General features: G+C 64.0%; 100 protein-coding genes, 1 tRNA gene, 2 pseudogenes and 1 riboswitch (1 of these 104 running past the window's edge). Of the genes and pseudogenes, 54 read left to right on the forward strand and 49 right to left on the reverse strand.

Features of this window, described 5'->3' with window-relative positions; translation table 11 throughout:
• On the reverse strand, positions 1 to 899 hold an 899-nt coding region (locus AWB80_RS16935; protein WP_143328063.1), incomplete at its 3' end, for an AMP-binding protein.
• 329 nt (positions 900 to 1228) lie between these two features.
• Between AWB80_RS16935 and AWB80_RS16940 the strand changes: the two genes are divergently transcribed.
• The 9 genes from AWB80_RS16940 to AWB80_RS16980 all read left to right on the forward strand — a co-directional run bounded on the left by AWB80_RS16940 (position 1229) and on the right by AWB80_RS16980 (position 8741).
• Positions 1229 to 2137: a DMT family transporter gene (locus AWB80_RS16940; protein WP_061175834.1), complete on the forward strand. Its 909-nt coding sequence runs from the start codon at positions 1229 to 1231 to the stop codon at positions 2135 to 2137.
• A 190-nt stretch (positions 2138 to 2327) separates the two neighbouring features.
• Positions 2328 to 2918: a TIGR00645 family protein gene (locus AWB80_RS16945; protein ID WP_061175835.1), complete on the forward strand. Its 591-nt coding sequence runs from the start codon at positions 2328 to 2330 to the stop codon at positions 2916 to 2918.
• 49 nt (positions 2919 to 2967) lie between these two features.
• On the forward strand, positions 2968 to 4491 hold the full coding sequence (locus tag AWB80_RS16950; RefSeq protein WP_061175836.1) for a fumarate hydratase: 1524 nt from the start codon (positions 2968 to 2970) through the stop codon (positions 4489 to 4491).
• A gap of 201 nt (positions 4492 to 4692) precedes the next feature.
• Positions 4693 to 5169 (forward strand): bacterioferritin, encoded by a 477-nt coding sequence (bfr, locus tag AWB80_RS16955; RefSeq protein WP_061175837.1) that lies wholly within the window; start codon positions 4693 to 4695, stop codon positions 5167 to 5169.
• Positions 5170 to 5173: 4 nt separating this feature from the next.
• Entirely contained in the window at positions 5174 to 6055 is an 882-nt protein-coding gene (gene murI / locus AWB80_RS16960; RefSeq protein ID WP_061175838.1) for a glutamate racemase, read from the forward strand.
• Between the two features lie 175 nt (positions 6056 to 6230).
• Positions 6231 to 6467: a (2Fe-2S)-binding protein gene (locus AWB80_RS16965; RefSeq protein ID WP_061175839.1), complete on the forward strand. Its 237-nt coding sequence runs from the start codon at positions 6231 to 6233 to the stop codon at positions 6465 to 6467.
• Between the two features lie 327 nt (positions 6468 to 6794).
• On the forward strand, positions 6795 to 7523 hold the full coding sequence (locus AWB80_RS16970) for an energy transducer TonB (RefSeq protein ID WP_061175840.1): 729 nt from the start codon (positions 6795 to 6797) through the stop codon (positions 7521 to 7523).
• 32 nt (positions 7524 to 7555) lie between these two features.
• Entirely contained in the window at positions 7556 to 8302 is a 747-nt protein-coding gene (locus tag AWB80_RS16975; protein WP_061175841.1) for a MotA/TolQ/ExbB proton channel family protein, read from the forward strand.
• A gap of 16 nt (positions 8303 to 8318) precedes the next feature.
• Entirely contained in the window at positions 8319 to 8741 is a 423-nt protein-coding gene (locus tag AWB80_RS16980) for an ExbD/TolR family protein (RefSeq protein ID WP_061175842.1), read from the forward strand.
• 348 nt (positions 8742 to 9089) lie between these two features.
• Here the strand turns inward: AWB80_RS16980 and AWB80_RS16985 are convergent, their stop codons facing one another.
• Positions 9090 to 10052: a LysR family transcriptional regulator gene (locus tag AWB80_RS16985; protein ID WP_061175843.1), complete on the reverse strand. Its 963-nt coding sequence runs from the start codon at positions 10050 to 10052 to the stop codon at positions 9090 to 9092.
• Positions 10053 to 10219: 167 nt separating this feature from the next.
• Between AWB80_RS16985 and AWB80_RS16990 the strand changes: the two genes are divergently transcribed.
• The 4 genes from AWB80_RS16990 to hemP all read left to right on the forward strand — a co-directional run bounded on the left by AWB80_RS16990 (position 10220) and on the right by hemP (position 12547).
• Positions 10220 to 11092, forward strand: a complete 873-nt coding sequence (locus AWB80_RS16990; protein WP_061175844.1) for a pirin family protein — start codon at positions 10220 to 10222, stop codon at positions 11090 to 11092.
• A gap of 132 nt (positions 11093 to 11224) precedes the next feature.
• Complete coding sequence (locus AWB80_RS16995; RefSeq protein WP_061175845.1) at positions 11225 to 11623, forward strand: OsmC family protein; 399 nt, start codon at positions 11225 to 11227, stop codon at positions 11621 to 11623.
• Positions 11624 to 11662: 39 nt separating this feature from the next.
• Positions 11663 to 12151, forward strand: a complete 489-nt coding sequence (locus AWB80_RS17000; RefSeq protein WP_061175846.1) for an SRPBCC family protein — start codon at positions 11663 to 11665, stop codon at positions 12149 to 12151.
• A 147-nt stretch (positions 12152 to 12298) separates the two neighbouring features.
• Positions 12299 to 12547 (forward strand): hemin uptake protein HemP, encoded by a 249-nt coding sequence (hemP, locus tag AWB80_RS17005; RefSeq protein ID WP_061175847.1) that lies wholly within the window; start codon positions 12299 to 12301, stop codon positions 12545 to 12547.
• Positions 12548 to 12816: 269 nt separating this feature from the next.
• On the opposite strand, the gene AWB80_RS17010 is transcribed toward hemP, so the two are convergent.
• The 6 genes from AWB80_RS17010 to uvrB form a co-directional block, all read right to left on the reverse strand.
• Positions 12817 to 13230, reverse strand: a complete 414-nt coding sequence (locus AWB80_RS17010) for a GlcG/HbpS family heme-binding protein (RefSeq protein ID WP_061175848.1) — start codon at positions 13228 to 13230, stop codon at positions 12817 to 12819.
• Positions 13231 to 13268: 38 nt separating this feature from the next.
• Entirely contained in the window at positions 13269 to 14672 is a 1404-nt protein-coding gene (locus AWB80_RS17015; protein ID WP_208635659.1) for a 4Fe-4S binding protein, read from the reverse strand.
• Positions 14669 to 15520: an FTR1 family iron permease gene (locus AWB80_RS17020; RefSeq protein WP_061175850.1), complete on the reverse strand. Its 852-nt coding sequence runs from the start codon at positions 15518 to 15520 to the stop codon at positions 14669 to 14671. Before AWB80_RS17020 ends, AWB80_RS17015 begins: the two co-directional genes overlap by 4 nt.
• A 68-nt stretch (positions 15521 to 15588) precedes the next feature.
• A complete protein-coding gene (locus tag AWB80_RS17025; protein ID WP_061175851.1) occupies positions 15589 to 15921 on the reverse strand; it encodes a cupredoxin domain-containing protein in 333 nt (110 codons plus the stop codon).
• A gap of 55 nt (positions 15922 to 15976) precedes the next feature.
• The gene (locus AWB80_RS17030; RefSeq protein ID WP_061176029.1) at positions 15977 to 16522 is read right to left on the reverse strand and encodes an iron transporter; all 546 of its coding nucleotides are present in this window, start codon (positions 16520 to 16522) and stop codon (positions 15977 to 15979) included.
• 370 nt (positions 16523 to 16892) lie between these two features.
• On the reverse strand, positions 16893 to 18989 hold the full coding sequence (gene uvrB, locus AWB80_RS17035) for an excinuclease ABC subunit UvrB (protein ID WP_061175852.1): 2097 nt from the start codon (positions 18987 to 18989) through the stop codon (positions 16893 to 16895).
• A gap of 275 nt (positions 18990 to 19264) precedes the next feature.
• Between uvrB and AWB80_RS17040 the strand changes: the two genes are divergently transcribed.
• The gene (locus AWB80_RS17040) at positions 19265 to 20464 is read left to right on the forward strand and encodes an amino acid aminotransferase (protein WP_061175853.1); all 1200 of its coding nucleotides are present in this window, start codon (positions 19265 to 19267) and stop codon (positions 20462 to 20464) included.
• Between the two features lie 106 nt (positions 20465 to 20570).
• Here the strand turns inward: AWB80_RS17040 and AWB80_RS17045 are convergent, their stop codons facing one another.
• Positions 20571 to 20789, reverse strand: coding sequence for a hypothetical protein (locus AWB80_RS17045; RefSeq protein ID WP_061175854.1), 219 nt, complete (start codon positions 20787 to 20789; stop codon positions 20571 to 20573).
• Between the two features lie 225 nt (positions 20790 to 21014).
• Here AWB80_RS17045 and AWB80_RS17050 point away from each other — a divergent pair, with 225 nt between their 5' ends.
• Positions 21015 to 21551, forward strand: coding sequence for a hypothetical protein (locus AWB80_RS17050; protein WP_087131362.1), 537 nt, complete (start codon positions 21015 to 21017; stop codon positions 21549 to 21551).
• 72 nt (positions 21552 to 21623) lie between these two features.
• Here AWB80_RS17050 and AWB80_RS17055 read toward each other — a convergent pair whose 3' ends face one another.
• Positions 21624 to 23036 carry a LutB/LldF family L-lactate oxidation iron-sulfur protein gene (locus AWB80_RS17055; RefSeq protein WP_061175855.1) on the reverse strand — a complete coding sequence of 471 codons (1413 nt, stop codon included), beginning with the start codon at positions 23034 to 23036 and terminating at the stop codon, positions 21624 to 21626.
• A 25-nt stretch (positions 23037 to 23061) separates the two neighbouring features.
• A complete protein-coding gene (locus AWB80_RS17060) occupies positions 23062 to 23796 on the reverse strand; it encodes a (Fe-S)-binding protein (RefSeq protein ID WP_061175856.1) in 735 nt (244 codons plus the stop codon).
• Between the two features lie 189 nt (positions 23797 to 23985).
• On the opposite strand from AWB80_RS17060, the gene AWB80_RS17065 reads away from it, so the two are divergent.
• The gene (locus tag AWB80_RS17065) at positions 23986 to 24801 is read left to right on the forward strand and encodes an IclR family transcriptional regulator (protein WP_061175857.1); all 816 of its coding nucleotides are present in this window, start codon (positions 23986 to 23988) and stop codon (positions 24799 to 24801) included.
• A 76-nt stretch (positions 24802 to 24877) separates the two neighbouring features.
• On the opposite strand, the gene pbpG is transcribed toward AWB80_RS17065, so the two are convergent.
• The gene (pbpG, locus tag AWB80_RS17070) at positions 24878 to 26065 is read right to left on the reverse strand and encodes a D-alanyl-D-alanine endopeptidase (RefSeq protein ID WP_061175858.1); all 1188 of its coding nucleotides are present in this window, start codon (positions 26063 to 26065) and stop codon (positions 24878 to 24880) included.
• Between pbpG and AWB80_RS44405 the strand changes: the two genes are divergently transcribed.
• On the forward strand, positions 25998 to 26303 hold the full coding sequence (locus AWB80_RS44405; protein WP_167390462.1) for a hypothetical protein: 306 nt from the start codon (positions 25998 to 26000) through the stop codon (positions 26301 to 26303). The two genes, pbpG and AWB80_RS44405, sit on opposite strands and share 68 nt — an antisense overlap.
• A gap of 536 nt (positions 26304 to 26839) precedes the next feature.
• Entirely contained in the window at positions 26840 to 27415 is a 576-nt protein-coding gene (locus tag AWB80_RS17075) for a phasin family protein (protein ID WP_061175859.1), read from the forward strand.
• Between the two features lie 158 nt (positions 27416 to 27573).
• On the opposite strand, the gene lpdA is transcribed toward AWB80_RS17075, so the two are convergent.
• The 4 genes and pseudogenes from lpdA to aceE all read right to left on the reverse strand — a co-directional run bounded on the left by lpdA (position 27574) and on the right by aceE (position 34123).
• Complete coding sequence (lpdA, locus tag AWB80_RS17080) at positions 27574 to 29322, reverse strand: dihydrolipoyl dehydrogenase (RefSeq protein ID WP_061176030.1); 1749 nt, start codon at positions 29320 to 29322, stop codon at positions 27574 to 27576.
• Between the two features lie 102 nt (positions 29323 to 29424).
• Positions 29425 to 29637: pseudogene (locus tag AWB80_RS45430) on the reverse strand (biotin/lipoyl-containing protein); the annotation flags it as partial.
• 75 nt (positions 29638 to 29712) lie between these two features.
• A complete protein-coding gene (gene aceF / locus AWB80_RS17085; RefSeq protein WP_061175860.1) occupies positions 29713 to 31350 on the reverse strand; it encodes a dihydrolipoyllysine-residue acetyltransferase in 1638 nt (545 codons plus the stop codon).
• 79 nt (positions 31351 to 31429) lie between these two features.
• Complete coding sequence (gene aceE / locus AWB80_RS17090) at positions 31430 to 34123, reverse strand: pyruvate dehydrogenase (acetyl-transferring), homodimeric type (protein ID WP_061175861.1); 2694 nt, start codon at positions 34121 to 34123, stop codon at positions 31430 to 31432.
• A gap of 281 nt (positions 34124 to 34404) precedes the next feature.
• Between aceE and fixL the strand changes: the two genes are divergently transcribed.
• The 6 genes from fixL (at position 34405) to AWB80_RS17120 (ending at position 43455) form a co-directional block, all read left to right on the forward strand.
• Positions 34405 to 36939, forward strand: a complete 2535-nt coding sequence (gene fixL / locus AWB80_RS17095; RefSeq protein WP_061175862.1) for an oxygen sensor histidine kinase FixL — start codon at positions 34405 to 34407, stop codon at positions 36937 to 36939.
• Complete coding sequence (gene fixJ, locus AWB80_RS17100) at positions 36936 to 37571, forward strand: oxygen response regulator transcription factor FixJ (RefSeq protein ID WP_014190971.1); 636 nt, start codon at positions 36936 to 36938, stop codon at positions 37569 to 37571. Before fixL ends, fixJ begins: the two co-directional genes overlap by 4 nt.
• Before the next feature lie 215 nt (positions 37572 to 37786).
• The gene (locus AWB80_RS17105; RefSeq protein ID WP_244206551.1) at positions 37787 to 39187 is read left to right on the forward strand and encodes a DUF3300 domain-containing protein; all 1401 of its coding nucleotides are present in this window, start codon (positions 37787 to 37789) and stop codon (positions 39185 to 39187) included.
• A 59-nt stretch (positions 39188 to 39246) separates the two neighbouring features.
• On the forward strand, positions 39247 to 40149 hold the full coding sequence (locus AWB80_RS17110) for a DUF2950 domain-containing protein (protein ID WP_244206553.1): 903 nt from the start codon (positions 39247 to 39249) through the stop codon (positions 40147 to 40149).
• A 198-nt stretch (positions 40150 to 40347) separates the two neighbouring features.
• On the forward strand, positions 40348 to 41202 hold the full coding sequence (gene folD, locus AWB80_RS17115; RefSeq protein WP_061175864.1) for a bifunctional methylenetetrahydrofolate dehydrogenase/methenyltetrahydrofolate cyclohydrolase FolD: 855 nt from the start codon (positions 40348 to 40350) through the stop codon (positions 41200 to 41202).
• A gap of 141 nt (positions 41203 to 41343) precedes the next feature.
• Positions 41344 to 43455 carry a M3 family metallopeptidase gene (locus AWB80_RS17120; protein ID WP_061175865.1) on the forward strand — a complete coding sequence of 704 codons (2112 nt, stop codon included), beginning with the start codon at positions 41344 to 41346 and terminating at the stop codon, positions 43453 to 43455.
• A 44-nt stretch (positions 43456 to 43499) separates the two neighbouring features.
• Here the strand turns inward: AWB80_RS17120 and AWB80_RS17125 are convergent, their stop codons facing one another.
• Positions 43500 to 44777: an amidohydrolase family protein gene (locus AWB80_RS17125; RefSeq protein ID WP_061175866.1), complete on the reverse strand. Its 1278-nt coding sequence runs from the start codon at positions 44775 to 44777 to the stop codon at positions 43500 to 43502.
• Between the two features lie 80 nt (positions 44778 to 44857).
• Positions 44858 to 45343, reverse strand: coding sequence for a carbon-nitrogen hydrolase family protein (locus AWB80_RS17130; protein WP_061175867.1), 486 nt, complete (start codon positions 45341 to 45343; stop codon positions 44858 to 44860).
• A 108-nt stretch (positions 45344 to 45451) separates the two neighbouring features.
• Between AWB80_RS17130 and AWB80_RS17135 the strand changes: the two genes are divergently transcribed.
• On the forward strand, positions 45452 to 46351 hold the full coding sequence (locus tag AWB80_RS17135; protein ID WP_061175868.1) for a LysR family transcriptional regulator: 900 nt from the start codon (positions 45452 to 45454) through the stop codon (positions 46349 to 46351).
• On the opposite strand, the gene AWB80_RS17140 is transcribed toward AWB80_RS17135, so the two are convergent.
• Positions 46335 to 46919 carry a GNAT family N-acetyltransferase gene (locus tag AWB80_RS17140; RefSeq protein WP_061175869.1) on the reverse strand — a complete coding sequence of 195 codons (585 nt, stop codon included), beginning with the start codon at positions 46917 to 46919 and terminating at the stop codon, positions 46335 to 46337. The genes AWB80_RS17135 and AWB80_RS17140 overlap by 17 nt on opposite strands.
• Before the next feature lie 178 nt (positions 46920 to 47097).
• Between AWB80_RS17140 and xth the strand changes: the two genes are divergently transcribed.
• Positions 47098 to 47880 (forward strand): exodeoxyribonuclease III, encoded by a 783-nt coding sequence (gene xth / locus AWB80_RS17145; RefSeq protein WP_061175870.1) that lies wholly within the window; start codon positions 47098 to 47100, stop codon positions 47878 to 47880.
• Positions 47881 to 47898: 18 nt separating this feature from the next.
• On the opposite strand, the gene ntrC is transcribed toward xth, so the two are convergent.
• From ntrC to glnA, 3 genes are all read right to left on the reverse strand, one after another.
• On the reverse strand, positions 47899 to 49377 hold the full coding sequence (gene ntrC, locus AWB80_RS17150) for a nitrogen regulation protein NR(I) (protein WP_061175871.1): 1479 nt from the start codon (positions 49375 to 49377) through the stop codon (positions 47899 to 47901).
• A 109-nt stretch (positions 49378 to 49486) separates the two neighbouring features.
• Complete coding sequence (gene glnL / locus AWB80_RS17155; RefSeq protein WP_061175872.1) at positions 49487 to 50629, reverse strand: nitrogen regulation protein NR(II); 1143 nt, start codon at positions 50627 to 50629, stop codon at positions 49487 to 49489.
• A 163-nt stretch (positions 50630 to 50792) separates the two neighbouring features.
• Positions 50793 to 52208, reverse strand: a complete 1416-nt coding sequence (gene glnA, locus AWB80_RS17160; RefSeq protein WP_044041256.1) for a type I glutamate--ammonia ligase — start codon at positions 52206 to 52208, stop codon at positions 50793 to 50795.
• Between the two features lie 358 nt (positions 52209 to 52566).
• On the opposite strand from glnA, the gene AWB80_RS17165 reads away from it, so the two are divergent.
• The 3 genes from AWB80_RS17165 to AWB80_RS17175 all read left to right on the forward strand — a co-directional run bounded on the left by AWB80_RS17165 (position 52567) and on the right by AWB80_RS17175 (position 53771).
• Entirely contained in the window at positions 52567 to 53031 is a 465-nt protein-coding gene (locus AWB80_RS17165) for a rhodanese-like domain-containing protein (protein ID WP_061175873.1), read from the forward strand.
• A gap of 72 nt (positions 53032 to 53103) precedes the next feature.
• Complete coding sequence (locus AWB80_RS17170; protein WP_061176032.1) at positions 53104 to 53358, forward strand: FitA-like ribbon-helix-helix domain-containing protein; 255 nt, start codon at positions 53104 to 53106, stop codon at positions 53356 to 53358.
• Positions 53355 to 53771, forward strand: a complete 417-nt coding sequence (locus AWB80_RS17175) for a type II toxin-antitoxin system VapC family toxin (RefSeq protein ID WP_061175874.1) — start codon at positions 53355 to 53357, stop codon at positions 53769 to 53771. The genes AWB80_RS17170 and AWB80_RS17175 overlap by 4 nt, the downstream gene beginning before the upstream one ends.
• On the opposite strand, the gene AWB80_RS17180 is transcribed toward AWB80_RS17175, so the two are convergent.
• From AWB80_RS17180 to hrpA, 6 genes are all read right to left on the reverse strand, one after another.
• Entirely contained in the window at positions 53755 to 54453 is a 699-nt protein-coding gene (locus AWB80_RS17180) for a copper homeostasis protein CutC (RefSeq protein ID WP_061175875.1), read from the reverse strand. The genes AWB80_RS17175 and AWB80_RS17180 overlap by 17 nt on opposite strands.
• Entirely contained in the window at positions 54450 to 55268 is an 819-nt protein-coding gene (locus AWB80_RS17185; RefSeq protein ID WP_061175876.1) for a competence/damage-inducible protein A, read from the reverse strand. Before AWB80_RS17185 ends, AWB80_RS17180 begins: the two co-directional genes overlap by 4 nt.
• Positions 55269 to 55284: 16 nt before the next feature.
• A complete protein-coding gene (locus AWB80_RS17190; RefSeq protein WP_061175877.1) occupies positions 55285 to 56136 on the reverse strand; it encodes an EI24 domain-containing protein in 852 nt (283 codons plus the stop codon).
• A 78-nt stretch (positions 56137 to 56214) separates the two neighbouring features.
• Positions 56215 to 57234, reverse strand: coding sequence for a sterol desaturase family protein (locus AWB80_RS17195; protein WP_061175878.1), 1020 nt, complete (start codon positions 57232 to 57234; stop codon positions 56215 to 56217).
• Positions 57235 to 57324: 90 nt separating this feature from the next.
• Positions 57325 to 58338: a YVTN family beta-propeller repeat protein gene (locus AWB80_RS17200; protein ID WP_061175879.1), complete on the reverse strand. Its 1014-nt coding sequence runs from the start codon at positions 58336 to 58338 to the stop codon at positions 57325 to 57327.
• A gap of 127 nt (positions 58339 to 58465) precedes the next feature.
• Positions 58466 to 62860: an ATP-dependent RNA helicase HrpA gene (gene hrpA / locus AWB80_RS17205; protein WP_244206555.1), complete on the reverse strand. Its 4395-nt coding sequence runs from the start codon at positions 62858 to 62860 to the stop codon at positions 58466 to 58468.
• Positions 62861 to 62882: 22 nt separating this feature from the next.
• On the opposite strand from hrpA, the gene argA reads away from it, so the two are divergent.
• The 3 genes from argA (at position 62883) to proP (ending at position 66723) form a co-directional block, all read left to right on the forward strand.
• The gene (gene argA, locus AWB80_RS17210; RefSeq protein ID WP_061175880.1) at positions 62883 to 64265 is read left to right on the forward strand and encodes an amino-acid N-acetyltransferase; all 1383 of its coding nucleotides are present in this window, start codon (positions 62883 to 62885) and stop codon (positions 64263 to 64265) included.
• A gap of 59 nt (positions 64266 to 64324) precedes the next feature.
• Complete coding sequence (locus tag AWB80_RS17215) at positions 64325 to 64597, forward strand: oxidative damage protection protein (RefSeq protein WP_061134749.1); 273 nt, start codon at positions 64325 to 64327, stop codon at positions 64595 to 64597.
• 650 nt (positions 64598 to 65247) lie between these two features.
• Positions 65248 to 66723, forward strand: coding sequence for a glycine betaine/L-proline transporter ProP (gene proP / locus AWB80_RS17220; RefSeq protein ID WP_061175881.1), 1476 nt, complete (start codon positions 65248 to 65250; stop codon positions 66721 to 66723).
• Between the two features lie 52 nt (positions 66724 to 66775).
• On the opposite strand, the gene AWB80_RS17225 is transcribed toward proP, so the two are convergent.
• Complete coding sequence (locus AWB80_RS17225; RefSeq protein ID WP_061176034.1) at positions 66776 to 67228, reverse strand: metallophosphoesterase family protein; 453 nt, start codon at positions 67226 to 67228, stop codon at positions 66776 to 66778.
• A 135-nt stretch (positions 67229 to 67363) separates the two neighbouring features.
• Here AWB80_RS17225 and AWB80_RS17230 point away from each other — a divergent pair.
• A tRNA-Leu gene (locus AWB80_RS17230) sits at positions 67364 to 67448 on the forward strand.
• Between the two features lie 147 nt (positions 67449 to 67595).
• Here AWB80_RS17230 and AWB80_RS44015 read toward each other — a convergent pair.
• Positions 67596 to 67826, reverse strand: a pseudogene (locus AWB80_RS44015) (DUF7940 domain-containing protein); the annotation flags it as partial.
• 259 nt (positions 67827 to 68085) lie between these two features.
• Between AWB80_RS44015 and AWB80_RS17235 the strand changes: the two are divergent.
• Positions 68086 to 69225 carry an acyltransferase family protein gene (locus AWB80_RS17235; protein ID WP_087131365.1) on the forward strand — a complete coding sequence of 380 codons (1140 nt, stop codon included), beginning with the start codon at positions 68086 to 68088 and terminating at the stop codon, positions 69223 to 69225.
• Between the two features lie 245 nt (positions 69226 to 69470).
• Here AWB80_RS17235 and AWB80_RS17240 read toward each other — a convergent pair whose 3' ends face one another.
• From AWB80_RS17240 to AWB80_RS17255, 4 genes are all read right to left on the reverse strand, one after another.
• A complete protein-coding gene (locus AWB80_RS17240) occupies positions 69471 to 70325 on the reverse strand; it encodes a hypothetical protein (protein ID WP_143328064.1) in 855 nt (284 codons plus the stop codon).
• A 667-nt stretch (positions 70326 to 70992) separates the two neighbouring features.
• Positions 70993 to 71496: a hypothetical protein gene (locus AWB80_RS17245; RefSeq protein WP_143328065.1), complete on the reverse strand. Its 504-nt coding sequence runs from the start codon at positions 71494 to 71496 to the stop codon at positions 70993 to 70995.
• Between the two features lie 74 nt (positions 71497 to 71570).
• Positions 71571 to 71783 (reverse strand): hypothetical protein, encoded by a 213-nt coding sequence (locus AWB80_RS17250; protein WP_061175885.1) that lies wholly within the window; start codon positions 71781 to 71783, stop codon positions 71571 to 71573.
• Between the two features lie 108 nt (positions 71784 to 71891).
• Positions 71892 to 72176, reverse strand: coding sequence for a hypothetical protein (locus AWB80_RS17255; RefSeq protein ID WP_061176035.1), 285 nt, complete (start codon positions 72174 to 72176; stop codon positions 71892 to 71894).
• 201 nt (positions 72177 to 72377) lie between these two features.
• Between AWB80_RS17255 and AWB80_RS17260 the strand changes: the two genes are divergently transcribed.
• The 3 genes from AWB80_RS17260 to AWB80_RS17270 are packed head-to-tail and all read left to right on the forward strand — an operon-like array spanning position 72378 to position 74824.
• The gene (locus AWB80_RS17260; RefSeq protein WP_061176036.1) at positions 72378 to 72734 is read left to right on the forward strand and encodes a hypothetical protein; all 357 of its coding nucleotides are present in this window, start codon (positions 72378 to 72380) and stop codon (positions 72732 to 72734) included.
• A 37-nt stretch (positions 72735 to 72771) separates the two neighbouring features.
• Entirely contained in the window at positions 72772 to 73572 is an 801-nt protein-coding gene (locus AWB80_RS17265) for a phosphodiesterase (protein WP_061175886.1), read from the forward strand.
• 37 nt (positions 73573 to 73609) lie between these two features.
• Entirely contained in the window at positions 73610 to 74824 is a 1215-nt protein-coding gene (locus tag AWB80_RS17270) for an MFS transporter (RefSeq protein ID WP_061175887.1), read from the forward strand.
• Here the strand turns inward: AWB80_RS17270 and AWB80_RS17275 are convergent.
• From AWB80_RS17275 to AWB80_RS17295, 5 genes are all read right to left on the reverse strand, one after another.
• Entirely contained in the window at positions 74803 to 75243 is a 441-nt protein-coding gene (locus tag AWB80_RS17275) for a response regulator (RefSeq protein ID WP_061175888.1), read from the reverse strand. The two genes, AWB80_RS17270 and AWB80_RS17275, sit on opposite strands and share 22 nt — an antisense overlap.
• Positions 75244 to 75270: 27 nt before the next feature.
• On the reverse strand, positions 75271 to 75903 hold the full coding sequence (locus AWB80_RS17280; protein ID WP_061175889.1) for a response regulator: 633 nt from the start codon (positions 75901 to 75903) through the stop codon (positions 75271 to 75273).
• Between the two features lie 97 nt (positions 75904 to 76000).
• On the reverse strand, positions 76001 to 76576 hold the full coding sequence (locus AWB80_RS17285; protein ID WP_061175890.1) for a ferritin-like domain-containing protein: 576 nt from the start codon (positions 76574 to 76576) through the stop codon (positions 76001 to 76003).
• A gap of 184 nt (positions 76577 to 76760) precedes the next feature.
• Positions 76761 to 76922 (reverse strand): DUF1328 domain-containing protein, encoded by a 162-nt coding sequence (locus AWB80_RS17290; protein WP_075643714.1) that lies wholly within the window; start codon positions 76920 to 76922, stop codon positions 76761 to 76763.
• A gap of 10 nt (positions 76923 to 76932) precedes the next feature.
• Positions 76933 to 77109 (reverse strand): DUF1328 domain-containing protein, encoded by a 177-nt coding sequence (locus tag AWB80_RS17295; RefSeq protein ID WP_087131367.1) that lies wholly within the window; start codon positions 77107 to 77109, stop codon positions 76933 to 76935.
• A 128-nt stretch (positions 77110 to 77237) separates the two neighbouring features.
• Between AWB80_RS17295 and AWB80_RS17300 the strand changes: the two genes are divergently transcribed.
• Positions 77238 to 78749 (forward strand): sensor histidine kinase, encoded by a 1512-nt coding sequence (locus tag AWB80_RS17300; RefSeq protein WP_061175891.1) that lies wholly within the window; start codon positions 77238 to 77240, stop codon positions 78747 to 78749.
• Positions 78750 to 78935: 186 nt separating this feature from the next.
• Positions 78936 to 79070 carry an entericidin A/B family lipoprotein gene (locus AWB80_RS17305; protein ID WP_016344885.1) on the forward strand — a complete coding sequence of 45 codons (135 nt, stop codon included), beginning with the start codon at positions 78936 to 78938 and terminating at the stop codon, positions 79068 to 79070.
• A 163-nt stretch (positions 79071 to 79233) separates the two neighbouring features.
• On the opposite strand, the gene AWB80_RS17310 is transcribed toward AWB80_RS17305, so the two are convergent.
• Both AWB80_RS17310 and AWB80_RS17315 read right to left on the reverse strand, forming a co-directional pair.
• Positions 79234 to 80016, reverse strand: a complete 783-nt coding sequence (locus AWB80_RS17310; RefSeq protein ID WP_061175892.1) for a DUF4397 domain-containing protein — start codon at positions 80014 to 80016, stop codon at positions 79234 to 79236.
• Positions 80017 to 80356: 340 nt separating this feature from the next.
• The gene (locus AWB80_RS17315; protein ID WP_061175893.1) at positions 80357 to 81298 is read right to left on the reverse strand and encodes an EamA family transporter; all 942 of its coding nucleotides are present in this window, start codon (positions 81296 to 81298) and stop codon (positions 80357 to 80359) included.
• A 217-nt stretch (positions 81299 to 81515) separates the two neighbouring features.
• A riboswitch (TPP riboswitch) is annotated at positions 81516 to 81658 on the forward strand.
• 141 nt (positions 81659 to 81799) lie between these two features.
• Here AWB80_RS17315 and thiC point away from each other — a divergent pair.
• From thiC to AWB80_RS17345, 7 genes are all read left to right on the forward strand, one after another.
• Positions 81800 to 83731, forward strand: coding sequence for a phosphomethylpyrimidine synthase ThiC (thiC, locus tag AWB80_RS17320; protein ID WP_061175894.1), 1932 nt, complete (start codon positions 81800 to 81802; stop codon positions 83729 to 83731).
• Positions 83732 to 83971: 240 nt separating this feature from the next.
• Positions 83972 to 84151, forward strand: a complete 180-nt coding sequence (locus AWB80_RS17325) for a glycine zipper 2TM domain-containing protein (RefSeq protein ID WP_425266866.1) — start codon at positions 83972 to 83974, stop codon at positions 84149 to 84151.
• Positions 84152 to 84361: 210 nt separating this feature from the next.
• Positions 84362 to 84877, forward strand: a complete 516-nt coding sequence (locus AWB80_RS17330; protein WP_061175896.1) for a hypothetical protein — start codon at positions 84362 to 84364, stop codon at positions 84875 to 84877.
• Between the two features lie 279 nt (positions 84878 to 85156).
• Positions 85157 to 85285, forward strand: coding sequence for a hypothetical protein (locus AWB80_RS45330; RefSeq protein WP_279628660.1), 129 nt, complete (start codon positions 85157 to 85159; stop codon positions 85283 to 85285).
• A gap of 256 nt (positions 85286 to 85541) precedes the next feature.
• On the forward strand, positions 85542 to 87143 hold the full coding sequence (locus tag AWB80_RS17335) for an L-lactate permease (protein ID WP_061175897.1): 1602 nt from the start codon (positions 85542 to 85544) through the stop codon (positions 87141 to 87143).
• 109 nt (positions 87144 to 87252) lie between these two features.
• Positions 87253 to 88185 carry a DMT family transporter gene (locus AWB80_RS17340; protein ID WP_061175898.1) on the forward strand — a complete coding sequence of 311 codons (933 nt, stop codon included), beginning with the start codon at positions 87253 to 87255 and terminating at the stop codon, positions 88183 to 88185.
• Positions 88186 to 88229: 44 nt separating this feature from the next.
• Entirely contained in the window at positions 88230 to 88757 is a 528-nt protein-coding gene (locus AWB80_RS17345; protein WP_061175899.1) for a hypothetical protein, read from the forward strand.
• Position 88758: 1 nt separating this feature from the next.
• Here AWB80_RS17345 and arfB read toward each other — a convergent pair whose 3' ends face one another.
• The 4 genes from arfB to recC are packed head-to-tail and all read right to left on the reverse strand — an operon-like array spanning position 88759 to position 98300.
• Complete coding sequence (arfB, locus tag AWB80_RS17350; protein ID WP_061175900.1) at positions 88759 to 89172, reverse strand: alternative ribosome rescue aminoacyl-tRNA hydrolase ArfB; 414 nt, start codon at positions 89170 to 89172, stop codon at positions 88759 to 88761.
• Between the two features lie 22 nt (positions 89173 to 89194).
• Positions 89195 to 91222 (reverse strand): AAA family ATPase, encoded by a 2028-nt coding sequence (locus tag AWB80_RS17355; RefSeq protein WP_061175901.1) that lies wholly within the window; start codon positions 91220 to 91222, stop codon positions 89195 to 89197.
• Positions 91219 to 94899 carry an exodeoxyribonuclease V subunit beta gene (recB, locus tag AWB80_RS17360; protein WP_061175902.1) on the reverse strand — a complete coding sequence of 1227 codons (3681 nt, stop codon included), beginning with the start codon at positions 94897 to 94899 and terminating at the stop codon, positions 91219 to 91221. Before recB ends, AWB80_RS17355 begins: the two co-directional genes overlap by 4 nt.
• Entirely contained in the window at positions 94896 to 98300 is a 3405-nt protein-coding gene (recC, locus tag AWB80_RS17365; protein WP_061175903.1) for an exodeoxyribonuclease V subunit gamma, read from the reverse strand. Before recC ends, recB begins: the two co-directional genes overlap by 4 nt.
• 182 nt (positions 98301 to 98482) lie before the next feature.
• Here recC and AWB80_RS17370 point away from each other — a divergent pair, with 182 nt between their 5' ends.
• Positions 98483 to 101035, forward strand: a complete 2553-nt coding sequence (locus AWB80_RS17370; protein WP_061175904.1) for an FUSC family protein — start codon at positions 98483 to 98485, stop codon at positions 101033 to 101035.
• Positions 101036 to 101042: 7 nt separating this feature from the next.
• On the opposite strand, the gene AWB80_RS17375 is transcribed toward AWB80_RS17370, so the two are convergent.
• Together AWB80_RS17375 and AWB80_RS17380 are read right to left on the reverse strand one after the other, a co-directional pair.
• Entirely contained in the window at positions 101043 to 101264 is a 222-nt protein-coding gene (locus AWB80_RS17375; protein WP_061175905.1) for a hypothetical protein, read from the reverse strand.
• Positions 101265 to 101581: 317 nt separating this feature from the next.
• Complete coding sequence (locus tag AWB80_RS17380; protein WP_087131368.1) at positions 101582 to 102055, reverse strand: Lrp/AsnC family transcriptional regulator; 474 nt, start codon at positions 102053 to 102055, stop codon at positions 101582 to 101584.
• Between the two features lie 127 nt (positions 102056 to 102182).
• On the opposite strand from AWB80_RS17380, the gene AWB80_RS17385 reads away from it, so the two are divergent.
• A complete protein-coding gene (locus AWB80_RS17385) occupies positions 102183 to 102782 on the forward strand; it encodes a cysteine dioxygenase family protein (protein ID WP_061175907.1) in 600 nt (199 codons plus the stop codon).
• A 7-nt stretch (positions 102783 to 102789) separates the two neighbouring features.
• Here AWB80_RS17385 and AWB80_RS17390 read toward each other — a convergent pair whose 3' ends face one another.
• Both AWB80_RS17390 and AWB80_RS17395 read right to left on the reverse strand, forming a co-directional pair.
• Complete coding sequence (locus AWB80_RS17390; RefSeq protein WP_061175908.1) at positions 102790 to 105423, reverse strand: mechanosensitive ion channel family protein; 2634 nt, start codon at positions 105421 to 105423, stop codon at positions 102790 to 102792.
• A 121-nt stretch (positions 105424 to 105544) separates the two neighbouring features.
• Positions 105545 to 106018, reverse strand: a complete 474-nt coding sequence (locus AWB80_RS17395) for a BCAL1086 family glycoprotein (RefSeq protein ID WP_061175909.1) — start codon at positions 106016 to 106018, stop codon at positions 105545 to 105547.
• Positions 106019 to 106267: 249 nt separating this feature from the next.
• Between AWB80_RS17395 and AWB80_RS17400 the strand changes: the two genes are divergently transcribed.
• The 6 genes from AWB80_RS17400 to AWB80_RS17420 form a co-directional block, all read left to right on the forward strand.
• A complete protein-coding gene (locus AWB80_RS17400; RefSeq protein WP_143328066.1) occupies positions 106268 to 106636 on the forward strand; it encodes a hypothetical protein in 369 nt (122 codons plus the stop codon).
• 511 nt (positions 106637 to 107147) lie between these two features.
• The gene (locus tag AWB80_RS17405) at positions 107148 to 107981 is read left to right on the forward strand and encodes an IclR family transcriptional regulator (protein ID WP_061175911.1); all 834 of its coding nucleotides are present in this window, start codon (positions 107148 to 107150) and stop codon (positions 107979 to 107981) included.
• Positions 107982 to 108136: 155 nt separating this feature from the next.
• Positions 108137 to 108289, forward strand: coding sequence for a hypothetical protein (locus AWB80_RS44020; RefSeq protein WP_160147453.1), 153 nt, complete (start codon positions 108137 to 108139; stop codon positions 108287 to 108289).
• Between the two features lie 20 nt (positions 108290 to 108309).
• Entirely contained in the window at positions 108310 to 109683 is a 1374-nt protein-coding gene (locus AWB80_RS17410; RefSeq protein ID WP_061175912.1) for an MdtA/MuxA family multidrug efflux RND transporter periplasmic adaptor subunit, read from the forward strand.
• Between the two features lie 27 nt (positions 109684 to 109710).
• A complete protein-coding gene (locus AWB80_RS17415) occupies positions 109711 to 112833 on the forward strand; it encodes an MdtB/MuxB family multidrug efflux RND transporter permease subunit (protein ID WP_061175913.1) in 3123 nt (1040 codons plus the stop codon).
• A 3-nt stretch (positions 112834 to 112836) separates the two neighbouring features.
• Positions 112837 to 115343: the 5' portion of an efflux RND transporter permease subunit gene (locus AWB80_RS17420; protein WP_061175914.1), read on the forward strand. It continues 814 nt past the right edge of the window; the window shows 2507 of its 3321 coding nt (coding positions 1–2507); the start codon lies at positions 112837 to 112839; its stop codon lies off the right edge, out of view.

Below are 115343 nucleotides of genomic sequence, written 5' to 3' on the forward strand. Positions count from 1 at the left end.
TCGAAGGTCCACTTCATCGTCTGCGCGCCCCACAGCAACACGCCCGCCGTGCTGTGCTGCACGCCCTTCGGCTTGCCTGTCGAGCCCGACGTGTAGAGGATGAAAAGCGGATGCTCCGCGCCGACCCACTCCGGCTCGCACTGCGTCGATTCGTTCTCGACGATCTCGTGCAGCCACGCGTCGCGCCCTTCCGTCCACGCGACCTTGCCGCCCGTGCGCTGATAAACGATGACGTCCTTCACCTTCTCGCAGCCGCCCGCGGCGAGTGCTTCGTCGGCGATGCTTTTGAGCGGCAGCGCTTTGCCGCCGCGCATCTGTTCGTCGGCGGTGATGAGCGCGACCGCGCCGACATCGACGAGACGTTCATTGAGCGACTTCGACGAGAAACCGCCGAACACGACCGAATGCGTTGCGCCGATGCGCACGCACGCCTGCATCGCGACGACGCCTTCGACCGACATCGGCAGATAGATCACGACGCGGTCGCCCTTTTTCACGCCGCGCTTCCTGAGCGCGTTGGCGAGGCGGCTGACGCGATCGAGCAGATCCTGATAGGTGACGTTGGTGACGGTGCCGTCGTCGGCTTCGAAGATGATCGCGTTGTCGTTGCCGCGGCCCGCTTCGACATGACGGTCGAGACAGTTGTACGACGCGTTCAGCTCGCCGTCCTCGAACCACGTGTAGAACGGCGCCTTCGATTCATCCAGCACCTTGGTGAACGGCTTGTGCCAGGCAAGCGCCTCGCGCGCGAGGCGGGCCCAGAAGCCTTCGTAATCACGCTCTGCTTCCGCTACAAGCGCCTTGTAGGCGTCCATGCCGGAGATTGCCGCACCCGAGCTCGCCTTGGCGGACGGCGGGAACACACGTTTTTCATGAAGAACCGATTCGATCGCAGACATCGACAACCCCTTTGATGGTGTTTCCAAATCCGGCGGCGCGCGCGTCGCTGAATGGGCCGCGCGCGCCGCATGTTGTGAGGTTCGAGAGCTGAAAACGCGTGGCGTTCCCGCTCCGAGCCTTGTCTCCGTTGTCGCGACCGGAAGCCGGTCGCATGCAAGGTTGCGCGCCTGAGCAGCGCTCCAGCCCTTGCTTCCATTTCAAGATAAGCCGCCCAACTTACCCGCTACTTACGTGAAGCGCCCGACAGGCACGGGGTATACACGGAGTCCGCGCGGCTTCTACAATGCGTCCCCACAATCGTAACTGAACTAACAGCGCGGTATCCAGTTTGAATCGCTACGCTCTCTTACTCATCGGCGCGATGCTGCTCGTCGGAAGCAACGTCGGCATCGGCAAGTCGATCGTCGCCTTCGTTCCCGTTCCGCTCTTCGCTCTGTTGCGCTTCGTGATCGCGCTCGCGGTGCTCTGGCCGCTCTTGCGCTGGTCGAAGATGAAGCGCGTCGCGCGCGGCGAATGGGTCAATCTTTTCCTGCAGGCGTTCTTCGGCACGTTCGGCTTCACCTTGCTGATGCTCGGCGGCGTCGCGCGCACGAGCGCGGTCGCGGCCGGCGTCATCACGAGCACGATTCCGGCCGTGGTCGCGCTCTTCGCGTGGCTCTTTCTTAAAGAGAAGCCGGGCGGACGCGCGTTCGCGTCGATCGCACTGGCGATCGCGGGCGTGCTCGTCATCAACGTCGCTCAGGCCGGCGATACGGGCGCGAGCTCGTTCGGCGGCAATCTGATGGTGCTCGGCGCGGTGTGCTGCGAATCGCTCTACGTGATCCTGTCGCGCCGACTCACGCAGACGCTGCCCGCCATCGACATCTGCGCGTACACCCACGCGATCGGCCTTCTGCTGATGCTGCCCGTCGTGGGGTCGGACGCGGCCTCGCTCGCGCGCTTCGAATGGACGAGCGTCGGCTGGGATACGTGGGCGCTCGTCCTGTGGTACGGCCTCTCGGCCAGCATCTTCTCGTTCTGGCTGTGGATGAAAGGCATCCGCCACGTCGACGGCAGTGTCGCGGGCGTGTTCTGCGCCGTCCTGCCGATCGCGGCGGCGCTCTACGGCATCGCGTTCCTCGACGAGCGGCCGACGCTCGCGCATGGCGTCGCGCTCGCGTGCGTGGTGACGGGCATCGCGATCGCGAGTTTCGGCGCGCGCCCCGCTGGCCGCGTATCGCGCGAAACGGGCGTTTAGCGACCGCTCGCCGATTCCATCGGCGCATTCCGAAAGCTTTCGGCAGGCCCGCTCGGTGACGCGCTACAATAGCGGGCTTCCTGACACCGCGAACGCGCCCGAGCGCATTCGCCGGCGCATCGCACGTTTTGGTTCGTCATATTCGCCCGTCATCATTCAAGTTCGATCCCCATCGACTCTATAGCCGCCCATGTCCGCTCCCAAGCATTCACCCGCCTCGCCCTCGCAGCCCGGCTCGATGAAAGTGCTGCCTAAAGTCATCTTCATGAGCCGCTGGCTGCAGGTACCGCTCTATCTGGGCCTGATCGTCGCGCAAGGCGTCTACGTCGTACTGTTCCTGAAGGAAGTGTGGCACCTCGTCACGCACGCGATGACGCTCGACGAAACCAACATCATGCTCGTCGTGCTCGGCCTGATTGACGTGGTGATGATTTCGAACCTGCTCATCATGGTGATCGTCGGCGGGTATGAGACCTTCGTGTCGCGGCTGGGCGTGGAAGGCCACCCCGACGAACCCGAGTGGCTCGATCACGTCAACGCGGGTGTGCTGAAGGTGAAGCTGTCGATGGCGCTCATCAGCATCTCGTCGATCCATCTGCTGAAAACCTTCATCAACCCGGACCAGCATACGTTCCATACGGTGCTGTGGCAGGTGATCATCCACGTCGCCTTCCTCGTGTCCGCGCTGATCATGGCGTGGGTCGACCGGCTGACCACGCATACGCATCCGAAGCACTTTCACGACGAATCCTTTTCGCCGCCCCGAAACGCAATCGAGTGAAGCGTCGTCCAGAACGCCAGCACATAATTTCGTCCCCAGAGCTGAAGCCATGACCGTCATCAAGCAGGAAGACCTGATTCAGAGCATCGCTGATTCGCTGCAATACATCAGCTACTACCATCCGCTCGACTACATCCAGGCGCTCGGCCGCGCCTACGAGCTGGAAGAGAGTCCCGCCGCGAAAGACGCGATCGCGCAGATTCTGACCAACAGCCGCATGTGCGCCGAAGGCAAGCGACCGATCTGCCAGGACACGGGCATCGTCACGGTGTTCGTGAAGGTCGGCATGGATGTGCGGTGGGACGGCGCGACGATGAGCGTCACCGACATGATCAACGAAGGCGTGCGCCGCGGTTATCTGAACCCGGACAACGTGCTGCGCGCGTCGATCGTGAGCCCGCCCGAAGGCGGCCGCAAGAACACGAAGGACAACACGCCGGCCGTGATCCACTACGAGATCGTGCCCGGCGACAAGGTCGATGTTCAGGTCGCGGCCAAGGGCGGCGGCTCGGAAAACAAGTCGAAGTTCGCGATGCTGAACCCGTCGGATTCCATCGTCGACTGGGTGCTCAAGACCGTGCCGACGATGGGCGCCGGCTGGTGCCCGCCCGGCATGCTCGGCATCGGCATCGGCGGCACCGCGGAAAAAGCGATGGTCATGGCGAAGGAATCGCTGATGGACCCGATCGACATTCAGGACATCATCGCGCGCGGACCGCAGGACTGGATCGAGGAGCTGCGTGTCGAACTGCATGAGAAGGTGAACGCGCTCGGCATCGGCGCGCAGGGTCTCGGCGGCCTCGCCACCGTGCTCGACGTGAAGATCATGGCCGCGCCGACGCATGCGGCGAGCAAGCCGGTCGCGATCATCCCGAACTGCGCGGCCACGCGCCACGCGCATTTCACGCTCGATGGCTCGGGCGTCGCGAAGCTGGAAGCGCCCTCGCTCGAAGACTGGCCGAAGGTCAACTGGGAGCCGAACACGGAGACGAGCCAGCGCGTCGACCTGAACACACTGACGCCGGAGCAGGTCGCCGCGTGGAAGCCGGGCCAGACGCTGCTGCTGTCGGGCAAGATGCTGACGGGCCGCGACGCCGCGCACAAGCGCATCGCCGACATGCTCGCGAAGGGTGAAAAGCTGCCGGTCGATTTCACGAACCGCGTGATCTATTACGTCGGCCCGGTCGATCCGGTGCGCGACGAAGCCGTCGGCCCGGCAGGCCCGACCACGGCCACGCGTATGGACAAGTTCACCGAGATGATGCTCGCGCAAACCGGACTCATCTCGATGATCGGCAAGGCCGAGCGCGGCCCGGTCGCCATCGAGGCGATCAAAAATCACAAGGCCGCGTATCTGATGGCGGTCGGCGGCGCGGCGTATCTCGTGTCGAAGGCGATCCGCGAAGCGAAGGTGCTCGCGTTCGAAGATCTCGGCATGGAAGCGATCTACGAGTTCGACGTGCAGGACATGCCGGTGACCGTCGCGGTCGATTCGAGCGGCACGTCGGTCCACAAGACGGGGCCTGCTGAATGGCAGGCGAAAATCGGAAAGATCCCGGTCGCCACGGCTTGAACCGGAATTAAAGACGGTTTATACCGTTAGGGCGCGCAGAGCCGGGCAGAACGCCCGGCTCTTTTCTTTGCAGCGTCTCTAGCTGATAAAGATTTTCATTCTCAGTTTCGTCTGAAACAAAAAATATTCTCTCAACCTTGGCATTGTCACGCTCAAGGTTTATCTTTGCTCAATGCCCCACGTTACAAAAAAGGAACAATCATGCAAGGCGACGCAAAAGTCATCGAATATCTGAACTCTCAGCTGAAAAACGAGCTGACGGCGATCAATCAATACTTCCTGCACGCCCGGATGTATCAGCACTGGGGCCTCGAGAAGCTCAACAAGCATGAGTACGACGAATCGATCGGGGAGATGAAGCACGCCGACTGGCTTATCCAGCGCGTCTTCATGCTCGACGGTCTGCCGAATCTGCAGGACCTGCACAAGCTGCTGATCGGCGAAGAGACCAAGGAAATTCTCGAATGCGATCTGAAGCTCGAACAGATTTCCCAGTCGACCTGCAAGGAAGCCATCGCTTATTGCGAGACGGTGCGTGACTTCGTCTCGCGCGAAATCTTCGAAAAGATCCTGCACGACACCGAAGAACACATCGACTGGCTGGAGACGCAACTGGATCTGATCGACAAGGTCGGCATCCAGAACTATCAGCAGACCATGATGGGCGATCACGAATAATCGGATGTCGGGCGCAGTACCTTTCCTGAAGCCGAACGAGCGTGCCGCGTCAGACGCGAGCGCGCCGGTCGGCATTTTCGATTCCGGTCTCGGCGGCCTGTCGGTGCTGCGCGCCGTGCGCGCGACGCTGCCGCACGAACGGCTCATCTACGTCGCCGATTCGCTCCACGCGCCCTACGGCGAGCGCGACGACGATTTCATCGTCGACCGCACGATGGCGATCGGCGAGTGGCTCGTCGCGCAGGGCGCGAAAGCGCTCGTCGTCGCGTGCAACACGGCCACCGCGCAGTCGATCGCGCTCGTGCGCGAGCGTCTGCCGATTCCGCTCGTCGGCGTCGAGCCGGGCGTGAAGCCAGCGGCGGCGGTGTCGACGTCACGCGTGGTAGGCGTGCTGGCGACCGCCGTCACCTTGCGCTCGGCGCGGTTCCAGTCTCTGCTCGACCGTCACGCGGGCGATTGCCGCTTCATTTGTCAGCCGGGACACGGCCTGGTGCAGGCGGTCGAGCGCTGCGACACCTCGTCGCCCGCGTTGATGGCGCTGCTCGAAAGCTATCTCGCGCCGATGCTCGACGCCGGCGCTGATACCCTCGTGCTCGGCTGCACCCACTATCCGTTTCTCGACCGCGCAATCCGCGACATCGCGGGCGAGCGTTTGCAGATCGTCGATACCAGCGTCGCGATCGCGCGGCAGCTCGATCGTCTGCTCGACGCCCACGCGCTGAAGAACGTCACCGCGCCGCCGGACAGTCTGCCGCGTTTCTGCTCCACCGCCGACGGCGAATCTCAGCGCCAGCTCGCGGCCTCCCTCCTCCAGCTCGACGCCACCGTCGAGCACGTGGATATCCCTTCGCGCCGTACGCGCCTCGCAGAACCCGACATCGTCTGAGGGTTTTACGCGCGCGGCACTCGGTTTGTCGCGCGCTTTCCCCCGCCAGGCAAGGCTCCTAGCAATAAACCCGCTAACTTCGGCACTCTGTTACAAAAAACACGGAGCCCCGCTTGCAAAGGTGCCCATACTGAATGATAATAATTCGCATTAACGCTAGCTATCGCGAACGATCATGATTGTCTGTGTCTGCAAATCAGTGTCCGACCGCAAGATCCGAGCCGCCATCGCCGAGGGAATGGACTCTTTCGACGAACTGCAATTCGAGCTCGGCGTGGCGCTGTGCTGCGGCAAGTGCGAGCCGAGCGTTCGCGACGTAATGGCACAAAGCGGTGTCTGCGCGTCGCGCTGCGGCGTCGAGCAGCGCGAAATGGTGGCGCCGCTCACGTTCTACGAGCGCCAGGCAGCCTGAAGCATCCCGCGCGACCTTGGTGCCGCGCCCAACCGCCGACGCCCGAAATTGCCCGCTGCGTCGTTCGGTCGTTTTGATTGCCTCCAGCAAGCCAGGTTACCTTCGAATTTCCGGTCACTTCAAGCCAGCCGCGCAACCCTTTACCCCTGGAGGGAAAGATGGAATTGCTGATCGGTTTTGTGGCCACCCTGTTTATCTCCCTGCTTATTTTCCGAAAATGACGTCGTCTGGTTTCTTCCATACCGAGCTTGCGCAGCCGTTGGACCTCAAGGTGGAAAGCAGCGCTATCAACGAGCATTCACGCAGCACCCCAAGCCGACAATAACAATGCAGTCCCCGACCACTACTCCCGCCGCTTTCCAGACGGCGCCGGCAGCGAACGCCAATCCGCGCGTGATCGCAGCATGCGTCGCTGTCGTCGTCATTCACGCCGCGCTGCTGGGCGTCGCGCTGACGATGCGCAACGAGCCGCTGCCGCGACCGATCGAAGCCAAGTCGATCACCGCGCAACTGATCAGCGAAACGCCGCAGCCCGCGGCGCAGCCGGTCGCGATCGAAACGCCGCCGCCGCCGAAACCGGTTCCGCAGCCCGTTCCGAAGCCGCAGCCCAAGCCGAAGGTCAAACCGAAGATCGAGCCGAAGCCCACGCCGATGCCGGTGACCGAAGCGCCGTCGCAAATCGCCGCGCCCGCGCCGGAACCCACGCCGCCCGCTCCGCCGCAACCCGTGGCTCCTGCAGCGCCCGCGATCGGCAAGCCGAGCATGGATCTGGCCGCGCCGAAGAACGTCGCACATCTGAGTTGCAACATCGCGCAGCCAGACTATCCGGCCATGGCCAAGCGCCGCGGCGAAACGGGCACGGCTGTCATCCGCCTGACGGTGGGCCTGTCGGGCAAGATCGAAAACGTCACGCTGCAGAAGAGCAGCGGTTCGTCGCGACTCGATGACGCGGCGCTCGAGGCGGTGCGCGGCAGCGCGTGCAGCCCGTACAAGGAAAATGGCGAAGCGATTCGCGCGACCGCCACAGTGCCATTCGTTTTCAGTCTGAACGACTGATCGGTTTTTTTAGATACAAGGAAGGAAGAGAAATGGAAAACTACGGGATTGCGCACGTCTGGGCGCAAGGCGACTTCGTGACGCGCGGCATCGCGCTCGCGCTCGTCATCATGTCGGTGCTTTCGTGGACGGTCATCGTCGTGAAGGCGTGGAACGTCGTGCGCCTGAAGCGCCTGACCCGAAACGCCGAACAGGCGTTCTGGCACTCCGACGATTTCAACGACGGCATCAAGAAGCTCGGCAGCCAGTCGTCGAGCCCGGCGGACAACCCGTTCCTCGCACTCGCGCTGGCCGGCCAGGAAGCAGCCGAGCATCATCATCAGACGCAGCCGCATCTGCACGACCGCATGGACGTGTCGGACTGGATCACGCGCTGCCTGAAGGACGTGATGGACGAAGGCGTCGGCCGCATGCAGTCGGGTCTCGCGGTGCTCGCGTCGATCGGTTCCACGTCGCCGTTCGTCGGTCTGTTCGGCACGGTGTGGGGGATCTATCACGCGCTGCTGACGATCGGCGCGACCGGCCAGACCTCGATCGATCAGGTCGCGGGTCCGGTCGGCGAATCGCTCATCATGACCGCGTTCGGCCTGTTCGTCGCAATTCCGGCGGTGCTCGGCTACAACGCCCTCACCCGCGCGAACAAGGGCATCGTCACGAAGCTGAACCGCTTCGCGCACGGCCTGCACGCGTTCTTCGTCACGGGCTCGAAGCTCTCGTCGACCAAGCGCGCGACGAACACCGCCTCCGACAGCCTGCGTCTCGCGACGCGCGCGTCGTAAGCCCGGGAGGTTCGCAATGGCCATGAGCCCATTCGCCGGAGATGAAGACGACGGCATGATGAGCGAAATCAACATGACGCCGCTCGTCGACGTCATGCTGGTTCTCCTGATCATCTTCCTCGTCACGATTCCGGCCATGCATCACGCGGTGAAGATCGACCTGCCGCACGCAAGCAGCCAGCCGCAGGACGAGAAGCCCGCGCACGTGAACATCGCCATCAAGGCCGACGGCACGACGCTGTGGGACGATCAGCCGGTCGACGAAGCGACGCTCAACGCGCGCATCACGCAGGCCGCGCAGCAGACGCCGCAACCGGAGATTCACCTGCGCGCGGATCGTCAGGTGGCGTACGAGAAAGTCGCCGATCTGATGTCGGCGGCGCAATCGGGCGGGCTGACGAAGATCGGTTTCGTCACCGAGCCGAAAAGCGGCAAGTAACGCGGTAACGCGCCCTTTTGCGGGCGCACAAAGTAAAAGGCCTTCATCGTCGGATGAAGGCCTTTTTTTGTGCGCGCTCGGCGCATTCGGGTGAGGCGGTCACTTTGGGTTCGTATAGCCAGAACCAGAAGTTCCGTCACATGCAGCAGCCGTGGTCGACACGGACAGTGCAATCAACCCTATCAGGCTAACTATCAGAGCAGCCGTCAGATTTCGCATAGGAGCTCCTTAGCGAAAGAGACTTCAATATACCGCCGCGATTTTCGGCGTTCAAGGCTCACCCGATTGAATCTGTCCATCGCAAACGCGCGCTTCAATGTCATAAACCAATGACAAACGCCGGTGCGGTCAAACTGTTTCGCGTTCCGGGCTTTCCTGAACAGGACATTCTCCTGGGAAGCGCTGGCCGCTGCCGATCGACTCGACGAGAAAATCGACGAATGCGCGCACTGCGGGAATCATGCCCTGCCGCGACAGGAAGACCGCATAGAGTTGCGGCGATGGAAAGGTCCAGCCCGGCATCACGGGCGATAGCTGTCCGGTTCGCAGCGGCGCGCCGTACATCATCTCGGGCAGCGCCGCGATGCCGACGCCGCGCATGACGGCCTCGCGGATCATCGACAGATCCGCCGTGACGAGCCTCGGCTCGTGCTCGAACTCGTGACGCGTACCATCCGGCGCAATCAGCCGATAGACGTGGCGGCCATCGGCGGAAGGCGTGTCGAGCGTGTCGTACTGGGCGAGTTCGGCGGGCGTCATCGGCGGCGCGTTCGACTTCAGCAGCGATGGCGCCGCGACGAGCATCTGCTCCGTGCGCCACAGCGGACGCGCGACCACGTTCGAGCTCGCGGGCGGCTCCGAGCGCACGCGCAGCGCGACATCGATCGCATCTTCGAACAGATCGACGACGCGATTCGTCACGCGCAGCACGACGCGCACTTCCGGAAAGCGATGCATGAAGTCCGGCATCACCGCCGACAGAAACGTCTGCGCGATGGTCACCGGCACGCTCACGCGCACGGTTCCGCGCGGCGAATCGCGCAGGCTCTGCACGACGTTCACGGCGGCCTGCGCTTCGGCGAGCATCGCCTGGCAATGCTGGTAGAAAAGCTGGCCGGCCTCGGTCAGCGCGAGCTTGCGCGTCGAGCGTTGCAACAGCCGTACGCCGAGCGACGCCTCGAGCTCCGACACGCGCCTCGACAGCCGCGACTTCGAGATGCCGAGCACGCGTTCAGCCGCCGAAAATCCGCCGCGCTCGACGACGTGCGAGAAATACATCAGATCGTTCAGGTCATGCGAGTCGGCTTTCATGGTCGCTCGGTAGGACTCGGGATTCGGGTTCGCGCGGTTCGTTATCCCCAGCGGGACAATCCATTGCGCCAGGGCGTCTTTTACAGCGAAATGCGGCCCATATAATAGCGCTGTGTTCCAGATTTATCGCTATTCCCTTATTTTCGTATCAGTGACGCGAGGCAATCATGTCCACCAGCCGCAGCATCGAACGCATCATTCCGGCGACCCGCACTGTCGAAGGCGGCGGGTTCGTCGTGCATCGCCCGTTTCCGACTCGTCTTTTGATGGATTTCGATCCCTTCCTTCTGCTCGATGAGATGGGCCCCGCCGACTACGCGCCCGGCGAGGCGAAAGGCGCGCCCGATCATCCGCATCGCGGCTTCGAAACCGTCACGTACATGCTCGAAGGCGAGTTCGGCCATAAGGACTCGGCGGGCCACTCCGGCACGTTGCGCCCCGGCGATGTGCAATGGATGACAGCTGGCGCGGGCGTCGTGCACAGCGAGATGCCGGCGGAGGAATTCACGCGCAACGGCGGCCGCGTGCACGGTCTGCAACTGTGGGTGAACCTGCCGCAGCGCGACAAGATGATCGCGCCGCATTATCAGGAAATCCCGTCTGCGCAGATTCCCGTCGCGACGAGCGAGGACGGCAAGGTCCGCGTGAAGGTCATCGCAGGCGAGGCGCTCGGCGTGAAGGCCGCGATCGAGACGCGCACGCCGATTCTCTATCAGCACTTTTCGTTGCAACCGGGCGCGAAGATCGAACTGGCCGTGCCGCGCGATTACCGCGTGTTCGCGTATCCGCTCTCGGGCACCGCGCTGTACGGTCCGCAAAGCCAGCCGGTGCGCGCGCAGCAGATGGTGATCTTCCGCGACGACAGCGATACGATCGCGCTCGCCGCCGGCGACGAGCCCGTCGAGCTTCTGCTGATCGGCGGCGTGCCGCTGAAGGAGCCGGTCGTGCGTTACGGTCCGTTCGTGATGAACACCGAGGACGAGATCCGTCAGGCGGTCGTCGACTATCAGGCGGGCCGCATGGGCGCGATCGCGCACTGAGCGCTCTCGCCCACGCGCCGAAGCGGAATCAGCGAAACGGTGCGGCATGAACGGACGCATTGCGTCACAATGACCGTTCTTGCTGCACCGTTTTCGTCATTCCTGCAATCCAAACAGAAACAGGAGCAACGCATGGCCGGACCTTCCGTGACCGCCACGATCGGCGACATCGACTTTCAAGTCCGTCTCGGCGACGGCACGCATTCGTGGCTCGCCGACGAACCGGCGAGCCTCGGTGGCGGCGACACCGGACCGGAACCCGCGTCGCTGCTGCTCGCGAGCCTCGGCGCGTGCACGTCCATCACGCTGAAGATGTACGCCAAGCGCAAGGAATGGCCGCTGGAATCGGTGCACGTCGAGCTGTCGATGAAGAGTGTCGCGCAAGGCACGAACATCGAGCGCCGCATCGCGCTCACGGGCGCGCTCTCCGACGAACAGCGGGAACGCCTTTTGCAAATTGCCAATGCGTGCCCGATGCACAAGGTCCTGTCCGGCGCGATTCACATCGAGTCCGGGCTCACGCCGCAGTGATGCATTGCGGGCACCACGAACGTCCAAGGAAACGTCGTCTTGAATTTCGAACACCTGATCCAGATCAACGATCCGCTTAACCCGCTCGTCGAGTCGCTCACGCGCGAGCAGCTCTGGGAGGGGCTCGTCCTGCGCGCCGAGCAGCCGCAATTGTTCGTGCTCGGGCTGGATAGCTGCGACATCCTTTCGCGCGATGGCGAAACGATGGAGCGTGAACTGCATTACGGCCAGGCAACCGTGCGCGATCGCGTGACGCTCTCTCCCGGCGCGAGCGTGCGCTACGACATCCTGCCAACCGCCGAGTACGTCGGCGGCTCGCTCACAATGGCGATCGAGCAGCCCGACGAGCATCAGCTCTTCCTGCGCTTCACCTACAGCACAACGCTGCCGGAGAACGATCACCCGACCCCCGACGAACGTCAGACGCAGGAGATCGTGAAGTCGGCGTATCGCGAATCGGATATCGATACCGTGCGGCTGATTCGCCAGTTCGTGCACGGTCGCAAGGACGAAAGTCCGCTGCATTGAACGTTTCGACGACGCGGCAGCGAATGTTTCGCCGCCGCATCGAGTCTGGCTATCAAAAGTTGCGTTCCGATCGGAAAGTCTAGTTGCAAATAGGAATGGTTATCATTTACTATAGACCCATCGAATCAACGAACGCACACTTCCGACATGACCGACACGCTGCGATCCTCCACGCTCAGGCTGCGCCGCCCGGCTGTCCGCGACGCCGCGATCACCCGCCCGAAGGCGACCACCGTTACCACGGTGCACGTCGAGCACGCAGCGGAAAGCAACGGCGAGCGCTCGCTCAAGAGCGACGCGCTGCTGCAGGGACGCAGCCACGTGAGCATCGTGCATAACGGGGAGACCTATCAGTTGCGCGCAACGCGTCTGGGCAAGCTGATCCTGACGAAGTAACGCGCGAGAAAGAACACGCAGTACGTACCGGGTATTGTGGGGACCACCTCGCCAAGAGGTGTTTGGCCTTAGCCAGCGAGGACGACTTGCACGCGAGAATTTAGACCCCTTCGTGCAAACACCAGCCAGTCGTCGATAGCAAGCGAAGCCGCTTTTTTTGGTTCCTGCGCTTTTGCGATGTGCCCTGACAGACAGGCCACGCATTGATGATCGAGCAAACGGCACGCGCTTCTCGGGAAGGCGTGCCGTTTTTGTTTTCCGGCAGACGATCAGACGTTTTCGATACCCAGCGCCGCGATGCCTGCCTTCGCGATCTGCGCGTCCTGATCCGACTTCACACCCGACACGCCCACCGCGCCGACGATATCCGTGCCCACGAAGATCGGCACGCCGCCTTCGAGCATGGCGGTCATCGGTGCGCTCAGGAACGCCGTGCGGCCCTGTTTGATGGTGTCTTCGTAGACCTTGGTTTCGCGGCGTCCGAGCACGGCGGTGCGCGCCTTGCCGGTCGCCATTTCGGCGGTGCTGGCGCCCGCTCCGTCCAGACGATGCAGATGCAGCAGATGCCCGCCATCGTCGACGATCGCAATCGTCACGTTCCAGTTGTGTTCTCTGGCATGCGCCTCGGCGGCGGCGGCCATGGACTTGACGTCTTCGTCGGTCAATACGGGTTTGGTTCTCACTTCTCGCTCTCGTTGCCGTGCGACACGGCGTGGACGGTTTATCGGCTGAAGCCCCAGAACATCAGGTACCACGCGCTGTCCGCAACGGCCAGCGCAGCCATAAACCATACCATCGTGAGCACACGCGGAACAAGGGTGGACGCATAGCGGCTCGTCACGCGCCACGCGAGCCACGCGCTCCATGCGTTCGCGATGAAGAGCAGGCCGAGGCGGAGATCCGTCACCCACCAGAGCGGCACATGCTCGGCGCGCAGCAGCGATACGGTCGTCGCCGAAAGCCCGAGGAACACGCCGCAGCCCGCGAGCGGAACCAGCGCGAGCGTCAGGTGATGCAGACGCGTCGCTTCGAGCTTGCCGAGCATGCGTGCGCCCGCCGCGAGCAGCGCGAGCAGCGCGGTGCCATACACGAGCCCCGTCGCGACGATATAGCCGATGACCATCGTGCCGTCGAGCCACGAGAAGACGTCGTTCTGTTCCGGATAATGCGTGAACAGGAACCACGGCGCGTTGGTGTCGAGCGGCCAGAGAATGTTGTGATCGATCAGCCAGGCCGCGAGATATTGCTTGAGGTCGACGAACCATGTGCTCACGGTCCAGTGGAACGCGCCGATCGCGATGCCGAGCAGGCCGTACAGAATGAGCGCGGTGTCCCACGGGTTCGCGGCCTTGTCGCCGAGCTTGACGACTTCATCCGATGGCGAGCGCCACGTGAGCGCGATCGCATCGCGATGGCCGCTGCAGCGGCCGCACATGTGGCAGTCCTGCGCGCCCTTCATGTTGCGCAGCGGGACGAGCGGCGCGCAGTTGATCGGAATCACGCGATGACCGTGCTCGCCTTCTTTGTACGAGCGCCGCCATGCGTCTTCGCTGACCTTGAAGTGAAACGGCGCGAGCCGCGCGAGCAGCGAGAACACGCCGTTCACCGGGCACAGATACTTGCACCACACGCGCTTTTCCCGGCCGTACAGCACGCCGATGATCATCGCGCCCACGGTCGAGCCGCCGAGCACGAGCAGCACGGCCTTCGGGTACTGATAGACGCTGACCATCTGGCCGTAGATGGTCGTCAATCCGAATGCGACGAACGGCCAGCCTCCCCAGCGCATCCAGCGCGGAATCGCCCAGCCGCGGCCGAACTTGCTAGCGAACTCGGACAGCGCGCCTTCGGGACACAGCACGCCGCACCACACGCGTCCGAGCATGACCATCGAGAGCAGCACAAACGGCCACCAGATGCCCCAGAACACGAACTGCGCGGCGAGCGTGAGATTGCTCCACAGATGCGCGGAGCCATCGGGCAGCGGCATCACGGCGGGCACGACGATCAGAAACGCGTACACGGCAACCACGACCCACTGAATCATGCGGATCGCGCTGCCGTGACGCTGCATCCAGTGGCCGGCTTGCTGAAGCCGGCCCGGTCTAGGCATTACAGAACTCATGCTGGACGGCTTGCCGCCTTTTGTTTTTGCGCCATCTGGTTTTTCGAATGGCGCATCAGGAGATAGATGACGACCCAGTACATCGCGTACGCAACCAGGTTCATGCCTGCCGGATGCGCGCGATAGCCCGTCAGTGTAGCAACGAGCGAGCCGAAGGTACTCGAATCGTCGAGCAGCCAGGACGTATTCCACACCTGATTGACGATCACCGGCAGCACTTCCATGTCGATCAGCTTGTCGATGCCCGTTTCGAAGAGACCCGCCGCGAGGAACAGCAGCATGATTTCGGTGACGCGGAAAAACGAGCGCCACGAGAAGATCTTGCCGCCGAGTTGCAGCACGTAGAAGGTCAGCAGCGCGAGGCCGAAGCCGAGAATGATCGCGACATACTGCGACACGTCCACATGCCCCGATTGGCCGAAGCCCACGCCGTAGAGGAACACGGCCGTTTCGCTGCCTTCACGCGCGATCGCCAGCGCGACGAGCAGCGCGATGCCCCACCAGTGCCCGTCCTGCGTGCTCTTTTGCAGCGAAGATTCCATATCGCGCTTAAGCGTGCGGCCGTGGCGCTTCATCCACAGCACCATCTGCACGATCAGCACGCACGCGACCAGCACCATCGCCGTCTGGAAGTAGTCCTGCGCGTCGCCCGACAGCACTTCGGTGAAACCGATGAGCGCGGCGCCCAGCGCCACGGCCGCGAGCAAACCGATGACGACGCCAGCCCACAAATAAGGCAGGCCGCGGCGCGCCTGATGATCGCCGTTCTTCAGCCACGCGTAGAGAATGCCGACGACGAGCAACGCCTCGACGCTCTCACGCCACACGATGAAAAGTACCTGCCCCATTCCAAACCTCCAGCAATTTCCACTTCAGTCGGCTGCGCGAGCGTGATGTCGCTGCGCGGCGCGGTTCGTTACTTCGCGACGATCACGCCCTGCGCGCTCTGATGAAAGTCGTCGAAAAACTTGTATTCACCCGGGTCCAGCGGCGCGATCACAACGAACGAATCGGCGCCCGGTGCCAGCACCTTCTCCTTGCGCAACTGCACGCTTTCGAACTCGGCCGCGCCCTTGCCGATGTTGTGCACTTCGATCTTGATGCGCTGGCCCGCCGGCACTTCGATGCGCGTCGGGTTGAGCTTGCCGTCGTTCATTTCGAGCTTGAACGTGGGCAGATCCGCGGCGTGTGCGATCCCGGAGGCGAACCCGCACAGCGCGATCGCGACCATCTGGCTTGTCAGTTTCATGCGTACTTCCTGAGAAAGAACGCGCCCGGTCCGGGATGCCGGGCGCTACGGACGATCAGTAGCCGCCCTTCTTGCCGATGCCCGCGAACGGGAAGTCGTACTCGATCGTGAACGGCTTGAACCACGGACCGACGCCCGTTTCCTTGTCGGTGTGACGGCCGAACGCCATGTGACCTTCCTGCGTAGGCGGCGAGATGTGCAGCTTCAGGTGATACTTGCCCGGGCCGAAGAGCTTGACGTTGTCGCCGTAGTGCGGGCCGTCGCTCGCGACCATCGGCATCAGGTCGCCCTTGATGCTCTGCGTCGTGCCGACCTTCGTGAGCTCATACGTCACGTTCAGATACGGCATCCAGTCGCCTTCGGCGAAACCGGTCGGGTTGTTCTTGACCGCGTGGATATCCGCCTCGAGGTGGATGTCAGAATCCGACGCCTTGCGCATCATGCCTTCGGGCGCCATCGTGATCGGCTGGAGGTACACGGCGCCGGTTTCCATGCCGCCCTCGATGTGCTGCTTGCCGATCGGATATTCGGCGGCCGAGGCTGCCATCATCGCCGTGAGACCTGCGGCGGCGACGAGGCCGCGCATCAACGTTGAACCCATCAGAAACTCCTTGTTGTTATCCATTGGCGCGCGTGCCACGCGAGCCTATGCCACTGAAATACCGGACCGGCACGTCAGACGCCCGGAAAAGCAAGCGCCGGCCGGGGCAACACCTCCGTTTGGAATGGCCGGACGACCGGTTGCCAGAGCGGCATTAGCACGACTCTGTGAACGTTAATACGAACCATTCTCAATGTTCGTCAGTTTAGCATCGTTCGACACCCGGAACAATTTGCGCGAGCTTACAAACCTAGGCGCAACAAGGCTTTTCGCGCGATCAGCGCGTCAGGCATAGCGACAAAAAAGCGCGGCGAACCCTTCGATCCGCCGCGCCTTTTAAATTAAACCTTAAAAATCACTTACATATAGCTTACTTTCCGCCGATACCGCTCACGTGATCGCCCACGTTCGCCCCGAATACGCGCTGTCGCAGCAGCGCCAATTGGTCGCGCGTCTGGGCCGCCTTTTCGAATTCGAGATTCTTCGCGTGGTCCATCATCTGCTTTTCGAGCCGCTTGAGTTCCTTCGCGATCTGCTTCTCGGACATGTCCTCGAACTTTGCGCGCGTCTGCGCTTCCTTGAGTTCGGCGCGGGCTTCGTCGGCGTTGTAGACGCCATCGATGATGTCCTTGATGCGCTTCTCGACGCCGCGCGGCGTAATGCCCATCTTCTCGTTGTGCGCGATCTGCTTGGCGCGCCGCCGCTCGGTTTCGCCGATGGCGCGCTTCATCGAGTCGGTCATGTTGTCGGCGTAGAGAATCGCCTTGCCGTTCACGTTGCGCGCCGCGCGGCCGATGGTCTGGATCAGCGAGCGTTCCGCGCGCAGGAAACCTTCCTTGTCGGCGTCGAGAATCGCGACGAGCGACACTTCGGGAATATCGAGGCCCTCGCGCAGCAGGTTGATGCCGACCAGCACGTCGAAGGTGCCGAGCCGCAGATCGCGGATGATTTCCACGCGCTCGACCGTGTCGATGTCGCTGTGCAGGTAGCGCACCTTCACGCCGTGATCGGCTAGAAATTCGGTGAGCTGTTCGGCCATGCGCTTCGTGAGCACGGTGACGAGCACGCGCTCGTGAACCGCGACGCGCGCATTGATTTCCGAAAGCACGTCGTCGACCTGCGAACGCGCCGGGCGCACCTCGATATCCGGATCGACGAGACCGGTCGGCCGCACGAGCTGCTCGGCCACCTGCCCCGCCTTCTGCTTTTCGTAGTCGGCGGGCGTCGCGGAGACGAAGATCGCCTGACGCATCTTGCGCTCGAACTCGTTGAATTTGAGCGGACGGTTATCGAGCGCGGACGGCATGCGAAAACCGTAATCGACCAGATTTTCCTTGCGCGCACGGTCGCCGTTGTACATGCCGTTCAACTGGCCGATCAGCACGTGCGATTCGTCGAGCAGCATCAGCGCGTCGGGCGGCAGATAGTCGACGAGCGTCGGCGGCGGCTCGCCGGGCGCCGCGCCCGAGAAATGCCGCGAATAGTTCTCGATGCCTTTGCAGAAACCGAGTTCCTGCAGCATTTCCAGATCGAAGCGCGTGCGCTGCTCCAGCCGCTGCGCTTCGACGAGCTTGCCCTGGCTGTGAAAGAACTCGAGCCGCTCGCGCAGTTCGAGCTTGATCGTCTCGATCGCGCGCATGACGGTGTCGCGCGGCGTCACATAGTGCGACGACGGATACACGGTAAAACGCGGAATCTTGTTGCGGGTGCGGCCGGTGAGCGGATCGAACAGAACCATCGACTCGATTTCGTCGTCGAAAAGCTCGACGCGCACCGCCATTTCCGCGTGTTCCGCCGGAAAAATATCGATGGTGTCGCCGCGCACGCGGAACGAGCCGCGCTGGAAATCGGCCTCGTTGCGCGTGTACTGCATCGCGATCAGGCGCGCGATGACGTCGCGCTGGCCTAACTTGTCGCCGGTGCGCAGCGTGAGAATCATCTTGTGGTACTCGGACGGATTGCCGATACCGTAAATCGCCGAAACCGTCGCGACGATCACCACATCGCGCCGTTCCAGCAGGCTCTTGGTGGCCGAGAGCCGCATCTGCTCGATGTGCTCGTTGATCGACGAATCCTTCTCGATGAAGAGATCGCGCTGCGGCACGTACGCTTCCGGCTGGTAGTAGTCGTAGTACGAGACGAAGTATTCGACCGCGTTGCGCGGAAAGAACTCGCGGAATTCGGCGTAGAGCTGCGCGGCGAGCGTCTTGTTCGGCGCGAAGACGATCGCCGGGCGGCCCATGCGCGCGATGACATTGGCCATCGTGAAGGTCTTGCCGGAGCCGGTCACGCCAAGCAGCGTCTGGAACGACAGGCCGTCCTCGACGCCTTCGACGAGCGTGGCGATGGCGTCGGGCTGATCGCCGGCGGGCTGATACGGCTGATAAAGCTGGAACGGCGAACCGTCGAACGTGACGAATTTCGATTCGTCCAGTGCGTCGGGCGTTTCGATAAGAGTATCGGACATGAGAACCTGAGTCTTCGCCGGGGCAAACACTCATTCTAGCGGCTGGCGGAAAACCCGCTCGGCACCGGCCGAACCGGCGCCTGCGTGAAAAACACGCATCTTCGGGTGGCCGCGCCGAAAAAGCCGGCCCGGATTCGCTACAATGTGCGGCTGGGCTCAACGGCTTCGAGCCGTTGGTCGCCGCGCTCTGCGTCTTTCTGCGCGATGTTTTCGAGGCGCATCCGCATCATCCGTTTGCATTCCGCTGCACGTCCTTCCTTCACTGCCGATAGATCATGTCTCTTTTCTCTGCTGTCGAACTCGCTCCCCGTGACCCTATCCTGGGCCTCAACGAAGCCTTCAACGCCGACACGCGCACGACCAAAGTCAATCTGGGCGTCGGTGTGTACACCAACGAGGAAGGCAAGATTCCGCTGCTGCGCGCCGTGCGCGACGCCGAGAAAGCGCGCGTCGATGCAGCGCTGCCGCGCGGCTATCTGCCGATCGAAGGTATCGCCGCGTATGACGCCGCCGTGCAGAAGCTGCTGCTCGGCGACGACTCGCCGCTGATCGCCGCTGGCCGCGTCGTGACGGCGCAAGCGCTCGGCGGCACGGGCGCGCTGAAGATCGGCGCGGACTTCCTGAAGCGTCTGAATCCGAACGCCATCGTCGCGATCAGCGATCCGAGCTGGGAAAACCACCGCGCGCTGTTCGAAAGCGCCGGTTTCGAAGTGGTGAACTACCCGTACTACGAAGCCGCCACGCACGGCGTGAACTTCGACGCCATGCTCGCGGCGCTCAACGGCTACGCGCCGGGCACGATCGTCGTGCTGCACGCGTGCTGCCACAACCCGACCGGCGTCGATCTGTCGGACGATCAGTGGAAGCAGATCGTCGAGGTCGTGAAGGCGCGCAATCTCGTGCCGTTCCTCGACATGGCGTATCAGGGCTTCGCGGAAAACATCGACGCGGATTCCGCCGCCGTGCGTCTGTTCGCGGCCGCCGAGCTGAACGTGTTCGTATCGTCGTCGTTCTCGAAGTCGTTCTCGCTGTACGGCGAGCGTGTCGGCGCGCTGTCGATTATCACGACGGGCAAGGAGGAATCCGCGCGCGTGCTGTCGCAACTCAAGCGCGTGATCCGCACCAACTACTCGAACCCGCCGACGCATGGCGGCTCGATCGTCGCGGCCGTGCTGGCGTCGCCGGAACTGCGCGCGACCTGGGAGCAGGAGCTGGGTGAAATGCGCGACCGCATCCGCGCGATGCGCAACGGTCTCGTCGAGCGTCTGAAGGCGAACGGCGTCGATCGCGACTTCTCGTTCGTCGACAAGCAACGCGGCATGTTCTCGTATTCGGGTCTGAGCGCCGCGCAAGTCGATCGCCTGCGCGAAGAGTTCGGCATCTACGCCGTGAGCACCGGCCGCATCTGCGTGGCCGCGCTGAACACGCGCAACCTCGATGTCGTCGCGAGCGCCGTCGCCGCCGTGCTCAAGTAAGAAACAAGCCGGTCCGGTTACGGAACGAAAATGGCGCCCTTCGCGGGGCGCCATTTTTTGTGTCCGGCGCAAGCCGGACATGGGCTGCGAGCGGATTGCGAGCGCGTCAGAGCGTCTTTTGCGCCGGAGCCACAGCAGGCGTCGCGTCGTCGTCCTCGACGAAGCCGAGGGAAATCGCGCGCGCCAGTTCGGCGCTGACGTCGGCCACGGCGATCTGCTCGTGGCGCTGGGCCGCATTTCCGCCTTCGCCCGCGTGCATGCAAAACGTGAGCGCGATCGGGAACAGGATGGCAACGGGCCAGTAGGTCGATATTGTCTTTTTCATTGGGACTGCCTTTCGTCGATATGCCGCAGGGAAAAGATCCACTGACGGACAGTTCGAATCTTACGGAATCGTCGCGATCTTAAAAAGACGTTGAAAAGCAAAGGATTGTTGCGCGCGCGACAACAAGCGGTTTTGCGCCGTCATAAAGGCTTACAAAGTTGTCGGGGACATCCGCGCGCCGGTGGTGTCTTATTCAGTAATGGTTCGACAGGTACGTTCAAAGTCATGAAATTCGCAGTCGCTGGTCTTTTGCTTGCGTCGTCCGCCGCGCTTCTGAGCGGCTGCGCAGCCTATCCAGGCGCGCCGGCCTACGGTGGCGGCTATGGTCCGGGTGTCTACGACGATCCGGGATATGGTTACGGTGGCGGGTACTACGGCGGTCCACCGGTCGTGCAACCGGGTGTGGTCGTCGGGGGCGGGTATTACGGGGGCGGCTACTATGGCGGTCCCGGCCCGAGCCGCTATTGGGACGACGGCCCTGGCTGGCGGCGTCCTCCTCCGGGCAACTGGAACAACCGGCCCCACAATGGCGATCGCGGCGGCCCGCCGCCGCAGGCCGGTGGCGGACGTCCTTCTGGCGGTCCGCCGCCTCAGGCGGGCGGCGGTGGACAACCGGTGCCGAAGGCCGTCGGCGGTCCCCCGATGCGGCCCGCAACTCCACCGCCAGCCAATTCGGGCGGCGGAAATCGCGGCGGTGGTGGCGGCAATCCCAGCTACGGTGGCGGAAACAACAAGTGGCATACCGGGCCAGTCGGCAATTGACCCTTTCGCCCTGACAGACAAACGGCGCCGGAACGCATGTTCCGGCGCCGTTTCACTTTCCCGACGCGGCGTTCATCCCAGATGGGACCGCTGCGCCTTATAAAGCTCGCGGAAGGTTCGACCCACCGGCGCGGGCATATCGCGCGTGCCGGTCCAACCGGCAGCGAACGGCAATCGCGAGATCGTTTTCCGGTTGCCGCCCATGCGTTCGAGCACGCGCACCGCGAGCTTGGTGAAGAGCGCGTACGCCGCCGGGCGCCTGGCAAGATAACCCCACGCCGCGAGCGCGGCGCGTTCGCTCCATGGCCGCAGCCGCCGCTCCATTTGCTTCTCGCGCAACTTTCGAAGCAGATCCGACAACGGAATCCCCACCGGACAGACGCTGTTGCACTCGCCGCACAGCGTCGCGGCTTGCGGCAGGTCGAGCGCCTTGTCGATACCGACGTACGCCGGCGTGAGCACCGAGCCCATCGGACCCGGATACACCCAGCCGTACGCATGCCCGCCGATCTTCTGATACACCGGGCAATGATTCATGCACGCGCCGCAGCGGATACAGCGCAGCATCTCCTGAAACTCGCCGCCGATCAGCCCGGTCCGCCCGCCATCGACGAGCACGAAGTACATATGCTCGGGACCGTCGGTTTCGCCGGGCGCGCGCGGGCCGGTCAACAGCGAAAAGTAGTTCGAGATGGTCTGGCCGGTCGCCGAACGCGGCAGCAGGCGCATCGCGGTCGCGAGATCTTCGAGCGTCGGCAGCACCTTTTCGATGCCCGTCACCGCCACGTGCACGCGCGGCATCACCGTGCACATGCCTTCGTTGCCCTCGTTCGTCACGACGGCCACCGACCCCGTCTCCGCGATCAGAAAGTTGCCGCCCGTCACGCCCATGTCCGCCGACATGAAATGCGGACGCAGCACTTCGCGCGCCTCGCGCGTCATCTCGGGAATGTCGGTGAGACGCGGCTTGTTGTGCGTCTTGGCGAAGAGATCGGCGATCTGCTCCTTATCCTTGTGGACGACCGGCGCGATGATGTGGCTCGGCGGTTCGTTGTCGTTGATCTGCAGGATGTATTCGCCGAGATCGGTTTCGATCGACTGCACGCCCATCTCACCGAGCACGCGATTCAACTGCATCTCTTCCGAGACCATCGACTTGGTCTTGATGACCTTCTTCACGTCGTGCTTGCGGGCGATTTCCGCGACGAGTTTCGCCGCATCCTGCGTCGTTTCCGCGTACAGCACCGTGGCGCCGCGGCGCGTCGCCTCGCGCTCGAAGGTTTCGAGCCACACGTCGAGATTGTCGAGCGCGCGGTCGCGACGCTCTTTCAACGCTGCGCGGGTCGCTTCGAAGTCGATGTCGCGCACCGCGCTCGCCCGCGCGCTGACGAACTTGGTCGAGAGCTTCGTGAGGTTCTGCTGCAGGCGCTCATCGGCGAGCTTGCTGGCGGCGCGCGCCTTGAAGTGCATCGTCTGGACTTGCATGTGGGATCTCTCTTCTCCGATGCGCTCAGGCGCGACCTTGCGCGTCGCCCGCGAGCACCTGCGCGATGTGCAGCACGCGCGTCGACGTATCGCCGGTGCGGCGAAGGCGCCCTTCGATGTTCAGCATGCAGCCGAGATCGCCGAGCACGACGGCATCCGCCCCGCTCGCGCGGATATTCGCGCATTTTTCATCGACGATCGCCGTCGAGATGTCGCCATACTTCACCGCGAATGTCCCGCCGAAGCCGCAGCAGTGCTCGCAGCCGCTCATCTCGGTGACCGGCACGCCCGCCTGCGCGAGCAGTTCGCGCGGCTGCGACTTGACGCCCAACTCACGCAGGCCCGAGCAGGAATCGTGATAGGTCACCATGCCGTCGAACGCGCCCGGCTCCATGCGCGCTTTCGCGACGGCCACGAGAAAATCGGTCAGTTCGAACACGCGCGGTTGCAGGCGCGCGTAGCGGCTCATCAGTTGCGGATCGTCGCGAAAGAGATCGCCGTAATGCGCGCGGATCATGCCGCCGCAGGAACCCGACGGCACGACGACGTAATCGAACTGTTCGAACTCGCCCAGTGTCTTTTCGGCGAGATCGCGCGCGAGCGGCCGGTCGCCCGAGTTATACGCAGGCTGGCCGCAACAGGTCTGCGAGGGCGGCACGACGACTTCGAACCCTGCGCGCTCGATCAGCTTGATGACCGAGAAGCCGATCTCGGGGCGCATCATGTCGATGAGACACGTGACGAATAGTCCGACTCGCATGGGGGCGTTTCCTGTTTTGTAGAAGTGATATGAACGCACCGCGATTATCCGCGAAAGTCAGGCGCGGCGGCGCTCGCCACGCCCCCGCGCCCGACCGGCGCGATCCCTGTTCGTTGGCAGCGTTCTTTTTTTCACATTATGAGATACAATTGCCATTCCGCTGTTTGACGCATCAACCGATTTTTCACGATGAGCGATACGAACCCGGAATCCAAGACTTCCATCCAGGTGATCGAGCGCATGATGCGTCTTCTCGACGCACTCGCCGGTCACACTGATCCCGTCAGCCTGAAAGAGCTGGCCCAGAGCACCGATCTGCATCCGTCCACCGCGCACCGCATCCTGAACGACATGGTGCTGTGCCGGCTCGTCGACCGTTCTGACCCCGGCACGTATCGGCTCGGCATGCGCTTGCTGGAGCTCGGCAATCTGGTGAAGGCGCGCCTTTCGGTGCGCGAAGCCGCGATGCCGCCGATGCGCGAGCTGCATCGGCAGACTGGCCAGACCGTGAACCTGTCCGTGCGCCAGGGCGACGAAATCGTCTATATCGAGCGCGCGTATTCGGAGCGCTCGGGTATGCAGGTCGTGCGCGCGATCGGCGGCCGTGCGCCTCTGCATCTGACTTCGGTCGGCAAGCTCTTTCTCGCCGCCGACGAAGCCACGCGCGTGCGCGCCTACGCGATGCGCACCGGCCTCTCCGGTCACACGCAGAACAGCATCACCGATCTCACCAAGCTCGAGCGCGAGTTGTCGCTCGTACGCCAGCAAGCCTGCGCGCGCGACAACGAGGAACTCGAACTGGGCGTGCGCTGCATCGCCGCGGGCATTTACGACGACACCGGGCGGCTGGTCGCCGGCTTGTCGCTGTCCGCGCCCGCCGACCGTCTGCAGGACGCGTGGCTCAAACAGTTGAGTCACACGGCGCTCGAAATCTCGCAATCGCTCGGCTACCACCCGGAGCAGGCGATGCCCGAGACGCAGCCGGCGCACCACGCGCATCGCTGAAACCGCGTGCAATTGAAAAACGGGATTCGTCTTTCGACGAATCCCGTTTGCTTTTGGGCGACCGCTCGAGCGCGGCTTACGGATTGGCGCCGCTGCCCATGTCCGCGCTCATGATGTGCGGCTCGCCGAGCGTATCGAGGAACGAGCGCAGGCGGCCGGCATCGGCGAAACGCGAGTACTTGCCGTAGGAGTCGAGCAGGACGATCACGACCGGACGGCCGTTCACGTTCGCCTGCATCACGAGGCATTCGCCCGCTTCGTTGATGAAGCCGGTCTTCTGCAAGCCGATATCCCACGACGCGTTGCGGATCAGCGCATTCGTGCTGTTGTAGGCCAGATTGCGCTTGCCGGTGAAGACGTCGTAGCTGCGGTCGGTCGAGAACTTGCGGATCATCGGATACTGATACGCCGCATTGACCATCTTCACGAGATCGCGCGCGCTCGACACGTTCTGGCTCGTGAGACCGGTGGAATTCTCGAAGTGCGTGTCGGTCATGCCGAGCGATTTGGCCTTCGCGTTCATCGCGGCGATGAACGCCGGACGGCCGCCCGGGTAATAACGCGACAACGCCGCCGCCGCGCGATTCTCGGATGCCATCAGCGCGATATGCAGCATGTCCTCGCGATTCAGCACCGAGCCGACCGCCAGACGCGAACCGGTGAACTTCTCGTAATCGCGGTCTTCGTCCGTGACGCTCAGATCTTCAGTGAGCGGCGTGTGCGAGTCGAGCACGACCATCGCCGTCATCAGCTTGGTGATCGATGCGATCGGCACGACGGCGCGCGAGTTCTTGTCGAAGAGCGTCTCCGACGTGTTCTGGTCCACCACATAGGCGACGCTCGAACGCAGCGCGAGGCTGTCGGGCGTGTCGTGCAGGCCGAACGCCTGACCCACCGACGTCGCGCGCGGCTGGTACGCCACCGCATGCACCGCACCACGGCGCGCATGCGGTTCCATGCGATACGAGACGCGACGCTTGCGCGATGCGCGGGGCGCATCGTCGTCGTCATCGGCGGCGGCAACCTTCGCGGCCTTCGCCGGCTTCGGCGCCTTCAGGGAGGTTTTCGCCACGCGCGCCGGCTTTTCAGCCTTGGCGGCAGCGGGTTTCTTTGCAGTCTTGGTTACGGTGGCGGTCTTTGCGAGGGCTTCAGCCGGAGCCGCTGCGAAGGACGTCGCTACGACGATGGAGACAGCGATGGACAATGCCGAGCGCATTGCCACGCCATGCACCACCTTCAACGACGAAAACATTTCGGTTTTCATTAGTGTTCTGTTGGGCGGCTGGAGAGTACCGCCAAGTGTAGTGAAGCTACTAAATTTAAGCAATATTAAGCACTTATCGGCACTCGTTAAACCGAGTTGTAAGCCGCGATTGCATATTGCCGATCAACAGCGCGCCTCGATCGGAAAAAACGATCGTGCCGGCGGAAACAGTGCTGCCCACAGCGCGCTTTCTACACGACGACCAATGCACTATCGGCAAAACTTTCCACGACTTTAGGCAAATGCGTGAAGCGGACCGGACAAAACGCAGACTTTCGAATCGAGGGAGGCGTGTACCGAATGCCGCCGGTAATCGCACAGGAAATCGGACAGCCGAAATGTTAACGTTTCTTCAACAATTTGGTGTACGGCGACATCCTAAAAATAGGACGAACTTCAGAAACATCTTGTTTTGCGTCGCGGCAGAGCGTCGCTCAACGGTCGGAAGCAACATCAAACTTTCACTTGTTCGTGCTTTCATGAGGCATCGCACGCTCGCTGCGGCACGCTGAAAGCCGCGCCCTGCCGAGGTGCATAGGGTTTTCACGGACCCCTCCGAGAAGCTGATTATCGGCAAGTAAGCTGTTGTTTAACAAGCCTTTTCCGCCTCTTGTGCAGCGCACAAAAAGTGCTTGACATCCATCGGAATATCTCTAAAATGAGCTTCATGTTGCGACGCACCAATCGCAGTTGCACTTAGCCGGCAAGGTTCATCGCGCCGGATCTACCCAAACCACGACCCGCGTTTGATGGGTCGGCCATCAGGAGCCTGAGATGACGCTGTTGACCCCCGAGCAAATCGCCGCTGCACAGAAAGCCAATTTCGACACGCTGTTCGGTCTGACGAACAAGGCGTTCGAAGGCGTCGAGAAGCTGGTCGAACTGAACCTGCAAGTCGTGAAGTCGACGCTGGCCGAAAGCCAGGAAAACGCACAGCGCGCGCTGTCGGTGAAGGACGCACAAGAACTGCTCGCGCTGCAAGCCAGCCTGACGCAGCCGGTCGCTGAAAAGGTGCTGTCGTATGGCCGTCACCTGTATGAAATCGCGTCGGCCACGCAAGCTGAATTCGCCCGCGTCGCGGAAGCGCAGTACGAAGAACAGAACCGCAAGGTGCAAACGCTCGTCGACAACGTCGCGAAGAACGCACCGGCCGGCTCGGAAACCGCTGTCGCCGTGATCAAGTCGGCCATCACCGCCGCCAACACGACGTACGAAACGGTTCACAAGGCAACGAAACAAGCTGTCGAAATCGCTGAAAGCAACTTCAACGCCGCCGCTACGGCTGCGACGAAGGCTGCTACGCAAGCGACCGAACAAGCTTCGCGCGTCGCCAAGAAGTCGGTTGCGTAAGTTTGACGGCCGGGCCCTGCCCGGTTGAGCGCAGCACGCATCGAGAAGAACCCGGCCCTTGCGCCGGGTTTTTTTTCGTCCGTCTTTTGCGCTACGCATAAAGAAAAGGCGCGCTCCGGTGAAGGAGCGCGCCCTGGCACTTTCTTGAAGCGCGGAGCTTACTTCTTGCGCTGCGGCGGCAAGTCCGTGCACACGCCTTCGTACAACTCGGCGGCCATGCCGACCGATTCGCCGAGCGTCGGGTGCGGGTGGATCGTCTTGCCGATGTCGGTCGCGTCCGCGCCCATCTCGATCGCGAGACATACTTCGCTGATCAGATCGCCCGCATTCAGACCGACGATACCGCCACCGATCACGCGATGCGTCGTCTCATCGAAGATGAGCTTGGTGAAACCTTCATCGCGGCCATTGGCGATCGCCCGGCCCGACGCGGCCCACGGGAACACCGCCTTGCCGAACTTGATGCCTTCGGCCTTGCACTGTTCTTCCGTCTTGCCGGCCCACGCCACTTCCGGATCGGTGTACGCCACCGACGGAATCTGCAGCGCATCGAAATACGCCTTCTCGCCGTGCGCCACCTCTGCCGCGACGTGGCCTTCATGCACGGCCTTGTGCGCAAGCATCGGCTGGCCGACGAGATCGCCGATCGCGAAGATGTGCGGCACGTTGGTGCGCATCTGCTTGTCGACGTTGATGAAGCCGCGATCCGTCACCGCCACGCCGGCCTTGTCCGCGCCGATCTTGCCGCCGTTCGGGCTGCGGCCGACCGCGAGCAGCACGAGGTCGTAACGCTGCGGTTCGCTCGGCGCTTTCTCGCCTTCGAAGGTCACGTAGATGCCGTCTTCCCTGGCCTCGGCCTTGGTCGTCTTGGTCTTGAGCATCACGTTCGTGAAGCGCTTGGAATTGAACTTCTCCCAGACCTTCACGAGATCGCGGTCCGCGCCTTGCATCAGGCCGTCGAGCATTTCGACGACGTCGATGTCCGCGCCGAGCGTCGAATACACCGTCGCCATTTCCAGGCCGATGATGCCGCCGCCCACCACGAGCATGCGCTTCGGAAGCTGACGCAGTTCGAGCGCGCCGGTCGAATCGACGACGCGCGGATCGTCCGGGAAGAACGGCAGCTTCACCGACTGCGAACCCGCCGCGATGATCGCCTGCTTGAACTTCACGACCTTCTTGCCGTCCGGGCCGTTCACTTCCATGTGATACGGATCGACGAAATTGCCGAGGCCCGTCACGACCTGAACCTTGCGCGCCTTCGCCATGCCCGCGAGACCGCCGGTCAGCTTCTTGACAACGCCTTCCTTGAAACCGCGCAGCTTGTCGAGATCGACCTTCGGCTCGCCGAAGCTGATGCCGTGCGCCGCGAGTTCCGCCGCTTCGTCGATGACGAGCGCCGTATGCAGCAACGCCTTCGACGGGATGCAGCCGACGTTCAGACACACGCCGCCCAGCGTCGAATAACGCTCGACCAGCACCGTCTTCATGCCGAGATCGGCGGAACGGAACGCCGCCGAGTAGCCTCCGGGACCCGCGCCGAGCACGAGCATGTCGCATTCGACATCGGCGGCGCCGGAATAACTGCCCGCTTGCGGCGCGGGTGCCGACGAAGCTGCCGGAGCCGGCGCCGCAGCCGGAGCGGCCTTCTGAGGCGCCGCCGCGGGAGCCGCCGCGCCGCCTTCGAGCGTCAGAACCAGCGTGCCTTCCGACACGTTGTCGCCGACCTTCACCTTCACTTCCTTCACCGTGCCCGCAGCGGGCGAAGGCACGTCCATCGTGGCTTTATCGGATTCGAGCGTGATGAGCGACTGCTCCTTCTCGACCGTATCGCCCGGTTTCACGTGCACTTCGATGACCGGAATGTCCTTGAAGTCGCCGATGTCCGGCACCTTCACGTCCTGCACGCCGCCACCGGCCGCAGCCTGCGCGGGCGCGGCGGCCGGTGCCGGAGCAGCAGCGGGCGCAGCGGCAGCGCCCGCGCCGGCGGTTTCGACCATCGCGATGACCGAGCCCTGCGAAACCTTGTCGCCCTGCTTGACCTTCACTTCCTTGACGGTGCCCGCGAAATCGGCGGGCACTTCCATCGTGGCCTTGTCGGTTTCGAGCGTGATGACGCCCTGTTCCTTTTCGATGCTGTCGCCGGGTTTGATATTGACTTCGATGACATCGACATCGGAGAAGTCGCCGATGTCGGGTACTTTTAGTTCGACGAGACTCATGTTGTCCCCTAAGAGATGTGCGGATGGAACCTCAGGGCAAAGCCCCGAGGTTCCGCCGTCGGCCAGATCGGAAGATCAGAGAATGACGCGACGGAAATCGCCCAGAATCGCCGACAGATAAGCGTTGAAGCGCGCGGCAGCCGCACCGTCGATGACGCGATGGTCGTACGACAGCGACATCGGCAGCGTGAGGCGTGGCACGAACTGCTTGCCGTCCCACACGGGCTTCTGATAGCCGCGCGACAGGCCGAGAATCGCGACTTCCGGCGCGTTGATGATCGGCGTGAAGTGCGTCCCGCCGATGCCGCCCAGCGACGAGATCGAGAAGCAGCCGCCCTGCATCTGATCCGGCTTGAGTTTGCCGTCGCGCGCGAGCTTCGACAGCTCCGCCATTTCCTTGGCGATATCGACGAGGCCCTTCTTGTCCGCGTCGCGGATCACCGGAACGACGAGGCCGTTCGGCGTATCGGCCGCGAAACCGACGTGGTAGTACTTCTTGAACACGAGGTTGTCGCCGTCCAGGCTCGCGTTGAAGTCCGGGAACTTCTTGAGCGCCGAGACCACGGCCTTGATGACGAACGCGAGCATCGTGAACTTCACGCCCGCTTTTTCGTGTTCCTTGTTCAGCTTCACGCGCAGTTCTTCGAGCTCGGTGATGTCCGCTTCGTCGTTGTTCGTGACGTGCGGGATCATGACCCAGTTGCGATGCAGGTTCGCACCCGAGATCTTCTTGATGCGCGACAGCGGCTTCGGATCGACCGGACCGAACTTGGTGAAGTCGATCTTCGGCCACGGCAAGAGACCCAGCTCGCCGCCGCCACCGCCGGCCGGCGCTGCCGCGGCAGGCGCCTTGCCCTGCCCCGTCATCACGCCCTTCACGAACGCGGTGATGTCTTCCTGCGTGATGCGGCCCTTCGGACCCGTGCCGCTCACACGCGACACATCGACGCCCAGATCGCGCGCGAACTTGCGCACCGAAGGCGACGCGTGGCTCGACGTGCGCGTGCCGTCGCCGGCAGGCATCACGGGCGCCTGCGCGAGCGCGGACGGCGGCTCTTTCGCGGGCGCCGGTTTCGCGGGCGCATCCGACGGCACTTCGACCGGCTTGGCAGGCGCGGCAGCGGGAGCCGCAGCAGGCGCTGCTGCGCCGTCGCCGCCTTCCAGTACGAGGATCAGCGTGCCTTCGGACACCGTGTCGCCGACCTTGACCTTCAGTTCCTTCACCGTGCCCGACGCGGGGCTCGGCACGTCCATCGTCGCCTTGTCGGATTCGAGCGTGACGAGCGACTGCTCCTTCTCGACCTTGTCGCCGACCTTCACGCCGATCTCGATGACCGGAATGTCCTTGAAGTCGCCGATGTCCGGCACCTTCACTTCGACGGAACCACCGCCGCTCGCCGCGGGCGCGGCAGCGGCAGCCGGCGCGGCTGCCGGAGCAGGCGCGGCCGCCTGCTTGGGTGCTTCGGCGGACGCGCCGCCTTCCAGCACGACGATCAGCGTGCCTTCCGACACGTTGTCGCCGACCTTGACCTTGATTTCCTTCACGACGCCCGCTGCCGAGCTCGGCACGTCCATCGTGGCTTTATCCGATTCGAGGGTGACCAGCGACTGCTCGGGCTCCACGGTATCGCCCACCTTGACCAGTACCTCGATCACGGGGACGTCCTTGTAATCGCCGATGTCCGGCACTTTGACTTCGATCGCTTGACTCATTATTAGTGTCTCCTGGGTTGCACGCGGGCTCCTTCCGCTTCGGAAGGAGCCCGCGTCACAACGCACGGGGGCGATGCCTTTAGACGGTCATCGGGTTGGGTTTGGACGGGTCGAGGTTGTACTTCTTGATCGCCTCAGCGACGACCTTGCGCTCGATCGTGCCTTCGTCGGCCAGCGCGTTCAGCGCGGCCAGCGTCACCCAGTAGCGGTCGACTTCGAAGAAGTGGCGCAGCGCTTCGCGCGTATCCGAGCGGCCGTAGCCGTCGGTGCCGAGCACCACGAACTTCTGCGGCACGAACGCGCGGATCTGATCGGTCAGCGCGCGGATGTAGTCCGTCGATGCGATCACCGGGCCCTTCGCGCCCGTGAGCAGCTTCGTGACGTGCGCCACGCGCTTTTCTTCCGTCGGATGCAGCAGGTTGTAACGCTCGACCGCCTGACCTTCGCGGGCCAGTTCGGTGAAGCTCGGCACGCTCCAGAGATCGGCGCTGACGCCCCAGTCGTTCTTCAGCAGGTCGGCGGCGGCAATCACTTCGTTGAAGATCGTGCCCGCGCCCATCAACTGGACGTGCGCCTTGGCCGGAGCCTCGGCCTTCTTGAACGCGTACATGCCCTTGATGATGTCCGAAGCCACGGCATCGCCCTGCGGGATCGCCGGATGCTCGTAGTTCTCGTTCATCACCGTGATGTAGTAGTACACGTCCTCCTGCTCCGCGACCATGCGGCGCAGGCCGTCCTGCATGATGACGGCGAGTTCGTAACCGAACGTCGGGTCATAGCTCACGCAGTTCGGAACCGATGCCGCCCACAAGAGCGAGTGGCCGTCTTCGTGCTGCAGGCCTTCGCCGTTGAGCGTCGTGCGGCCCGCGGTGCCGCCCAGCAGGAAGCCGCGCGAACGCATGTCGCCCGCCGCCCATGCCAGATCGCCGATGCGCTGGAAGCCGAACATCGAGTAGAAGATGTAGAACGGGATCATGATCTCGCCGTGCGTCGAGTACGACGTCGCGGCCGCGATCCAGTCACACATGCCACCCGCTTCGTTGATGCCTTCCTGCAGAATCTGACCCGTCGTCGATTCCTTGTAGAACATCAGCTGATCGGAGTCTTCCGGAATGTACTTCTGGCCTTCCTGATTCCAGATGCCGATCTGGCGGAACAGACCTTCCATGCCGAAGGTACGCGACTCGTCCGGCACGATCGGCACGATGCGCTTGCCGAGCGCCTTGTCCTTCAGGAGGATGTTGAGAATCCGCACGAAGGCCATCGTCGTGGAGATCTCGCGGCCTTCGCCCGTGCCCTTGAGCAGCGGCTCGAACGCGGCGAGCGCCGGCACCGGCAGCGACTCCGCCTTTTCGCGGCGCGTCGGCAGATAGCCGCCCAGGTCCATGCGCTTCTGACGCATGTACTCGAGTTCCTTCGAGCCTTCCTCGAACGTGAGGTACGGCACGTCGGCGATTTGCTCGTCGGTGAGCGGCAGGCGGAACTGGTCGCGGAATTTCTTCAGCGTGTCGATCGGCAGCTTCTTCTGCTGGTGCGTGATGTTCATCGCCTGGCCGTGCTCGCCCATGCCATAGCCCTTGATGGTCTTGGCGAGGATGACGGTCGGCGCGCCCTTCGTCTTGGTCGCTGCGTCGAACGCGGCGTAGATCTTGTGCGGATCGTGGCCGCCGCGATTCAGATTCCAGATGTCGTCATCGGACCAGTCTGCAACCAGCGCCTTGAGTTCCGGCGTGTTGAAGAAGTGCTCGCGCACGAACGCGCCCGACTCCGACTTGTACGTCTGATACTCGCCGTCGACGACTTCCATCATGCGGCGCATCAGCGCGCCGGTCTTGTCGCGCGCGAAAAGCGCGTCCCAGCGGCTGCCCCAGATGACCTTGATGACGTTCCAGCCCGCGCCGCGGAATTCGCTTTCGAGTTCCTGGATGATCTTGCCGTTGCCGCGCACCGGACCGTCAAGACGCTGCAGGTTGCAGTTGATGACGAACACGAGGTTGTCCAGACGCTCGCGGCCGGCCATGCCGATCGCGCCGAGCGATTCCGGCTCGTCCGTCTCGCCGTCGCCGAGGAACGCCCAGACCTTGCGGCCTTCGGTCTTGGCCATGCCGCGCGCCGCCATGTACTTCATGAAGCGCGCCTGGTAGATCGCCATGATCGGGCCGAGGCCCATCGACACGGTCGGGAATTGCCAGAAATCCGGCATCAGCCACGGGTGCGGATACGACGAGATGCCCTCGCCGCCCACTTCCTGGCGGAAGTTGTTCAGTTGCTTTTCGGTCAGGCGGCCCAGCAGGAACGCGCGCGAGTAGACACCCGGCGACGAGTGGCCCTGCACGAACACGAGATCGCCTCCGTGTTCCTTCGACGGCGCGTGCCAGAAGTGGTTGAAGCCGACGTCATAAAGGGTTGCGGCCGATGCGAACGATGCAATGTGCCCGCCGACGTTCGTATCCTTGCCCGCGCGCAGCACCATCGCGATGGCGTTCCAGCGCGTGTACGAGCGGATGCGGTGTTCGATGTCCTGATCGCCCGGAATCTTCGCCTGGCCAACGACGGGGATCGTATTGATGTACGGCGTGTTCGCCGAGAACGGCAGGTGCTCGCCATGCACGCGAGCGAATTCGATCTGTTTCTCGATCAGGTAGTGCGCGCGATCAGGACCGACCGCGGAAATCACGCCATCGAGCGCGTCCAGCCACTCGGCGGTTTCTTGAGGATCGTCGTCCTTTGCGTTGGCGACATATTTGAGAACTTCGTCGGGTACAGCGGACATGCTCGTCTCCTGATGTGAGGAACACTCTGAGAACCGCCGGCGCACGCCCGATCGAAGGCGGGCACTGGCCGCGTGCCGGCAATTCTAAAGAGGGTCCAGACCATGACGCAAGGAATTTTTCAAATCATGAGAGTTCATCTCACCATACGAAAAATTGCTGCAACGCACCGTCCGATAAGCCTTTTTTGTTCAGATGTTTCTCCTCCTTTTCCCGCCATCGAAGCTTCTTTACCGTCTTTTTACGCCAATTAACAATCAGGCGCTGCGTTACAATCGCTTCCATGTTGACCGAACGGCTGATCAAACGCTCGGCAAGGCTCGCGCGCAAGCCGACAGACGCCTCGCCCTCCCGCTGGCACCACGGACCGTGGTGGTCGAACTCCTATTTACTCACGCCGCTCATTTCGATCCTCGTATTTCTGGTCGTGATGAGTCTGATTCTCTGGAGTCTGAACCGGCGCGAGCAACAGCAGCAGGAAGACACGCTTTATCGCAATGTCGCGTGGGCACAGCAGCAAATCCGTCTGTCGATGACCGGCGCGCAGGAGCAGATTCAGGCGCTCGCCCGCGACATCGCGACCGGCCACGGCGACCCGCAAAATTTCCAGAACTCGTCCACCGACATCATGCAGGGGCATCCCGAGATCCTCTACATGAACTGGTACACGAGCGAGCATAAGCCCCGCTGGCCCAACACACCGCTGCCGGTGCTCGGTTCGCGTCTCGCCAAGCCCAACGAAACGCAAATGGACGAAGCCGTGCAGGCTGCGTTCGACGAGGCGCGCACCTCCCGCCGCCAAGTCTACTCGCCGTTGCTCTACGATGACCTCGGCAATGGCTATATCACGCTGCAGACGCCGGTTTTCCGCGACCGCGAGTACCTCGGCTCGATCGCCGCGGTATTCTCGATCGAAGGCATCCTGAAGCACGACATTCCCAGCGAACTGTCGGCGAAGTACAAGATCTCCATCACGGATCTGAACAACCGCGAACTCGCGACCACGTCGAGCCGCCCGCGGCTGCCGCGCGACATGTTCTACGACCTGCCGCTCGACCCGCCGGGACAAGGCTTGTCGGTGCGCGTGTACTCGTATCCACAGCTCACGAATTTCACCAACAACACGCTCGTGTGGCTCGTCGCCGGCTTGTCGTGCTTCGTGCTGTGGAGTCTGTGGAGCCTGTGGAAGCACACGCGCCAGCGCTTCGAGGCGCAGCAGGCGCTCTACGCCGAAGCGTTCTTTCGCCGCGCGATGGAAAACTCGGTGCTGATCGGCATGCGCGTGCTCGACATGCACGGCCGCATCACGCACGTGAACCCGGCGTTCTGCCGCATGACCGGCTGGGACGAAAGCGATCTCGTCGGCAAGAACGCGCCGTTCCCGTACTGGCCGCGCGACGCGTATCCCGAGATGCAGCGCCAGCTCGACATGACCCTGCGCGGCAAGGCGCCCTCGTCCGGTTTCGAATTGCGCGTGCGCCGCAAGGACGGCTCGTTCTTCCACGCGCGGCTGTATGTCTCGCCGCTGATCGACAGTTCCGGCCGCCAGACCGGCTGGATGTCGTCGATGACCGACATCACCGAGCCCAAGCGCGCGCGGGAAGAACTCGCCGCCGCGCACGAGCGCTTCACCACCGTGCTCGAAAGCCTCGACGCGGCCGTCTCCGTGCTCGCCGCCGACGAAGCCGAGCTGCTGTTCGCGAACCGCTATTACCGGCATCTGTTCGGCATCCGTCCGGACGGGCATCTGGAACTCGCGGGCGCCGCGTTCGACGGCGGCTCGCAAAGCTCCTCCGACACCATCGACATGGTCGACACCTTCGCGGGCCTGCCCGCCACCGCGCTCACCGAAAGCTCGGCGGACGCGCAGGAGGTCTACGTCGACGGCATTCAGAAGTGGTTCGAGGTGCGCCGCCAGTACATTCAATGGGTGGACGGCCATCTCGCGCAGATGCAGATCGCGACCGACATCACGCAGCGCAAGCAGGCACAGGAACTCGCGCATCAGCAGGAAGAGAAGTTGCAGTTCACGAGCCGCCTGATGACGATGGGCGAAATGGCGTCGTCGCTCGCGCACGAGCTGAATCAGCCCCTCGCCGCGATCAACAACTACTGCTCGGGCTGCGTCGCGCTGGTGAAGTCCGGGCGCATGACGCAGGAAACGCTGCTGCCCGTGCTGGAAAAGACCGCGCAGCAGGCCGTGCGCGCGGGCATGATCATCAAGCGCATCCGCGAGTTCGTGAAGCGCAGCGAGCCGAAACGCCAGGCCGCGCGCGTCGCCGATATCGTCGCGGACGCGGTCGGTCTCGCCGAGATCGAGGCGCGCAAACGCAAGATCCGCATCGTCACCGAAATCCGCTCGCGGATGCCCGTGATTTACGTCGACCCGGTTTTGATCGAACAAGTGTTGGTCAACCTGTTGAAAAACGCGGCCGAAGCGATGCATGATGCGAAACCAAACGCCGTCGATCCGGTGATACGCGTAGTCGTCCAGCGCATGGATGGCGGCGTCGTGTGCATCAGCGTGGTCGATCAGGGTCCGGGCGTGGACGAAGCAACCGCCGAACGCCTCTTCGAACCGTTCTACAGCACCAAGTCCGATGGCATGGGCATGGGGCTGAACATCTGCCGCTCGATCATCGAGTCGCATCGCGGACGCCTTTGGGTGGTCAACAACGTCGAAGCGGACGGCCACGTGACCGGTGCAACCTTCCACTGCAGCCTGCCGATCGGCGCAGTGGACGGTTCGCCGGGCACGGGCGGCACGGATGCGCAGGACGAACATACGAGACAACAAACAGTTACGGGAGAACTATGAGCACAGTCACCACTCAGGAAACCGTCTTCGTCGTCGACGATGACGAAGCCGTGCGTGATTCCTTGCGCTGGCTGCTCGAAGCAAACGGCTATCGCGTTCAGTGTTTTTCCAGCGCGGAATCGTTCCTCGACGTCTATCTGCCGATCTCGCATTCCGGCGCGATCTCCTGTCTGATCCTCGACGTGCGCATGGCCGGCATGACGGGGCTCGAATTGCAGGAGAAACTCATCGCCGAGAACTCGCTCTTGCCGATCATCTTCGTAACGGGTCACGGCGACGTGCCGATGGCCGTCTCGACGATGAAAAAAGGCGCGATGGACTTCATCGAAAAGCCTTTCGACGAAGCCGAGTTGCGCAAGCTGGTGGAGCGCATGCTCGAAAAGGCGCGCAGCGAGAGCACCAGCGTACAGCAGCAGCGCGCCGCCGCCGAGCGGCTGGGCAAGCTGACGGCGCGTGAGCATCAGGTGCTCGAGCGCATCATCGCGGGGCGCCTGAACAAGCAGATCGCCGACGATCTCGGCATCAGCATCAAGACGGTGGAAGCGCATCGCGCGAACATCATGGAGAAGCTCTCCGTCAATACCGTCGCCGATCTGCTGCGTCTCGCGCTGTCGAACAAGCCGCAGCAGTAAGCCGCTGCGCTCCCCTTCGCGGCCGGCATGACGATGCCGGCCGCGCCTTTACCGGCGCGCTCCCAGGCGAATGCGCCGTGCCGCCCTCCCTCCGAAGTTCGTTGTCTGCCGAATCGAAAAGTGATATTGGCTGAATCACGCCGGATCACATCCGATATCCTCGCTTCCATCCGGCTACGCGCAACGGTCTCGCAACGTCTTGCACGGGGGATTCGATGTCGAAACGAATTCATGTCATTGGTTCGCGCATCGGCACACTCAGGGCTGTCGCACTCGCCGCCACGCTCGCCACGATGCCGCTCGTCGCCATGTATCCGGCCGACGCGCAAGCGCAGAACGCCGCGCCGGCCGACCAGAAACTCACGAACCAGCAACTCGATGCGCTGACCGCGCCGGTCGCGCTCTATCCGGATGCACTGCTCGCACAGGTGCTGATGGCGTCGACGTATCCGTCGCAGATCACCGACGCGGCGGCCTGGTCGAAGGCGAATCCGAACGTCTCGGGCGACGACGCGGTGAAAGCCGTGCAATCACAGCCGTGGGACCCGAGCGTGCAATCGCTCGTCGCGTTCCCGCAGGCGCTCGCGACGATGGCCTCCAAGATCGACTGGGTGACGCAACTCGGAAACGCCTTCGTCGCGCAGCCGAGCGATGTGATGGACTCCGTTCAACGTCTGCGGCGCGCGGCGCAAACCGCGGGCAATCTCAAGTCGAACGAGCAGCAAAAGGTCACCAGCGCCCCGGCGCCGGCGGGCAGCGCGACCACCAGCCCCACGGTGATCCAGATCGAGCCGGCCAATCCGCAAGTGGTCTACGTGCCGACTTACAACCCGACGGTCGTGTACGGCACGTGGCCTTATCCCGCGTATCCGCCGGTCTATGTGCCGCCGCCGCCCGGCTACGCGATGGCGTCGGCGTTCGTGGGCGGGATGGCGTTCGCCACGGGCGTCGCGGTCGTGAATTCGCTGTGGGGCAACTGCAACTGGGGTCGCGGCGATGTCAACGTCAATGTGAACCGCTACAACAACATCAACACGGCCAACCGCATCAACGCGAACAGCAACAACGTGCGCTGGAACCGCAACGATCCGCAGTTCAACCGGACCAATGTCGCCGCGAACCGGCAGAACCTGAACAACGCCAATCTCGGCGCGAACGGCAACCAGTTCCGCGGCCGCGAGGATGCGCGCGCGCAGGCCGCGCAGACGCTGCAGCAGCGCACCGGCCAGAATCTCAATCAATCGGCGGGCCAGCGCGCGCAGAGCATCCGCGAGGGCGGCGGCCCGAATGCGCGGACCACGAGCGACCTGCATCAGCGCTCGCAGAACGTGAATCGCGACAACGCGCTGCGCGGCGCGGGCGATGGCAACGGCGCGCGGCAGGACATGCAGCGCGGCCAGGCGAGCCGGCAGTCGTTCGCCAATCAGTCGCACGAACGTCCTGGTGCGGGCGGTGGCGGCGTTCAGCGTCAGGCCGGCGGTGGCGGCAATCTGGGCGCGGGCGGAGGCGGCGTCCAGCGCGGCGGCGGAGGCGGAGGCGGCGGGTTCCACGGCGGCGGCGGAGGCGGAGGCGGCGGGTTCCATCGGGGCGGCGGCGGTGGAGGGTTCCGCCGTTGATGACCGCGTCCATCCTCAGACGCCGCCGACGCGGCGAACGCCAGCTTCAGGAGCCCGACATGAAAACATCCGCCTCATCGAAGAAGCTCGTCCTGCGTGTGTTCGCGGCCGCGACGCTCGTGCTCGGCGCATCGCTCGCGCACGCGCAGGCCGTGTATCCGACCGCCGAAGCGGCTGCGCAGGCGCTCACCGACGCCATCGCGACCAACGACGAAACCGCGCTCGCCAAGGTTCTCGGCAAGGACCACGGCCGTTATGTGCCGGAAGGCAGCATCGGACAGGAGGACATTTACGCGTACCTCGGCGCGTGGGCGCAGCAGCATCGCATCGTCGAGGATCCGCATCCGGTCGACGGCCGTCCGGCCGCGCGTATCGAAGCGGGCACGGACGGCTGGACGCTGCCGATTCCGATCATCAAGGTCGCGAACGGCTGGCGCTTCGACATGCGCGCCGCGCGCGACGAAGTGCTGACGAGACGCATCGGCCGCAACGAACGTTCGGCGATGCAGGTCGCGCTCGCGTTCGTCGGCGCGCAAAACGACTATCACGAGGCGATGAACCGCTACGCCGACCGCTTCGTGAGCACGGCCGGCAAGCACGACGGCCTCTACTGGCACACGGCGGAGGGCGAGCCGGACAGCCCGCTCGGCCCGCTCGCCGCGACGATGCCCAACAAGCCGACCGACAAGGACGGCTACTACGGCTACCACTACCGCATCCTCACGGCGCAGGGCTCGCACGCGCAAGGCGGCGCGAAAAACTACCTGCAGGACGGCAAGCTGACGCAAGGCTTCGCCATGATCGCGACGCCCGCGCGCTACGGCCAGACCGGCGTGATGACCTTCATGGTCAATCAGGACGGAAAGATCTACGAGAAAGATCTCGGTCCGGCGTCGACGCGCGCGGCGGCGGCGATCAAGTCGTTCAACCCGGATTCCTCGTGGCAGGTGGTCACGCCATAAGTCCCGGCGAGATCGCGAGCCGGAACGCGCGCCAGCGCCCGGCGGTATAATTTCGCCCTTCCCAAGGGTGCATTTGCCGAGCAAGCGCCCAGCACCATGCGCGAGCGCCGCGCACCGCCGCCGCCCAGAGCGGCGGGCACGGCGTCGGCTTCACGCCCTCGCGCGCCCTCGCCCATCCTCGATCCGATCCGATTCGCCATGACTGCCCAACTCATCGACGGCAACGCCCTTTCCAAGACCCTTCGCGCCGATGTCGCCCAACGCGCCGCCGCGCTCACCGCCGGTGGACACAAGCCGGGACTCGCCGTCGTGCTCGTCGGCGACAATCCCGCGAGCGAAGTCTACGTGCGCAACAAGGTCAAGGCGTGCCAGGACAACGGCCTGCACTCGGTGATGGACCGCTTTCCCGCGACGCTCGCCGAACACGAACTGCTCGCGCATATCGCGAAGCTCAACGCCGATCCTTCGATCCACGGCATTCTCGTGCAACTGCCGCTGCCGGCGCACATCGACAGCCACAAGGTGATCGAGGCGATCGCGCCGGAGAAGGACGTCGACGGCTTTCACGTCGCCAATGCGGGCGCGCTGCTGACCGGCAAGCCGCTGTTTCGCCCGTGTACGCCCTACGGCGTGATGAAGATGTTCGAGGCGCACGATATCGACCTGAAGGGCGCGAACGCGGTGGTGATCGGGCGTTCGAACATCGTCGGCAAGCCGATGGCGCTGCTCCTGCTCGAAGCAGGCGCGACCGTCACGATCTGCCACAGCAAGACGCGCGATATCGGCAAGCACACGCGCGATGCCGATGTGATCGTCGCGGCGGTCGGCCGCCGCAATATCGTCACCGCCGACATGGTGAAGCCCGGCGCAACGGTGATCGACGTCGGCATGAACCGCAATGACGAAGGCAAGCTGTGCGGCGACGTCGATTTCGCGGGCGTCAGGGAAGTGGCGGGCTACATCACGCCAGTGCCGGGCGGCGTCGGCCCGATGACCATCACGATGCTGCTCGTCAACACGATCGAGGCAGCCGAGCGCGCGGCGCAGGCGTGAAAACCGGCGCGCGACGACATTAATCGGCCCCTTAAAAACAATCGATTGGAATTTGCCCCGCCCGCCCCAATAATCTCGGAGAGAGCCGGCGCGGGGTACGACACGCGCCCGCGCTTTACTCAACACCAGCACGGGAGAATCATGAGCGAAACCACGTCCACCCCGGCAGCGGCCAATCCGCTGCTCGATTTTTCCGATCTTCCGCGCTTCGGCGAAATTCAGCCCGCGCATGTCACCCCGGCGCTCGACGTGCTGCTCGCCGATGCGAAAGCTGCCGTCGACCGCGCGAGCGCGCCGGACACGCCGGCGACCTGGAAGGATGTCGTCGAAGCGGTCGAGCAGGAATCGGAAAAGCTGTCGCGCGCGTGGGGCGTCATCGGGCATCTGAACGCCGTTGCCGATACCCCCGAATTGCGCGCCGCGCACGCCGAAAACCTGCCGCGCGTCACCGAATTTTCCGCGAGCGTCGGCCAGAATCTGGCGCTCTACGAGAAGTACAAGGCGATCGCCGCAGGCGACGAGTTCGCCGGTTTGTCGGCCGAGCGCAAGAAGATTCTGGAGAATTCGCTGCGCGATTTCCGCCTGTCGGGCGCTGAATTGCCCGAAGACCGCAAGCCGCGTTTCGCGCAATTGCAGGAAGAACAGGCCGCGCTCGCAAAAGCGTTCTCCGATCACGTGCTCGATTCGACCAACGCCTACGCGTACCTCGTCACGCAGGAAAGCGATCTCGCCGGCCTGCCCGATGATGTGATCGAAGCGGCGCGCGAAGCCGCGCAACGCGACGCCAAGGATGGGTGGAAATTCACGCTGCATTTCCCGTCGTATTTCCCGGTGCTGCAATACGCCTCGCATCGGCCGATGCGCGAGGCGATGTATCGCGCGTACGCCACGCGCGCGTCGGAACTCGGCGGCACGTACGGCGACGGCAAGGCCGAATGGGACAACACGGCGAATGTCGTCGAAAATCTGAAGCTGCGTGATGAGGAAGCGAAGACGCTCGGCTATCAGAACTTCGCGGAAGTGTCGCTCGCGCCGAAGATGGCCGAATCGCCCGCGCAGGTGATCACGTTCCTCGAAGACCTCGCCAAACGCGCGCGCCCCTACGCCGAAAACGACTGGATGGAACTGCGCGCGTTCGCCGCCACCGAACTCGGCATGCCCGAGTTGCAGCCGTGGGATATCGCGTATGCGGCCGAAAAGCTGCGTCAGAAGCGCTATTCGTTCTCCGAGAACGAAGTGAAGCAATACTTCCCGCAGGAAGCCGTGCTGAAGGGCCTGTTCAAGGTCACGGAAACGCTCTTCAACGTGTCGATCCGTCGCGACGAAGCCGCCGTGTGGAATCCGGACGTGCGTTTCTTCCGCGTCGAGAACAAGGACGGCACGCTCGTCGCGCAGTTCTATCTGGATCTGTATGCGCGCGAAGGCAAGCGCGGCGGCGCGTGGATGGACGACGCGCGCTCGCGTCACAAGCGCACGCAAGGCGGCGTGCAGACACCGGTCGCCTATCTGACCTGCAATTTTTCCGCGCCGGTGGGCGGCAAGCCCGCGTGCTTCACGCACGATGAAGTCATCACCCTGTTCCACGAGTTCGGGCACGGCCTGCATCACATGCTGACGCGCATCGACGAGCTGGGCGTGTCGGGCATCAACGGCGTCGAGTGGGATGCGGTCGAACTGCCGTCGCAGTTCATGGAGAACTTCTGCTGGGAGTGGGACGTGCTCACCGACATGTCCGCGCACGTCGAGACCGGCGCGCCGCTGCCGCGCGAACTGTTCGACAAGATGCTCGCCGCGAAGAACTTCCAGAGCGGTCTCGGCACGCTGCGCCAGATCGTCTTCTCGATGTTCGACATGGTGCTGCACACGTCCTACGACGCGGCCAGCGCCACGCAAACCGTGAACGACCTCGCGCGCGAAATCAACCAGAAGTTCCATGTGATTCCGCAGGCGCCGTTCTCGCGCTGGCCGAATACGTTCAGCCATATCTTCGCGGGCGGCTACGCGGCGGGCTACTACAGCTACAAGTGGGCCGAAGTTCTATCCGCCGATGCGTACGCCGCGTTCGAGGAAGCCGCGAAACTCGCGAACGGCTCGGTGCTCGATGCGACGACGGGCACGCGCTATCGCCGCGAGATTCTCGAAGTCGGCGGCAGCCGTCCCGCGATGGACTCGTTCAAGGCGTTCCGAGGCCGCGAGCCGAACATCGACGCGCTGTTGCGTCACAACGGCATGTCGGAGCCGGCGCTGCAATAAGCCGCTCGCACGAACAACCCCGGTCCGCAAAAGACCGGGGTTTTTTATCGCCTGTCGATCCTGAAGTCCACTTCCGATGGCCGCCCTTCCAGCGTCAGCGTCGCTCGCACCGCAGGACTGCGGCTCACGACTTTGCCGCGCCGAACCACAGCCGTGCGCGCCGCGCGCAGGCGGATCGCTTCGATAGGATCGCGTGCGTCGAGCACGACGCAATCCGCGTTGCATCCCACTTCGATGCCATAGCCGTCCAGTCCGAGAATGCGCGCGGGGTTCTTCGTCACCGCGTCGAAGCATGCGCGCATCGCGTCCACGCCCGTCATCTGCGCGACGTGCAGGCCCATGTGCGCGACTTCGAGCATGTCGCCCGAGCCGAGGCTGTACCACGGGTCCATCACGCAATCGTGGCCGAACGCGACCGTGATGCCCGCCGCCATCAGTTCCGGCACGCGCGTCATGCCTCGTCGCTTCGGATAGGTATCCGAACGCCCTTGCAGCGTGATGTTGATGAGCGGATTCGCGATTGCCGCGACGCCTGCCTCGCGCATCAACGGAATGAGCTTGCTGACGTAGTAGTTGTCCATCGAGTGCATCGACGTGAGGTGCGAGCCGGTCACGCGTCCGTGCAGGCCGAGCCGATGCGTCTCGGCGGCGAGCGTTTCGATGTGGCGCGACATCGGGTCGTCGGATTCGTCGCAGTGCATGTCCACGCGCAAGCCCTGTTCCGCCGCGTATTCGCATAGCAGTTTCACCGACGCCGCGCCGTCGGCCATCGTGCGCTCGAAGTGCGGAATGCCGCCGACGACATCGACGCCCATCGCGATCGCGCGCTTCAGGTTGTCGAACGCGCCCGCGCTGCGCAACACGCCGTCCTGCGGAAAGGCGACGAGTTGCAGATCGAGATAAGGCTTCACGCGCCGCTTCACTTCGACGAGCGCCTCGACGGCGAGCAGACGCGGATCGCAGACATCGACGTGCGAACGGATCGCGAGCAGCCCGCGCGCGACGGCCCAGTCGCAATACTGCAACGCGCGCTCGACGAGCGCTTCCTGCGTGAGCTCGGGCTTCAACTCGCCCCACAGCGCGATGCCTTCGAGCAGCGTGCCCGATGCGTTCACGCGCGGCAGGCCGTAGGAAAGCGTCGCGTCCATATGAAAGTGCGCATCGACGAAGGGCGCGGTGACGAGCGCGCCGTTCGCGTCGATTTCCTCGCGCGCGGTAGCGGCGAGCTGCGGTTCGATCGCGGCGATGCGCCCCGCTTCCATGCCGATATCGACGAGCTCGCGCGCATCCGCGAGCGCCGCGCGGCGAATGATCAAATCCATGTGCGAAGCCTCCGTCCGATGTGTTCGTTCGATGTGTTCGTTCGATTGTATCGGGACAGAAAAGCCGTGCGGCGCTCGATTCAGCCCGTCGCGCGATTGCGGCCGATGATCGCGAAACTGAGCGGCAGCGAACCGCGCGGCATCGCGCGTTCCGTGTTTGGCGCGAGCGGCGCGCGATGCGGACGGTCGCCGCGCTTCGGCGCCACGAGCAGCGTCGCACCCGTGAGCGCCATCGTCCGTACGCTCTCGACCACGTCGTTGTCCTCGCCGATCAGAATGTGCACGCGCGCGCCGCCGGGCGAGCGGATCGCGTAGCTTTCGTAGCGGCGCCCGTCGTCCGTGCGCTCGATCCAGCCGACGCCTGCCGCAACGCCGGTCTGCTCGACGGCGGCGGCGATGGCGTCGTCCTCCGGCGCACCGATGCCCGATTGCGGAAACAACGCCAGTTGCACGCCTTCTCGCGCCGCTTCGGCGAGCTTGCCGATGATGCGTGTGCGATTGCACGCGTCGTCGCCAGACTGCGATTCAAACGCAATCACGGCAATGCGAAACGAAGTGGCATCCATGCGAGGCTCCGGCAGAAACTGAGGGATAGCCTCATTGAAACGCCCGCGCATCGATAAGTAAAATGAATGTTTCGATCGATTCGATCGCCAAATGGAATCGAATATCTGATGGAACTCCGACTCCTGCGCGCCTTCCTCACGATCGCCGATCTGCGCCATTTCGGCCGCGCATCCGAAGCGCTGCATCTGAGTCAGCCCGCGCTCAGCAAGCAGGTCGCCGCGCTCGAAGCGAGCCTCGGCGCGCGCCTGTTCGAACGCGGCCGTCACGGCGCGGATCTGACGACGTTCGGCGCGAGCTTTCTCGCCGATGCCCAGACGCTGGTGCGCGACGCCGACGCCGTACTCGCCCGCGCGCGCGAGGCCGCGAACGGCACGCGCGGCTTTCTGCGCGTCGGCCTGTGCTTGTCGACGCTCACGCATGTGCCGAAGCTGATCGCCGAGTTTCGCGTGCTCAATCCGGGCGTGAGCATCACGCTGCACGATCTTTCGTCGCATGAGCAGACGCGCCGCATCCTCGCCAACAAGCTCGATGTGGGATTCATGCGCATGCCGGCCGGCGCCGGGCTTGCGGGTTTCACCGTGCTCGACGAGACGCTAGCGCTCGCCGTGCCGGAGCACACGCGCTTCAAGCGTCTGCCCGCCGATCTCGATGAACTGAACGAGCCGGGTTTCATCGCGCTGTCGCGCACGCGCGGGCCGGGCCTCGCCGCGCAGATCGACCGCTGGTGCGCCGCGCACGGCTTCGTGCCGCGCGTGATCCAGGAAGCGGACGATATCCAGTCCGTGCTGGCGTCGGTGGCGGGCGGCGTGGGCGCGGCCTTTTTGCCGTCGCGCGCGCAATATCTGCTGCGCGATGCGCGCGTGCTGACCCTGCGCGATCAGGCCGCGCGATGGCGCGTCGGGCTTGCGTGGCAGGCCGAGCGCGATGATACGGTGACGCAACGTTTCGTCGCGTTCATGAAAGCGCGCGTGAAGGAACTGAAGGCGCGCACTACGCTCGACGGTTGAGCTTCGCGAGCAGCATCGCTTTCACGCCGGGCCATTCGTCGTCGATGATCGAAAAGCGCACCGAGTTGCGCTTGCGGCCGTCGGGCATGATGCGCTCGTGCCGCACGATGCCCTCCTGTTTCGCGCCGATGCCGAGGATCGCCGCGCGCGATTTTTCGTTGAGCTCGTCGGTGGTGAATTGCACGCGCACGCAGTGCATCGCTTCGAACGCGTGGGTCAGGAGCAAAACCTTCGCCTCCGTGTTGATGCCCGTGCGCTGCGTCGATGCCGCGAGCCACGTATGGCCGATCTCGAGCTTGCGGTTCGCGCGATCGATCTTCCAGTAACGCGTGCTTCCGACGACACGATCATCGCCGGTTCGGACGATCACGAACGGCATGACCGTGCCCGCATCGCGGCCGGCGAGCGCCGTGTCTATATAACGGTCGATCGTGTCTTCGTTCGGCACGACCGTCACGCTGAGGTTCCAGAGTTCGCCATCGGCGGCGGCAGCGAGCAAGGCGGCGCGGTCATCGCGTTGCAGCGGGCGAAGCGTGACGCGTTCGCCGGTCAGAGTGGGTTGTGGCATCGGATGCGAGCGGGTTGGTCGTGAGACGCCATCATAATTCGTCGCGCTACGCCTGCGAAGGCAACCGACGCGCAGGATCGCGCGCCGTCGCTTAATGGGTATCATGCTGGATCGAAGTCGAACGCAACTGCCGCTCGTCAGCCAGCAGACGACATCAAACCAACACCCTGTTCACGCAATGAAAATCGCCACCTGGAACGTCAACTCCCTCAAAGTCCGCCAGCAGCACGTCATCGACTGGCTCGCGCTCTCGGGCGTCGATGTGTTGTGCCTTCAGGAACTCAAGCTCCCCGACGAAAAATTCCCGCGCGCCGAACTCGAAGCCGCCGGCTACAAAAGCTGGTTCGCCGGGCAGAAGACCTATAACGGCGTCGGCATTCTGGTGCGCGCCGATGCCGGCTTCGAAGTCGATGAAATCGGCGTCGTGCGCAACATCCCCGGATTCGAGGACTTGCAGCAACGCGTGATCGCCGCGACGATCGACGGCGTGCGGATCATCTCCGCCTATTTCCCGAACGGACAGGCGCCCGGCTCCGAGAAGTTCGCCTACAAGATGCGCTGGCTCGATGCGCTGCGCGAATGGCTGCGCGAGGACATGGCGCGTCACCCGCAGCTCGCGCTGCTGGGCGATTACAACATCGCGCCGGAAGACCGCGACGTGCACGATCCGAAGGCGTGGGAAGGACAGAATCTCGTCTCGCCCGAAGAGCGCGCGCACTTCGCGCAACTCGTCGAACTCGGCCTGACCGATGCCTTTCGCAAGTTCGAACAGCCCGAGAAGCTCTTCACGTGGTGGGACTATCGGATGCTGGCTTTTCGCCGCAACGCGGGACTTCGCATCGATCACATTCTGCTGTCGGAGCAACTGGCGGCGCGCTGCTCATCGTGCGAAGTCGACAGAGTGCCGCGCAAATGGGATCAACCGTCGGACCACGCACCCGTGATCGCGACGATCGACTGATCCCGGTTCAAACGACGATCACGCGTCGAGATGCAGCTCCTGAATCTTGCGCGTGATCGTATTGCGGCCGATACCCAGCCGCTCCGCCGCTTCCACCTTGCGCCCGCGCGTGAAGTCGAGCGCCTCGCGAATCACCGCCGCTTCGAAACGGCGCGCGAGTTCGTCCATTACATCGGCGGAATTTTCGCGTAAGAGACGCGCAACTTCCGTGCGCAAGCCGTTCTCCCACACGCCCGCCGGCGAGCCCGCGACCGGCGCAGCAGCGGCACCGTTGGTGACCGCTGGTGTCGGCGCGACCGAGCCATCGGTCGACACCGCGATGCTCTCCGCCGCATATTCCTGGCGCGGCGTGAGATCGGGCGGCAGATCCTTCTGCTCGATCACCTGCGCGGGCGCCATCACCGTGAGCCAGTTGCACAGGTTCTCCAGCTGACGCACGTTGCCCGGAAACGGCAGCGACGCGAGATACGCCAGCGCGCTATCGGACACGCGCTTGGGCTCGACGCCCAGATCGCGCGCGCTCTTCTGCAGGAAATGACGCGTCAGCAGCGGAATATCTTCGCTACGCTCGCGCAGCGCCGGCAAGCGCAGGCGAATCACATTCAGGCGGTGATACAAGTCCTCGCGGAACAGCCCTTGCCGCACGCGCGATTCGAGATTCTGATGCGTCGCCGCGATCACGCGCACGTTCGCCTTCAGCGGATTGTGCCCGCCCACGCGATAGAACTGTCCGTCCGACAGCACGCGCAACAGACGCGTCTGCAAATCGAACGGCATATCGCCGATTTCATCGAGAAAGAGCGTGCCGTTCTCGGCCTGCTCGAAGCGGCCCTGACGCATCGCCTGCGCGCCGGTGAACGCGCCGCGCTCGTGGCCGAACAGTTCGGACTCCAGCAGATCCTTCGGAATCGCCGCCGTGTTCAGCGCGATGAACGGTCCGTTCGCGCGTGGGCTATGTCGGTGCAAGGCGCGCGCGACAAGCTCCTTTCCGGTGCCTGATTCGCCCGTGATGAGCACGGTCGCCGCGGAGTGCGACAGCCGGCCGATCGCGCGGAACATGTCCTGCATCGCGGGCGCCTGACCCAGCATTTCGGGCGTCTCGGTCACGCGTTCATCGACGGCCGCTTCGCCGCGCATGCTTTCGTCGACGGCGCGGCGGATCAGCTCGACCGCCTTGTCGACGTCGAACGGCTTGGCGAGGTACTCGAACGCGCCGCCCTGGAACGCAGCGACCGCGCTGTCCAGATCCGAGAACGCCGTCATGATGATGACGGGCAAGCCCGGCAAGCGGTCGCGCACGGTCTGCAGTAATTCGAGCCCGGAGCCGCCCGGCATGCGGATATCGGAGACGAGCACTTGCGGGCTTTCTCCTTCGAGCGCGGCAAGCGCGTCGCGCACGCCGGAGAAGCTGCGCGTGGTGAAGTTTTCTCGTGCGAGCGCCTTTTCCAGCACCCAGCGGATGGATTGGTCGTCGTCTACTATCCAGATCGGCTTCATATCGTTCGGCGAGATGTCTTCGTATGGTTCGGTGTGAGCCCGTCGAAACGGTCAGGCTTCGAAGCCCGATGTGTCACATGCTTGTCGTGACGTCGCTGGTCGATCGTGATCAATTCTCAAACGGCAACAAAATGGCGAATTCGGTGCAGCCCGGTTTGCTCTCCACTTCGATCAAGCCATCGTGCTGATGCACGAACGATTGCGCGAGCGTGAGGCCGAGACCGCTGCCGTCTTCCCGGCCCGACACGAGCGGAAAGAAGATCCGGTCGCGGATCTCGCTGGGGATGCCCGGACCGTTGTCAGTGATATGCAAGTCCAATGCCAGTTTGTGCAGCTTTTTGCCGATCGTCACCTTGCGCGCGATGCGCGTGCGCAGTTCGATCTTCGCATCGCCCTGTGAAATGCGTTCCTTCAGCGCTTCGGCCGCGTTGCGCACGATGTTCAGCAACGCCTGGATCAACTGCTCCTTGTCGCCGCGCAAATCGGGCACGCTGACGTCGTAGTCGCGCTCGATCGTGAGGCCGCGCGGAAACTCCGCGAGGATCACCGCGCGCACGCGCTCGCACACTTCGTGGATGTTCACATCGCCGACGATATGCGGATGCCGGTGCGGCTCCAGCAATCTGTCGACGAGCGTCTGCAGGCGATCCGATTCCTTGATGATGACCTGCGTGTACTCGCGCAACTCGTCGCGTTCACGGGCGCCCAGCTCGAATTCGAGCAGTTGCGCCGCGCCGCGAATGCCGCCGAGCGGATTCTTGATTTCGTGCGCGAGATTGCGGATCAGTTGCTTGTTGACCGCGGTGAGATCGTGGATGCGCTCTTCGCGATCGGTGCGCAAATGGCGCTCGTTCTCGAACAGTTCGAGCAGCACGTAGTCGGGCGCCGCTTCCAGATAACCGACGATCGCATGCACATGCACCGGTTCGCGCGTCTGACGCTCGAGCACCGCGTCGAGGCGCGTCGCGTTGAAGCGGTTCTCCGCGATCGATGCGATCGTGGTCGCCATCTCGTCCGCGTTGGCGAACAGATCCGGCCAGTTCATCTGCGTCAATTGCTTGCGCGACATCTCCAGCATCGATTCCGCCGAAGGGTTCGCGTAGGCAATCCTCAGGTGGCGCATGTCGAGCACGAGGACGACCGTGGGCAGTGCTTCGAGTCCCGGCAGCAGACCGGTCGTCGAGAGGTGCGAGTCGTCGGAGAGCGCGTCGGCGTGGCCTTTGCGTGCCTTGATGAGGTTCTTTAGCACCATCGAGCAGTGAATGAGGTCGTTCGTGACACCGATCTTCTTGTCGATCTATGACATTGCGGCGATTAAAAAAGGGACGGCGCGCCGTCCCTTTTCTTCACTGCATCGCATGCGTCGCGCGCTTCATCGGACTACTTTCGACGATACGCGCTTCGATCATGCCGCTTTAGAGCGAGTAGTACATCTCGAACTCGATCGGATGCACCGACTGACGATAACGCTGCAACTCCTGCGTCTTCAGTTCGATGTAGGCGTCGAGCATCGAATCCGTGAACACGCCGCCGCGCGTCAGGAACTCGCGATCCGCGTCGAGCGCGTCGAGTGCCTGGTCGAGGCCCGCGCACACGGTCGGGATCTTCTTGTCTTCTTCCGGCGGCAGGTCGTACAGATTCTTGTCCGCGGCTTCGCCCGGATGAATCTTGTTCTGCACGCCGTCGAGACCCGCCATCATCAGTGCCGAGAAGCACAGGTACGGGTTCGCGAGCGGGTCCGGGAAGCGCGTTTCGATACGGCGGCCCTTCGGGTTGCTCACGTGCGGAATACGGATCGATGCCGAACGGTTGCGAGCCGAGTAAGCCAGCTTCACGGGCGCTTCGAAGTGCGGCACGAGACGCTTGTACGAGTTCGTACCCGGGTTCGTGATCGCGTTCAGCGCGCGCGCATGCTTGATGATCCCGCCGATGTAGAACAGCGCGAATTCCGACAGGCCAGCGTAGCCGTTGCCCGCGAACAGGTTCTGGCCGTCCTTCCAGATCGACTGGTGAACGTGCATGCCCGAGCCGTTGTCGCCGACGATCGGCTTCGGCATGAAGGTCGCCGTCTTGCCGTACGTGTGCGCCACGTTATGGATGATGTACTTCATTTGCTGCAGCCAGTCCGCGCGCTGAACCAGCGTCGAGAACTTGGTGCCGATTTCGTTCTGGCCCTGGCCCGCCACTTCGTGGTGGTGCACTTCGACCGGAATGCCGATCTGTTCGAGCAGCAGACACATTTCCGAGCGGATGTCCTGGAACGTGTCGACAGGCGCTACCGGGAAGTAGCCGCCCTTCGTGCCCGGACGGTGACCCGTGTTGCCGCCTTCGAATTCCTTCGCCGACGACCACGGCGCTTCTTCCGAGCCGATCTTCACGAACGTGCCCGACTGGTCCGTGTTCCACTGCACCGAGTCGAAAATGAAGAACTCCGGCTCCGGACCGAAGAAGGCGGTGTCGCCCAGGCCCGAGCTCTTGAGATAGGCTTCCGCGCGGCGTGCCAGCGAACGCGGGTCGCGCTCGTAGCCCTTGCCGTCGGCGGGTTCGACCACGTCGCAGGTCAGAACCAGCGTGGACTCTTCGTAGAACGGGTCGATGAACGCGGTGTCCGCGTCCGGCACGAGCAGCATGTCCGACGCTTCGATGCCCTTCCAGCCTGCGATGGACGAACCGTCGAAAGCGTGGCCGCTTTCAAATTTGTCTTCGTCGAATGCCGAGACCGGCACGGATACGTGTTGTTCTTTGCCGCGCGTGTCGGTGAAGCGGAAGTCGACGAACTTGACGTCCTCGTCCTTGACGAGTTGCATGACGTCGGCCACGGATTTACTCATTACCTATCTCCTGATTAACAAAAGTCGGCGAATCGCTTCGCCGCCCCGACCAATCCTGTACATCGATTCAATCGAGGATCGAAAAGCAGCTTCCGTGCCAAGCGCACCAACTTTGCGCTAAGCGCTTGAAGCAGCGCACGTTTTGAATGACACCACTTCGCGTTGCCGGACGGTCGATCGTTTGTCGTCCGCTTGTCTCGCACCTTTCTGGTGCGCTCCGGATTATGCAGTCTTACTAAAGCACCGTTTGCGTGCATTGCACCAATAATGCGCATTCGCCGTCTGGCCGGACGCCCATCCGATCGCCCGACGCGCCACGCTAGAATGATTCTTTGCGCTTAACGGAGGCCGACACATCATGAGCACGCTCGAACAACTGTATAGCCAGGCCGGCAGACGCGCCGCCGACAGCAATCTGACCTATGCGGGCGCCTTCTCGCCCGCCGAGGCGTTCGAACTGCTGCAGCTCGACCCGCGCGTACGCCTGATCGATGTGCGCACGCGCGCCGAACTCGACTGGGTCGGCCGTCCGGCGATCGATGGCGCGCAGTACGCGCATATCGAATGGATCCGCTACCCCGGCTCGGTGCCGAACGCCGAGTTTATCGAACAATTGCGGCAGGTCGCCACCCCGGATACGCCAGTCGTGTTTTTGTGTCGCAGCGCCGCGCGTTCGAAACTGGCGGCAGTGGCGGCGCAGAAGGAAGGCTATGCGCAGGCGTATGACCTGCTGGAAGGCTTCGAAGGCGACAAGGATGGGCAGGGACATCGGAAAACCGTGGCGGGATGGTGTTTTCGCGGGCTGCCGTGGATTGGGGCTTGAGTTCAGCGCATCGCTCATCCATGCATGCAGGTCTTCTATAATGAAGGCATTGCATTCAAAATGGTGAATGAGATGGCTATGCTAACTGTACGGAATTTGCCTGATGAGGTGCACCGGGCTCTACGATTGCGCGCGGCGGAACACGGCCGGAGCACCGAAGCAGAAGTACGCGACATACTGGAAGCCGCCGTGAAGCCGGAGGGACGCGTAAAACTCGGTTCGTTCCTGACTGGGTTCGGTCGTGAGTCCGGTTTGAGCGACCACGAGTTCGCCATCTTCGAGAACATCCGTGACCGGACGCCGGCCAAGCCTGTGAGTTTCGAATGATCTTGCTGGATACGAACGTGGTCTCCGAGTTGTTTCGTCTGGCTCCGGATATGAAGGTCATCGAATGGATCGATGCGCAGCCGCTGCAAACGCTCTATTTGTCCGCGATCACCGTGGCGGAGATGCGATGGGGCGTCGCACAGCTCCCTGCTGGCAAGCGACGTGATGCGCTGAACGCGAAGCTCGAAGAGGGCTTGCTGCCGCTGGTCGCGACACGCGTATTGCCGTTCGACATCGACTGCGCTCAAAGCTACGCCGATCTGATGACAAAAGCCCGCGCCGAAGGGCGTGGCGTCGCACTGGCGGACGGCCTCATCGCCGCAGTCGCCGCTGCCAAAGGTCTCGCCGTCGCCACTCGCGACACATCGCCTTTCGAGGCCGCAGGTCTGAAAGTGTTCAACCCTTGGGATTAGGCAAAAGTCCGCGCACGCGCCTGACGCTCTCCTCGTCGACCGGCGCGAGTCCTTTCCCGCCGACTCTGACGCCCGAGCCGAAATGCACCGCGCGCACGCCCGTCGATGCGACGAACGGCGCGACCGCATCGACGGTCAGTCCCGCGCCCGCCAGCACCGTGCAGCGCGTCCCGGCCGCCTTCCCGACGAGTTGCGCGATCGTGCCCTGCGCGTCCAGCACCGACGGCTTGCCGCCCGACGTCAGCACGTTCGTCACGGCATCGAATCGCAGCAGCGTATCGAATGCGGCGAACAGATCGCGCGCTTCGTCGAATGCGCGATGGAAGGTGACCTGCAAACCATCCGCGGCTTCGATCACGCGCGCGAGACCTTCCGTGTCGATATCGCCATTCGCGCTCAGCATGCCCGTGACGATCGCGTTCGCCCGCGTTTTCGCGATCGCGCGCACGTCGCGGAGGATGACCGCGTAGTCATCGGCATCGTAGACGAACGAGCGGCTGTGCGGCCGCACGATCACGTTCACCGGAATATCGACCGCATCCACCACGGCTTCGATCAGACCGATGCTCGGCGTCAGCCCACCCTCGCCCATCGCGGTGACGAGTTCGAGCCGGTCGGCGCCGCCGCCTTGTGCCGCACGTGCATCGGAAACGGTCGTCGCGATGACTTCCAGCAAGGTCACTTCGTTTCCTCCGGCGGCACTTCCACGACTTCGCCGCCCAGCGCGATCACGCCCTCGCGCAATACCTCGAAGGCCGCGTTCGCTTTCTCCGGATCGCCCTTCACGCCCAGATCGATGTGCGAGCGCGCGTAGAGCGCGCCGCGCGCCGCATCGCCGACGCTCGGCAGGCTGAAGGCGCGCACGCCTTCGAAATCGCGCTCGATCGTCACCATCAGCGGCGTGATGCGCGACTCCGGCAGGCCGAACACGAGCAGCGAGCGCTCGACATGCGGGCTCGCGTGATGCAGATGCGCGTACTTCGTGTCGAGCACCCATTCGATCATCGGCCAGGCCATCACGGGAAAGCCCGGCACGAAGTGATGATCGCCGACGGAAAAGCCCGGAATCCGGTTGTAGCTGTTCGGAATGATCGACGCGCCCTGCGGGAACGTGCCCATGTTCAGCCGATGCAGATTCTCCGGCGATTCCAGCTCGACCGGCTTGCCGGCCTGCGCGGCCGTTTCGCGGATGCGGGCGCGGATGAGTTCCGCCGCTTCCGGATGCAGCGCGAGCGGCACGCCGAGCGCCTGCGCCGCGCACTGGCGCGTGTGATCGTCCGGCGTCGCGCCGATGCCGCCCGTCGAGAACACGATATCGCCCGATGCGAAGGTACGCGCGAGCGTCGCGGTGATGCGCGCGGGATCGTCGCCGACGTATTCGGCCCAGTCGAGCGCCAGCCCGCGCGCGCTCAGCAATTCGATGATTTTCGGCAGATGCTTGTCGGTGCGGCGGCCGGACAAGATCTCGTCGCCGATGATGATGACGCCAATGCCCATGAAAGCCCCTTGATTCTTACAGTGAAACGTCGCGGGATTCGACCGTGATCGCCGGATAGCGCGGCTCGTTCGCGCGCACGCGCTCGAGCGCGTGCAGACAGTAATGCGCGAACCACAGCGCGGAAAACACGAGGATGAACGCATACGCCCAGATCGTCACGACGGCGACCACGGGAAACAGCGGTAGCAGCCACACCGACCATGCCCAGAGCATCGTCGGCACGGAACTCAGGAGGCCGCTCACGATGCCGATGCCTAGGAGCGGCCAGCGCGCGTCGCGCACGATCGCGCGGCGCTCGTCGGCGCTGGCGTGCAGCGCGAGCGCGTCGTAGGTCATCACGCGATAGGTCAGCCAGCCCCACAGCAGCGGCGGAATCAGCGCGAAGAACGGCGGAATCAGCCACAGAGGCAGCGTGACGACGAGCAGCACGAGGCACACGACCGTGGTCACGACCGAATGTCCGAGGCTGCCGTACCACGAGCCGCCGCGCCGTTCTTCGAGCGACGAATAATGGCCCTTCGGCTGGCGCGTGAGCAGCTTAATGACGCCGGGCATCGAAATCGTCGCGATCAGCAACAGCACCGTGACGACGATCAGCGGCACCGTCATGATGACGACGAGAAACGGCGCGATCACCGCGTGCAGCGCCGAAAATCCGACCGCGTCGAAGAGCCGGTACATCGCGGTCGTGAGGGACCAGCCGTCGAGCCAGCTATTCGCCGCGCCGGTGAGCGTCTGCCAGAAAAACCAGAGGAGCGCGCCCCACACGACCGTGGCGACGCCGAAGGGCATCAGCGTCAGCCAGAGCATGCGCGGATGAAAGACGTTCGCGAGCGCGCGCACGAACGAACGCAGCAAGTCACTCATGCGTGATTCGTAGAAGAAGAAAGAAGAACCGACAGGATAAACCAGCGCCGCGCGCGGGCGCTGGTCTTGCGGGCAGGCTCAAACGGCCGCCGAGTTGTCCGATGCGGACGCGCCCGCGCGGCGTGCGGAAAGGCGCGCGGCAATGCGCTTGAATGCGAGCCAGTGCTGCTCGATGAAGCCATCGCCGTAATGGACCGCCGCCACGCCCGGCGCGCCGAGCTGGTCGCGTATGCCGGTGGGCTCGACGGTGCGGTCGAACGATGCCGAACGGAACAGGATGTCCCAGAACGAGAACAGCACGCCGAAGTTGCAGCCGTAGGTGGTGCCTTCGTGGCCGAAGCCGATCGCGTGATGGCGGCGATGAAACGCCGGACTCACGACAATCCGCTCGCCGAGCCAGCCGTAATGCAGACGGATGTTCGCGTGCTGCAGGCTCTGCATGAAATTGGTGATGGCGACGAGCACGACGAACTGCGACGGCTCCACGCCGATCACGAGCGCGACGCACGCGAAGAAGCTCGCCTGCAGGATATCGTCGAGCAGATGGTTGCGGTCGTCGGTCCAGAGCGACATCTTCTGCTGGCTGTGATGCACCGCGTGCAATTCCCACCAGATGCCGATGCGATGCTCCAGCCGGTGATACCAGTAGCCGGCGAAATCGAGAATCAGCAGATAGATGACGAAGGTGACGAGCGGCTGCGTCGTCACGCCCGGCCACAGGTTGTCGATCTCGAGATTCGGCACGTTATGGATGCGCAGCCAGCTTTGCATCGAATCGAAAAGCGGCTGGAACGTGAAGAAGAAAAACAGATTGAGAATGCCGAGCTTGACGATCCACGTGTAGAGCACGTCCACGCGCACGCCCTTGCGGTCCTTCCACGTTTCCGCGGGACGGAACGCTTCGAGCGGGCGCAGGAGCGCGTACATGGCGAGCACTTCCAGCACGCCGACGATCACCCAGTAGAGCGCGTCATAGGTGTCCTCGTCGTAGTCCATCATGCCGAACTTGAACAGCGCGGGCTGGACGACGTCGACATAGAGCAGCGTCTGCAGCCAGGAAACGAGCCCGTCGAGCGACAAAAGAATGGAATGAAACATGGTGCTCCGTGGTGCTGGGGCCGTCCGGTGCGCCGGCCTTTCCTCAATCGTAGTATAGGGCGCGGCGGGCGCCCCATACCCGTACCCCGCTTACGCCCCGTTGGGCGCCGTCACCGGTGCGCGGTTGTAGAAGTAGATGCCGTGCGGCGAGCGGCCCACCTTGATGGTTTCGATCAGCTTACGATTCGCCAGGTCGATCACGCCGACATGCTTCGCGAAGCGGAACGTAACCCACAGATACTTTTTGTCGGCGGAAAGTTCCATGTCGTCGGGGCCGGGCAGCAGACCGGTGATGTCGCCGACATTCGTGAGCGAGTCCTCGTCGATGATGCTGATCGTGTTCGCGACGCGGTTCGACACCAGCACGTGCTTGCCATCGACCATCGAGCGGAAGTTGTGCGCGCCCTTGCCCGTCGTGATGGTCTTGACCACTTTCTGGTTGCGCCAGTCGACCACGGCCACGTAATCCGCGCCCGTCATGCCGACGAGCAGAAATTTATCGCCCGGCGTGAGCCAGACGCCCGCGGGCACCTTGCCCACTTTCATCTTCCATTTCACTGTTTGCGTCGCGAGGTCGATCGCGGCGATTTCGCCGGATACCTGCAGCGAGATGAAGGCGGTCGTGCTGTCGTTGGTGAACGCGATATGGCTCGGCATCGTCGCGAGCGGCAGGCGCTTCGCGATGCTCAGGTTCTTGCCGTCGAAATGGTAGATGTCGAGGCGGTCGAGGCGCAGGCCCGTCGACACGAACCATTTCTTGTCGGGCGAAAAGCCGATCTGGTACGGATCCTCGATGTCCTGCACCCAGCGCTGCACACCGCCGGTTTTCGGATCGACGAACATCAGATTGTTCGAGACCGAATTCGCGACGATCAGCGATGAATTGTCCGGCGTCGGCATCAGGTGGTGCGGCTCCTTGCCGGTCGGCACGGTGCCGACGACCTGATGGGTGTTTTCGTCAATCAGGCTCAGCGTGGCTTCAGCCGAATTGAGCACGACGACGTTATTGGCGAGCGCCGCGGTGGCGATCAGTGCCGCGCCGGTGGCAAGCGCGGCGCGTGCCGCGGTTGCGCGGACACGGTTGAAACGGAAGAAATTGCGCATGAAAAGTAGGCTTCGGAAGGCAGGCGTCATTGTAGAACGTTTGCTTCGCGCGGCGCGTTGACCGGGTGCGGCTTTTTGCGCAATACGCTGGATCGGCGCAAGAAACGGCGCGCTTTTCAGCCGCCGCCTAGCGCTGCATCGATTCCCAGACCTTGTGAAGGCGTTTCACCGAAACCGGCATCGGCGTGCGCAATTCCTGCGCGAACAGCGACACGCGCAGTTCTTCCAGCAGCCATCGATACTCGGACAGGCGCGCGTCCGCGACCCCGCCGCGTTGCGACATCGCGCGCTGATAGTGCTGCGCGAGCGGTTGCAGATCGGCGAGCAGGCGCGCGTCGCGGGAAGGATCGGCCTTGAGCTTGTCGATGCGCAGGCCGATTCCCTTCAGATAGCGCGGAAAGTGCGCGAGTTGCACGTACGGCGTTTCGATGACGAAGCGCTTGCCGATGAGCGCATTCAGCTGCGCCTGCAAGTCCGCGTACGCCGATGTGAACGATTTCGCCTGCGCCAGCTTTTTCCCCAACGCCGCATATTCGGCGAGAATCGTGCCGACGAGCCGCGCGATTTCCTGCGCGAGCAGCGTGAGACGGCCTTTCGCGGCGTCGCGGCGGGCGTGGAAGGTGGCGTCGTCGTCGGGGAGCGGGTCTTGCAGGCACGCCCGATCGAGCGCCGTGTCGACGATCTGATCGCGCAGTTCGTCGGCGGTGCCGAGCGCCATGTATTGCATCGACATTTCGCGCAGGCCAGGCAGGTTCTTCTCCAGATAGCGGATCGGCTCGCGCAACTGCAGCGCGAACAGCCGCCGCAACCCCGCGCGATGGATGCGCGCCGCTTCTTCGGGCGAATCGAACACTTCGACATCGCAATGCGTGCCGCGATCGACGAGCGCCGGATAGCCGAATAGCGTCTGCCCGCGTCGGCGGATTTCCAGCAGTTCGGGCAGCTTGCCGAAGTTCCACGTCGTGAGGTTTTCGTAGAGCGCGGTGCCGGACGAGGTTTCGCCGGACGGCTGCTGCGCGGGCGGCGCGTTCGTTTCGCCAGAAAGCGCATCGAGCGCGACGCTCGCCGCCGCCGATGTCAGCTTCTGGAATTGTTGCTGCGCCTGACCGCCGAGTTCCGCGCGCAGTTGCGCGAGATTGCGGCCCATCGCGAGCTGGCGGCCGTGCTCGTCGATCACCTTGAAGTTCATGAACAGGTGCGCGGGCAGCGTTTCCAGCTTGAAATCGGCGTTTTTCACGGCGATTTGCGTCTGCTCGCGAATATCGGCGATCAGCGAATCGACCAGCGCGCCCGCGCCGAACTTCGGCCCGCCATGACGTTGGGCGAAACCCGCCGCGTATTCCGGCAACGGCACGACGTGGCGGCGCAGTTTCTGCGGCAACGACTTCAGCAGCAGTTGCGCCTTCTCCTTGATCATGCCCGGCACGAGCCATTCGACGCGGCGCGCATCGACCTGATTCAGGCCGTACAGCGGCACCGCAAGCGTCACGCCGTCGCGCGGCGAGCCCGGCTCGAAGTGATATGTCAGCGCCATCTCGATGCCCGACATCGTCATGCGCTTCGGGAACAGATCGGTCGTGACGCCGGCGGCCTCGTGGCGCATCAGGTCGTCGCGAGAGAGGAACAGCAGCTTCTCGTTGCCCGCCTTTTTCTGCTCGTCGCGATACCAGCGCTCGAACGCCGCGCCCGTCCACATGCCCTCGGGAATCAGCGAATCGTAAAACCCGTAGATGAGTTCATCGTCGACGAGCACGTCCTGGCGGCGCGACTTGTGCTCCAGTTGCTCGATATCGGCGACCAGCTTGCGGTTGTGCGCGAAGAACGGCAGACGCGTGTCGAATTCGCCTTCGACGAGCGCGCCGCGAATGAACAGCTCACGCGCATATTTCGCGTCCTGCTGGCCGTAGCTCACGCGCCGGCGCGCGTAGACCGTCAGCCCGTAGAGCGTCGCGCGCTCGTACGCGACGACCTGCGCGGCCTTCTTCTCCCAGTGCGCGTCGGACAGCGATTTCTTCAGCAAATGCGCGCCGACCGTTTCGAGCCATTCCGGCTCGATCTTCGCGATCGTGCGCGCGTACAGCCGGCTCGTCTCGACGAGTTCCCCCGCCATCACCCAGCGCCCCGCTTTCTTCAGCAGCGCGGAACCCGGCCACAGGTAGAACTTGATGCCGCGCGCGCCGAGATAATGCGGCTCGTCGTCGGCTTTCAGTCCGACATTGCCGAGCAGGCCCGTCAAAAGCGACAGATGCACCTGCTCGAAAGTCGCTTCGGATTCGTTCAGACGCCAGCCGTGTTCGCGCACGACCGTCAGCAATTGCGAATGCACATCGCGCCATTCGCGCAGCCGCAGATGCGACAGGAAATTCGCGCGGCAGGCATCGGTGAGTTGCTTGTTCGATTTCTTGTGCGCGACGGCGTCCTCGAACCACTTCCAGATGCGCGTCCATTGCAGGAATTCGGAGCGCTCGTCGACGAACTGGCGATGCGCCTGATCCGCCTGCTCCTGCGCCTCGATCGGCCGGTCGCGCGGATCCTGCACCGACACCGCCGAGGCGATGATCAGCACTTCCTTCAGCGCGTGATGATCGCGCGCGGCGAGAATCATGCGGCCGACGCGCGGATCGAGCGGCAGGCGCGCGAGTTCGCGGCCGAGCGGCGTGAGCGCGTTGTCGTCGTCGACGGCGCCGAGTTCGTTCAACAGTTGATAGCCGTCCGCGATCGCGCGTCCCGGCGGCGGCTCGATGAACGGAAAGGTTTCGATCGCCGTCAGATGCAGCGATTTCATCCGCAGAATGACCGCCGCCAGCGACGAGCGCAGGATTTCCGGATCGGTGAAGCGCGGCCGCGCCTGGAAATCCGCTTCGTCGTAAAGACGGATGCACACGCCGTCCGCGACGCGCCCGCAGCGGCCCGCGCGCTGGTTCGCCGCCGCCTGCGACACCGGCTCGATCTGCAACTGCTCGACCTTGTTGCGATACGAATAGCGCTTCACGCGCGCCATGCCGGTATCGACGACATAGCGGATGCCCGGCACCGTCAGCGACGTTTCCGCGACGTTGGTCGCCAGCACGATACGCCGCGCGTTCGACGGCCTGAACACGCGCTCCTGCTCCTGCGCGGAGAGACGCGCGAAGAGCGGCAGGATTTCCGTGTGCGGCGGGTGATGCTTGCGAAGCGCCTCGGCGGCGTCGCGAATCTCGCGCTCGCCGGGCAGGAACACGAGCACGTCGCCGGGGCCGACGCGGCACAGATCGTCGACGGCATCGACGATGGCTTCCATCAGATCGCGATCGGCCTTGCGATCGTTGCGCCTCGGCAGCGTGCCTTGCGCGTTCTTGATCGCCTCGCTTTCTTCCTCGATCGGCTGATAGCGCACTTCCACCGGATACAGCCGCCCGCTCACCTCGATCACGGGCGCGGGTTTGTCGTCGCGGCCGAAATGGCGCGCGAAGCGCTCGGCGTCGATGGTCGCGGACGTGACGATCAGCTTCAGATCCGGGCGCTTCGGTAGGATTTCCTTCAGATAGCCGAGCAGAAAGTCGATGTTGAGGCTGCGTTCGTGCGCCTCGTCGATGATGATCGTGTCGTAGGCCTTCAGCAGCGGATCGGTCTGCGTTTCCGCGAGCAGGATGCCGTCGGTCATCAGCTTGACCGACGCGCCCGGCGCGAGATTGTCCGTGAAGCGCACCTTGTAGCCGACCACTTCGCCGAACGGCGTGCCGAGTTCTTCCGCGATGCGCCTTCCGGTGGCCGAAGCCGCGATGCGGCGCGGCTGCGTATGGCCGATCAGCCCGCTGCCGCCCGCGCCGAGACCGCGTCCGAGCGCGAGGCAGATTTTCGGGAGCTGGGTGGTCTTGCCCGAGCCGGTTTCGCCGCTGACGATCACCACCTGATTCGCCGCGATCGCGCGCGCAATTTCCTCGCATCGGCCGGAAACCGGAAGCGCTTCGGGGAACGTGACTGGCGGAACGGGATTCGGCGTGACGATGCGTGGCGCGCGAGGCTGCCGTGGTTCGCGTGGTTCGCGTGGTTCGGCCGGGCGTTCGCTTCGCTGCTCGACGACAGGTCGCGGCGGTCGTGCGATATCCGGTTTGCGCGCTTCGGCAGGACTTTTTTGTGCAGCGCGCTCGACGCGCGGCGGACGATTCCCCTGCTCGCGCCGGGTGTCATCGCGTTTCGGGCGCGCTGGTGCAGCAGGCGGCGCGGGCGGCGGCGTCACATCGCGCGGTTTCGGCGCACGCTGAACGGATTGCGGCTCACTCGGTTGCGATCGAGGTTGAGTGGGCTTCGGCTGTGCAGCCGCCGCTGCGGCCGCTTTTCCGCCCGCAAACCGCCGCGCGGCGAGTTCCTTCTTGCTCAATCCCGCCGTTTCGCCGGACGCGCCCGCGCCCTCACCCGCCTGCGCGTCGCGCAGCAGATTTTCGCGCAGCTTTTGCAACTGCTCGCGCGTGTCGAGGGCTTGATCGGCGGATTGCGGCTTGCCCGGCTGGTTGGGGCGTGCGGGTCGGGAAACATTCGGCATAGCGTCGCATTATAATCCCGGGATGAATTCCCAAACCGACCTCACGATCGCCACGCAGGCGGCGTCGCAGCCCGCTGCGACAGAGCCCGAAGCGTCGAATCCCCACGCCCAGTTCGTCGACTGGATGCGCTCCGTCGCGCCCTATATTCACGCGTTCCGCAACAAGACCTTCGTCGTCGCGTTCGGCGGCGAGCTGGTGCAGGAAGGACGCCTGAATGCGCTCGTGCAGGACGTCGGCCTGCTGCACGCGATGGGCATCCACGTCGTGCTGGTGCACGGCTCGCGCCCGCAGCTCGACGAACAGTTGAGTCTGCACGGCGTCGAATCGTCGTTCTCGCACGGCCTGCGCATCACCGACGCCCGCGCGCTCGAATCCGCGAAGGAAGCCGCCGGCGAAGTGCGCCTCGATATCGAGGCCGCGATCAGCCAGGGCTTGCCGAACACACCGATGGCGCACGCGCACATCAGCGTCGTGTCGGGCAACTTCGTGACGGCGCGGCCGGTCGGCATTCTCGATGGCGTCGATTTTCAGCACACGGGCGTCGTGCGCAAGATCGACGGCGATTCCATCCGCCAGTCGCTCGCATCGAACAAGCTCGTGCTGCTGTCGTCGCTCGGCTTTTCGCCGACCGGCGAGGCGTTCAATCTCTCGATGGAAGATGTCGCCTCAGCCGCGGCCATCGCGTTGCGCGCCGACAAGATCATCTTCGTGACGGAAATTCCCGGCCTGGTGGATTCGGAAAACGAGCTTATCCGGGAACTGTCGCTCGACGACGCCTATCGCCTGCAGGAAAGCGGCGAGCTGCAGGGCGACACCGCGTTCTATCTGAAGCATACGGTGCGCGCGTGCCGTGGCGGCGTGGCGCGCGGCCACATCATTCCGTACCGGCTCGACGGCAGCGTGCTGCTCGAACTGTTCCTGCACGATGGCGTCGGCACGATGATCTCCTACGAGAACCTCGAAAGCCTGCGCGAAGCGACGCCGGACGACGTCGGCGGCATTCTCACGCTGATCGAGCCGCTCGAATCCGACGGCACGCTCGTGCGGCGCGGGCGTCACCAGATCGAACGCGATATCGACCATTTTTCGGTCATCGAGCACGATGGCGTGCTGTTCGGCTGCGCGGCGCTCTATCCGTACACGCAGGAGCGTATCGGCGAAATGGCGTGCCTGACGGTCGCGCCGGAAGCGCAAGGTTCGGGCGACGGCGAGCGCCTGCTCAAGCGCATCGAGCAGCGCGCCCGCGCACGCGGCCTCACGCGCATCTTCGTGCTGACGACGCGCACCGAGCACTGGTTCCTCAAGCGCGGCTTCGTGAAGGTGACCGTGGACGATCTGCCGGAGGATCGGCGGCGCCTGTACAACTGGCAGCGCAAGTCGCTCGTCCTGATGAAACAGTTTTGAACACGAATGAACGAAGCGCAGCACTGCGCTCAGCTACCCCGATACAGGAGAAACTCAAGATGGCCCGAATGGTTCAATGCGCGAAGCTCGGCAAGGAAGCCGAAGGACTGGATTTTCCGCCGCTGCCGGGCGAACTCGGCAAGCGCATCTACGAGACGGTCTCGAAGGAAGCCTGGCAAGGCTGGCTCAAGCAACAGACGATGCTGATCAACGAAAATCGCCTCAACATGGCCGATCCGCGCGCGCGCCAGTATCTGATCAAGCAGACCGAGAAGTATTTCTTCGGTGAAGGCGCCGATACCGCTTCCGGCTACGTGCCGCCGCAGAGCTGAAAACTGCGCTTGGTCGTACTGAAAAACCGGTCCACGCGGCCGGTTTTTTGTTGCCTGCGCGCGGGCAAAATGTTCCGAATGGACCATCAGATGAATCAGACAAGTGTCGGCGCAATCCTAAGCCGGGTAAGGGATCGAGCCGATTGCGCGGCCTCGCCAGAACAGGCCGGTTTGCAGATCGTCTGTCATCGTGTTATCATCTTCTCGTTATCAACAGCAATTCACCATCATTCACGCATTGAGTTCGTAACATTTTCATTCGAACGCAGCGCGGTAGTGACAGGATTCATACAAAGAGGCGCGTCGGTTCATTAGCTGGTTTTGCCAGACTCACGCCGGCCTTTTTCGTCTCAGGTTGTTTTTTCGCCGACGTCGCGGCCCCACCCGCGGCGAACTCCGGATTCCCGCCGAGTTCGCCGTCCGCACGTCAAATTCGTTTGTTTCATCCCGAGTGCAATTTCGCGACCCACCGCGAAGCACCGGCACCGCGTTTGCTTTTCTTTTCGGCATCTGCTTCATACAGCATGCCGCGCGGAGCCATTGGCGATCGTTTTCCGCTGTCTCGATACCAAGGCGGCGCCGTCGCGAAACTGCACTGTCCCGAAGCTCCGCGCGAGTTCTCGGGATCGAATACGGAGTTATTTCGAACTATGTCTTCTCTTCAAGAGGGCCTTTGGCGCACACAGGATTCATCGAGTCAGAAGTCCGATCTCACCCTCGACGACATCACCATCGTCGATCAGTCTTTGCTCAAACGCGCGGTCGGCGCCATGGCCATCGGTAACGCGATGGAATGGTTCGACTTCGGCGTGTACAGCTACATCGCCGTGACGCTCGGCAAGGTGTTCTTCCCGTCGAGCAGCCCCACCGCGCAGTTGCTGGCCACGTTCGGCACGTTCGCGGCCGCGTTCCTCGTGCGCCCGATCGGCGGCATGGTGTTCGGCCCGCTGGGCGACCGCATCGGCCGCAAGCGCGTGCTCGCGATGACGATGATCATGATGGCCGTCGGCACGTTCTGTATCGGCATCATTCCGAGCTATGAAACGATCGGCGTGATGGCGCCGGTGCTGCTGCTGGTCGCGCGTCTCGTGCAGGGCTTCTCGACGGGCGGCGAATACGGTGGTGCTGCGACCTTCATCGCCGAATTCTCGCCGGACAAGAAGCGCGGCTTCATGTCGAGCTTCCTCGAGTTCGGCACGCTCGTCGGCTACGTGCTCGGCGCGGGCGTGGTCGCGGTGCTGACAGCAACGCTCTCGGAAAGCGCGCTGCTGTCGTGGGGCTGGCGCATTCCGTTCATGGTCGCGGGTCCGCTCGGCCTGATCGGTCTGTATATCCGGATGAAGCTCGAAGAAACGCCTGCGTTCCAGCGCGAAGCCGAGAAGGCGGAAGCGGTGTCGCACGAAACGACCAGGGAGCAGTTCCGCGAGACGCTCATCCAGCAATGGAAGCCGCTGCTGCAATGCGTGGGCCTCGTGCTGATCTTCAACGTGACCGACTACATGGCGCTGTCGTATCTGCCGAGCTATCTGTCGGCGACGCTCAAGTTCAACGAGACGCACGGCCTGTTCATCGTGCTCGTCGTGATGGTGCTGATGATGCCGCTGACGCTCTTCGCCGGCCGTCTGTCCGATACGATTGGCCGCAAGCCGGTGATGCTCGCGGGTTGTGTCGGCCTGCTGGTGCTGTCGATCCCGGCGCTCTCGCTGATCCGCATGGGCACGATTCCGTCGATCTTCGCGGGCATGATGATTCTCGGCGCGCTGCTGTCGACGTTCACGGGCGTGATGCCGTCGTCGCTGCCGGCCCTCTTCCCGACGAAGATCCGCTACGGCGCGCTCGCGATCGGCTTCAACGTGTCGGTTTCGCTGTTCGGCGGTACTACGCCGCTCGTCACGGCATGGCTCGTCGACACGACCGGCAACCTGATGATGCCCGCGTACTATCTGATGGGCGCGTCGCTGATCGGTATCGTCTCGGTACTCGCGCTGCACGAGACGGCGAAGAAGCCGCTGAAGGGTTCGCCGCCGGCTGTGGCGTCGAAATCGGAAGCGCACGCGATTCTGCGCGGCCATCGCGAAGCCGCCGAAATGGACGATGCATTCCCGGAAGGCACGGTGCGCGCGTAAGCGTTCGGGCTGTCTGACGGCAAAAGGCCGGTGCGTGAGCGCCGGCCTTTTTTTATGTCACGAGCGCGACGATGCGCGCTTGCGGTTTTCCATTGTCGATGTCGAGCAGCGCGAGCGTGATTGGCAATCTGAAGCGGCGCGGCCCCGCGCTGCCGGGATTCACGAACAACACGTTGTCGCGTCGTTCGATGAGCGGCTTGTGAGAATGGCCCGTGACTACGACATCGATGCCGTCGAGTTGCATCGGTACATCGGCGATATCGTGGACGACGTGGAACGTCACGCCGCCGAGTTCGATGCGCGCATGTTCCGGCAAGTGCGCGACGCCCTCGCCGATGTCGTTGTTGCCGCGCACGACGGTGAGCGGCGCGAGTGGCGCAAGGGTATCGAGCACGTCGCGTTTGCAGATGTCGCCTGCGTGAATGATGTGCGAGACGCCACGCAACGCCACGAGCGCCTCGGGGCGCACGAGGTTGTGTGTGTCGGAGATGAGGCCGATGCGCATCATCGGATGTCCTTGCGCTGAACCAGTGCCGATGATTATGCGGGCGCGGTGAAATCCTGTCGAACGGACCGCGCATCGGCGCGCCGGCGCGGCTTTGGCGCGCTGCCGCGCAATGGTAGAATCGCGTCCGCCCTTGCCGGGGTGATGAAATTGGTAAACATAGCGGACTTAAAATCCGCCGCCTCACGGCTTGCCGGTTCGAGTCCGGTCCCCGGCACCAGCCATTACGTAATGCTTCGTCCGCGATGGGTCCGTAGCTATTGCCGGGAGGCCTCGCCCAGATGTTCGAGCACTTCACGCGATCGACGTCACCTCGGAAATAGAGGGCATGTCGAGGAACGCGCAGACGTTCCGCCCGCCCGCCGCTTCAGGTGCGTTCCGCGCCATCGTCGCCCTCCTTCTCGTCGCCGCCCTCTTTCCGGCGCACAGACGTGTATCGCAGCGCGAGGAAGCCGAGTCCGAAAGCCGTGTAGCCGATCCATTGCGGCACGTTCTGCGGAATCGCCGCCTTGAGCTCGACATCCATGTCCGCCCATGCCTGTGAAATGAGCGGCCCGGCGCCGACGAGAGCGGCGAATGCGGCGCCCGCTATCAACGTGCCGCGCTTGTGGAGCTGCCATCAGTTAACCGCGAGCGTCAGTTTCATGTGATACCGACATGCGGACTCCTTGTGCGCCGTGGCTGGACACAAAAAACCGCCCGTAGGCGGCTGGTGATTATTCTCGGGATGTCATCACGATCTGCAAGCCAAGCCGATTGGCGTGTGGGATTGCGCCTGGCGCGCAGCCGCCGAAGACGGCTTGCGTCTCATGTAAAATTGCGCAACCTTTTAACATGGCCTTCGCTTTGGCATATCGATGATGACATCAGCAAATTACGTCCGCAGCGATCGGGCTCATTACCTCGATAGTCTGCGAGGTTTCGCCGCCCTCTCAGTCATGCTTTCGCACCTGGTTGTTGTGGGATACAACCAATTGGGCTGGATCTGGACAGCAACAATATATTTGCCGGTTCGGATTGCCATTGCCGGACATCAAGCCGTCATTCTCTTCTTCGTTCTCAGTGGATTCGCGTTGACCAGAATGATTGGCGGGATGCGCTCTTACGCATACCCACGTTATTTGGCCGCGCGCGTTGCCAGGCTGTACCCTCCATATGCTGCGTCAATTGTTCTCGCCGCGTCCGTGTACTTCTGCTTGGAAAAGCTTGGCTTCGACTGGAAGGACGGCTGGATGTACACCGTTCACCCTCATATCAACAAAGAGATCATTGCTGATCATGCGCTCTTGGTGGGACCACTCAATGCCCGCGACATAAGTCCTGTGATTTGGTCCATCGCGATGGAAATGCGTATATCCATCGCATTCCCGATTATTCTTTATCTCGTCCGCCGATTTGGAGGATATGCAGTTCTAGGGATGATGATATGCTCACTCGCTATTGGCCCTCTGATCCCTTGGGCTGATGCCCATTACCGCTCATACGTTTCTCAGACGATGCTGACGGTGCATTATGCGACATTCTTCTTTATCGGCTGCTGGCTTTCGTTCAACGTAGATAATCTCCGCGCACGCATACCGTCTAAATATCTTGTCGTGGCGTGGTGCATCGCACTTGGGCTCTACGCGTATCCGTTTTTTGGCGAATGGAAAATCATCGCCAGAGTATGTGGAGACGTGGCCGTAGGCGTTGGAGCCGCTCTACTCATTACTTTGTGTAGCACCGTAAAAGACAACAGCTTCCTCAGACTCGGCGGGTGGCTAGGGAAGTATTCATACAGCCTCTATCTGAATCACATACTCGTCATGTTCACGGCCATCATCGTGTTGTACCGATCGGCGGGGGCAGTCGTGGTCTGGTGCGTGACGATTCCCGCGGCTCTTCTGGTGGCGGTACTGATGCACAAGCTATTCGAATGGCCTTCGGTTTTGCTTGGCCGAAAGATCCTTCGCGGCTTCTCATCGAGCCATACCGTCACGAAGCAATTAGATGCATGAGCAGTGTGCGATTGAGAGGCAAGCCTATCTGCCGGTTCTGCTCGGGCGGCAAGCCTAAAAGCGGCGGTCGATTGGGCTTGGAGGTCCTCGATTTCTGGTCGATCATCGCGAAACCTGCTCATTGTTGAATTGATGCTCCAGGCGCGGGTGGATTCAAGAGGTGGCCTCGCAAATAAACAAGCCACCCGAAGGTGGCTTGCATTTGGCATTGTCAGACGTCGAGTTCAACCAGTGGGGCTCGATCTCTACCGCGCAACGATGCTCGACACGCCGCTCCGAATTTTGCCGACGACGTAGCGGTCGATCAGCAATGGAACGGAAATTCCGAAAATGACATAAAGCGGCCATGTCTTCTCCGTATGCCATTGGAAATACTGCCCGGCGACATCGCTGGGCTTCAACACACCCAACCCGCACAACACGAGATTGAGGACAAAGAATCCGAACAGTTGATGGAGAACAATCGGCAGCCCTTTCTCTCCAATAAAAGCCAGTACTCTGGCACCACGATGGGCTGCGATCATCTGCGATATGCCGAAGAAGAAGGCGATACCAGTCAGGCTCGTCACGATCGGCAATATCGGATGTTCGAACTTCATCACCTGCATCCAGAAATCGAGGACGATCCCTGTTGCCCAAAGTTGCTGCTGCACCGCGTACAACACGAAGAGCGAAAGGACACTTGCTGCATATCGTTGGAGCCGATATTTTTCCGTCAAAAAACCAAGGTAGTAGAAGAAGGCTGCAAATGCGACGTGCAATCCTGCAATCTTGGTCAGCGATACCGCATTGCCGCTATACATATCGCGCGACAGCAAGAGAGCCGCGATCGAAAGCGAAAGATACAACGTGAAGAACGACGCCTCTATCAACAAAGATCGACAACCAGCATTACTTGATGCCAACCTATAGATTCTGGTGTGCACCGCCCCGAAGTACACTCGAACGAAAAACAGGTTCGGGATGAACCAATAAGGCGACGTAAACGGATATGGCCCGGACGTGCTGAATTGCGGGAGAAGGAGATTTGACAGCGTTATCTCGCGATCAAATGCGACAAACCCACAGGCCGCCAGCAACTTGCACAGAACGGCGTACACCAGAATGCACGCCGTGGTGGGGACCAAAAAAGTCCTGACGTGCGAAACAGCTGATCGAACACCCTCGACCGTCCCCTCTCGAAAAAAAAGACCGGACAAACTGAATTATATCTGTCACATCAAAACCTTCATTCTGCGCTGCCATCGCTGATAAGCGAACTAACATCGAACGGCTCAGAAAGACCCTTCTGAGACGCCACATCTCGGTGCTCCTCAGAAATCGTAGCTATCCAGCGAGATCGTGAATGCCGGCGTACCAGTTCCATTACTCGACTTGTAGAAGAGCCGCTGCGGTGTGTCGGTGAGGAGGCGCTTGAACGGAGCTACTTGCGACTGGCCTGCGCCGACATTCGCAGCCATGAAAAGCAGCCGTTGATCCTGCCTGGATGAATCCGTCGACGACTCTTGCGTTCATCGGAACGATCAGCGCATTTACGATGCGTCGGGCTGGCATTCACGACGGCGGACGAGGTGAGTACGTTCGACGCGGCGAATGATACGTTTCGGTCGGTCTGGAAGACCGGAGCGAACTGCGAACTTGCATTGGTCGGGACAACCGGGACGAGCGCAGGCGCCAAGCTGGATCAAGATCGAGCGAAAGCAATTGCGAGGGAGACTGCATCTGCTCTGTCGGCCATGCTGGCCTTACGCCGCGCCCCGTGAACCCTCAATCATTCAACGGCATTCCGGCGACGAGCGCCACCCCATTCGCCACCTGTGTGCCAACAGCATCCGCGACTTCCTGAATGCTCCGATACCCCGTCGGCATCCAGTAAAGCCACGTGTCCTCCTGAATGTCGAAGCTGGCGTCACCGACCGTGACCGTGCCTGACACCCACTCCGCGCCATCGAGGAAATTGAACGCGATGCGCGCCGTGTCCGACTTCGAGCGCACGCTGGTAATGCGGATCGTGACCGGAACGCCGTTCGGATCGAATCGAAGCCCGAGATGAGCCGCGCGCATCGCGAACGCCGACATCATCGCGCTGCGAACCCACGGCGTGAGGAGCACACCGTCGCTGTCGATCCTCGGGCTCTGGATTCCGTTGGCGATCTGCTGCCTGGTCTGAACGCTACCCGTGCGCGGCGTTTCGATGTCCGGCACTGTCGTCAGGCATCCGGAGAGGAACAGGGACAACGCGATGGCGGCTGCAAAGCATCTGAGTGACATTCGTAGTTCTAGTTTTCGGTAAAGGATTGGGTCGCCGGGATAACGGCCCGCTTTCCGAAAACTTGAGCGCCCCCTCACACCGCATTCAACAACCTCTCCGCGTCCCTCACCGCATCGAACAGCGCCTCGATCGCCGTATCGCGGTCGAGCAGGCACACGTGCTCCACATCGAACGGCAGCGCCTCCACGTCGATGAACCGCACCGTCCCGCTGAAGCACTCGCGTGCGCGCCCCCTGCGCACGGAAGCGATGAAATGGGGCGTGACGTAAAGGGCAACTGGCGTCATTTCAACCTCTGCGATGGTCCGGTCGATGAGCCAGAGTCTAGCCACACGCATCGCCGCCCGGCACCCGCCTGACGCGGGGAGCGTCCCCCTCTTTCGCGGCCCCCGCCGCTACACCGAATGCCCCAGCACGCGCGCGACGTAATGCCGTCCCCAAGCCTCGCCGTGGGCGATCGCCTCAGCGACTGTCTCGAACGGGCCGTGGTCGCCCGTCATTTCGCCGGAGTCGCTCGCGAGCGAGGAGCCGTGCACCGGCTGCCGGTCGAGACGCGTCACGCGTACGCGGATCGCGTATCCCTCCGACGGGGCCGCTTCCTCGTCGCCGTCGGCTTCGAGCGGCCTCGGCACCGCCTGCATGGCAAGCAGGTAATCGCCTACTTCGATGTCCTTCTGCATGACGGTCGTCTCCATCGGTCAGGAACGCACGGGTCGTTCGACAGTGCCGATTGTGCTACCGCATCGCGCGACAAAACAAGCCATCGGGGTCGCGCCGCGATGCACTACAGTGATACACGGCCACGCATGTTATAAAGCTTCGCCCGACCTTCATCACGCTCCGATATGCCTCGCGGCATCGGGCATCGACCGAATTCATCGATGAAACATCGAAACCGCCCTCTGCTGGCCGTCCTGATCTCGCTTTCGTTCGCCGCCGTCTCCGGCTGCACGTCCTATTACAAGAACGTCGAGGCCTGCAAGGACAAGACGCGCGCCGACTATCCCGACGCCGCCAGCGCGCCTTTGAAAATCACCGGCTCCGGCGCGAGTTATCATGGTTCACGGGTGGTCGTGCACGGCACGATCCAGACCGCGCCGACGCCGCCCGCCACCAAGCCGGTGCTGGTTTCCGCAGCCGCCGAATGCACGTTCAGCGAGACATCGATGACGAACTTCCAGTGGCTCGTGCCCGCGAAGCTCGCGCCGAAACCGCCGGCAGCCGCATCCGACGACTGAACCGAACCACCCGCCCGCGACGAGGAGACGCACGCACATGCTGCTCGCCCAGATCAGCGATCTGCACATCACGCCGCCGGGCACGCTCGCTTACGGCCGCGTCGATACGGCCGCCTTCCTCGCCCGCGCGATCGACGCGCTCAATGCGCTCGACCCGCGTCCCGACGCCGTGCTCATCACGGGCGATCTCGTCGATGCGGGCGGTATCGACGAATACCGGCATCTGCGCACGCTGCTCCACCGGCTCGCGATGCCGTGGCGCGTGCTCGTCGGCAATCACGACGATCGCGCGCATTTGCGCACGGTCTTCGACGACCGCCCGGAGCTCGCCACCGGCGACGCCTTCGTCCAGTACGCATTCGACGTGGCCGACGTCCGCGTGATCGCGCTCGATACGCTCGATCCCGGCTCGGGCGCGGGCCGCCTGTGCGCGACCCGCCTTGCCTGGCTCGAAGCGCAACTCGACGCGAGCCGCGAGCGGCCCGTCGTGATCGCGATGCATCATCCGCCGGTCGCGTGCGGCATCGGCTTCATGGACGACATCCGCCTCGCGCCCGACGACAGCCGCGCGCTCGATGCACTCGTGCGGCGCCATCCGAACGTCGAGCGCATCGTGTGCGGTCACGTGCATCGGGCGATCAGCGTGCGCTTCGGCGGCACGGTGGTGTGGTGCGCGCCGTCGACCGCGCATCAGGTTGCGCTGCAACTGAAGCCCGACGGCCCCGAGGCCTTCGTCATGGAGCCGCCCGCGTTCGGGCTGCACCTGTGGCGCGCCGATTCCGGCCTCGTCACGCATTGCATGAGCGTCGATCAGGGCGGCGGACCGCAGCCTTTCTGAGTATGATCGGCGGCTGACCGTCAACGTCTCCGCTCCCATGCCCGCTGCGCCGCAACCGCATCCGCCGGAACGCCATCCGCACTATTCCCGCGCCACGCTGTGGCTGCTCGCGACCATCGCGGGCGTTTCGGTGGCGAACATCTATTTCAATCAGCCGCTGCTCGACGACTTCCGCGCAAGCTTTCCCGGCAGCGCGTGGCTGATCGGCGCCGTGCCCGCGTCGACGCAACTCGGCTACGCGCTCGGCATGCTCGTGCTCGCGCCGCTCGGCGACCGCTTCGACCGGCGTCTGCTGATCCTGCTGCAACTGGCGGCGCTCGGCGCATCGCTCGTCGTCGCGGCTGCCGCGCCAACGCTCGCGGTGCTGATCGCGGCGAGCCTCGCGATCGGCATCGTGTCGACGATCGCGCAGCAGGCCGTGCCCTTCGCCGCCGAGCTCGCGCCCGCTTCCGAACGCGGCCACGCCGTCGGCACGGTGATGAGCGGGCTGTTGCTCGGCATTCTGCTCGCGCGCACGGTGTCCGGCTTCGTCGCGCAGTATTTCGGCTGGCGCGCGGTGTTCGGCGCGTCCGTGTTCGCGACCGTCGCGCTGGCGGTCGTGGTGATCGCGCGGCTGCCGAAAAGCCGGCCGACTGCGACGCTTCCCTACGGCAAGCTGCTCGTCTCGCTGTGGCATCTAGCGGCGGAAAGCGCGGCGCTGCGCGAAGCATCGCTGACTGGCGGCGCGCTCTTCGCCGCGTTCAGCATTTTCTGGTCGGTGCTCACGCTGCTGCTCGCGGGCGAGCCGTTTCACATGGGACCGCAGGCCGCGGGGCTGTTCGGCATCGTCGGCGCGGCAGGCGCGCTCGCGGCGCCGCTCGCGGGCAAATCCGCCGACAAGCGCGGGCCGCGTGCGGTCATTTCGCTGTGCATCGGGTTGGTCGCGGTGTCGTTCGTGGTGTTCGCGTTGTCCGCGCGGAGTATCCCCGGGCTGGTCGTCGGCGTGATCGTGCTCGATATCGGCGTGCAGGCCGCGCAGATCTCGAACCAGTCGCGCATCTACGCGCTCAAGCCGGAGGCGCGCAGCCGCGTGAACACGGTCTATATGGTCGCGTATTTCATCGGCGGATCAGTGGGTTCGGCGCTCGCGTCGCTCGCATGGCACGCGATGGGCTGGACGGGCGTCTGTCTCGCCGGCCTCGCGGCGACGGCGCTCGCCGGCTTCAGCCACTGGCGCGGACGCGCGCGCGCTCAGACGCGTTCGCGCGCGTAGTCGTGCAGCGCGTCGAGCACGCGGTCGAATTCGAGCGACTTGTCGAAGAAATGGCGCACGCCATATTGCAGGCACCGCTCGCGATAGGCCGGTAGCGCGTGATTGGTCAGCACCGCGACGAACGCGCCACGCGCTCGCGCCTCGCCGCTCGCCCCGAGCCACGCGAGCACGTCGATGCCCGAGCCGCGCTTCAGTTGCAGATCGACGATCACCGCGTCGAACGACTGCGCCGCGAGTAGCGCGATGGCGTCGGCGGGGTTATCGGCGAAAGCGGTCACGCGCCACGGCCCGAGCGCGTCGATCGCCTCGGTCAGGCTGCGACGGATCAGCGGCGAATCCTCGATCAGCAACACCGCGAGCGGCGCGCGCGGCGTCCGCTCGTGTCCTGCCCGGTCGTCGGTGTCGATGTGATTGCCCACGTCGGGCGCCCTCCGTGTGCCGCGCCGCTATTCGATCAGGCCATTCTTGATCGCGTAATACGTGAGGTCGGCGTTGTTGGCGAGCCGCATCTTTTCCAGCACGCGCGCCCGATAGGTGCTCACCGTCTTCACCGATAGATGCAGTTCCTGCGCGATTTCCGTCGGAATCTGGCCGCCCGCGAGCTTGCAGAAGATCTGAAACTCGCGCTCCGACAGCATTTCGTGAGGCCGCTCGGCGGCGGGTTTGTCGAGCTTGTCGGCGAGCGCGTCCGCGATGAATTCCGACAGATACCGATGCCCGCGCGCCACCGTGCGGATCGCCCGCACGATTTCTTCGGGCGCGGCGTCCTTGTTCAGATAGCCGTTCGCGCCGGCCTTCAGCAGGTTGATCGCGTACTGGCTCTCCGGAAAGCCCGAAAGCATCAGCACGCCCTGCTCCGGCCGGATCTGCTTGATCACGCGCAACGTGTCGACGCCGTTCTTGTCCGGCATGGCGATGTCGAGCAACACCACGTCGAACGCCTGCTCGCGCACGCGCGCAATCGCCTCGTCGCCGGTGGCGGCTTCGGCGGCGACTTCCATGTCAGGCTCGTCCGCGACGAACTGGCGGAAACCGCTGCGCACGATCGCGTGGTCGTCGGCTATCAGGACTCGAATCATTCGCGTCGTCCGCAAGGCCGGACGCTCTTGTAATAGTTGATCGGCCATGTCATGGAGTGCGCCGGGCACGCACTGCGCGCGCCCGGCGGCATCGCCCTTATCCGTTGCGGCCTTCCAGCAGGTCCGCCATGTCGTCGGCGTGTTCTTCCTCGACGGCGAGAATGTCCTCGAAGATGCGCCGCGTCGTGACGTCCTTGTCGCCGAGATAGCGAATGATCTCGCGATACGTATCGATCGCGATGCGCTCGGCAATCAGGTTCTCGCGGATCATGTCGATCAGATCCTTGCCTTCGCTGTACTCCGAATGCGAGCGCGACGAGAGGCCGTCCGGCGCGAAATTCGGCGCGCCGCCGAGCTGCACGATGCGCTCGGCGAGCGTATCGGCGTGTTCCTGTTCCTCGTTCGCGTGCTCCAGGAATTCCTGCGCGACGGCTTCCGAATGGATGCCCTTCGCCATGAAGTAGTGGCGCTTGTACCGCAGCGTGCAGACGATTTCGGTGGCGAGCGAGTCGTTGAGCAGCTTCAGCACGGTCTCGCGATCGGCGCCGTAACCTGTCGTCACCGCGCCTTCGTCCATGTGCTGCCGCGCATCGGCGCGAATCTTTTCGACATCGAGGACAAAAGCGTCCGTGGACTGGCTCGGCGCAGCTTTTACAGCAGACGATTTGGACATTTGGTTCGCTCCTCTGTGATGGGGTGTGACATGACTGTTCGCTGGCGCGGGTCCGCATAGAACCCCGCTATCCAATCAGAGACTCCGATGCATGCGCCATGCCTGATCCCTTCAAAAAGCCGCACGACGGTCGTAAAACCCGCGCGCGGCTTGGTGGCTCATGGCTTTCGCCCGAATGAGGGCATCACGTTCGGAACACGCCGAGCAGCAAGGTGACCACGAACACGACGAGAAAAATATAGAAAAGGATCTTCGCGATTTCCGCCGCGCCGGCCGCGATGCCCGTGAAGCCGAACACGGCCGCGATGATGGCGATGACGAAGAAGACAACGGCGTAATGAAGCATGTGACCTCCTCTAATCGATGGCTTTTTTCGTGATGACGAAGCCGAGCACCAGGAACACGGCGCACAGGATCAGGAACAGCACGAACAGGAATTTCGCGATGGCCGCGGCTCCGGCGGCGACGCCCGTGAAACCCAGCACGCCCGCGATCACGGCCACGATCGCGAAAAACAATGCCCACTTCAGCATGATCGTTCCCCGTAAGAATGGATGACGGAACCATCCTAGCGATGCGTCTGGCGGCGCGCATCCGGGCAGGCTCCTTTTTTGCTGTGGGAATCCACCGACACTCGCTTTCAAATCGGCTACCCGACACCATGAGCCACGTACCGCGCGCCGCGATACCGACGATCCTGCCCGACGAAGCATCGTCCTTCGCCGCCGACGAACCCGCCATGCCGAAAACGCCCACGCCGCCCGCGCCGGCCGGAATCGCGCGACGCGCGGCGCGTTTCAACGAGTGGATGCGCCGCTACAGCTGGGCCGTCGCAATGACGGTGGCGATCGTCATCACGGTGGGCGGCCTCGTCATTCTGGAATCGGGGCGCATGCGGATCGCGTCGGAATACGAAACCGCGCTCGACGCCAAGGGCGCAACCGCCCAGTTGTCGACGCTCGCCGCCGATATCGCCACGCTCACCGCCGACGAACGCGGCTTCGCGCTGAAGCCGGACGGCGCGTATCAGGCGCATTTCAGGGAGACAACCGGACGCGTGCGGCGCACGCTGGCGTCGCTCGATGCGTATTACCGGCGCATCGGCGACGACACCGCGCTCGCGAGTTTCGCGCAGATCCGCGCCGCCGACGACGATGAAATCGCGCAAGGCACCGTGCGCCTCGAAGAAGCGCCGGACGATGCCGCCGCACGCGTGAAATCGCTCGCGCTGCCGCCGCCCGACACCAGCGCGACGCTCGATGCGGCGTTGTCACTGTTGCGCCTGAACGAGGAACAGCGCGCGCAACACGCGCTCGACGCGAGCCGCGCCGATCAGCGCATCTCCACGCTCTGCGTCGGCGCGTTGTGCGCGCTCAATATCGTGTTGTTCATCCTGCTGTTCCGCAATCTCGGCATCCAGCTCGACAAACAGGCTCGCGTGCAGAAGGCGCTCATCACGCAGCAGGAAGAACTCGATCAGCTCGTGTTCGCGCGCACGCGCCAGCTCGAAGCGCTCGCGTGGCATTTGCAATCGGTCAGTGAAAACGAGAAGACGGAGCTCGCGCGCGAACTGCACGACGAACTCGGCTCGATTCTCACCGCGAGCAAGATGGACGTCGCGTGGGTGCGCGGCAAGCTGAAAGACACCGAACCCGCGATGGCCGAAAAGCTCGCGCGCGCCCTCGGCAATCTCGATCAGGGCATTGCGTTGAAGCGCCGCATCATCGAGGACATGCGCCCGACCGTGCTCGCCAACTTCGGCCTCGTGACCGCGCTGCGCTCGCTCGCCGATGAAGCCGCGCAGCGCAACGGCTGGAGCGTGGAATCCGATCTGCCGGGCGAGGACGTGAAGCTCGGCGAGGCGATCGAGATCGCGCTCTTTCGCGTCGCGCAGGAGACGCTCACGAACGCGGCGAAATACGCGCATGCGAGCCGCATCCGCATTGCGCTCGATATCGATGAAGAGAACGTGTCGCTCTCGATCACCGATGACGGCATCGGCATCCGGCCACAGGATCTGAAGCGCACGCAGACGCATGGGCTCGTCGGCATGCGGCAGCGTGTGTCGGCGCGCGGCGGGCGCTTCGAGATCGAGCGCGCATCGCCGCACGGTACGGCGATCAGCGTGTCGATGCCGCGCGAACGCAGTGTCGATGCGCCGCTCGCCGCGTAGGACGATGCCGACACCAAGAACGGACGCCGCCGACAGGAAAATCGCATGCGTGCCTACAGCGTGGCGTGGTCCGCTTTTTTTATGATTGTTCACATCGGTAAGGCGGGCGACGACAAGGCGCCTGTCACCACAGACACGATGCGCGGACCTATTCCTGTCACGCATTTCAACTCCAAGGGGATAAACATGACTCGACTCATCGCTCTACTGCTGATTGCAGGCACGGCGGCTCTCGCGGGCTGCAACACTGTCTCGGGTGCGGGCCAGGATATTTCGAAGGGCGGTCAGGCCATCTCGAATTCCGCCGAGGAGCACAAGTAAGCGGCTGCTCAGGCTCAGGCGTTCCTTAGTGTTGATGTAGTGCCCTGTCTTCCCGCCACGTTCGCGTGGCGGGAATTTTTTTGTTCATCGCCATCTTGCGCGACGGGCAAAAAAAAACCCGGCCGATGGGCGCGGCCGGGTTTGCTTGCTCAGGCGTGAAGCGTCATTGCGTGTCGGGCAATTCGAGCGCCGGTTGCTGCGTGTTGCCGCCCTGCGCGACCAGCACGCGAATCTTCTCCGGCACCAGTTGCGAGAGCGCATTCCCCGAAGGCAGCGTCGTCACGAGCCAGTCCGCGTTCTTGGCGAGATCGAACGAGGCCGATGTGTAGACGGGCGTCTTCGAACCCGGCAGCGTCGCGATCAGCTGATACGTGCCGCCTGAGACGTAGAGGGAATCCTGCGTCGTCGCGGGGACGGCGTTCTTGTAGGCGACGCCCGCCATCGTCGGGCTGACGTTGGCGACGTTCGTGCCCGGCGCGACCAGATAGATATCGAGGTTCGGCGCATTCGTCGACGCGTTGAAGGCGCGCACCCGCGCACTGCTCGACAGAAGTCCCTTGTCGAACGGATCGTCGATCACCGCGATCGACGGCAGGAAGCCCGCGTCCGGCAGTGCGATCACCGTGTACTCATGCCCCTTTGCCGCGTTCGAGATGCTCGTGTCGGTGGCGAGTTGCGTCGTCGTGTTCACGGCCGCGTAGGAGAAGTTGTGCTGGCCGGTGTCGATGTTCGCGAAGTTGGTCACCGTCTTGTAGGCGAGATTCGGCTGCAGGACCTTGCTGTTGTCGTAGAAGTCGACGTTCGGGCCGCTCGGGATCGCGTGAATGAAATGGACCTGCGCCTGGGTGACGCCGATTTCCTTGCCGACGTCGTCGGAGCTTCCGCCGCAAGCGGAGAGCAAAGCGGCGACGGCGGCAAGCGCGGCAGCGGTGCGGATGAGCTTCATGGTGACACCTTCCTTTGTTTTGATCGACACCTCGTTATCCGGGGTCCGGACGCCTGGACGTCCTCGGTACTTCGCGCCTGGTTCGCCGGCCCCGGTTCTTTTCCCTTCCTTGCCCGATCGAACGACGCAGCAGCGCCATCGATACGAGTGCCTGCCTTGAGCAATGGATATGCCCCGATGCGGTGTGCGGAAGTGGCACGTGTCCACTCAAGCCTTGCTGGACAAGGCTTGGCGATTCATTAGAGGAATTATTCGAGAGGTGGAAAGCGAGTACGGCTGAGCCGCCTCGATCGATGCAGGCGGCCCCTTTGTGGAAGCGTTTCTTACAAGGCAGGCGCGCTCAGACGAGCCCCCGCCTCCGATAATCAAACCAGAACGAAAGCCCGACCGAAAGCAGAATCACGACCGTCGCGATGACGGTCCACTGCGTAATGATTTCCCCAAGGAGCACCGCTCCCAGCATGACGGCGACGACCGGATTCACATAAAGGCAACTCGTCGCGACGATCGTGCTCGTGTTCCGAATCAGAAAGTTATAAGCGACATACGCCGCCATCGACCCGATCACCACGAGATACACGAACGAAAACCCCGCGCCGACGCTCACCTGCGTGAGCCGCTCGCCCGCCGCCAGCGCGATGCCCGTCGCGATCAAACCGCCGAGCCCGATCTGCAACGCCGTCGACATCAACAGATCGGACGGTTGCGGCAAACGGCTCGCCAGATGCGCGCCGCCTGCCCAGAAGATCGCCGCGCACAGAATCGCCAGCGTGCCGACCGTGGAACTCGGCGACGGATCGCCATGATTGAGCAGCACGATGCCGATCAACCCCAACGCCACCGCGAACCACTCGCCCTTCGCGACATCGCGCCCGCTCAGCGCCGTGAAGATCGTCGCGAAGAGCGGCACAGTGGCCACCATCACCGCGGCCGTGCCGGTTCCCACCGTGCGCATGCCGTAGGCCATCATCCCGCTCGACAAGCCTTCCAGCAAAGTCCCGACGATCGCCGCATTGCGCACTTCCCGCGCGCTCGGCCACACCGCCTTGCGATGCAAGGCGATCACGAACAGCCCGACGCCCGCGCACAGATTACGCAAACCGCCGAGCATGAGCGGCGGAAACGACTCGAGCGACAGATGGATCCCGAGATACGTCGAGCCCCACACGAGATAGACGACGGCCAACGCAAGCGCGACCTGCCCCTTGAAGGAGCGCGGTGCACGAAACGGAAAACGGTCGGGGAAGCTGAACGGCAGACGCGGCGGCGGCAGAGCGGACATGCATTACTCCGCAACGGCTGCGCGCCGGACGATAACGGACAAAACCAGACTGAACGGCATGGCGGAACGAAGAAGTGCGAGTGCGCGAGGAGAGACCGCGCGATCCCCGGGAAAACCCGGAATCCGCGGCGCTCGACATTATGCAGTAAGCACGGAACGCGGTCGCACATCTTTACGAATGGTTGCCAAGACGCCACGCCCCGGTGTAACGTGTCGGCTGCTAACGCGGGGGTCCTGCGTTGCACATCGCGATTTCAATCGGCTTCATCGGTCTGAATCGCTTCGTGCGGCGTGGGTGAGAAATACCCTTTGAACCTGATCTGGATAATGCCAGCGCAGGGAAGCGTTCGGGTTCCAAGGTCCGCAGCATCCGCACCGCTTCTACCGAACCCGTACCTTTCCATCTCGTTCCTCCCTGTTTAGCTCCTGAATCAGCCGAGCTCGACGGCGTTCGCCCGCGTCGCGCCCGGATAAAACCGTCCCACACAGGAGAGACAGCACATGAATGCCAACCCCAAGTTCCTGTCAGAGAACGCCGTCGTCGATGCCGCCGCCATCGCGCCGCTGCCGAACTCGCGCAAGGTCTATGTCGAAGGCTCGACGCCCGACATCCGCGTGCCGATGCGCGAAATCACGCAATCCGACACCCCCGACGGCTTCGGCGCCGAAAAGAATCCGCCCGTCTACGTGTACGACACGTCCGGCCCATACACGGACCCGGACGCGAACATCGACATCCGCTCCGGCCTGGCAGCGCTGCGCGGCAAGTGGATCGAAGCGCGCGGCGACACGGAAGAACTGAGCGGCTTGTCGAGCGAATTCGGCCGCGAACGCGCCGCCGATCCGAAGACGGCCGAATTGCGCTTTCCGGATCTGCATCGTCATCCGCGCCGCGCGATTCCCGGCAAGAACGTCTCGCAGATGCACTACGCGCGGCAAGGCATCATCACGCCGGAGATGGAGTACATCGCGATCCGCGAGAACCAGCAGCGCGCGGAATATCTCGAAAGCCTGAAGAAAAGCGGCCCGAACGGCGAAAAGCTCGCCGCGATGATGGGCCGCCAGCATTCCGGCCAGGCGTTCGGCGCGGCGGCGTTCGGCAAGGACGCGGCGAAGGAAATCACGCCCGAATTCGTGCGCGAGGAAGTGGCGCGCGGCCGCGCGATCATTCCCGCGAACATCAATCACCCGGAAAGCGAGCCGATGATCATCGGCCGCAACTTCCTCGTGAAGATCAACGCGAACATCGGCAATTCGGCGGTGACCTCCTCCATCGGCGAGGAAGTCGACAAGATGACCTGGGCGATCCGCTGGGGCGGCGACACGGTGATGGATCTGTCGACCGGCAAGCATATTCACGAAACGCGCGAGTGGATCATCCGCAATTCGCCGGTGCCGATCGGCACGGTGCCGATCTATCAGGCACTCGAAAAGGTCAACGGCAAGGCAGAAGACCTGACGTGGGAAATCTTCCGCGACACGCTCATCGAGCAGGCGGAACAAGGCGTCGACTACTTCACGATCCACGCCGGCGTGCGCCTGCAATACGTGCCGCTGACCGCCAACCGGATGACCGGCATTGTGTCGCGCGGCGGCTCGATCATGGCGAAGTGGTGCCTCGCGCATCACAAGGAAAGCTTCATCTACGAGCACTTCGAAGACATCTGCGAAATCATGAAGCAATACGATGTCTCGTTCTCGCTCGGCGATGGCCTGCGCCCCGGCTCCATCTACGACGCCAACGACGAAGCGCAGCTCGGCGAGCTGAAGACGCTCGGCGAACTCACGCAGATCGCGTGGAAGCACGACGTGCAGGTGATGATCGAAGGCCCCGGCCACGTGCCGATGCAGCTCATCAAGGAGAACATGGACCTGCAACTGGAATGGTGCGACGAGGCGCCCTTCTACACGCTCGGGCCGCTGACGACGGATATCGCGCCGGGTTATGACCACATCACGTCGGGCATCGGCGCGGCGATGATCGGCTGGTTCGGCACCGCGATGCTCTGCTACGTCACGCCGAAGGAACACCTCGGCCTGCCGAACAAGGACGACGTGAAAGTAGGCATCATCACCTACAAGCTCGCGGCGCACGCAGCCGATCTGGCGAAAGGCCATCCGGGCGCGCAGGTGCGCGACAACGCGCTCTCGAAGGCGCGCTTCGAATTCCGCTGGGAAGACCAGTTCAACCTCGGCCTCGATCCGGACAAGGCGCGTGAGTTCCACGACGAAACCCTGCCGAAGGATTCGGCGAAGGTCGCGCACTTCTGCTCGATGTGCGGCCCGCACTTCTGCTCGATGAAGATCACGCAGGACGTGCGCGATTTCGCGGCGAAGCAGGGCCTGAGCGAAAACGAGGCGCTCGCCAAGGGCATGGAGACGAAGGCGATCGAGTTCGTGAAGAAGGGCTCGGAGATCTACCAGCCGACCTGATGCTTCCGGATGGCTGACAACGGCCTGTCGCACGGTGCGTGCGGCAGGCCGTTTTTTCATGCGCGTCGGGCGCGAAGCCTTATCGGGCCTCGATGAGCGATTCATCGGACGATTCAGGCATTTTTCCTGCTGAGAAACGAACGAACCGGCGAAAACGTCGTGACGAACCGTAGCCGATTCACTTCATCATCGAATTGGAGAGTCGACATGAAAACCATCAAACAGATCGGCGCCGCCGCAATGGTCGTTGCGTTTCTCGGAGGACTGACCGCTTGCGGCGACATGAGCACGCGTCAACGGGATACCGCCATCGGCGCGGGCGTGGGCGCGGCGGGCGGCGCGGTGATCGGCGGCAGCGCGCTTTCGACGCTGGGCGGCGCGGCTGTCGGCGGGGTGATCGGCAATCAGGTCGGCAAGTAGCGGGACCGGAATTCGGGCGGCGAAGCACGCTGGCTTCGCCGCAATTTCGCCGCCTTGTTTCATTTCTGATACATAAAGTCGCGCCGTAATGCTTTGTCACACTACGCGCAACGATTGACGACATCGTTCGACTAAGCTGCTTCTTAACGGACCCGTTTTCCCCTCATCCGATTCAAGAGTTCGGCAAGCCGTATCGCCAGGAGCAGTACCATGATTTCCGCTCGCAGCATTCCCGGACCTGGAACGGCAGCCGTGGCGCTCGCCGTCGGGCTCATCGTCAGCGGGTGCTATTACCCTTACGGCTATCCGGCTTATCCACCTTATCCCGTCGTCGGCACGGCTTATACCCAGCGGGAATTCACGGTGCCCGCGCAGGGGGCGTCCGGCGGCGCTGCAGCAACTTACACAAGCAGCGCAACGCTCCCGCCGCAATATGAGTACGCGGTCGGTTCGCCGTATTCCGACTACTACCAGACGGTTCCCTACTCGTATCCCTACTATCCGCCGTATGCCGCCTATCCGGCTTATTACGGCTATGGCTATGGTTACGGCTATCCCGCGGTTTCACTCAGCTTCGGATACTGGGGCGGCGGCGGTTGCTGCTGGGGCGGCGGATGGCACGGCCACGGCTGGCATGGCGGTGGCGGCGGCTGGCACGGCGGCGGCAGTAGCTGGCAAGGCGGAGGTGGAGGCTGGCACGGCGGAGGCGGAGGCCACGGACATTGATCCGCGCTGCCGCATGTTGCATCGGATGAGACAAATGACGACTTCGCACATCGCCTCGTAACATTGCTGCAACATTTTCTGATCCATTCGACCATCGGGCTGTGTTCCGCGCGATTGTGCGACCGGACACTTTCCTTATCCGACAAGGCGTTGGCGGATTTCGCCAGACGATTGGCACGGTTCTGGCTATCTACGTCCCCAATTGCCGCGTTGCGACAATGACCAAGTCGCAAAACGGTGCCGCGCATTCCGCGCACTTTCCGTATCGGGGGATCGGACATGATGGCCTTTGCGTTTTTCCTGTTGTGGATGCTCGCCTCTCTCGGCTTGTTGACCGTGTGGGTGTTCCGGCAGACGCCCGCCGTCAACCGCGATAACCCCGCGCCCGACGCCATCGCCAAAAGCTGATCGCGCGCGCAGCTTCGCCTTCCCTTCATGACGGCGCGCCCGCCTCGCGGCGCGCCCCGTCACACCCCGGGCACTCCGCCCGGGCCGCAATGAACCGGCATTCGCGCCTTGACGCAGGCCGTTCGCGCCCTATTCTTAGTGTGCGCGTTATGCGGATGCTTAAGCCGGTGACCACCCACAGCCGAACATCGAACTCCACGCGCATCGCGGCGACCGTCCACGCCGCTCTCGCTCATGACGCCCGCAAGGAGCCCCGATGTTCCATCAGCTACTCACCCCGATCGCTCATTCCCTGCTCGCGTCCTTCATCGTGGCCGCGCTGCCGATCATCCTCGTGCTCGTACTGCTCGGCTGGGCGCGCCGCCCGGCGTGGCAGGCGTCGCTCGCGGGCCTGATTCTGGCGCTCGTGATCGCCGTGGCCGGCTGGCATTTCCCGGTCGGGCTCGCGCTCGATTCAGTCGCGGCCGGCGCCGTGTTCGCACTCTGGCCGGTCATGTGGATCGTGTTCGCCGCGATCCTGCTCTACAACGTCGCGCAGCGCTCGGGGCGTTTCGAGGCGTTTCGCCTGTGGATGGTCGATAACCTGCCGAACGACCGGCGCATCGTGCTCGTCGTGATCGGTTTCTCGTTCGGCGCGCTGCTCGAAGGCATTTCCGGCTTCGGCACGCCCATCGCCATCACGAGTTCGCTGCTGATCCTGCTCGGCTTCCCGACGCTGGAGGCGCTCACCTTCACGTTGATCTTCAATACGGCGCCGGTCGCGTTCGGCGCGCTCGGCGTGCCGATCACCGTGCTCGGCGCCGTCACGCATCTGCCGACCGACGCGCTCGCCAAAATGGTCGGCCGCCAGTTGCCGCTCTTCGCGTTCTTTCTGCCGTTCTACGTGATCGGCGTCTACGCGGGCTTTCGCAACATGACACGCATCTGGCCCGTGCTGCTGGTCTCGGGCGGCGCGTTCGCGCTCACGCAGTTCGTCACGTCGAACTACATCAGCTATGCGCTGACCGACGTGCTCTCGTCGCTCGTGTCGCTGATCCTGACGATCGCGTTCCTGCGCGTATGGAAGCCCGTGGCGGACGAGCGCTTCGCGGTGAACGTCGAGCGCCTCGGCGCCACGCGCTCGACGATTCCGGGCGGCCAGGGCTGGCTGCCGTGGATCGTCGTGTCGGTGGTCGTGATCGTGTGGACGGTGCTCAAGATCTTCCTGATCGGCGACGTCAAGCTCGCGTGGCCGGGCCTCGACAAGGCCGTCTACATCACGCTGTACAACCAGCCCTACGGCGCGATCTGGGACTTCCAGCCGCTCGCGACCGGCACCGCGATCCTGGTCGCATCGATCATCACGGCGCTGCTGGTGAAACTGCCCGCGCGCGAGTACGGCGCGGCCATCGTCGATACGTGGGTGCAGACGCGCATCGCGATTCTGACGGTCGCGACGATCGTCGGCCTCGCGTATCTGATGAACTATTCGGGCATGAACTACACGCTGGGTTTGGGCGTGGCGTCGGTCGGGCCGTTCTTCCCGCTCGTTTCCGCGTTCCTCGGCTGGGTCGCCGTGTTCCTGTCGGGCAGCGACACGTCGGGCAACGCGCTGTTCGGCAACCTGCAGGTGGTCGCCGCGAACCAGCTCAACCTCAATCCGGTGCTGATGGCGGCGACCAACTCGTCCGGCGGCGTGATGGGCAAGATGATCTCGCCGCAAAACATTTCGACCGGCGTCGCGACGACCGAGCTCAAAGGCAAGGAAGGCCTCGTGTTCGCGCGCACGTTCTGGCATTCGATCTTTCTCACCGTGCTGCTCGGCGTGCTCGTGTGGCTGCAGCAGAACGTGCTGACGTGGATGATTCCGCCGCACTGATTTCGCCTCTCTCCCGCTTCTTGCGCTTTCGTTGCGCGGACCAATTTTGGTATGCGCGCGGTGCTAACATGCGCGGACTTTCGATACGTAACCCGAAGTCCGCCCCGCCATGTCACCCGCCAATCTGCTGCAACTGATCGTGCTCGCCGCCCTGTGGGGCGCGTCGTTTCTCTTCATTCGCGTCGGCGTGGCCGAGTTCGGCGTCGCGCCGCTGATGGCGCTGCGCGTCGGCATCGGCGCGGTGTTTCTCGTCGCGATGCTGCTGGCGCGCCGTCCGCTCGCCGCCACCGTTGCGACACTGCGCGCGCGCTGGCGTCAGTTGTTCGTCGTCGGCATGCTGAACTCGGCCGCGCCGTTCTGCCTTTTCGCCTATGCCGAACTGACGCTCTCGGCCGGCGCGACCTCCGTCATCAACGCGACGACACCGCTGTTCGGCGCGCTCGTCGCCTACGTGTGGCTGCGCGACCGCCTGACGACCGCGCGCACGATCGGCATGGCTATCGGTTTCGCCGGCGTGCTCGTGCTGGTGTGGAACCAGATCGCTCCGGAACAGGCGGGCCACGATGCCGCGCTGCCCGTGCAGGGCATGCTCGCGGCGGCGGCGGCGCTGGCGGCATCGGCGCTCTATGGTGTGGCGGGCAACTTCGCCAAGAAGTACCTGATGAACGTCGACGCGATGACCAACGCCGCTGGCAGCATGATCGGCGCAACCCTCGCGCTCGCGCCGATCGCGCTCCTCACGTGGCCCGCCGCGCCGGTTTCCGCGCACGCGTGGGGCGCGGTGCTGGCGCTCGGCATCGGCTGCACGGGCGTCGCGTACTTCATCTATTTTCATCTGATCACCGTCGCGGGCCCCGCGCGCGCGATGACCGTGACCTTCGTCATCCCGCTCTTCGGCATTCTGTGGGGCGCGCTCTTTCTGCACGAACACGTTTCGCCCGCGATGCTCGCCGGCTGCGCGATCGTGCTCGCGGGCACCGCGCTCGCCACTGGCGTCGTAAAGCGCGTACCCTTTAACCGACGACGCAAACTCGCGCCGTGAGCTGATCTTTCTGCGATGTTCGCATTCCTGCACCGGAAGCCGACATGAACATTTCGCTGACCAAACTCAAGCACGAAATGATGAAGATGGTGCCGCCCACGCTTTTCTTCTTCGTGCTCCTGCATGCTGTCGTGATCATTCGCACGCTGATGGTGAAAGGCACCGGCATTTCGCTGCCCACGTCCGTTTCGGTGATCGTTGCGTCGCTGATTCTCGGCAAGGCGGTGTTGATCGCCAATATGCTGCCGTTCATCAATCGCTTCCCGGATCGCCCGCTGGTCTGGAACGTCGCCTGGAAGACGCTCATCTACACGATCATCGCCGGATTTCTGCACTATCTCGAGCGGCTGTTCGATTTCTGGAAAGAAACGCATAACCTGGCGGCGGCGCATCACGAGTTGATCGCGCACGTCAACTGGCCGCAGTCCTGCGCGGTTCAGATTCTTCTGTTCCTGATGATCAGCAACTACTGCGCGTTCGCCGAACTCGGGCGCGTGATCGGGAGCGGCGTGCTCAAGTCGTGGTTTCTCGGCCCGCTCGGCGATGTGCCTCGGCAGTGGAAGGAAGGCTGACTCAGTCGCCGCGCACCGGCCCCCGCCCCGCCTTGATCGCCCCGCGCTTCACCTTGCCTTCGACACGACGCAACTGCGAAGCCCGCGTCGGCTTGGTCGCAACGCGCTTGCGCCGCGTGACCGAAACGCTTCGAATCAGCTCGTCGAGCCGCGCGAGCGCCGCGGCACGGTTCATGTCCTGCGTGCGATGTTCCTGCGCCTTGATGACGATCACGCCTTCCCGCGTGACGCGGCTGTCGCTGAGCTCGAGCAGCCGCGCCTTGATGTGCTCCGGCAGCGACGACGCGCGGATGTCGAAGCGCAGATGAATCGCGCTCGACACCTTGTTGACGTTCTGACCGCCCGCGCCCTGCGCGCGCACGGCCGTCAGCTCGATTTCGTTCGGCGGCACGGTGAGACTGTCGGTGATCGTCATCGGTCGCTCCTTGATCCTGCATTCATGCCAGACGGCGCATTCTCGCAGCAAGTCCGGAATCGCGCCGCGTCGGCTCCCTCACGGCCTGCGCGAAAATCGCCGCCGAACCGATCACTTCGACCCGGCGCTTGGCCCGCGTGATCGCGGTATAAACCAGCTCGCGCGACAGCACGCGCACGAACGCGCCCGGCAACACGAGCGCCGCGTGCTCGAACTCCGAGCCTTGCGACTTGTGCACGGTCAGGGCGAACGCCGTGTCGTGCGGCGGCAGCGCGGCGGGCGACACATAGCGCAGCGAGCCATCGGCGATGCGAAACGCCACGCGCAACAAGCCGTCCGCGCCCGGCAGCGCGATGCCGATATCGCCGTTGAACAGTCCGAGCGCATAGTCGTTGCGCGTGACGATGACCGGCCGCCCCGCGAACCACTGTGCACCCAGCGCAAGCGCGATGCCCGCCTGCTCGCGCACTTTCGCCGCGATGCGCGCGTTCACCTCGTCGACGCCGCGCGGTCCCTTGCGCGTCGCACAGAGCACGCGGAAGCGGTTGAGCGCGTCGAACAGCCGGGCGTGATCGGCCTCTGCGTCATCGAGCACGGCGGCCAGCGCCTCGGCATAGGGCGCGAACCCTTTGGCGAGACGCGTGAGCGTGCGCTCGGCGAGCGTCGCGTCGCCATCGTCGAAGAGCACGGCGGCGCGCTCGCCGGAACGATCGAGCGCGTCGAGCGCGGCCTTCTCGTCGCCGTCGCGGATCGCGATCGACAAACGGCCGATGTCCGAATCGAGCCCGAAACGATAGTTCTTCTGCAGCCAGACGACGCAATCCGTGAGCGCGGGCGCCGATTCCGCGCGGCTGTCGGTCCAGTCTTCGGGCAGCGTGTCGAAGAGTTCGTCGTAGCCTTCCGAGTCGTCGACGGGCGCCGATGCGAACAAGTCGAGTTGTGGATCGCCCGATGGTTTCGGCTCGACGGCGCGCGCTTCGGCGTGCGGCAGCGCCGCTTCGAGCCGCTTCGCATCGACCGACAGCGCCGTCGCGATCCGCGCGACGCCCGCGCCGCTGAACGACGGCGCCGCGCTCAGTTCGGCGAACACCGCGCCCGCCTCCACGGCCGCGAGCTGATCCTTGTCGCCGAGCATCACGAGGCGGGCTGCGGGAGCTACCGCTTCGAGCAGATGCGCGGCGAGCGCGACATCGATCATCGAGGCTTCGTCGACGACGATCACGTCGTACGGCAACGGATTGTCGCGATGATGCCGGAAGCGCCCGTCCGCCTGCACGCCCAGCAGGCGCTGCAAGGTGAACGAGGTGCGCGGCAAACGCTCGGCGAGTTCGGGCGGCAGCTTGTCCGCGCGTTCGATGAGCGCCTCCTGCATGCGCTGCGCGGCCTTGCCGGTCGGCGCGGCGAGCGCGATGCGCAAGCCCGGATGGGCGTCGAGCAGACACGCCAGCACGCCGACGACGGTCGTCGTCTTGCCGGTGCCCGGCCCGCCGCTCACGATCGTCAGCCGTCCCGCCAGCGCGACGAATGCGGCAACGCGCTGCCAGTCGATGTCGTCGTCGGCACGCGGACCGAAATAGCGCGCGATTCGTTCCGCCTGCCGCAAGACAGCCTGCTGCGAAATCTGCACGTGCGCCGCGCGCGAACGCTCGACGAGCGCCTCGGCGAGCCGCCGCTCGTAATCGAAATAGCGCGCGAGATAGAGCCGCCCATTCTCGTCGATGACGAGCGGCAGCAGATCGGCCGCTTCCGTGCGCGCGCCGCCGCGCACGAGGCACGCGACGCCGCTTGCGAGCAGCGCGGCGCGCGCCTCGTCGAAGCGCGCGTCGTGGCGGCGCGCGAGCGCGCCGAGCGGCACGCACACATGGCCTTGCGCGGTCGCGCGGCTGATCGCGAGCGCGGCGCGTTCCGCCCACAGCACACCGCGTTCGTCGGCGCCGAGCCGCGCCGCGAGCGCGCTCATGCGCCGCGCGAAGCCTTCCGCGAGCGCCGCGTTTTCGTCCGCGGGCGCGGGCGCGGCGCGCGCTGCTTCGATGGCATCGGGCGTGCTCATGCCGGGCCTCCGGACATCAGGCGATCGAGCGCTTCGACCAGTTCGCGCGACGGCCTGCCGCGATGCACGCCGGCAGGCGATTCACCATCGCGCCAGTCGGGCCGCACGCCTCGCACGAAGAGATACAGGTAGCCGCCGATATGCGTGTCATACGCGTACCCCGCCAGACGCGCGCGCAAATAGCGATGCAGCGCGACCACGTAGATGAGCGCCTGCAGATGATAGGCGTGCTCGCTCATCGCGACGGCAAGCGGCGCGGCGGCATAGTCCGATACGGCGTCGCCCAGATGATTCGACTTCCAGTCGATGATCCAGTAGCGCCCGTCGTGCTCGACGATCATGTCGATGAATCCCTTGATGAACCCGCGCAACGCGCCGCTTTCGAGCGCGACGTCGGGAAAGCCGTGCGCGGCGAGCAGACGACGCAGCGCGGTGAAATCGAGCGTCTCGGCCGGGAACAGAAACTCCAGCTCGTTCATGCGACGTGTCATCGCGATGTGCTGAAGCTGCATGCCGGGCGCGATTTCGGTGGCGACCGTATCGGCGAGCAGGCGCAGCATCATCGGACGCAGACGCGGCGCGAGCGCTTCGGGCGCGGGCGTCGGATGCTCGTGCAACGCGCGCTCGACGGCGGCGCTCCAGCCCGAAGACGCCGTGAAATCGGCCAGCTCGAACATGCGGTGCAGACATTCGCCGGCCGCCGCGCCGCGCGGGAACGCGAGAATGTCGTCCGAAGCGAGTGCGGGGGCTTCTGTACGCGCGATGTCGTTCAGCGCGGCAAGCTCGTCGTGATCGGGGCGCGCTTCGGCCGGCTGCGCCTGATTCGCCTCGTCGCGCGCGCCGGCGGCGATCAGCGAACTGAAGCTCGCCATGCGCCAGCGATCGCGCAGGATGCGCTGATTCGTGCGCGCGGCGATCTCATGTTCGCCCGACTTATCCGCGACGAGCGGCTCGCGCATGTCGATGACCGGCAGCGGCGCGACGCCGATCGCGCCGTCCGCCTGCGCCGCGAGCGCGTGCCACGCCGCGACGATGTCCGCTTCCTCGGGCGGTTCCTTGCAGAACGCATCGAAGTCGCGCCCCTTGCCTGCGACGAGCCAGTTGAGCACGCTGCGGCACGATTCCTTCGTCGACCGGCTCGACAGATAGACACCCGCGACGACGTAGCAGCGAAACACCGCGCGCGTCAGCGCGACATACACGAGGCGCGCGCGCTCGGCCGCCTGCTCGCGCGCGATGGCCGCGCTCACGTGTTCGTCCTCGTCGGCTTCGATGCCGTAATGCAGCACCGCAACGCCCGCGTCGTCGTGATATTCGCGCGCATCGGGCAAGCCTGTTTTCGACGCATCGCGCGCGGTTCCGTCGTTCAGGAACGGACAGAACACGACCGCGTACTCCAGCCCCTTCGACTTGTGGATGGTCACGATCTGCACGAGATTGCGGTCGGATTCGAGACGCAGTTGCGCTTCTTCGCCGCCGCCTTGCTGCTCGCGTTGCGCGGCCAGCCAGCGCAACGTCGGCGCGATGCCGGGCTGCTCGGCCGAGCGCGCTTGCAAAAGCTCCGCGAGATGATTGACGTTGGTGAGACGGCGCTCGCCATCGGCGCGTGCGACCAGCCGCGTCGCGATCGACAGCTCACGCGCGAGCGTGCGCCACATCACGGCGAAACCGCGCTCGTGCCAGATTGTGCGATAACGCGAGAAGCGCTCGACCCAGCTCGTCGAATCAATCGGCTCGCCGTGCGGATCGGCCGCGTCCGCGTGTTCGAGCCGCCAGAGCGCGGCGGCGTCCAGACCGAACCAGTCGGTGGCAAGCGCGGCGCGCAGGCGGCGCAAATCACCGGGCGTGTCGATGGCGGCGAGCACGCGCTCGATCTGCTCGGCGTCGAGCGAACCGAATACCGACGCCTGCGCCAGCTCCACGCTGCCGATGCCCCACGCCGCGAGCACGCGCTTCACGAGGCTGCCCTGCCGATGCGTCTGCACGAGCACGGCGATATCGCCCGCCGACAACGGCCGCGCGCCGATACGCACTTCGCCGCGCTGCGCCCCGCGCAAGAGCCGGGCGATCTCGGCGGCGCAGGCTTCGGCGGCATCGCGCTGTGCGTTCGTCTTCAGAAGCGCGGATTCGCCGTGCGGCAGCATCCACACGCAGAAATCCGCGATGTCCGAATACGCGGCGGCCGGCGTTTCGTCGATGAACGGGCCGCGCTTGCGGGTACCCGCGCGCACCGGCTGATAGTCGAGGCCATCGAGAATGAACGCAGCCGGATTCGCTTCGAACAGGCGGTTGCATGCCTCGATGATCGGCGGCGTCGAGCGCTGATTGACCGCGAGCGTATAGCGCGCGCTCGCGCCGTGGCGCGCGGCGAGATAGGTGTGCAGATCGGCGGCGCGGAAGCTGTAGATCGCCTGCTTCGGATCGCCGACGAGAAAGAGCGGCCCGTGCGGCGCGAACACGCGGTTGAAGATCGCGTATTGCAGCGGGTCCGTGTCCTGGAATTCGTCGATGAGCGCGGCCGGATAGCGCGCGCGCAACGCCTCGGCGAGCCACGCGTGCCGCACCAGCGCGTGATGCAGGTTCGACAGCAGATCGTCGAACGACACCACGCGGCGTGCGCGCTTTCTCGCGGCGAGTTCCGCGGGCGCGTGATCGAGCCACTCGCGCACGACGTCCAGCCACATCGCGCGCTGCGATGCCTCGGCTGCGGCGGCGGACGCGGCGAGCATCTCGGCCTGATCGAAAAAGGCGTGCGCGGGCGGCGTGTTCCTGAGCTTGGTTCCCTTCGCCAGCGCGCTCGCCGTGAGCTTGAGCGCGCGCTCGGGCGGCGGCGCGTGACAGTCGCCTTCGGCGAAATACGCAGTCCATGCGTCGATGGCCTCGCCGACGATCTTCGCGCTGTAGCTGTTGCCCTTGAGCGCGCCCTGCGCGTCCGCCAGCAACTTGACGATGGTGTCGCGCTCGGCGTTCCACAGCGCGCAGGCCTGCTCGAACAGCGCCTGCACGTCGGCGGCTTCGGTCGCCTCGACGCCGCCCCAGCGCAGCGCCGCGAGCGGCTTTTTCAGTCGCCGCGCGAGCTGCGTATCGAGCGATGCGGGGCCCGCGCCCTTCGCAACGAGCCACGACGCGAACGACGGCGTGCGCGCCGCCACCGGCTCCACGCGTTCGCGCCAGAAATCCGCCGCGAGTTCGAAGCGCAGCGCGCTGTCGTCGGCTTCCATGTCGAACGCGAACGGCATCGCGGCGGCGAACGGCGCTTCCTGCAGCGCACGCTGACAGAACGCGTGAATCGTGTGGATCGCGGCCTGATCGAACGTGGCCACGGCGATGCGCAGACGTTTGGCGGCCTCGTCGGCGTCGATGCCGGCGAGCGTCGTTTCGAAGAGCCGCTCGATGAACGGATCGCCGGCCGCATCGCCGTTTTCGATCGCGTGCGCGACGCCCGCGAGCCGCGAACGGATGCGCTCGTGCAATTCGGCGGTCGCCGCCTTCGTGAAGGTGACGACGAGAATCTGCTCGACGCTGAGCCGCTTTTCCAGCAACAGACGCACGTATAGCGCGCAGATGTTCCAGGTCTTGCCGGTGCCGGCGGAAGCCTCGATCTGGTTCACGCCGTCGAGCGTGCAAGCGAAGACGTCGAGTTCCTGCACGATGTCGTCCACAAATGATGTCGTCATGCGCCGCTCCGCAGATGTTGCACGAGCGGGTCGTACACGATGCGCGCGATGGCGGCGAAGGTGTCGTCGAGCGCGAGGTCCGTGCCTCGGAACGCGATGCGAAATACGGGGTCATCGGATTCGGCGCGCGTGCGTTCGGATTCCCACGCGGCGAGCGCTTTCGAATCGCCCTCCTTCACCTTGAGCCACGCGCTCTTCGGAAAGAATCGGAGCGGCATGCGCCGTCCCGCGCGATACAGCGCCGCAAGCGCGGCCAGTTGCGCGAGCGGATCGGCGACGGGCGTCAACTCGAAATCCGCCGATTGCGCACCGCGTCCGTGCCATATCGTGCGGCGCGGGCCTTCGGGCAGCGCCGCGCAGTAGGCGAGATGCGCGAGCCACGCGGACAGGTAATCGCGCGCGCGCGGCGCGTCATAGCGATAGATCACCTGGCCCTGCGGCGTCAGCGCGTTGAGCGTGCCGACGAGCGTCATCGGCCGCACATCGACGAGCGCATCGTCATAGCCGCCGAACAGCGCGACGCCGGCCGTGTCGGGCCAGCGCGGCGCGAGATCGAGCGAGAACGGCAAACGCTCGACGCCCGCCGCCGTCGACGCGCGCACGCGCTCCGCCAGTTGACCGAGAGCATGCAGCTCGCGCGCCTGCCACACACCGCCTGTCGCACCGCCCGGCATTTCCGGACTGGCGCGCGCGACGCGTCTCGCACGTTCGCGCGCGGCTCGATCGCCGTCTTCGGCGGCTTCGAGCAGCGCGGGCAACACGCGCGCGGCAAGCGCGTCGCGGCCTGCAAAGCCCAGTTCGAACGGCTCGTTGGCGTCGAGTTCGGCTTCGGCGTCCCTCAGCGCGATGCCGAGCCGGTCGCGCAGAAGCGCGCGCGCGGGATGGCGCCAGAAGCGCACGAAATCGTCGAAGGCGACGGTCTGCACGTCGTCTTCCTGGGGCAAGGGCGTGGAGAAAAATCGCGCGACGGGTTGTGTCTTGCCCGATTCCAGCGCGTGGGCGAGTTCGGCACGCTCGGGTTCGTAAGTGAAGAGCCGGCCATCCTGATGAAAATAGTCGGGCGCATACGGCTGCAACGGATGCTCGAAGACAAAGCCCGCGCGCGCTTCCTCTAGTTCGTCCGGACTCGCATGCGTGCCGGCGACGGAGCGCGCCAGATAATCGAGCAGTTCGTCGATCAACGCGGCGGGCGGCAGCACGGCATTGTCGCGGATGCTGCGTCCCGTGTACGCGATCATCAGCCGGTCGCGCGCCGCGAGCAGGAGATCGAGAAACAGGTTGCGCTCGTCGTCGCGCCGCTGGCGGTCACCGAGCTTGCCGAAGCGCGCCATCAGGTCGAACTCGTCTGCGCGCGTGAGGCTCGGCAGCATGCCATCGTCCATGCCGAGCAGGCAGACGACGCGATACGGCAGCCCGCGCAGACTCGTCAGCGACGAGAACGTGACGCCGCCCCACGGCACGCCGCCGCGCGCGGGATCGTCGAGGGTATCGGTGAGCGCGGTGCGGATCACGGCGGCGGAAACCTCGGTTTCGCCCGCGCCTTCGTCCATCGCGACGATGAGCGAATCGATCGCGCGGCGCACGTCGCCGACCGAATCGGTGAAGGCGACGCCCGTGTCGAAGAAGCGTTCGAGCGCATCGCGCAGCAGATCGCCCCAGGCGCGGGCCGTACGCGGCGTCGCGATGCGTTCGGCGAAGGCGTCGATGTCGTCGACGAAGCGCGTGAGGCGGCCGAGCAGTTCGGCATCCGAGCCGTTCGCGCCTTCGATCGGCAGCCATTCGGCCACCGGCGCGCCGCCGCCCGGCAGCGCGTAGCCGAGATAGAGACGCGTCAGCGCATCGGAGAAGGTGTGACGGGCGGCGGGCACGTCGTCGGCGGTGACGTCTTCCGGGCGCAAGCCGCGCCGCGCGCCCGCTGCCGCAAGCCACGCCTGCGCGGTTTCGAGCGCGATGGGGTCGATGCCGTAACGCGCCGCGATCGCGTCCACGCGCAGCCATTCCACGAGTTCGGGCGCGCCGACGCTGCGCTCGGTGAGCGCGAGCCAGTCGATGAGCGCGCGCGCGACGGGATTCGCCTGCGACGGCGGCAGGCCCGTGATGCGATACGGAATGCGCCGCCGCTCGTTGCTCGCGCCCGCCGGCGCGGTGCCGAAAATGCCGTCGATGAGCGGCCCCGCCACCGCGAGATCCGGAAACGCGACCAGCACGTCCGAGGGTTCCAGGCCTTCGATCGTGTCGAACCAGTCGAGCAGGCGATCGTGCAGCACTTCGAGCTGGCGCGACAGGCTGTGACACACATGCACTTCGATGCCGTTCTCGACGATCTCTTCGGGCTGCGGGCCGGCGTTCTCCTCGTCGAGCGCGAGGATGCCGTTCTGCACGCGCGCGAGCCAGGTGGACGCGGCATTGTCTTCGAAAAGCTCACGCTCGCTCGCCGCCGCGCGCTCGGTCAGTTCGTGCAGCATGTGCAGTTGCGCCTGCGTCTGCCGTCCCCACTCCGCGAGCAACGGATGACCGACTTCCTGAAAGTCCGCTTCGCCCTTCAATTGCAGTTGCTCGACGCGCGCCTCGCTCACGATGTCGAACCAGAACTCGCGGCAGGGATTCTGCGCATAGACGCGCACGTCGATCCAGCGCGACAGCTCGCGCAACAGCGCGATGTGCAGCGGCGGCATCGTCGGCAGCGCGAATACGCTGATGCGGCGCGGCCATTGCGCGCGCATGGCGGCGTCGAGATCGAGTCCGGGGGCATCGGCGAGAAAGCGGTAGGCGGGCGGCGTCGGGTCTTTCGCTTCGCCGTCGCCGTCGGTATCGCGCGCGAGGTCCGCGAGCAACGCGCGCCAGAGCGCGGCTTGCCAGCGCTCGTCCTCGCGCTGGATGTCGTTCGCGCCCGCCAGACGCGGGCCGCGCGTATCGATTTCAGCACCGCTGCCCGACAGAATCGAGCCGCCCGACTGCCAGTGCGTGAGCCACTCCGGGCGATATGTCAGATAGTGGTCGAAGACCGTCGCGATGCGGCGCGCGAGTTCGTAGCGCATCGAATCGTCGGCGGCGTCCAGATAAGTGGACAGCCGCGCCGAATCGCCGAACGACGGATCTTCGAACAGCCTGTAGCAGCGCCACGCGAGCCGGTCCGGCGCGAACGGCGAATGCGCGGGCACGGGCAGCACGCGGCCGATCTGCGCCCAGAGCCACTGCGCGAGATAACAAAAATCGACATTCGCGCAGATGCCGAAACGCTCGGCCATGTCGAGCTCGAGCCGCCTGCGCACGGCGGCGCTCGGCACGATGACGGCTTCGCGCGCGAAGGGATCGCTTTCGCGCATCGCGAAAGCGTCGAGATCTTCGAAGAGCGCGGCGGCGAGCGTCTCGTGACGGTTCGAATAAAAGAGTTCGAGCATGGAAAAGCGGCCTCGAAAGGCACGATTTGAAAAGCTTTGTAGAGATCAGGCGCCAGCATAGCAAAGCATGCGCGCCGCCGAGAACCTGGCCGAATGGCCGAGGTCTGAACGCCTCGTGAGTTGAGTTAGACTCGTTTCTCGCCTCGTCCCGGAACCTCAACGAGCGTCAAAACAGGAAGTCGATGCGCTATTCGTTCGAAATCAGGAAGTTCATTTACAGCCAGTATTTCTTCGGCGGTTTGCGCATCGCTTTGGGCGTGTCGCTGCCCGCCGTCCTGATGCTCATCGTTTTTCACAATCGCGAGCTGGGTTTCACGATCGCCACCGGCGCGCTCGGCGCCTGCGTCGTCGACATGCCCGGTCCGCTACGGCACAAACACAACGAGATGCTCGCGTGCACGCTGATCGGCTTCTGCGCGGCGCTCGCCACGGGCATCGCGACGGCGCATCCGCTGACGCTCTGGCTGACCATCGTGCCGCTCACCTTCGTGCTGTCGCTGATCGTCGTGTATGGCAACCGCTGGCCGCAGATCAGCTTCGCGACGCTCTTCATGATGGTCGTCACGCTCGAAGAGCATTTCACGCCGATGCAGGCGCTCATCAACGCTTCGTGGATTCTGCTGGGCGGCCTCTGGTACACGTACTGGGCGACGCTCGTCTCCCGCCTGCTCGTGTATCGCATCGAACAGCAGGCGCTCGCCGAGAGCATCTTCAGTTGCGCCGAGTATCTGCTCGCGCGCGCCGATTTCTACGACGGCGACGCCGATCTCGACGAGTGTTATCGCATGCTCATCGAAAAGCAGATCGCGGCCGTCGAGCGGCAGGAAGCGGCGCGCGACATCGTGCTGCGCAATCTGCCGAAGGTGAAAAGCGGCAAGCTCGATGCGCGGCGCGCGCGGCTCTTCAATCTGTTCATCAACGTGGTGGATCTGCACGAGTTCTTCGTCGGCGCGCATACGGATTATCCGCTCGTGAGAAAGACCTTCGCGGGATCGGATGTGCTCATCTTCTATCGCGACCTGATGAGGAAGGCGAGCGCGGATCTGGAAGAAATCGGCCTTGCGGTGTTGCAGAACAATGCGGCGGGCAGGCAGATCAGCATGAAAGCCGAGTTGCGCGCGATCGAGTACGAACTGGAGCTGATGCGCAAGCACGGCTTGCCCGAGAAGAATCCCGAAGCGTACACGGCGGCGGCGGCCGTGTTCAGGCGTCTATGGAGCGCGACGCGCCTCATCGACAAGATGCGCCGCCGCACGCGCGACGACGCGAGCGCGATCGAAACCGAAGTGCAGATCGATCATGCGCTGTCGCGTTTCATTTCGAGCCGGCGCGTGCCATTCATGCAGATTTTCTCGAACCTGACGATGGCCTCGCCGAGCTTCCGGCACGCGCTGCGCGTGACGATCGCGGTGGGCATCGGCTTCTGGCTCGGGCGGTTGCTGCCGCTCACGAACGCGTACTGGATCGTGATGACGACCGTCATCATCCTGAAGCCCGGCTATTCGCTCACCAAGCAGCGCAACACGCAGCGGATCATCGGCACGGCGATCGGCTGCGCGGTGACCATCGCGCTGATTCTCTTCGTGAAGGAGCCGCATATCCTGCTCGTCGTCATGTTCGCGTCGATGGTGATGAGCTATAGCCTGCTGCTCTTCAACTACGCGGCGAGCGTCGTGTTCACGTCGTCGTATGTGCTCTTGATGTTCCATCTGCTCGCGCCGGGCAGCTTGCGGCTGATCGGCGAGCGCGCGATCGATACGGTCGTCGGCTGCGCGATCGCCATCGCGGCGAGCCACTTGTTTCCGTACTGGGAATATCGGTTGATGGGCAAGCTCGTGAAGGATCTGCTCGCCGCGACGCGCAGCTATCTGGAAGCGAGCTGGTGGTGGCGGGCGAAGCCGGCGTCGCCTGCGGAAAAGGCCCGCGCGGCTGCTTCATCGACGATGGAGACGCCGGTCGAGCGCGCCGTATTCGCGGATGCGAACGCGGGCGCGGTGGCGGCGTCGGCCGTCGTGGCGGAAGCGGCGGCGCAAACCGTCAACGTCAGCGCCGAAGCCGCCAACGAACCGAGCGCCGCCACGCCGCCGCTCGAACCGGCGCTCGTCGCCGATTCGGCGATGAAGGCCGCGAGCGCAACGGCGCAGCGTTTGTCGTCGGTGAGTATCGGCGAGAGCACGGCGGCGACGGCGAGCAAGGGCGCATCCGCAGCGGCCACGGTCGCCGCCACCGCGCTCGACCGCGACTTCCGCTATCGGCTCGCGCGCAAGAACGTGCATATCGCGTTCGCCAATCTGGCGCAGGCGTTCCAGCGCATGATGCTGGAGCCGAAGGCGCAGCAAAGGTACGTCGCCGAATTGAACGATCTGCTCGTCCAAAGCCATGTGCTGGCTTCGCAGATCACCGCCGCCGCGCCGCTGTTGCAGTCGCTCAACGAAGCGGGCGGCCAGCCGTTCGAGCCGGTGCAGCGCACCTTCGGTGTAGTGCGCGACAACCTCGCGGGCGCCGAGAGCGAACTGCCCGCCGCGCCCAGGCCCGATGCGTCGCCCGCGCAGGCGGACGCACTCAAGGAACTGCGGCGCGATCTCGACAAGATGGTCGTCGAAGCCGAGCGTGCGCAATCCTTGCCCGCCGATGCGCTCCACGACCTGAAGCTGCTCGCGCATCAATGCAAGCAGATGCTGACGGCGTCGTCTCTCATCGGCAAGGACGCCGCGCAGATTCGTCTGCCAGTGTGACGGGCGCTTACTGTGACGCTCCGATCGCGGGCACGGCTGGCCGAACGTCGCTCGCGGCGGAGGGCTGCGCGTTTTGCTGATCGAACGCGCGCTTTTCACGGATCGCGTTGAAGAGGACCGTGCCGATCACCAGCAACACCACGACGACGATGAACACGCTGACCGCGCGGGTCGGATTTTTCTTGGGCTTGCCGTCCGTGGGCCGGGAGTCGCGGGGGTCGTGGGTCATGAAATGGTGTGCGGCGCGGTTGGAGAAAGGACCCGACATGGTACTCGGGTTGGGTTTCAGTTGGATTGCGACCGAGGCGGTTCGCGCAGCGTTAATCCGCGTCGTTTCGCAACGCGCACGCCACGCGCGAAATTCTGTGCTGCACCCTGTCGCTTGAACGACGCCCGCCCGATGACGATACTACTCACGATTCCATGCGCGTCCGATCCCGGCAAGGGCTGCAAGGGGCAAGGGGCAAGGCCGGGATACCTTGTGACCGGACGTGTTGTGCCGCCCTCACCGGGCGGCGTTTTGTTTGGGGCGCACGTTAAGGCTCCTCAACTCTCCAGCGTCGGCCTGACCGGCAACGCCGTCGAATACTTGATCTGCTCCATCGCAAAGCTCGAACTGACGTCATACAGCGGCACCGCGCGAATGAGCAGCTTGTACACCCGATCGTAGTCGTCGATATCGGACACCACCACGCGCAACAGATAATCGGTTTCGCCGCTCATCCGGTACACCTCGACCACTTCCGGAATATCGCGCACCGCGCGCGTGAAATCTTCAGCCCACGTCTGCGTGTGCTGGTTCGTGCGCACCGCGACGAAAACGGTCGTGCCGACGCCGAGCTTCTTCGGGTCGCACAGCGCCACCTGCGCGCGGATCACGCCCGTTTCCTTCAGGCGCTGCACGCGCTTCCAGCAAGGCGTCTGCGACAGATTCACCCGTTGCGCGAGCTCCGCGATGGGCATCGTCACATCGTTCTGCAGCAATTCGAGCAACTTGCGGTCGATGAGGTCCATTCCCATGCTGCACCCCTTATAGGAAATTATTCTATTTCTGGATGTTCGAGCGGAATTATATGGAAACTAATTCTGGAGGCAAGCCGGTATAAATAAGGCAGTCAACAACGACAAATAGACGGCTCCATCCACTATGCGACTCGAACATGTCAGCGGCCCGGCGCGGCCCTTCTCCCCGGCTCATCCGGCTTCGGATTGCCCCGCCAATAAAAGCCCGGCGCTCGAACAACTGTGCCGCGAGATCGATGCCGCCTTTGCCGCAGCCGAAACGGGGCCGCGTGCATCGTTCGGCGAGCGCGTGCGCCTTGCGCTGCAACGCGCGATCGCCGATCCGGGCCTGCTGCGCCCCGATCAGCGCGTGAGCAATGCGCAGGGTTATAGCCGTCATCTGCTCGCCGCCGATCCGCTCAACCGCTACGCGATCGCCGCGCTCGTCTGGGAGCCGGGACAAGCAAGCCCGGTGCACGGTCATCGGACGTGGTGCGGTTATGCCGTGATCGAAGGCGGGCTCGAAGAAACGCTGTATCGCTGGGATGCCGCCGCGCATCGCGCCGTCGAAACGCGGCGTCACGCGCGGCCGCCCGGCGCGGTCTCTTACGTGGACGCGGGACGCGGCGCGATCCATCAACTGGGCAATCCCGCCGATACCGCCGCGCGCGCCGTGTCGCTGCATATCTACGGCGTCGCGGGCGAGCAGATCGCCACGCACGTCAACGATCTGCTCGCCGCCTGAAGAACGCTCAGCCCTTCCCCGGCTCCGAGGCCGTCGGAATCTGCGGCGGAATCGGCACGGATTGATCGGTCGGCGGCGGCGCCGGCTGCGGCTCGTGCGAAACATCGCGCGAGAGCTTCGGGCCGACCGCCGCTTCGTCCTCTTGGGCGCCCGGCGGCGCCTCGCCCGTCCAGATGCGGCGCGCGCGCTCGCGGCCTTCGGCGGCATCGGCGCCGAGCATCGCATCGCGCGTCATCTGCACATGCATCTGCGGCACGGGAATCTCCATGCCCGCTTCGTCCATCTTGCGCTTGATGCGCAGGTTGAACGCCCGCGCGACGCTCCATTGCTGCAGCGGCCGCGTCTTGATCTGCCCTTTCACGACCATCCAGTTCGGATCGAAACGGTCCAGCCCCCACACTTCCACCGGCCCGAGCATTTCGAGCCGATAGCGCAAATCGGCCATCAGTTCGGCGCCGACTTCACGGATCATCTGCGTGACTTCATCGACGTCCGCCGTGAACGGCACGCGCACTTCGAACACCGCATACGCGAAATCGCGCGACAGATTCTTCACCGTCTTGATCTGCGAGAAGGGAATCGCGTGGATCGCGCCCTGGCCGTCGCGCAGGCGCACGGTGCGAATCGTCAGGCTTTCGACGATGCCCGCATGGCCGCCCTCGACCTCGATCGAATCGCCGACCGAGATCGTGTCCTCGATGATGATGAAGAGCCCCGTGATCAGATCCGCGACGAGCGACTGCGCGCCGAAACCGACCGCGAGGCCGATCACGCCCGCGCCCGCGAGCAGCGGCGTCACGTTCAGACCGAGGTTCGCGGCGGTCACGATCGCCGCGGCCGTCAGCAGGAACACGAACACGACATTGCGCACGAGCGGCAGCATCGTGCGCGCGCGCATGCTCGGGCCACGCCCGCCGCGCCGCGCCGCGTCTGGCCGCAGCGCTTCCTGAATGCCCGTGTCGATCAGAATCCAGATCAGCCACGCGACGAAGAACGTCAGCACGATCATCGCGACCGCGTGCGTGATGCCGCGCGCCGCGACGCTCTCCTCCGCCATCCGCGCGATCGAAAAGCCCCAGAAACGCGACGACAGTTCGAGGAACACGAGCCAGACGCCGACCACGATCATCGTGCCGACGAACTTGATGAGTCTGCGCACGTAAGCCGATTGCCGGCGCGGCTTGCGCGACTTGGGGCGCGTGATGCGCACGACGATCGCCGAGAGAAAGAACGCGACGACGAGCAGGCCCGCGGTCGCGATCGCCATCTGCAACACGTTCTCGGATGTGCCGATGCCCATCAGCGTCGCCACCACCGAAGCCGAGGCGAGCAACAGCAGCGGCAACTGCCACAGCGACGCGACCACCTCGAAGGTTTCAGTCGCGGCCTTGCGCGTATGGCGCTGCTCGTAGGTGCGGCTTCTGATCAGATGCGCGACGGGCCGCTGGAACGCGAGCGCGAAGTAAGCCGTGAGGCCCGCCGCGCCCATGTTCGCGCACGTCGAAATGAGCGCGGACAGATTGGTGCCGAGCTGCTGCGCGACGTCGTAGTTGGCGGCCGCGTCGCCGAGCGCGCCGAGCGTGCCGATCAGAAACAGCAGCCGCCGCGCTCGCAGAATCAGCAAATTCACCGCGACGCGCCGATGCGCCGAGCCGAACAGCGAGAACATGATGAGGCAGATCGCGGAAAAGACCGCGCCCGCGACCATCGCATAGGCGGTGACCATCGCGAGCGTGCGCCCGAGCGACAGCGGCATGTAGTGCGTGAAGGTCAGCGCCGCGAGAAACGCGAAGAGATACGGCGCGACGCGGCGCATCGTGAAGAGCAGCAGTTCGCGCGTCGTCGGATTCGAATGCAGGCCGGTGTCGATGCCATAGCGCGTCTGCATGCGCCGCTGCACATACACCAGCACGAACGCGCACGCGCCCCAGCCCGCGAGCGTCGCGAAATAGTTGAAGAGCGTGCGGCCGAACGACTCGCGGCTCTGGCTCGTGACGATCGTGAAGAGTTCGTTGCCGGCGGCATTGAAACGCCCGCTCCAGTAGGCGATCGGCGTCTTGCCGCGCTTCACGTCGGCTTCGATATTGGTGAGCGCCGATGCGATGGCGCCGAGCAGGCCGGCGTTCTGCGCGATCGTCGCCACAACCGACGATGCCGTCGCGCCGGACGTCGCCGCCGCACCCGCGGCCGCAGCGGGTGTGCCGCTCGCCGTGGCGTCCGCCGTCGCGGGCGCGGGCGCGGCCGCCGCGCCCGATGCCGCAAGCGCGTCATCGGCGGCGCGCCTGGCATCGCGCAGGTGCTTCAGTTGCGAGACGAGCGCGGCGCGTTGCTTGTCGCTGTCGAGCGTCGAAATGACGTTGTCGAGCGAGCGAATCATCTCGGCATCGGACATCGCGGGCGCTGATGCAGCGTCCGGCGCGGATGCGGGCGCAGCCGGCGTGATCAGTTCCTGAAAGGACGGCAGCGTGAGAGCGGGACCGGCCGCCTGGGCGGCAGGCGCCGCGAGCACGATAGCCGCGACGAATGCGGCGAGTAAGAACGCGCACGAAGCGCGGCGCGCGCGCTGGCGCACGAGCGCCGCCATCCAGGATATCGCGACAGACGCCCACGCGCGGACATGCGCGAGGTTGCGTGACTTCATAACGGTCTCGATTTCTGAAAGACCGCCAGTTTAGCGGCTGGGACAAGCGGCCCGCCCGATGCGGACGTAACCGAATGTTAAGCGTGTGCGCACTGTTTTTTTCAGACGAATACGCCGCGCGCTATTTGTCCATCTCGGTGCGCGTACCGCCAGCGTCGGACGACGGGCCCGCGACCGAGCCCTGCGCGCTCGCCTGCGGGTTCGACGCGCCGCCGCTCGTCGCCGACCATTCCTGCAACTTGCGCCCGGCCGACTGAAGACCGGCGCCGGTTGCGCTCGCGGCATTGTTGATTGCGGCGTTGGTGGCGCTCGCCGCGTTATCGAAGTTCGCCCGCGCCGTTGCGGCGACGCTGCTTGCGGACACGTCGGGCGTCGAGCCGGCGTTGTCGAAATTCTGCTGCGCCGACTGCTTGGCCGCATCGACCTTCTGGCCGACGTAGCTCGCCGCCTGATCGAACTTCTGGCTGGTCTGACTCGCGACGTTGTTCAAGGCGCTCGCGGCCTGTCCCGCGGTGGCGTCGTGCTTTTCGCAGGCGGCGAGCACGCCGAGCGCCGCGAGCACCACGGCAATGCGGTTCATGGAATTCATCTGCATGGCGTTACCTTCTACCTGATCTCGAAACTGGCGAACATCATACGCTTTCGAGGCGACGTCTCTTGGAAAGCGATGAACCATCCAGTTCGCTTACAGGAAGAGCGAACCGACCGCTCGAACCTTGCATCATAGGAGAACTGGCTGACGCTCGAAGACCGACATCCTGCTTTCAAAGGCCTGTCGGGAAACGCGGCCTGACGAATAATCAGCAACTAGAATTTTTCCTCTACATTTAGGAGACTTCTGGTTTTGGAGCGCTATCCGGTTGGCTATATTCGCCACCGTCCCGCCTCCACGAAATCCCGCACCATGCTTTTGATGAATGCCGCTATCGTCCTCGTCGCAGGATTGATGCTGTTCGAGCCGTTCACGCGCGCCCCTGTCTCCCGCTTCACCACGCCCCGCATGCGCCGCAACCTGGCTCATCGTGCGTTCTATCAGGCGGGAGCCGCATTCTTCGCGGCGCTGCTCATCGGCACGAGTCCGCCGGCGCCCGAGCGCATCTCGCCGCTGCTCGTGCTGGCAGTCGCCCTGCTGCTGGTGTGTGCGAGCATTTACTGGATCGTGCGCGGCAAGCGATTGCTCAAACAGCGTCGCGTATTCGGCAACATGTATTGATCCCCTCCGACGCAGCGCGATCGCGCTGCGTCCTTCGGGCGGCCCGCTCAAGAACACGGCCGCTTGCTTTCCCGCCTCCAACCCTGTCTGCCGGCATCCCGGGCGATTGCGGTGCTTTGCGGTATATTCGCGCCGAAGCATCCAGCGAACGCCTGGACGAAAAAAAAGGCGCTACGTTGCCGTAGCGCCTTAAAAGTTCTAGCCATTCCGAGGGCCGTGCTAGAACCTGAGAGCCTGTCTTTCGAGCCTCGGGCGGGAAGCGCTTACGCGCACATCGTCTCCGGTTTCGAAATTCGGTTCCATTTTTTCCGGGATCGCTGCGCGAGTCAAGCAAAATTTCACGGTCCGGGCAACTGCCCAAGTTTCGTTCAAGGCGTGCTGATGAACGAAAAAAATTCGTAGCGAATGCACCTTATCGCCGAGGCTTGCATCGTTTGCAAGTTTGCCGATGCCTGCTTGTAGAATTGCGCCCAGTCATCAAACAAAACAATGTTTCACAAAACAAAAGCCTATGCAAAATGATCGGTCGCTGGGCCGGGAACGCGCCCGGGAAAAAGACGGCGAGGAAGTTACCGCACTCGCGCGCGGACTCGATGTACTGCGCCGGATCGCCGCCGCCGACGCGCCCGTGAGCAACCGCGAACTGACCGACTGGACCGGCATTCCGAAGCCCACGATTTCACGCATCACGGCGACGCTCGTCGGCGCGGGGCTGCTGCTTCGCCTGCCCGATAGCGAGCGCTTCGTGCTGACCGCGTCCGTGCTCGAACTGAGCAACGGATTCTTACGCAATTTCGATATTCGTGCCCGGGCGCGGCCGTTCCTCATCCGGCTCGCGGAGCGCACCGGCTTGTCCGTGCACCTCGCCGTGCGCGATCGTCTTGAGATGGTTGTAATCGATGCCATTCGGCCGCGATCGGCGGTGCTCGTGTCGCGGCTCGAAGTAGGCGGCCGGATGGATCTGAGCCGCACGGCGGTCGGACGCGCTTATCTCGCGGTGCTGTCGGAGGCGGATCGGCGCGCGCTCATCGGCAGTCTGCAGACGGCCTCGGGCGACGACTGGCCGGCGATCGCCGGCGGCCTGCAACGCGGCATCGACGACGCATTGCGCCTCGGCTTCGCGATCTCGCTCGGCGAGTGGCATCACGGGCTGAACGCCGTCGCAGCCGGCTTCGTCGGGCCATCCGAAGAGCGCTATTCGGTCAACTGCGGCGGCGCTTCGCATCAGTGCCCGCGCGAAGTCCTCGTCGACGATGTCGCACCTTCACTGCTCGAATGCGTCGAGCACATCACGCGCGAGATCGGCGGCACGCACGCGACGAACGCCGCGCGCGCCGCCGGTTAGACTACGCATCGACGCGAAGGCCGACGCCGGCCGAAGTGCATCGAAAGCTCGCATCGATGCGCGTGTAACAGTCGTAATCAACAGAAAGAATGACCGGTGGACGGAGCCGGGTGTGGCACGTAGCATCATGCTTCGCGCGCACCGGGGCCGCGCCGATGTCCGACCTGCCTCGGCGGGAAGGCTTTCCGGCTGCTTTCGACGGCCTCGTGATTCGTCGCGGTTTCCGCTTCGGTTCGGTTTCAGGCGCGCGTCGCTTCGCCCCGCGCACGTTCGAACCGCCGTTCGTGCGCGCACCGTACCCGTTTTGAAAGACCCAGCCACCGAACCGATGGACGACCAAAAGAATCCCCCCTCGCAGCCGCGCCCGACGCCTCCCACGCCCGCAACGCCCGCCGCGATCGAGCCCACGGCGCGCCGCCGCAGGATCGTGCCGCTCATCATCGCGGTTCTGATCGTCGCCGGCGCGATCGCGTGGTGGCATCCGTGGAACCGTGGCGACAGCGGCGGCACGAGCGGCCCGCAGGAAGCGCGTCAGGGCGGACGGCGCGGCGCGAACGCGACCAACCAGCCGCAGCCGGTGCACGTGGCGTCCGTCACGCAGGGAGAAATGCCCGTGGTCATCAATTCGCTCGGCACGGTGACGCCGCTCGCGAACGTCACGGTCAAGACGCAACTGAACGGCACGCTGGTCGACGTCGCCTTCAAGGAAGGCCAGATGGTCAAAAAGGGCGACGTGCTCGCGCAGATCGACCCGCGCCCGTATGAAATCTCGCTGCGCAACGCGCAAGGCGCGCTCGCGAAGGATCAGGCGCTGCTGCAGACCGCGCGCCTGGACCTGCAGCGCTATCAGACGCTGTTGTCGCAGGATTCCATCGCCAAGCAGCAGGTCGACACGCAAGCGTCGCTCGTCAAGCAGTACGAAGGGGCGGTGAAATCCGACCAGGCGAACGTCGATACCTACAAGCTCGACCTCACCTACGCGCGCATTACGGCGCCGGTGTCGGGGCGTGTCGGGTTGCGTCAGGTCGACCCGGGCAATTACGTGACGACGGGCGACACCAATGGCGTCGTCGTCATCACGCAACTGCAGCCGATCAGCGTGATCTTCACGACCTCCGAGGACAATCTCGCCGCCATTCTCAAGCCGCTGCACGCGGGCACGAAGATGTCGGTCACCGCGTACGACCGCGCGAACACCACCTCGCTCGAAGCAGGCTTCCTCGAAACCGTCGACAACCAGATCGACACGACCACCGGCACCGTGAAGCTGCGCGCCACCTTCGAAAACAAGGGCGGCATGCTGTTTCCGAATCAGTTCGTGAACACGAAGTTGCTCGTCGACGTGATCCGCAACGCGACCATCGTGCCGACGTCCGCGGTATTGAACGGATCGTCGGGCGCGTTCGTCTATGTCGTGAAGCCGGACAACACCGTCACGGTGCGCAACGTGAAGACCGGTCCGGTCGACGGCGAGCGCACCAGCATCAAGTCCGGGCTGCAAGTGGGCGAGCGCGTGGTGATCGACGGTTCCGACCGCCTGAAGGAAGGCGCGAAGATCACGATCCCGGCTGAAAAGGCGGCGGCGGCTTCGGGCGCGTCCGCTGCGTCCGCTGCTTCGGGCGCGTCGGCGGCTGCGCCCGCGACGGCGGCGTCGGGCGCGCGGCATGGCGGGCATCGACGTCAGCCGTCGCAGCAGCAGTAATCCCGAGCATCACGTAACCAATTCGGCATGAACCCATCTCGCATTTTTATTCTGCGCCCGGTCGGCACGGCGCTCCTGATGGCGGCGATCATGCTGGTCGGCCTCGTCGCGCTGCGCTTTTTGCCGCTGTCCGCGCTGCCCGCCGTCGACTATCCGACGATCCAGGTCCAGACGTTCTATCCAGGCGCGTCGCCCGACGTGATGACCTCGAGCGTCACCGCGCCGCTCGAAAAGCAGTTCGGCCAGATGGCGAGCCTGAACCAGATGTCGTCGCAGAGTTCGGCGGGAGCATCGGTCATCACGTTGCAGTTCAGCCTCGACTTGCCGCTCGATATCGCCGAGCAGGAAGTGCAGGCGGCGATCAACGCGGCGGGCAACCTGCTGCCGTCCGACCTGCCCGCGCCGCCGATCTACGCGAAGGTGAACCCCGCCGACGCGCCGATCATGACGCTCGCCGTGAGCTCGAAGACATTGCCGCTCACGCAGGTGCAGGACCTCGCCGACACGCGTCTCGCACAGAAAATTTCGCAGGTCGCGGGCGTGGGCCTCGTCGCGGTGAGCGGCGGCAACCGCCCCGCCGTGCGTATCCGGGCGAATACACGCGCGCTGGCGTCGTACGGCCTGAACATCGACGACTTGCGCACGACCATCTCGAACCTCAACGTCAACACGCCGAAAGGCAACTTCGACGGCCCTTCGCGCGCCTACACGATCAACGCGAACGACCAGCTCACCGACGCCGACGCGTACAAGAGCGCGGTCGTCGCCTATCGCAGCGGCCGGCCGGTGATGCTGACAGACGTCGCCACCATCGTGCAGGGCCCGGAGAACACGAAGCTCGGCGCGTGGGTCGATTCCACGCCCGCGATCATCCTGAACGTGCAGCGCCAGCCGGGCGCGAACGTGATCGCGGTCGTCGACGGCATCAAGAAAATCCTGCCGCAATTGCAGCAGGCGCTGCCGGCCGCGCTCGACGTTCGCGTCGTCACCGACCGCACCACCACCATCCGCGCATCGGTGCGCGACGTGCAGTTCGAACTCGCGCTGTCCGTCGTGCTGGTCGTCCTGGTCATCTATCTCTTCCTCGCGAACGTTTACGCGACCATCATCCCGAGCCTTTCCGTGCCGTTGTCATTGGTCGGCACGCTCGCGATCATGTATCTGTGCGGCTTTTCGCTCGACAACCTCTCGCTGATGGCGCTGACCATCGCGACCGGCTTCGTCGTCGACGATGCCATCGTGATGATCGAGAACATCGCGCGTTACGTCGAGGAAGGCGATCCGCCGCTCGAAGCGGCGCTGAAGGGCTCGAAGCAGATCGGCTTCACGATCATCTCGCTGACGGTTTCGCTCATCGCCGTGCTGATTCCGCTGCTCTTCATGGGCGACGTGGTCGGCCGCCTGTTCCATGAGTTCGCCATCACGCTCGCGGTGACCATCGTCATTTCGGCGATCGTCTCCCTCACGCTCGTGCCGATGATGTGCGCCAAGCTCCTGCGCCACACGCCGCCAAAGGAAAGCAAGCGCTTCGAGGCGCGCGCGCACCAGTTCATCGATTACGTGATCGGGCGTTACGCGGTCGCGCTGAACTGGGTGCTGGCGCGTCAACGCGCGACGCTGTTCGTGTTCGTGCTCACGCTCATCTGCACCGCCGTGCTGTACGTGTACATTCCGAAGGGCTTTTTCCCGACCCAGGACACGGGCGTGATCCAGGCGATCACACAGGCGCCGCAGGCGGCGTCGTATAAGGCGGTCGCCGAGCAGCAACAGGCGCTCGCGGCGAAAATCCTGCAGAACCAGGACGTGGAGAGCCTGACGTCGTTCGTCGGCGTGGACGGCACCAACATCACGCTCAACAGCGGGCGCATGCTCATCAACCTGAAGCCGCGCGACGACCGCGACAATACGTCGAGCGACATCATCCGCACGATCCAGAGCGAAGTCGCCGACATTCCCGGCATCAAACTCTACATGCAGCCGGTGCAGGATCTGACGATCGATTCGACCGTCAGTCCGACGCAATATCAGTTCATGCTGACGGACCCGAACGCGACCGAATTCGCCGAGTGGGTGCCGAAGCTCGTCGAGCGCCTGCAACACACGTCGATCCTGACCGATGTCGCCACGGATCTGCAACAGAACGGCCAGTCGGTGTATATCGAGATCGACCGGGCGACCGCCGCGCGCTTCGGCATCACGCCCGCGACCGTCGACAACGCGCTGTATGACGCGTTCGGCCAGCGCATCATCTCGACGATCTTCACGCAGTCGAACCAGTACCGCGTGATTCTCGAAGCGGAGCCGTCCGACGCGCATTACAGCGACACGCTCAACGGCATCTACCTGCCCTCCTCGACCGCGACCAACGGTCAGGTGCCGCTTTCGGCGATCGCGAAGTTCCATGAGCGCGCGGCGCCCTTGCTGGTCACGCACCTCGGCCAGTTCCCGGCGACCACCGTCTCCTTCAACCTCGCGAAGGGCGCGTCGCTCGGCGCGGCGGTGAAGGCGATCGAGGAGGCGAAGCAGGAGATCGGCTTGCCCGCGTCGTTCCAGATCCGCTTTCAGGGCGCGGCGCTCGCGTTCCAGGCATCGCTGTCGAACGAACTGTTCCTGATTCTCGCGGCCATCGTGACCATGTACATCGTGCTCGGCGTGCTGTACGAGAGCTTCATCCATCCGATCACGATCCTTTCGACGCTGCCTTCGGCGGGCGTCGGCGCGCTGCTCTCGCTGATGATCACCGGGCACGATCTCGACATCATCGGCATCATCGGCATCGTGCTGTTGATCGGCATCGTGAAGAAGAACGCGATCATGATGATCGACTTCGCGCTCGAAGCCGAACGCGATCAGGGCAAGTCGCCGCGCGAAGCGATCTTCCAGGCGTGCCTGCTGCGCTTCCGCCCGATTCTCATGACGACGATGGCCGCGCTCCTCGGCGCGTTGCCGCTGATGCTCGGCTGGGGCGCGGGTTCGGAGCTGCGGCGACCGCTCGGCGTGGCGATCGTCGGCGGTCTGATCGTGTCGCAATTGCTCACGCTGTTCACCACGCCCGTGATCTATCTCGGCTTCGATTCGATCGGCCGCAAGCTGCGCGCGCGGTTTCATCGCGGCACGCCCGGCGCGACGCCGGCCGGCGAAGGACGCTGAGCCATGAATCTGTCGCGCTTTTTCATCGGCCGGCCCGTCGCGACGACTTTGCTCGCGATCGGCATCGCGCTCGCAGGCATGTTCGCGTTCGTGCGGCTGCCCGTCGCGCCGCTGCCGCAAGTCGATTTCCCGACGATCTCCGTGCAGGCGTCGCTGCCCGGCGCCAGCCCCGAGACCGTCGCGACGAGCGTCGCGAGTCCGCTGGAGCGGCATCTGGGCACCATCGCCGATGTGAGCGAAATGACCTCGATGAGCTCGGTCGGCTCGACGCGCATCACGCTGCAATTCGGCCTGAACCGCGACATCGACGGCGCCGCGCGCGACGTGCAGGCCGCGATCAACGCCGCGCGCGCCGACCTGCCCACTTCGCTGCGCCAGAACCCGACCTATCACAAGGTCAACCCCGCCGACGCTCCCATTCTCGTGCTCGCGCTCTCGTCGCCCACGCGCACGGCGGGCTCGCTCTACGATTCCGCCGCGACCGTCCTGCAGCAGACGCTGTCGACCGTGCCGGGTGTCGGCGAAGTCGATGTAAGCGGCTCCGCGAATCCGGCGGTGCGCGTCGAACTGGAACCGGGCGCGCTCTTTCACTACGGCATCGGGCTGGAGGACGTGCGCGCGGCGCTCGCCTCCGCGAATGCGAACAGCCCGAAAGGCGCGATCGAGTTCAAGGGGACGCGGGTTCAGCTCTACACCAACGATCAGGCGAGCAAGGCGTCGCAATACAAGGATCTCGTCGTCGCGTACCGCAACGGCTCGGCGGTGAAGCTTTCGGACGTCGGCGAAGTGGTCGATTCGGTCGAGGATTTGCGCAATCTCGGTCTCATCAACAACAAGCGCGCGGTGCTGGTGATCCTGTACCGTCAGCCGGGCGCGAACATCATCGAAACCATCGACCGCGTGAAGTCGATGCTGCCGCAATTGCAGGCGGCGCTGCCCGCCGACGTGCAGATCACGCCGACCGCCGACCGGTCCACCACCATCCGCGCATCGCTGCACGACACCGAGCTGACGCTCGTGGTTGCGGTCGCGCTCGTCGTGATGGTCGTGTTCCTGTTCCTGCGCAACTGGCGCGCGACCCTGATACCGAGCGTCGCCGTGCCGATCTCGATCATCGGCACCTTCGCGGCGATGTATCTGCTCGGCTTCTCGCTCGACAACCTCTCGCTGATGGCGCTCACCATCGCGACCGGCTTCGTCGTCGACGATGCGATCGTCGTGCTGGAAAACATCACGCGGCATGTGGAAAAAGGCGTGCCGCGCATGCAGGCCGCGATTCTGGGCGCGCGCGAAGTCGGCTTCACGGTGCTGTCGATCAGCCTGTCGCTGGTCGCCGTGTTCCTGCCGATTCTGCTGATGGGCGGCATCGTCGGGCGGCTGTTCCGCGAGTTTGCGCTGACGCTGTCGCTTGCGATCGGCGTGTCGCTGATCGTGTCGCTGACCGTCACGCCGATGATGTGCTCGCGCCTTCTGCAGGAGCCGCACGATCGCAAGGAGGAAGGCCGCGTCGCGCGCTGGCTGGAGCGCCAGTTCGAGCGCATGCAGCGCGGCTACGCGCGCACGCTCGGCTGGGCGCTCGCGCATCCGCGCACGATCCTCACGATCCTCGTCGCGACCATCGTGCTGAACATCGTTCTGTACGTCATCGTGCCGAAGGGATTTTTCCCACAGCAGGATACGGGGCGCATCGTCGGCGGCATTCAGGCGGACCAGAGCACCTCGTTCCAGGCGATGAAGGTCAAGTTCGCGGAAATGATGAAGATCGTCGAGGCCGATCCGGCCGTCGACAGCGTCGCGGGCTTCACGGGCGGGCGCTCCACGAATTCGGGCTTCATGTTCATTTCGCTGAAACCGAAGAGTGTGCGCAAGGTGTCGGCGGATCAGGTGATCAACCGCTTGCGCAAGCCGCTTGCGGATGTCGCCGGCGCGCGCACGTTCCTGCAGGCCGTGCAGGATATTCGCGTGGGCGGGCGGCAGTCGAACGCGCAGTATCAGTTCACGCTGCTGTCGGACACGACCTCCGATCTCTACAAGTGGGGGCCGCTTCTCACCGATGCGCTGCAAAAGCGCCCCGAACTCACCGACGTCAACTCCGACCAGCAGCAAGGCGGGCTGGAAGCGATGGTCACGTTCGACCGCGCGACCGCCGCGCGCCTGGGCATCAAGCCCGCGCAGATCGACAACACGCTGTACGACGCGTTCGGGCAGCGGCAGGTGTCGACCATCTACAACCCGCTGTCGCAGTATCACGTCGTGATGGAGCTTGCGCCGAAATACTGGCAGGACCCGGAGATGCTCAAGCAGCTCTACATCAGCACGTCGGGCGGAACGGCGAGCGGTTCGGCAACGACGCAATCGACGACCACGTCGGCATCGACGGCTTCCACAACGTCGACTTCGACAGCCTCGGCGTCCGCGACCGGCACCGACACGACCGCCGCCCTCGCACTCGCCGCGGTGAAGAACTCCGCGACCAACGCGATCGCCGCGACCGGCAAGAACGGCTCGTC

It is taken from the genome of Caballeronia pedi (genome assembly GCF_001544915.2).
In the GTDB taxonomy this organism is placed as follows: domain Bacteria; phylum Pseudomonadota; class Gammaproteobacteria; order Burkholderiales; family Burkholderiaceae; genus Caballeronia; species Caballeronia pedi.

Coding starts and splice junctions, on each gene's coding strand:
- AWB80_RS16945 (WP_061175835.1), top strand. CDS start 2,328: ATGTCCGCTCCCAAGCATTCACCCGCCTCGCCCTCGCAGCCCGGCTCG.
- AWB80_RS16950 (WP_061175836.1), top strand. CDS start 2,968: ATGACCGTCATCAAGCAGGAAGACCTGATTCAGAGCATCGCTGATTCG.
- bfr (WP_061175837.1), top strand. CDS start 4,693: ATGCAAGGCGACGCAAAAGTCATCGAATATCTGAACTCTCAGCTGAAA.
- murI (WP_061175838.1), top strand. CDS start 5,174: ATGTCGGGCGCAGTACCTTTCCTGAAGCCGAACGAGCGTGCCGCGTCA.
- AWB80_RS16965 (WP_061175839.1), top strand. CDS start 6,231: ATGATTGTCTGTGTCTGCAAATCAGTGTCCGACCGCAAGATCCGAGCC.
- AWB80_RS16970 (WP_061175840.1), top strand. CDS start 6,795: ATGCAGTCCCCGACCACTACTCCCGCCGCTTTCCAGACGGCGCCGGCA.
- AWB80_RS16975 (WP_061175841.1), top strand. CDS start 7,556: ATGGAAAACTACGGGATTGCGCACGTCTGGGCGCAAGGCGACTTCGTG.
- AWB80_RS16980 (WP_061175842.1), top strand. CDS start 8,319: ATGGCCATGAGCCCATTCGCCGGAGATGAAGACGACGGCATGATGAGC.
- AWB80_RS16985 (WP_061175843.1), bottom strand. CDS start 10,052: ATGAAAGCCGACTCGCATGACCTGAACGATCTGATGTATTTCTCGCAC.
- AWB80_RS16990 (WP_061175844.1), top strand. CDS start 10,220: ATGTCCACCAGCCGCAGCATCGAACGCATCATTCCGGCGACCCGCACT.
- AWB80_RS16995 (WP_061175845.1), top strand. CDS start 11,225: ATGGCCGGACCTTCCGTGACCGCCACGATCGGCGACATCGACTTTCAA.
- hemP (WP_061175847.1), top strand. CDS start 12,299: ATGACCGACACGCTGCGATCCTCCACGCTCAGGCTGCGCCGCCCGGCT.
- AWB80_RS17015 (WP_208635659.1), bottom strand. CDS start 14,672: ATGAGTTCTGTAATGCCTAGACCGGGCCGGCTTCAGCAAGCCGGCCAC.
- AWB80_RS17020 (WP_061175850.1), bottom strand. CDS start 15,520: ATGGGGCAGGTACTTTTCATCGTGTGGCGTGAGAGCGTCGAGGCGTTG.
- AWB80_RS17025 (WP_061175851.1), bottom strand. CDS start 15,921: ATGAAACTGACAAGCCAGATGGTCGCGATCGCGCTGTGCGGGTTCGCC.
- AWB80_RS17030 (WP_061176029.1), bottom strand. CDS start 16,522: ATGGGTTCAACGTTGATGCGCGGCCTCGTCGCCGCCGCAGGTCTCACG.
- uvrB (WP_061175852.1), bottom strand. CDS start 18,989: ATGTCCGATACTCTTATCGAAACGCCCGACGCACTGGACGAATCGAAA.
- AWB80_RS17040 (WP_061175853.1), top strand. CDS start 19,265: ATGTCTCTTTTCTCTGCTGTCGAACTCGCTCCCCGTGACCCTATCCTG.
- AWB80_RS17045 (WP_061175854.1), bottom strand. CDS start 20,789: ATGAAAAAGACAATATCGACCTACTGGCCCGTTGCCATCCTGTTCCCG.
- AWB80_RS17050 (WP_087131362.1), top strand. CDS start 21,015: ATGAAATTCGCAGTCGCTGGTCTTTTGCTTGCGTCGTCCGCCGCGCTT.
- AWB80_RS17055 (WP_061175855.1), bottom strand. CDS start 23,036: ATGCAAGTCCAGACGATGCACTTCAAGGCGCGCGCCGCCAGCAAGCTC.
- AWB80_RS17060 (WP_061175856.1), bottom strand. CDS start 23,796: ATGCGAGTCGGACTATTCGTCACGTGTCTCATCGACATGATGCGCCCC.
- AWB80_RS17065 (WP_061175857.1), top strand. CDS start 23,986: ATGAGCGATACGAACCCGGAATCCAAGACTTCCATCCAGGTGATCGAG.
- AWB80_RS44405 (WP_167390462.1), top strand. CDS start 25,998: ATGGACAATGCCGAGCGCATTGCCACGCCATGCACCACCTTCAACGAC.
- pbpG (WP_061175858.1), bottom strand. CDS start 26,065: ATGAAAACCGAAATGTTTTCGTCGTTGAAGGTGGTGCATGGCGTGGCA.
- AWB80_RS17075 (WP_061175859.1), top strand. CDS start 26,840: ATGACGCTGTTGACCCCCGAGCAAATCGCCGCTGCACAGAAAGCCAAT.
- aceF (WP_061175860.1), bottom strand. CDS start 31,350: ATGAGTCAAGCGATCGAAGTCAAAGTGCCGGACATCGGCGATTACAAG.
- aceE (WP_061175861.1), bottom strand. CDS start 34,123: ATGTCCGCTGTACCCGACGAAGTTCTCAAATATGTCGCCAACGCAAAG.
- fixL (WP_061175862.1), top strand. CDS start 34,405: ATGTTGACCGAACGGCTGATCAAACGCTCGGCAAGGCTCGCGCGCAAG.
- fixJ (WP_014190971.1), top strand. CDS start 36,936: ATGAGCACAGTCACCACTCAGGAAACCGTCTTCGTCGTCGACGATGAC.
- AWB80_RS17105 (WP_244206551.1), top strand. CDS start 37,787: ATGTCGAAACGAATTCATGTCATTGGTTCGCGCATCGGCACACTCAGG.
- AWB80_RS17110 (WP_244206553.1), top strand. CDS start 39,247: ATGAAAACATCCGCCTCATCGAAGAAGCTCGTCCTGCGTGTGTTCGCG.
- folD (WP_061175864.1), top strand. CDS start 40,348: ATGACTGCCCAACTCATCGACGGCAACGCCCTTTCCAAGACCCTTCGC.
- AWB80_RS17120 (WP_061175865.1), top strand. CDS start 41,344: ATGAGCGAAACCACGTCCACCCCGGCAGCGGCCAATCCGCTGCTCGAT.
- AWB80_RS17125 (WP_061175866.1), bottom strand. CDS start 44,777: ATGGATTTGATCATTCGCCGCGCGGCGCTCGCGGATGCGCGCGAGCTC.
- AWB80_RS17130 (WP_061175867.1), bottom strand. CDS start 45,343: ATGGATGCCACTTCGTTTCGCATTGCCGTGATTGCGTTTGAATCGCAG.
- AWB80_RS17135 (WP_061175868.1), top strand. CDS start 45,452: ATGGAACTCCGACTCCTGCGCGCCTTCCTCACGATCGCCGATCTGCGC.
- AWB80_RS17140 (WP_061175869.1), bottom strand. CDS start 46,919: ATGCCACAACCCACTCTGACCGGCGAACGCGTCACGCTTCGCCCGCTG.
- xth (WP_061175870.1), top strand. CDS start 47,098: ATGAAAATCGCCACCTGGAACGTCAACTCCCTCAAAGTCCGCCAGCAG.
- ntrC (WP_061175871.1), bottom strand. CDS start 49,377: ATGAAGCCGATCTGGATAGTAGACGACGACCAATCCATCCGCTGGGTG.
- glnL (WP_061175872.1), bottom strand. CDS start 50,629: ATGGTGCTAAAGAACCTCATCAAGGCACGCAAAGGCCACGCCGACGCG.
- glnA (WP_044041256.1), bottom strand. CDS start 52,208: ATGAGTAAATCCGTGGCCGACGTCATGCAACTCGTCAAGGACGAGGAC.
- AWB80_RS17165 (WP_061175873.1), top strand. CDS start 52,567: ATGAGCACGCTCGAACAACTGTATAGCCAGGCCGGCAGACGCGCCGCC.
- AWB80_RS17170 (WP_061176032.1), top strand. CDS start 53,104: ATGGCTATGCTAACTGTACGGAATTTGCCTGATGAGGTGCACCGGGCT.
- AWB80_RS17175 (WP_061175874.1), top strand. CDS start 53,355: ATGATCTTGCTGGATACGAACGTGGTCTCCGAGTTGTTTCGTCTGGCT.
- AWB80_RS17185 (WP_061175876.1), bottom strand. CDS start 55,268: ATGGGCATTGGCGTCATCATCATCGGCGACGAGATCTTGTCCGGCCGC.
- AWB80_RS17190 (WP_061175877.1), bottom strand. CDS start 56,136: ATGAGTGACTTGCTGCGTTCGTTCGTGCGCGCGCTCGCGAACGTCTTT.
- AWB80_RS17195 (WP_061175878.1), bottom strand. CDS start 57,234: ATGTTTCATTCCATTCTTTTGTCGCTCGACGGGCTCGTTTCCTGGCTG.
- AWB80_RS17200 (WP_061175879.1), bottom strand. CDS start 58,338: ATGCGCAATTTCTTCCGTTTCAACCGTGTCCGCGCAACCGCGGCACGC.
- hrpA (WP_244206555.1), bottom strand. CDS start 62,860: ATGCCGAATGTTTCCCGACCCGCACGCCCCAACCAGCCGGGCAAGCCG.
- argA (WP_061175880.1), top strand. CDS start 62,883: ATGAATTCCCAAACCGACCTCACGATCGCCACGCAGGCGGCGTCGCAG.
- AWB80_RS17215 (WP_061134749.1), top strand. CDS start 64,325: ATGGCCCGAATGGTTCAATGCGCGAAGCTCGGCAAGGAAGCCGAAGGA.
- proP (WP_061175881.1), top strand. CDS start 65,248: ATGTCTTCTCTTCAAGAGGGCCTTTGGCGCACACAGGATTCATCGAGT.
- AWB80_RS17225 (WP_061176034.1), bottom strand. CDS start 67,228: ATGCGCATCGGCCTCATCTCCGACACACACAACCTCGTGCGCCCCGAG.
- AWB80_RS17235 (WP_087131365.1), top strand. CDS start 68,086: ATGATGACATCAGCAAATTACGTCCGCAGCGATCGGGCTCATTACCTC.
- AWB80_RS17245 (WP_143328065.1), bottom strand. CDS start 71,496: ATGTCACTCAGATGCTTTGCAGCCGCCATCGCGTTGTCCCTGTTCCTC.
- AWB80_RS17250 (WP_061175885.1), bottom strand. CDS start 71,783: ATGACGCCAGTTGCCCTTTACGTCACGCCCCATTTCATCGCTTCCGTG.
- AWB80_RS17255 (WP_061176035.1), bottom strand. CDS start 72,176: ATGCAGAAGGACATCGAAGTAGGCGATTACCTGCTTGCCATGCAGGCG.
- AWB80_RS17260 (WP_061176036.1), top strand. CDS start 72,378: ATGAAACATCGAAACCGCCCTCTGCTGGCCGTCCTGATCTCGCTTTCG.
- AWB80_RS17265 (WP_061175886.1), top strand. CDS start 72,772: ATGCTGCTCGCCCAGATCAGCGATCTGCACATCACGCCGCCGGGCACG.
- AWB80_RS17270 (WP_061175887.1), top strand. CDS start 73,610: ATGCCCGCTGCGCCGCAACCGCATCCGCCGGAACGCCATCCGCACTAT.
- AWB80_RS17280 (WP_061175889.1), bottom strand. CDS start 75,903: ATGATTCGAGTCCTGATAGCCGACGACCACGCGATCGTGCGCAGCGGT.
- AWB80_RS17285 (WP_061175890.1), bottom strand. CDS start 76,576: ATGTCCAAATCGTCTGCTGTAAAAGCTGCGCCGAGCCAGTCCACGGAC.
- AWB80_RS17290 (WP_075643714.1), bottom strand. CDS start 76,922: ATGCTTCATTACGCCGTTGTCTTCTTCGTCATCGCCATCATCGCGGCC.
- AWB80_RS17295 (WP_087131367.1), bottom strand. CDS start 77,109: ATGCTGAAGTGGGCATTGTTTTTCGCGATCGTGGCCGTGATCGCGGGC.
- AWB80_RS17300 (WP_061175891.1), top strand. CDS start 77,238: ATGAGCCACGTACCGCGCGCCGCGATACCGACGATCCTGCCCGACGAA.
- AWB80_RS17305 (WP_016344885.1), top strand. CDS start 78,936: ATGACTCGACTCATCGCTCTACTGCTGATTGCAGGCACGGCGGCTCTC.
- AWB80_RS17310 (WP_061175892.1), bottom strand. CDS start 80,016: ATGAAGCTCATCCGCACCGCTGCCGCGCTTGCCGCCGTCGCCGCTTTG.
- AWB80_RS17315 (WP_061175893.1), bottom strand. CDS start 81,298: ATGTCCGCTCTGCCGCCGCCGCGTCTGCCGTTCAGCTTCCCCGACCGT.
- thiC (WP_061175894.1), top strand. CDS start 81,800: ATGAATGCCAACCCCAAGTTCCTGTCAGAGAACGCCGTCGTCGATGCC.
- AWB80_RS17325 (WP_425266866.1), top strand. CDS start 83,972: ATGGTCGTTGCGTTTCTCGGAGGACTGACCGCTTGCGGCGACATGAGC.
- AWB80_RS17330 (WP_061175896.1), top strand. CDS start 84,362: ATGATTTCCGCTCGCAGCATTCCCGGACCTGGAACGGCAGCCGTGGCG.
- AWB80_RS45330 (WP_279628660.1), top strand. CDS start 85,157: ATGATGGCCTTTGCGTTTTTCCTGTTGTGGATGCTCGCCTCTCTCGGC.
- AWB80_RS17335 (WP_061175897.1), top strand. CDS start 85,542: ATGTTCCATCAGCTACTCACCCCGATCGCTCATTCCCTGCTCGCGTCC.
- AWB80_RS17340 (WP_061175898.1), top strand. CDS start 87,253: ATGTCACCCGCCAATCTGCTGCAACTGATCGTGCTCGCCGCCCTGTGG.
- AWB80_RS17345 (WP_061175899.1), top strand. CDS start 88,230: ATGAACATTTCGCTGACCAAACTCAAGCACGAAATGATGAAGATGGTG.
- arfB (WP_061175900.1), bottom strand. CDS start 89,172: ATGACGATCACCGACAGTCTCACCGTGCCGCCGAACGAAATCGAGCTG.
- AWB80_RS17355 (WP_061175901.1), bottom strand. CDS start 91,222: ATGAGCACGCCCGATGCCATCGAAGCAGCGCGCGCCGCGCCCGCGCCC.
- recB (WP_061175902.1), bottom strand. CDS start 94,899: ATGACGACATCATTTGTGGACGACATCGTGCAGGAACTCGACGTCTTC.
- recC (WP_061175903.1), bottom strand. CDS start 98,300: ATGCTCGAACTCTTTTATTCGAACCGTCACGAGACGCTCGCCGCCGCG.
- AWB80_RS17370 (WP_061175904.1), top strand. CDS start 98,483: ATGCGCTATTCGTTCGAAATCAGGAAGTTCATTTACAGCCAGTATTTC.
- AWB80_RS17375 (WP_061175905.1), bottom strand. CDS start 101,264: ATGACCCACGACCCCCGCGACTCCCGGCCCACGGACGGCAAGCCCAAG.
- AWB80_RS17380 (WP_087131368.1), bottom strand. CDS start 102,055: ATGGGAATGGACCTCATCGACCGCAAGTTGCTCGAATTGCTGCAGAAC.
- AWB80_RS17385 (WP_061175907.1), top strand. CDS start 102,183: ATGCGACTCGAACATGTCAGCGGCCCGGCGCGGCCCTTCTCCCCGGCT.
- AWB80_RS17390 (WP_061175908.1), bottom strand. CDS start 105,423: ATGAAGTCACGCAACCTCGCGCATGTCCGCGCGTGGGCGTCTGTCGCG.
- AWB80_RS17395 (WP_061175909.1), bottom strand. CDS start 106,018: ATGCAGATGAATTCCATGAACCGCATTGCCGTGGTGCTCGCGGCGCTC.
- AWB80_RS17405 (WP_061175911.1), top strand. CDS start 107,148: ATGCAAAATGATCGGTCGCTGGGCCGGGAACGCGCCCGGGAAAAAGAC.
- AWB80_RS44020 (WP_160147453.1), top strand. CDS start 108,137: ATGTCCGACCTGCCTCGGCGGGAAGGCTTTCCGGCTGCTTTCGACGGC.
- AWB80_RS17410 (WP_061175912.1), top strand. CDS start 108,310: ATGGACGACCAAAAGAATCCCCCCTCGCAGCCGCGCCCGACGCCTCCC.
- AWB80_RS17415 (WP_061175913.1), top strand. CDS start 109,711: ATGAACCCATCTCGCATTTTTATTCTGCGCCCGGTCGGCACGGCGCTC.